Source organism: Bartonella sp. AP40SXNS (genome assembly GCF_042195825.1).
Classification (GTDB): Bacteria; Pseudomonadota; Alphaproteobacteria; order Rhizobiales; family Rhizobiaceae; genus Bartonella.
Genome location: NZ_JBHIPB010000002.1, coordinates 57672 through 173014, shown reverse-complemented (window position 1 = coordinate 173014; position 115343 = coordinate 57672). Strand labels below are relative to the sequence as shown.

General features: G+C 37.6%; 91 protein-coding genes and 2 pseudogenes (1 of these 93 only partly in view). 43 read left to right on the top strand and 50 right to left on the bottom strand.

The annotated features are described in order from the left end of the window. Window positions 1–23 precede the first annotated feature (23 nt). The 3 genes from pgeF to lgt form a co-directional block, all read right to left on the bottom strand. The gene (gene pgeF, locus ACFILZ_RS01985) at window positions 24–815 is read right to left on the bottom strand and encodes a peptidoglycan editing factor PgeF (RefSeq protein WP_375606344.1); all 792 of its coding nucleotides are present in this window, start codon (window positions 813–815) and stop codon (window positions 24–26) included. A gap of 102 nt (window positions 816–917) precedes the next feature. Continuing rightward, the gene (locus tag ACFILZ_RS01980; protein ID WP_375610125.1) at window positions 918–1997 is read right to left on the bottom strand and encodes a class I SAM-dependent methyltransferase; all 1080 of its coding nucleotides are present in this window, start codon (window positions 1995–1997) and stop codon (window positions 918–920) included. After that, the gene (lgt, locus tag ACFILZ_RS01975) at window positions 1972–2850 is read right to left on the bottom strand and encodes a prolipoprotein diacylglyceryl transferase (protein WP_375606342.1); all 879 of its coding nucleotides are present in this window, start codon (window positions 2848–2850) and stop codon (window positions 1972–1974) included. The genes ACFILZ_RS01980 and lgt overlap by 26 nt, the downstream gene beginning before the upstream one ends. 306 nt (window positions 2851–3156) lie before the next feature. Here lgt and ACFILZ_RS01970 point away from each other — a divergent pair, with 306 nt between their 5' ends. Together ACFILZ_RS01970 and ACFILZ_RS01965 are read left to right on the top strand one after the other, a co-directional pair. Continuing rightward, window positions 3157–3402: an accessory factor UbiK family protein gene (locus ACFILZ_RS01970; RefSeq protein WP_375606341.1), complete on the top strand. Its 246-nt coding sequence runs from the start codon at window positions 3157–3159 to the stop codon at window positions 3400–3402. Window positions 3403–3805: 403 nt separating this feature from the next. Beyond that, entirely contained in the window at window positions 3806–4306 is a 501-nt protein-coding gene (locus ACFILZ_RS01965) for a YbjN domain-containing protein (protein ID WP_375610126.1), read from the top strand. Between the two features lie 45 nt (window positions 4307–4351). Here ACFILZ_RS01965 and ACFILZ_RS01960 read toward each other — a convergent pair whose 3' ends face one another. Together ACFILZ_RS01960 and ACFILZ_RS01955 are read right to left on the bottom strand one after the other, a co-directional pair. Beyond that, complete coding sequence (locus tag ACFILZ_RS01960; protein WP_375607754.1) at window positions 4352–5692, bottom strand: ATP-binding protein; 1341 nt, start codon at window positions 5690–5692, stop codon at window positions 4352–4354. A gap of 8 nt (window positions 5693–5700) precedes the next feature. Next, window positions 5701–6405 carry a response regulator gene (locus ACFILZ_RS01955; RefSeq protein WP_375606339.1) on the bottom strand — a complete coding sequence of 235 codons (705 nt, stop codon included), beginning with the start codon at window positions 6403–6405 and terminating at the stop codon, window positions 5701–5703. Between the two features lie 144 nt (window positions 6406–6549). Here ACFILZ_RS01955 and ACFILZ_RS01950 point away from each other — a divergent pair, with 144 nt between their 5' ends. Then, a complete protein-coding gene (locus tag ACFILZ_RS01950) occupies window positions 6550–7200 on the top strand; it encodes an MBL fold metallo-hydrolase (RefSeq protein ID WP_375606477.1) in 651 nt (216 codons plus the stop codon). A gap of 69 nt (window positions 7201–7269) precedes the next feature. Here the strand turns inward: ACFILZ_RS01950 and ACFILZ_RS01945 are convergent, their stop codons facing one another. Both ACFILZ_RS01945 and ACFILZ_RS01940 read right to left on the bottom strand, forming a co-directional pair. Then, complete coding sequence (locus ACFILZ_RS01945) at window positions 7270–7893, bottom strand: BA14K family protein (protein ID WP_375607753.1); 624 nt, start codon at window positions 7891–7893, stop codon at window positions 7270–7272. 482 nt (window positions 7894–8375) lie between these two features. Further along, window positions 8376–8774, bottom strand: a pseudogene (locus ACFILZ_RS01940) (sensor histidine kinase); the annotation flags it as partial. A gap of 4 nt (window positions 8775–8778) precedes the next feature. Here ACFILZ_RS01940 and ACFILZ_RS01935 point away from each other — a divergent pair. Beyond that, a pseudogene (locus ACFILZ_RS01935) lies at window positions 8779–9090 on the top strand (MBL fold metallo-hydrolase); the annotation flags it as partial. A 68-nt stretch (window positions 9091–9158) separates the two neighbouring features. On the opposite strand, the gene ACFILZ_RS01930 reads toward ACFILZ_RS01935, so the two are convergent. The 3 genes from ACFILZ_RS01930 to ACFILZ_RS01920 all read right to left on the bottom strand — a co-directional run bounded on the left by ACFILZ_RS01930 (window position 9159) and on the right by ACFILZ_RS01920 (window position 13502). Then, complete coding sequence (locus ACFILZ_RS01930; RefSeq protein WP_375610127.1) at window positions 9159–9950, bottom strand: BA14K family protein; 792 nt, start codon at window positions 9948–9950, stop codon at window positions 9159–9161. A 667-nt stretch (window positions 9951–10617) separates the two neighbouring features. Continuing rightward, window positions 10618–12927: an excinuclease ABC subunit UvrB gene (uvrB, locus tag ACFILZ_RS01925; RefSeq protein ID WP_375610128.1), complete on the bottom strand. Its 2310-nt coding sequence runs from the start codon at window positions 12925–12927 to the stop codon at window positions 10618–10620. 260 nt (window positions 12928–13187) lie between these two features. Beyond that, window positions 13188–13502 (bottom strand): SH3 domain-containing protein, encoded by a 315-nt coding sequence (locus ACFILZ_RS01920; protein ID WP_375606335.1) that lies wholly within the window; start codon window positions 13500–13502, stop codon window positions 13188–13190. Between the two features lie 336 nt (window positions 13503–13838). On the opposite strand from ACFILZ_RS01920, the gene greA reads away from it, so the two are divergent. Next, window positions 13839–14312 carry a transcription elongation factor GreA gene (gene greA / locus ACFILZ_RS01915; protein ID WP_375606334.1) on the top strand — a complete coding sequence of 158 codons (474 nt, stop codon included), beginning with the start codon at window positions 13839–13841 and terminating at the stop codon, window positions 14310–14312. Between the two features lie 17 nt (window positions 14313–14329). Continuing rightward, entirely contained in the window at window positions 14330–15388 is a 1059-nt protein-coding gene (locus ACFILZ_RS01910) for a glycosyltransferase family 4 protein (protein ID WP_375610129.1), read from the top strand. A 1233-nt stretch (window positions 15389–16621) separates the two neighbouring features. Here the strand turns inward: ACFILZ_RS01910 and ACFILZ_RS01905 are convergent. Beyond that, complete coding sequence (locus tag ACFILZ_RS01905; protein WP_375606332.1) at window positions 16622–18016, bottom strand: TrkH family potassium uptake protein; 1395 nt, start codon at window positions 18014–18016, stop codon at window positions 16622–16624. Window positions 18017–18326: 310 nt separating this feature from the next. On the opposite strand from ACFILZ_RS01905, the gene trxB reads away from it, so the two are divergent. Further along, on the top strand, window positions 18327–19283 hold the full coding sequence (gene trxB, locus ACFILZ_RS01900) for a thioredoxin-disulfide reductase (RefSeq protein WP_375606331.1): 957 nt from the start codon (window positions 18327–18329) through the stop codon (window positions 19281–19283). A gap of 42 nt (window positions 19284–19325) precedes the next feature. Further along, on the top strand, window positions 19326–20231 hold the full coding sequence (locus tag ACFILZ_RS01895; RefSeq protein WP_273791217.1) for a LysR family transcriptional regulator: 906 nt from the start codon (window positions 19326–19328) through the stop codon (window positions 20229–20231). 1166 nt (window positions 20232–21397) lie between these two features. Here the strand turns inward: ACFILZ_RS01895 and ACFILZ_RS01890 are convergent. The 4 genes from ACFILZ_RS01890 to ACFILZ_RS01875 all read right to left on the bottom strand — a co-directional run bounded on the left by ACFILZ_RS01890 (window position 21398) and on the right by ACFILZ_RS01875 (window position 27228). Next, window positions 21398–22600 (bottom strand): pyridoxal phosphate-dependent aminotransferase, encoded by a 1203-nt coding sequence (locus tag ACFILZ_RS01890; RefSeq protein ID WP_375610130.1) that lies wholly within the window; start codon window positions 22598–22600, stop codon window positions 21398–21400. Between the two features lie 318 nt (window positions 22601–22918). Continuing rightward, on the bottom strand, window positions 22919–23128 hold the full coding sequence (locus ACFILZ_RS01885; protein ID WP_012754908.1) for a cold-shock protein: 210 nt from the start codon (window positions 23126–23128) through the stop codon (window positions 22919–22921). Window positions 23129–23375: 247 nt separating this feature from the next. Then, window positions 23376–26861: a carbamoyl-phosphate synthase large subunit gene (gene carB, locus ACFILZ_RS01880; protein ID WP_375610131.1), complete on the bottom strand. Its 3486-nt coding sequence runs from the start codon at window positions 26859–26861 to the stop codon at window positions 23376–23378. Window positions 26862–27036: 175 nt separating this feature from the next. After that, complete coding sequence (locus ACFILZ_RS01875) at window positions 27037–27228, bottom strand: hypothetical protein (RefSeq protein ID WP_375610132.1); 192 nt, start codon at window positions 27226–27228, stop codon at window positions 27037–27039. A 443-nt stretch (window positions 27229–27671) separates the two neighbouring features. Here ACFILZ_RS01875 and ACFILZ_RS01870 point away from each other — a divergent pair, with 443 nt between their 5' ends. Next, a complete protein-coding gene (locus ACFILZ_RS01870) occupies window positions 27672–28193 on the top strand; it encodes a methylated-DNA--[protein]-cysteine S-methyltransferase (RefSeq protein WP_375606327.1) in 522 nt (173 codons plus the stop codon). Here ACFILZ_RS01870 and ACFILZ_RS01865 read toward each other — a convergent pair. From ACFILZ_RS01865 to thiC, 9 genes are all read right to left on the bottom strand, one after another. Next, window positions 28190–30511 carry an ATP-binding protein gene (locus ACFILZ_RS01865; protein WP_375606326.1) on the bottom strand — a complete coding sequence of 774 codons (2322 nt, stop codon included), beginning with the start codon at window positions 30509–30511 and terminating at the stop codon, window positions 28190–28192. The two genes, ACFILZ_RS01870 and ACFILZ_RS01865, sit on opposite strands and share 4 nt — an antisense overlap. A gap of 287 nt (window positions 30512–30798) precedes the next feature. Further along, entirely contained in the window at window positions 30799–33429 is a 2631-nt protein-coding gene (gene pepN, locus ACFILZ_RS01860; RefSeq protein ID WP_375610133.1) for an aminopeptidase N, read from the bottom strand. Between the two features lie 73 nt (window positions 33430–33502). Then, window positions 33503–34330, bottom strand: coding sequence for a uracil-DNA glycosylase family protein (locus tag ACFILZ_RS01855; protein ID WP_375610134.1), 828 nt, complete (start codon window positions 34328–34330; stop codon window positions 33503–33505). A 446-nt stretch (window positions 34331–34776) separates the two neighbouring features. Then, window positions 34777–35535 carry a hydroxymethylpyrimidine/phosphomethylpyrimidine kinase gene (locus ACFILZ_RS01850; protein WP_375606476.1) on the bottom strand — a complete coding sequence of 253 codons (759 nt, stop codon included), beginning with the start codon at window positions 35533–35535 and terminating at the stop codon, window positions 34777–34779. After that, entirely contained in the window at window positions 35526–36131 is a 606-nt protein-coding gene (locus ACFILZ_RS01845) for a thiamine phosphate synthase (protein WP_375610135.1), read from the bottom strand. The genes ACFILZ_RS01850 and ACFILZ_RS01845 overlap by 10 nt, the downstream gene beginning before the upstream one ends. Next, window positions 36128–36901, bottom strand: coding sequence for a thiazole synthase (locus ACFILZ_RS01840; protein WP_375606322.1), 774 nt, complete (start codon window positions 36899–36901; stop codon window positions 36128–36130). Before ACFILZ_RS01840 ends, ACFILZ_RS01845 begins: the two co-directional genes overlap by 4 nt. A 2-nt stretch (window positions 36902–36903) precedes the next feature. Next, window positions 36904–37101 (bottom strand): sulfur carrier protein ThiS, encoded by a 198-nt coding sequence (gene thiS / locus ACFILZ_RS01835; protein ID WP_375610136.1) that lies wholly within the window; start codon window positions 37099–37101, stop codon window positions 36904–36906. A 3-nt stretch (window positions 37102–37104) separates the two neighbouring features. Then, window positions 37105–38055 carry an FAD-dependent oxidoreductase gene (locus tag ACFILZ_RS01830; RefSeq protein WP_375606320.1) on the bottom strand — a complete coding sequence of 317 codons (951 nt, stop codon included), beginning with the start codon at window positions 38053–38055 and terminating at the stop codon, window positions 37105–37107. Beyond that, window positions 38052–39887: a phosphomethylpyrimidine synthase ThiC gene (gene thiC, locus ACFILZ_RS01825; RefSeq protein WP_375610137.1), complete on the bottom strand. Its 1836-nt coding sequence runs from the start codon at window positions 39885–39887 to the stop codon at window positions 38052–38054. Before thiC ends, ACFILZ_RS01830 begins: the two co-directional genes overlap by 4 nt. Window positions 39888–41752: 1865 nt before the next feature. On the opposite strand from thiC, the gene ACFILZ_RS01820 reads away from it, so the two are divergent. Next, window positions 41753–42727: a phage tail protein gene (locus tag ACFILZ_RS01820; protein WP_375610138.1), complete on the top strand. Its 975-nt coding sequence runs from the start codon at window positions 41753–41755 to the stop codon at window positions 42725–42727. 1144 nt (window positions 42728–43871) lie between these two features. Here the strand turns inward: ACFILZ_RS01820 and ACFILZ_RS01815 are convergent. From ACFILZ_RS01815 to ACFILZ_RS01795, 5 genes are all read right to left on the bottom strand, one after another. Then, window positions 43872–44672, bottom strand: a complete 801-nt coding sequence (locus ACFILZ_RS01815; protein WP_375610139.1) for a heme ABC transporter ATP-binding protein — start codon at window positions 44670–44672, stop codon at window positions 43872–43874. Then, on the bottom strand, window positions 44669–45766 hold the full coding sequence (locus ACFILZ_RS01810; protein WP_375610140.1) for a FecCD family ABC transporter permease: 1098 nt from the start codon (window positions 45764–45766) through the stop codon (window positions 44669–44671). Before ACFILZ_RS01810 ends, ACFILZ_RS01815 begins: the two co-directional genes overlap by 4 nt. A gap of 5 nt (window positions 45767–45771) precedes the next feature. Further along, the gene (locus ACFILZ_RS01805) at window positions 45772–46674 is read right to left on the bottom strand and encodes a hemin ABC transporter substrate-binding protein (protein WP_375606315.1); all 903 of its coding nucleotides are present in this window, start codon (window positions 46672–46674) and stop codon (window positions 45772–45774) included. A 13-nt stretch (window positions 46675–46687) separates the two neighbouring features. Beyond that, window positions 46688–47731: a hemin-degrading factor gene (locus ACFILZ_RS01800; protein WP_375610141.1), complete on the bottom strand. Its 1044-nt coding sequence runs from the start codon at window positions 47729–47731 to the stop codon at window positions 46688–46690. A gap of 263 nt (window positions 47732–47994) precedes the next feature. Then, the gene (locus tag ACFILZ_RS01795; protein ID WP_375610142.1) at window positions 47995–50172 is read right to left on the bottom strand and encodes a TonB-dependent hemoglobin/transferrin/lactoferrin family receptor; all 2178 of its coding nucleotides are present in this window, start codon (window positions 50170–50172) and stop codon (window positions 47995–47997) included. Between the two features lie 243 nt (window positions 50173–50415). Between ACFILZ_RS01795 and ACFILZ_RS01790 the strand changes: the two genes are divergently transcribed. Next, complete coding sequence (locus ACFILZ_RS01790) at window positions 50416–51186, top strand: energy transducer TonB (RefSeq protein WP_375610143.1); 771 nt, start codon at window positions 50416–50418, stop codon at window positions 51184–51186. A gap of 1015 nt (window positions 51187–52201) precedes the next feature. Here ACFILZ_RS01790 and ACFILZ_RS01785 read toward each other — a convergent pair. Next, window positions 52202–54295: a lytic transglycosylase domain-containing protein gene (locus tag ACFILZ_RS01785; protein WP_375610144.1), complete on the bottom strand. Its 2094-nt coding sequence runs from the start codon at window positions 54293–54295 to the stop codon at window positions 52202–52204. Window positions 54296–54548: 253 nt separating this feature from the next. On the opposite strand from ACFILZ_RS01785, the gene dapA reads away from it, so the two are divergent. Together dapA and smpB are read left to right on the top strand one after the other, a co-directional pair. After that, a complete protein-coding gene (gene dapA / locus ACFILZ_RS01780; RefSeq protein ID WP_375606311.1) occupies window positions 54549–55433 on the top strand; it encodes a 4-hydroxy-tetrahydrodipicolinate synthase in 885 nt (294 codons plus the stop codon). Window positions 55434–55451: 18 nt separating this feature from the next. Continuing rightward, a complete protein-coding gene (gene smpB, locus ACFILZ_RS01775; protein WP_375610145.1) occupies window positions 55452–55928 on the top strand; it encodes an SsrA-binding protein SmpB in 477 nt (158 codons plus the stop codon). 48 nt (window positions 55929–55976) lie between these two features. Here the strand turns inward: smpB and ACFILZ_RS01770 are convergent, their stop codons facing one another. Continuing rightward, entirely contained in the window at window positions 55977–56645 is a 669-nt protein-coding gene (locus ACFILZ_RS01770) for a uracil-DNA glycosylase (protein ID WP_375610200.1), read from the bottom strand. 569 nt (window positions 56646–57214) lie between these two features. On the opposite strand from ACFILZ_RS01770, the gene rpoZ reads away from it, so the two are divergent. The 11 genes from rpoZ to panB all read left to right on the top strand — a co-directional run bounded on the left by rpoZ (window position 57215) and on the right by panB (window position 66631). Further along, window positions 57215–57613 (top strand): DNA-directed RNA polymerase subunit omega, encoded by a 399-nt coding sequence (rpoZ, locus tag ACFILZ_RS01765; RefSeq protein WP_273791104.1) that lies wholly within the window; start codon window positions 57215–57217, stop codon window positions 57611–57613. Window positions 57614–57740: 127 nt separating this feature from the next. Continuing rightward, window positions 57741–59963: a RelA/SpoT family protein gene (locus tag ACFILZ_RS01760; protein ID WP_375606310.1), complete on the top strand. Its 2223-nt coding sequence runs from the start codon at window positions 57741–57743 to the stop codon at window positions 59961–59963. 16 nt (window positions 59964–59979) lie between these two features. After that, on the top strand, window positions 59980–60558 hold the full coding sequence (gene pyrE / locus ACFILZ_RS01755) for an orotate phosphoribosyltransferase (RefSeq protein WP_375606473.1): 579 nt from the start codon (window positions 59980–59982) through the stop codon (window positions 60556–60558). Between the two features lie 91 nt (window positions 60559–60649). Beyond that, a complete protein-coding gene (locus tag ACFILZ_RS01750) occupies window positions 60650–61258 on the top strand; it encodes a DUF2062 domain-containing protein (RefSeq protein WP_375610146.1) in 609 nt (202 codons plus the stop codon). A gap of 26 nt (window positions 61259–61284) precedes the next feature. Beyond that, the gene (gene acpS, locus ACFILZ_RS01745) at window positions 61285–61686 is read left to right on the top strand and encodes a holo-ACP synthase (RefSeq protein ID WP_375606308.1); all 402 of its coding nucleotides are present in this window, start codon (window positions 61285–61287) and stop codon (window positions 61684–61686) included. A gap of 78 nt (window positions 61687–61764) precedes the next feature. Continuing rightward, window positions 61765–62577: a signal peptidase I gene (gene lepB / locus ACFILZ_RS01740; protein ID WP_375610147.1), complete on the top strand. Its 813-nt coding sequence runs from the start codon at window positions 61765–61767 to the stop codon at window positions 62575–62577. After that, complete coding sequence (gene rnc, locus ACFILZ_RS01735) at window positions 62558–63265, top strand: ribonuclease III (RefSeq protein ID WP_375606306.1); 708 nt, start codon at window positions 62558–62560, stop codon at window positions 63263–63265. Before lepB ends, rnc begins: the two co-directional genes overlap by 20 nt. Then, window positions 63258–64163, top strand: a complete 906-nt coding sequence (gene era / locus ACFILZ_RS01730) for a GTPase Era (protein WP_375610148.1) — start codon at window positions 63258–63260, stop codon at window positions 64161–64163. The genes rnc and era overlap by 8 nt, the downstream gene beginning before the upstream one ends. Window positions 64164–64188: 25 nt before the next feature. Then, window positions 64189–64935 carry a DNA repair protein RecO gene (recO, locus tag ACFILZ_RS01725; RefSeq protein ID WP_375610149.1) on the top strand — a complete coding sequence of 249 codons (747 nt, stop codon included), beginning with the start codon at window positions 64189–64191 and terminating at the stop codon, window positions 64933–64935. A 23-nt stretch (window positions 64936–64958) separates the two neighbouring features. Continuing rightward, entirely contained in the window at window positions 64959–65819 is an 861-nt protein-coding gene (gene panC, locus ACFILZ_RS01720; RefSeq protein WP_375610150.1) for a pantoate--beta-alanine ligase, read from the top strand. Then, window positions 65816–66631: a 3-methyl-2-oxobutanoate hydroxymethyltransferase gene (gene panB, locus ACFILZ_RS01715; protein WP_375610151.1), complete on the top strand. Its 816-nt coding sequence runs from the start codon at window positions 65816–65818 to the stop codon at window positions 66629–66631. The genes panC and panB overlap by 4 nt, the downstream gene beginning before the upstream one ends. 591 nt (window positions 66632–67222) lie before the next feature. On the opposite strand, the gene ACFILZ_RS01710 is transcribed toward panB, so the two are convergent. Together ACFILZ_RS01710 and ACFILZ_RS01705 are read right to left on the bottom strand one after the other, a co-directional pair. Then, window positions 67223–67840, bottom strand: a complete 618-nt coding sequence (locus ACFILZ_RS01710) for a YfbR-like 5'-deoxynucleotidase (protein ID WP_375610152.1) — start codon at window positions 67838–67840, stop codon at window positions 67223–67225. Continuing rightward, the gene (locus tag ACFILZ_RS01705; protein ID WP_375610153.1) at window positions 67833–68705 is read right to left on the bottom strand and encodes a YgfZ/GcvT domain-containing protein; all 873 of its coding nucleotides are present in this window, start codon (window positions 68703–68705) and stop codon (window positions 67833–67835) included. The genes ACFILZ_RS01710 and ACFILZ_RS01705 overlap by 8 nt, the downstream gene beginning before the upstream one ends. A 64-nt stretch (window positions 68706–68769) precedes the next feature. Between ACFILZ_RS01705 and ACFILZ_RS01700 the strand changes: the two genes are divergently transcribed. Beyond that, window positions 68770–70098, top strand: a complete 1329-nt coding sequence (locus tag ACFILZ_RS01700; RefSeq protein WP_375606300.1) for a dihydroorotase — start codon at window positions 68770–68772, stop codon at window positions 70096–70098. 407 nt (window positions 70099–70505) lie between these two features. On the opposite strand, the gene ACFILZ_RS01695 is transcribed toward ACFILZ_RS01700, so the two are convergent. Beyond that, window positions 70506–70874 (bottom strand): TIGR02301 family protein, encoded by a 369-nt coding sequence (locus ACFILZ_RS01695; protein WP_375610154.1) that lies wholly within the window; start codon window positions 70872–70874, stop codon window positions 70506–70508. Between the two features lie 499 nt (window positions 70875–71373). Between ACFILZ_RS01695 and cysS the strand changes: the two genes are divergently transcribed. The 5 genes from cysS to pssA all read left to right on the top strand — a co-directional run bounded on the left by cysS (window position 71374) and on the right by pssA (window position 77258). Beyond that, entirely contained in the window at window positions 71374–72882 is a 1509-nt protein-coding gene (gene cysS / locus ACFILZ_RS01690; RefSeq protein WP_375610155.1) for a cysteine--tRNA ligase, read from the top strand. 40 nt (window positions 72883–72922) lie between these two features. Further along, the gene (locus ACFILZ_RS01685; protein ID WP_375610201.1) at window positions 72923–73594 is read left to right on the top strand and encodes a DUF421 domain-containing protein; all 672 of its coding nucleotides are present in this window, start codon (window positions 72923–72925) and stop codon (window positions 73592–73594) included. Window positions 73595–73710: 116 nt separating this feature from the next. Beyond that, window positions 73711–75594 (top strand): ABCB family ABC transporter ATP-binding protein/permease, encoded by a 1884-nt coding sequence (locus ACFILZ_RS01680; protein ID WP_375610156.1) that lies wholly within the window; start codon window positions 73711–73713, stop codon window positions 75592–75594. 117 nt (window positions 75595–75711) lie between these two features. Then, the gene (locus tag ACFILZ_RS01675) at window positions 75712–76410 is read left to right on the top strand and encodes a phosphatidylserine decarboxylase (protein WP_375610157.1); all 699 of its coding nucleotides are present in this window, start codon (window positions 75712–75714) and stop codon (window positions 76408–76410) included. 8 nt (window positions 76411–76418) lie between these two features. After that, window positions 76419–77258: a CDP-diacylglycerol--serine O-phosphatidyltransferase gene (gene pssA, locus ACFILZ_RS01670; RefSeq protein ID WP_375610158.1), complete on the top strand. Its 840-nt coding sequence runs from the start codon at window positions 76419–76421 to the stop codon at window positions 77256–77258. 70 nt (window positions 77259–77328) lie between these two features. On the opposite strand, the gene ACFILZ_RS01665 is transcribed toward pssA, so the two are convergent. The 9 genes from ACFILZ_RS01665 to rpsF form a co-directional block, all read right to left on the bottom strand. Beyond that, window positions 77329–78078: an SDR family NAD(P)-dependent oxidoreductase gene (locus ACFILZ_RS01665; protein WP_375610202.1), complete on the bottom strand. Its 750-nt coding sequence runs from the start codon at window positions 78076–78078 to the stop codon at window positions 77329–77331. A gap of 2 nt (window positions 78079–78080) precedes the next feature. Beyond that, window positions 78081–79574: an amidophosphoribosyltransferase gene (gene purF / locus ACFILZ_RS01660; RefSeq protein ID WP_375610159.1), complete on the bottom strand. Its 1494-nt coding sequence runs from the start codon at window positions 79572–79574 to the stop codon at window positions 78081–78083. A gap of 82 nt (window positions 79575–79656) precedes the next feature. Continuing rightward, window positions 79657–80232 carry a CvpA family protein gene (locus ACFILZ_RS01655; RefSeq protein ID WP_375606294.1) on the bottom strand — a complete coding sequence of 192 codons (576 nt, stop codon included), beginning with the start codon at window positions 80230–80232 and terminating at the stop codon, window positions 79657–79659. A gap of 142 nt (window positions 80233–80374) precedes the next feature. Continuing rightward, window positions 80375–81751, bottom strand: a complete 1377-nt coding sequence (gene radA, locus ACFILZ_RS01650; RefSeq protein ID WP_375610160.1) for a DNA repair protein RadA — start codon at window positions 81749–81751, stop codon at window positions 80375–80377. Between the two features lie 6 nt (window positions 81752–81757). Beyond that, the gene (locus ACFILZ_RS01645; RefSeq protein WP_375610161.1) at window positions 81758–83248 is read right to left on the bottom strand and encodes a replicative DNA helicase; all 1491 of its coding nucleotides are present in this window, start codon (window positions 83246–83248) and stop codon (window positions 81758–81760) included. 593 nt (window positions 83249–83841) lie between these two features. Continuing rightward, complete coding sequence (gene rplI / locus ACFILZ_RS01640; RefSeq protein WP_273791080.1) at window positions 83842–84438, bottom strand: 50S ribosomal protein L9; 597 nt, start codon at window positions 84436–84438, stop codon at window positions 83842–83844. 25 nt (window positions 84439–84463) lie between these two features. Next, window positions 84464–85444: a hypothetical protein gene (locus tag ACFILZ_RS01635; RefSeq protein ID WP_375606291.1), complete on the bottom strand. Its 981-nt coding sequence runs from the start codon at window positions 85442–85444 to the stop codon at window positions 84464–84466. Window positions 85445–85593: 149 nt separating this feature from the next. Further along, the gene (gene rpsR / locus ACFILZ_RS01630) at window positions 85594–85842 is read right to left on the bottom strand and encodes a 30S ribosomal protein S18 (protein WP_375606469.1); all 249 of its coding nucleotides are present in this window, start codon (window positions 85840–85842) and stop codon (window positions 85594–85596) included. Then, on the bottom strand, window positions 85842–86249 hold the full coding sequence (gene rpsF, locus ACFILZ_RS01625) for a 30S ribosomal protein S6 (protein WP_375606290.1): 408 nt from the start codon (window positions 86247–86249) through the stop codon (window positions 85842–85844). Before rpsF ends, rpsR begins: the two co-directional genes overlap by 1 nt. A gap of 346 nt (window positions 86250–86595) precedes the next feature. Between rpsF and ACFILZ_RS01620 the strand changes: the two genes are divergently transcribed. The 7 genes from ACFILZ_RS01620 (at window position 86596) to gmk (ending at window position 92998) form a co-directional block, all read left to right on the top strand. Further along, a complete protein-coding gene (locus ACFILZ_RS01620; protein WP_375606289.1) occupies window positions 86596–87183 on the top strand; it encodes an undecaprenyl-diphosphatase in 588 nt (195 codons plus the stop codon). Window positions 87184–87260: 77 nt separating this feature from the next. Then, a complete protein-coding gene (gene fabD / locus ACFILZ_RS01615) occupies window positions 87261–88205 on the top strand; it encodes an ACP S-malonyltransferase (RefSeq protein WP_375610162.1) in 945 nt (314 codons plus the stop codon). An 18-nt stretch (window positions 88206–88223) separates the two neighbouring features. Beyond that, on the top strand, window positions 88224–88961 hold the full coding sequence (fabG, locus tag ACFILZ_RS01610; RefSeq protein ID WP_375610163.1) for a 3-oxoacyl-[acyl-carrier-protein] reductase: 738 nt from the start codon (window positions 88224–88226) through the stop codon (window positions 88959–88961). A gap of 260 nt (window positions 88962–89221) precedes the next feature. Then, window positions 89222–89458, top strand: a complete 237-nt coding sequence (locus ACFILZ_RS01605; RefSeq protein WP_004860281.1) for an acyl carrier protein — start codon at window positions 89222–89224, stop codon at window positions 89456–89458. Between the two features lie 101 nt (window positions 89459–89559). After that, the gene (gene fabF / locus ACFILZ_RS01600; RefSeq protein ID WP_375610164.1) at window positions 89560–90822 is read left to right on the top strand and encodes a beta-ketoacyl-ACP synthase II; all 1263 of its coding nucleotides are present in this window, start codon (window positions 89560–89562) and stop codon (window positions 90820–90822) included. Window positions 90823–90917: 95 nt separating this feature from the next. Beyond that, window positions 90918–92027 (top strand): endolytic transglycosylase MltG, encoded by a 1110-nt coding sequence (gene mltG / locus ACFILZ_RS01595; protein WP_375606286.1) that lies wholly within the window; start codon window positions 90918–90920, stop codon window positions 92025–92027. A 293-nt stretch (window positions 92028–92320) separates the two neighbouring features. Continuing rightward, entirely contained in the window at window positions 92321–92998 is a 678-nt protein-coding gene (gene gmk, locus ACFILZ_RS01590; RefSeq protein WP_375610165.1) for a guanylate kinase, read from the top strand. A gap of 29 nt (window positions 92999–93027) precedes the next feature. On the opposite strand, the gene rsmA is transcribed toward gmk, so the two are convergent. The 6 genes from rsmA to lptF form a co-directional block, all read right to left on the bottom strand. Then, a complete protein-coding gene (rsmA, locus tag ACFILZ_RS01585; protein ID WP_375606284.1) occupies window positions 93028–93858 on the bottom strand; it encodes a 16S rRNA (adenine(1518)-N(6)/adenine(1519)-N(6))-dimethyltransferase RsmA in 831 nt (276 codons plus the stop codon). Beyond that, window positions 93849–94862, bottom strand: a complete 1014-nt coding sequence (pdxA, locus tag ACFILZ_RS01580) for a 4-hydroxythreonine-4-phosphate dehydrogenase PdxA (protein WP_375610166.1) — start codon at window positions 94860–94862, stop codon at window positions 93849–93851. The genes rsmA and pdxA overlap by 10 nt, the downstream gene beginning before the upstream one ends. Then, on the bottom strand, window positions 94862–95818 hold the full coding sequence (locus ACFILZ_RS01575; protein ID WP_375606282.1) for a SurA N-terminal domain-containing protein: 957 nt from the start codon (window positions 95816–95818) through the stop codon (window positions 94862–94864). The genes pdxA and ACFILZ_RS01575 overlap by 1 nt, the downstream gene beginning before the upstream one ends. Window positions 95819–95927: 109 nt before the next feature. Then, window positions 95928–98288, bottom strand: coding sequence for an LPS-assembly protein LptD (locus ACFILZ_RS01570; protein WP_375610167.1), 2361 nt, complete (start codon window positions 98286–98288; stop codon window positions 95928–95930). Beyond that, window positions 98289–99380, bottom strand: a complete 1092-nt coding sequence (gene lptG / locus ACFILZ_RS01565; protein ID WP_375610168.1) for an LPS export ABC transporter permease LptG — start codon at window positions 99378–99380, stop codon at window positions 98289–98291. Further along, entirely contained in the window at window positions 99377–100567 is a 1191-nt protein-coding gene (lptF, locus tag ACFILZ_RS01560) for an LPS export ABC transporter permease LptF (RefSeq protein ID WP_375610169.1), read from the bottom strand. The genes lptG and lptF overlap by 4 nt, the downstream gene beginning before the upstream one ends. 397 nt (window positions 100568–100964) lie before the next feature. Here lptF and ACFILZ_RS01555 point away from each other — a divergent pair, with 397 nt between their 5' ends. The 3 genes from ACFILZ_RS01555 to ACFILZ_RS01545 are packed head-to-tail and all read left to right on the top strand — an operon-like array spanning window position 100965 to window position 101843. Beyond that, window positions 100965–101411 carry a DNA polymerase III subunit chi gene (locus ACFILZ_RS01555; RefSeq protein WP_375606278.1) on the top strand — a complete coding sequence of 149 codons (447 nt, stop codon included), beginning with the start codon at window positions 100965–100967 and terminating at the stop codon, window positions 101409–101411. After that, window positions 101411–101590, top strand: a complete 180-nt coding sequence (locus ACFILZ_RS01550) for a hypothetical protein (protein WP_375610170.1) — start codon at window positions 101411–101413, stop codon at window positions 101588–101590. Before ACFILZ_RS01555 ends, ACFILZ_RS01550 begins: the two co-directional genes overlap by 1 nt. Next, on the top strand, window positions 101580–101843 hold the full coding sequence (locus tag ACFILZ_RS01545; protein ID WP_375606467.1) for a hypothetical protein: 264 nt from the start codon (window positions 101580–101582) through the stop codon (window positions 101841–101843). Before ACFILZ_RS01550 ends, ACFILZ_RS01545 begins: the two co-directional genes overlap by 11 nt. On the opposite strand, the gene ACFILZ_RS01540 is transcribed toward ACFILZ_RS01545, so the two are convergent. Then, the gene (locus tag ACFILZ_RS01540) at window positions 101840–103129 is read right to left on the bottom strand and encodes an MFS transporter (RefSeq protein WP_375610171.1); all 1290 of its coding nucleotides are present in this window, start codon (window positions 103127–103129) and stop codon (window positions 101840–101842) included. The genes ACFILZ_RS01545 and ACFILZ_RS01540 overlap by 4 nt on opposite strands. A 558-nt stretch (window positions 103130–103687) precedes the next feature. Between ACFILZ_RS01540 and bafA (ACFILZ_RS01535) the strand changes: the two genes are divergently transcribed. The 3 genes from bafA (ACFILZ_RS01535) to bafA (ACFILZ_RS01525) form a co-directional block, all read left to right on the top strand. Further along, a complete protein-coding gene (bafA, locus tag ACFILZ_RS01535) occupies window positions 103688–109252 on the top strand; it encodes a BafA family autotransporter (RefSeq protein WP_375682329.1) in 5565 nt (1854 codons plus the stop codon). A 359-nt stretch (window positions 109253–109611) separates the two neighbouring features. Then, on the top strand, window positions 109612–112176 hold the full coding sequence (bafA, locus tag ACFILZ_RS01530) for a BafA family autotransporter (RefSeq protein ID WP_375610173.1): 2565 nt from the start codon (window positions 109612–109614) through the stop codon (window positions 112174–112176). 829 nt (window positions 112177–113005) lie between these two features. Continuing rightward, window positions 113006–115343 carry the 5' portion of a BafA family autotransporter gene (bafA, locus tag ACFILZ_RS01525; RefSeq protein WP_375682328.1) on the top strand. The gene runs 239 nt beyond the window's last position, so only the first 2338 of its 2577 coding nucleotides appear in the window; its start codon is at window positions 113006–113008; its stop codon lies off the right edge, out of view.

Below are 115343 nucleotides of genomic sequence, written 5' to 3'. Positions count from 1 at the left end.
TTGTTCTCAAGCATAAAAGGGGCTCATCTTTTATTTTTCAGCATAATAGCAGAAATTTGCCGTCCGTAATCGGGTTCGTTGCGGTGTATTGCACGGCGATAGGAGAAAAAACGCTGTTCATCTTGATAGGTACAAAGCTCTACACAAGAAGCATTAACACCTGCTTCTTTGAGTTGATTTATAATAAATGCCCATAGATTAAAATAAAAGCGATTTATTTTGTCTGTTTTTAAAAAATATTTTTGGTATTTGCTGTGGTAATCAATAAACTGGTCGTAAAATTCGTTTGTTACTTCATAGTGATAAGGGCCAATACAAGGTCCAAGGACTGCTGTTATTGATTGTCTTTTGGCTCCTTGTTTTTCCATAACAGCAATTGTTTTCTCGATAATTCCATTTAAGCTTCCACGCCAGCCAGCATGAGTTGCAGCGATGACTCCAGCTTGTGGATCAGCAAACAGAATGGGTCCGCAATCTGCTGTAAGAACTCCAATAACGAGTTCTGGGGTAGTCGTAACCAGAGCATCAGCTTGAGGAGGTGCACCGATAGTTGCTTGATGAGCTACGACAACGTTACAGGAGTGTATTTGATTAACTGTGACTAAATTTTGCGCTTCAATAGAAAAATAATTGGCGATCAAAAGACGATTCTGTACGATATGTTCAGGTTGATCATTTGAACCTTTCCCAACATTAAGACTATGATAAAGATTTTTTGAAAAACCACCTTGACGTGTAAAAAATCCATGTTTTATTCCATGGGTGTGTAAAGTAGAAAGATTTTTTGCAAGAATGGGATGAGGGATAGATTTCATAAAAGTTCCTTATGGAGATTATTTAAAGTGAGGATGGAGATGTTCATATTTGTCAATGAATATTTCAGATAATGATGTGTTTATTGACAAAAGCGCCGATCATTAAAATTGGGGAGGTATGGAGATATTTTTATCACTGAAATGTAAAACTTTAAATAATTTTCCCATCTGATCTGGACCAGCGAGCCGTTCAATGTCTTGGCGGATTTTGTCTTGCAAAGGAGCACTTTTGCCAACTCCAAGCTGTTTTGCGCGCTCCAGTAGCCCCATTTTAAAAAGAAACTCTCCTTGCTCTAAGATTTCAGCAAAACAGCCCTGTTCAAGAGCTATGTTTTTTAAAAAAGAAAAATCAACATGGGATGTTAAATCATGTTCACCAGGGGCATCAAAAACATCACGAAATCTATGTTTCGAGAGTGCTTGCAAGGTATCGCCAAAGGCAAGCTCACAAGCACCATAGTCGATAAGTAAAGCAGAACCTGTCACTTGCACTAAATGGTGGCTGATTTGTTGCATGAATTGATGCCGTAAGGGGGCATGTTCAAAAATTGTTCCGTCAGGCACTTTAGAACAATAGGTTTGTAGACAAGAAGAGGGAAGTTTATGCGGGGCAGCAATAAAGATAAAATCTCCATTTTGATTGACTGTAATGCGGCGCTCTTTCCATTTTCCATTGACTTTAATATATTGGTTGATAGGGAGTGTATCGAGAAATTCATTAGCAATGAGGAAGAGAGGTTTTGAAGGAATTTGATTAAAATTTTCAATGCTATGGATTTGTTTTTGATAAGAGCAAAGGCGCTTTTTTTGTTCTTTTGCGAGTTTTTGGCTTATTTCGATCAGAAAAATTTCAGCAGCATTAAATGCCGTTTGAGAGAGCTTTTGGATGGTTCGCAAAATGTCATCCATCAAAGTTCCTCGTCCTGGACCTATTTCAGCGAGAATAAAAGGGTGAGGACACCCTTGAGCTTTCCAGCTCGCAAGAGTCCAAATGCCAATCATTTCTCCAAATAATTGGCTTATTTCAGGTGCTGTAATGAAATCACCAGCACGTCCGAAAGGTGTTTGTGTTTGATAATAACCAAATTGAGGATCTGTAAGTGCCAACGTTATATATTGGCTAACAGTGATTGGTCCATTAAGGACAATAATTTCTTTAATTTTTTCTTTGAGATTGGCCATTTTCTGTCGGTTTATATTTAAAGGCGTGGAGAAGAAGATAAAACCCTACAAGAAGCATGGGAAGAGATAAAGCCATGCCATAGGTAAAACCAGTAGAATGGAAAAGAGTCGAAAACCATTCTGGATCTTCTTGAGGCGCACGGTAAACTTCAGAAATGCTGCGTGTTACTGCGTAGCCTATAATAAATGTTCCTGATACAGTACCGGGACGTTTTAATGCTTTGAACCCAAAAATAAGAAGACACAGGATGATGAAGAGAAGAAATCCTTCCATAAATGCTTCGTAAAGCTGGCTTGGATGGCGCGGTAAATAGTAAGGATCGAGAGGAAAACAAACAGCCCAAGGACGTGTAGTAATATTGCCCCATAATTCTTGGTTGATGAAGTTGCAGATTCGTACAACGCCGATACCAATAGGAGCACCTGCAGCAATGATATCAAACATGGCTCGTATGTTAATATGATTTTTACGGGCAAACCAGATCATAGCAATGATAATACCAATAAGTCCGCCATGAAAGGACATTCCCCCATCCCATACGGCAATAATAGCACTTGGATGGTTAAAATAGTAAATGGGATCCCATACAAGAACTTGTCCTAAACGCCCTCCGACAACAACACTTATGGCAGACCAGACAACAAAATCTCCGATCTTTTCTTTATCCATAGGAGGATAGTTTCTATACCATAGAGATGTTTTTTTTAATAATTTTTGCGCATACCACCAAGCAAAAAGAATACCCAGTACGTAACCAAGTCCATACCAATGAAGTGCTATGGGACCTAGATGGATAATGACAGGATCAAGAAAAGACGGAAAAGCAATGGCTGGACAAGACAAATTGTTCATGAGTTAAGCATCTTACATTATACGAGATGAATATGAAGTGACTCTGATGGTCAGAAATGACAGATGAATACACAATGGTCAAGTCAGTAGGGAGGCTAGTCAGAAAGGGGGGGAGATTTCCACTGATTTATCACGGTAAAAAAATATGGTGATAAAAGGAATATTAAAAAATCTGAAACAAAATCATTATGAAAAATCTGCACAATATGTAAAATATAGAGTAAAAGGAACAAATTACAGTATCTAAATGTTATGAGAATACGCTATAATGCGTGTGTCAATAATTAAAATTTAAGGAAAAAGGTTATGCGTAATGGATCAAATCGTATTCTTGATGAATTAGCAAAATTAGCAACAGATGCTGCTGACGTTGCGCAAGGCATACGACGTGAAGCTGGAACAGCTTTTCGTGTGCAGGCTGAAAAGATAGCAAACAAACTTGATCTTGTTTCTCGCGAAGAGTTTGAGACTTTTAAGGAGATGGTGCTGAAAATCCATACTGATAACGCTGATTTGAAAAGACGCCTTGATGATTTAAAAAAAGATGATTAAAAAAAACGCAGACACAAAAAAGTAAAATAGTTTAAAAAAAAGAATCTTCAAAAAAATATCCCCAATTTTTCAATATGATGCGTGAAACTAAAAAATGCTTAATCTTGAGTCTGTTAGAGCGGAGCATTTGTTTATTTTTGATTTTTTTTGGGTAAAAATACATTTTTTTGAATCAGGGGGGCTGGCGCTATCAAATTGTATCAATACACTGAAAAAACTTGATGATTCGTTTCATGATTATCAGGTTTCCCTAAAGAGCGCGATTGTGTTCTAGGTGTTTGTGTTTTGTTGATGTTTTTAATGTGTATTTGTTTGGTGTAAGAGGTTTGATTGTAGCAAATATTGTTACAATTTAAGCGGTTTATATTCTGTTGACAATGTTTTAAGATGATTGAGGATTGTGATGAGGCTTGCATTTTGCGCCACAGAAAGAAAAGAGCACCCTGTTGACTTTATCGAACAGATTGCCTGTGAATATGATTGGTCGTTTGAGCGAGATGCACAAGATGAAATTAGCGTTTGTGTGGAAGGAAAACGCGCAAACTATCGTCTTGCTTTTTCATGGATGGAAGAGCATGAAGCACTTCATTTAGCTTGTTCGTTTGATCTTTCTATTAAAAATGCTCGAACAGCCGAAATACAGCGCTTATTGCTAGCAATTAATGAAAAATTGTTGTTGGGACATTTTGATTATTGGCAAAGAAATAACTCGGTTATTTATCGGCAAGGTCTTCTTTTGGCTGGTGGGGCGCATCCATCCCATATACAAGTTGAAACATTATTGATAAATGCACTTAAAGCCTGTGAAAGCCATTATGTTGCATTTCAGATGGTGGCTTTATCGGGAGAAAGCGCTTACAAGGCATTACAATACACTTTGTTTGAAACTGTAGGGAATGCCTAAAATATCAAGTTTGTTATTTTTACAGACTGTTTACTGAAATATGATTCATCGGGGGATATCAAGAATAGCGCGCAATCCCCCGAGTGGGCTCTCGTCTAATTGTATATTGCCACCATGGCTGCGTGCTATGTCTTGGGCAATAGAAAGACCAAGTCCTGTTCCACTTGCATCTTGATTTCGTGCTTTATCAATTCTGAAAAATGGCTTAAAAACTTCTGCACGCATATTTTTATGAATTCCAGGTCCATCATCGTCGATTATCAATATAAAAGATTCTTGTTGAGAATTGGCTGTTAGTTTAACGGTCGTGCTGTGACAAAATGCATTTGATACAAGATTGCTAACCAAGCGTGTGAAAGCACGGGGACGTACTTGTATCTCTGTAGGTCCTTCAATGGTGTAAGAAAATTGACGTTTGTGTAGATGAGCATCGGTGGAGAATTTTTGCATAAGAGCATTTAAATCAAAAGTCTTGACACTTTCACTTCCTTCTCCACGGGCAAAGGCAAGATAATCTTCTAACATATTTTGCATATCACTTACATCTTGCTCAAGCGGTTTAATATCAAAGCCAGTATTTGCTAATGCTAACTGAAGTTTAAAACGTGTAAGAATGGTTCTTAAATCATGACTTACTCCTGAGAGCATCATGGTGCGTTGTTCTATTTGGCGTTCAATACGTTCTCGCATACGTAAAAAAGCGATGCCTGCACGACGGACTTCATCAGCTCCTTGTGGTTGAAATCCTTTTGGTAAGGGACGACCTCGCCCAAAGCTTTCAGCCGCTTCAGCGAGTTGTTGAATTGGTTTTATTTGGTTGCGTAAGAAATAAATTGCTATCAACAACAAAACAAGAGCTGTTCCTACCATCCAGCTTAAAAAAATAGAGGTATTGGAAGCATAGGCTTGGCTGCGCGGAGCGAAGACACGCAAGATGTTGTGACCAAGGTGGATACGGATTTCAACAAGATCAGAATCTCCTACGGTATCGATCCAGAAGGGACGGTTAATTTGTCGGGTGATTTCTTCGCTTAAAAAATAATCAAGAATTGCAAAAAATGGCTTAGGTCCCGGTGGGGGTAAGGGGGCAGGAGAGAGAATAGAAATGTTTAATCCCATACGTTGTTGTGCAATACGCTTGATATCTTCATAGTTATCTTGTTGTGGATATGTTTCAATAATATCAATAATGGCTGAAATATCATGCACGACAGCAGTTGAAAGACGCTCGGTTACCATTTGCCAATGACGTTCCATAAAGACGTAAGCAATAACCGTTTGCAGAAGCACCATGGGAGCAATAATAATGATCAAAGAACGAGCATAAAGCCGTTTAGGCATTTTTTTCGTTAGCCATCGAAAAAAAAATCTTAAAGGTTTGAACATTCTTGTGCCTATTCAATTGAGAGTTTATACCCTATTCCTCGCACAGTTTGGAGCCATATAGGAAGTGCTGGATTTTTTTCGATCTTACGGCGAAGGCGGTTGATTTGTACATCAATGGCACGTTCACTTATATTGCTGTCATCGGTCGCGAATTTATGGCGCGGAATTGTATCGCCTGCATTTTCGGCAAAAATGATCATCATTTCTTGTTCTTTATCGGTTAATTTAATAATTTCTCCTCTTTTTTTGAGTTCGCGCCGTGAAATTGAAAATATATAAGGACCAAAAATGATTTGCTCAATTTTAGGTTGGCTAAGGGGAAAACCACGTCGTAAAATGGCGTTGATGCGAAGGAGAAGTTCACGAGGGTCAAACGGCTTAGCCAGATAATCATCTGCCCCTGCTTCTAATCCACGGATACGATTGTCTATTTCTGATAAAGCTGTTAACATGAAGATAGGGACATCTTTTGTTTGACGGAGTGAATGAGTGAGATCAATACCGTTTTCGCCAGGCATCATGACATCAACAATAAGAAGATCAAAATCTAAACTTGCTAACAGTCGTCTTGCTTCATTCGCATTGGCTGAAACTGAAACACGAAATCCATTTTTAATGAGAAACTGAAATAAAAGATTGCGAATACGCGTATCGTCATCAATCACAAGAAGGTGAGGGGCATCGTCACACAAAACTTGAACGTGATTGCTCATTCTTAAAAAAACCTTGATAAAAATTTAGTTTACACAAAGTGCAAGTTTACATAAGTTGTATAAAGCTGTCGAGCAGCACCTTTACCTTAAAGGAGAGAAAGTTTTATTTATAAATTGAAAAAAGTTATTTTTGAAAAGGATATGATGGGTAGTCTTAATATACATATTATTCCAGTTACGACATTCCAACAAAATTGCACTTTGCTTTTTGATAGTGAATGTAAAACGGGGGTTCTCGTTGATCCTGGTGGTGATTGGCCGCGGATTCAAGACGTAATCGAAAAGAATGGTGTTATCGTTGAGGCTATTTGGATAACACATGGTCATTTTGATCATGTAGGAGCAGCAATGCAAGTGAAAGAAGCGCTTAATGTAAAAATTATCGGTTCACATCGCGATGATAAGCCTGTGATGGATGCCGTGAGCGAAAGCGCAAAAAATTATGGCATCACTGATGCTTGCATTTGTATTCCTGATCGATGGTTAGAAGATGGTGAGTGCGTTCATTTTGCTGGACATGTGTTTAAGGTTTTTCATACACCAGGGCATTCTCCTGGTCATGTTATTTATTTCAATGAAAAAGAGCGCTTAGCCCTCTTGGGTGATGTTCTTTTTCGTGGCTCTATTGGACGTACGGACTTCCCCTTCTGTTCCCATGAAAAATTGATGCAATCTCTTAGAGAAAAAGTTTTACCTTTAGGCAACGATGTTCGTTTCATCTGTGGGCATGGTCCCAAAAGTAGCATAGGCTATGAGCGCCAAAATAATCCTTTTCTTCAAGATTTTAATATATGAGCAAACAAAAAAAACGCTTTGAAGCGTTTTTTTTGCCATTTAAAACTTTTTAGTAGGGCAGAACAGAAGTTAATTTATTGGGGCATAACAAAGGTGTTCGACGCCTTTACGGTCTCGGAAAGTTCCTGTTTTAGGGTTGAAGGAACGGTATTTTTTCTTGCAATAGTTAAGCCAATCAGATTCTAATGATTGTTGTACTGGCTCATATTCCACCGTTTGCGGAGCTTCATAAATTATCTGTTCTTGTGGAACCTGTTGATATACAATTTGATGCTGTGGTGCGGTTTGATAAACAACTTGTGGCTGTTCTGGTTTTTTAAAAATTTTGCCGAGAAGTGCACCTGCTGCAAGAGCAAGAATGCCCATTGCTAAAGCTTCTCCTGAGTTATTTATATTAATACTACTGTGTTTTGTCTTTTTGCGCTCGACATAATGATATGTCTTGTGTTCAACATGATGGTGTTGTTGTGCTCCCCATTTATGGCTAACATAATGACGCTTGTGGGGATTATCAAAAGAGTGATGTTCACTATGAGAAAAATGGGAGCTAAAATTGTGAGACGGTAAACCAGCCTCCCTTCTCATATCATAGTTATGATACCATGCCATATCCGCAAGCGTTGGATCTAATGGCATCAAAACGGTTACAGTAGACATTGCTGATAATACCGCTAACCTGATCACTTTTTTCATAATGATGCTCCTTGTGTCAATTCGTATTTTTCACATCCTACACGTTTCAAACTGAATAGAGACTGAACAATTTTGGACTTTATTGTGACAAAAAAATAAAAATTCATTTAGTTAAAACTATTATCAATACAATAAAATAAAATCATGACAGAATTTTGATTTCAATTAATGTACTCTTCTTAAGCTTAATTAAGCAGCTTGTATTTAGAGCACCAGATTTTTTACTATTGGTTATAAATTATTTATTGATGAGTACTTTTTTATTGCTTGATACAATATGAATTGAACAATAGGTGTATGAATAAAAGTTATCGTTTTTTATTATAGGCTTATGGTGCTAAGATAGAACCTTATTTCACCTTATTTGTGTGATTGAATACAGTCCTGTTTCACTACTCTCTTGTGAGGCTAAATATTGAGTTCGATATCATATTATAACTGTATAAATATAATATATTGCGGGAACTTTTTTTGATATATGGGAAACATTCTTGTTGGGATATGGCTGTTAGTTTGACAGTATTGGCATGACAAAATGCATTTGACACAAGATTGCTGATGAGACGCGTGAAGGCACGTGGGCGTGCCTGTATTTGTGTAGGGCTTTCAATGGTGTAGGAAAATTGACGTTTGTGAAGATGTGCATCGGTAGAGAATTTTTGCATAAGAGCATTTAAATCAAAAGTTTTAACACACTCACTTTCTTCACTACGGGCAAAAGAAAGGTAATCTTCTAACATGTTTTGCATGTCGCTCACATTTTGCTCAAGCGGCTTGATATCAAAGTCAGTATTTGCTAATGTTAGCTGAAGTTTAAAACGGGTGAGAATGGTTCTTAAATCATGGCTTACATCCGCAAGCATCATGGGGCGTTGTTCGATATAGTTAGAAGATGGTGAGTGTGTGTATTTTGCTGGACATGAGTTTAGGGTTTTGCATACACTGGGGCATTCCCTTGGTCATGTTATTTATTTCAATGAGAAAGAGCGCTTAGCCTTCTTGGGTGTTGTTCTCTTTCGTGGTTCTATTGGACGTACGGACTTCCCCTTCTGTTCTTATGAAAAATTGATGAAATCCCTTCGAGAAAAAGTTTTACCCTTAGGCGATGATGTTTGTTTTATCTGTGGGCATGATCCCAAAAGTAGTATAGACTATGAGCGCCAAAATAATCCTTTTCTTCAAGATTTTAATATATGAGAAAACAAAAAAACGCTTTGAAGCGTTTTTTTGCCATTTAAAACTTTTTTAGTAGGACGCAACAGAAGTTAATTTATTGGGGCATAACAAATGTGTTCCAAACCATTACGGTCTCGAAAGGTCCCTGTTTTAGGGTTAAAGGAACGGTATTTTTTCTTGCAATAGTTAAGCCAATCAGATTCTAATGATTGCTGGAATGGCTCATATGCCACCGTTTGCTGCACTTGATAAACCCTTTGATTTTGCGGAACTTTTTGATAAATTACCTGACTTTGTGGTACTATTTGATAAACCACTTGTGGCTGTTCTGGTTTTTTTAAAATTGTACCAAGAATTGTACCTGTTGCAAGACCAAGAATGCCCACCGCTAAAGCATCTCCTGAGTTGTCTATATGAATATTACTGTGTTTTGTCTTTTTGCGCTCGACGTAATGATATGTTTTGTTTTCAACATGATGATAATGGTGGTGGTGGTGGTGATGGTGTTGTTGTTGTTGTTGTTCCGTCTTACTATGTTTGGCTACAGACCTTTCATGTTTGGCTTTAAATCTTCTCTTGTTGTCATCAGAACTCTTGTGGAAATCATCAACAAACTTTTGGAAATCATCAGAAAAAAAACCACGTTTTTTATCAGAACAATGGGAGTGAGAAAAACCGCAAGGCAGAATATCAGCTCTCTTCCTTATTTCCCTTATCGCATCATCTCTTTCTTTACGCATCTTCCTCATCATATCATCTATTTCTCTCGAGATAGAGTCACTACGATTCCATGCCATATCCGCAAGCGTTGCATTTAGCGGCATCAAAATGGTCACAGTTGACATTGCTGATAATACCGCTAACCTGATCACTTTTTTCATAATGATGCTCCTTGTGTTAATTCGTATTTTTCACATCCTACACGTTTCAAACTGAATAGAGCCTGAACAATTTGGGACTTTATTGTGACAAAACAAATAAATAAGCCATTTAGTAAAAGCTATCATAGATACTGACAAAATTTTGATTTCAATTTAATGTATTTAATTGATAAGATTGTATTGGTAGTAGATGATTTTTACTATGTTGTATAAAGTATTTATTTGGGAATAATTTGTTCCTATCAATTAATTTAATGTAATTTAATAACTATTTTATAAATAAAGCCTATAGTTTTATCACTATATAATTATGATTAATATTAAATTATATATTGTAGTATAATTGTATAAATATAATATATTTGTAGTAATATTTTGTTTCATGGAAGATATTTTTTAAAATTTGTCTGCATTTATTTATATTTTAGAAGTTTTTACAGTTTTAAAGATTTTTATAATAAGGTTGAACAAGAAAGATTTTTTGAAAAGTCAATAATTTTAGGCATTTTTTGTAAAATATCCTCTCTTATGTTGTCTTAGAAAAATTGGAATATTTTTAATATTTGCTGTTATCTATTTTTAGGGCAATACTGTTTGCTCTTCATCGATAGTCAGTTTTTTAGAAGAGCTAAAGATTAGTTTTGGCGGTGTGAAATTTCTTGCTCCTTCATTGATTGCGTTTTTTTCGCTTTATTGTTGCTTGATTAGGGGTGTTTTTACGAGATTTTCCTTTTTGATTTTCCAAAATACCAATGTCCATGGTTGGTCCCATGTGTGCAAGGTCTGGTTTGGAGAAAAGACTTGCTTGTAACACGGGCTCTTGGGGGGATTGTTCTCTATGATGTGTTAAGGGATTCTCCGCGAGTTCTAGTTCTATCTTTTGTAATTGTTTGATTTCATCGCGAAGGCGTGCTGCTTCTTCAAAATTAAGATCAGCAGCTGCTTCATGCATTAATTTTTCGAGGTGTTTAATATGAGATGCTAAATTGTTGCCAACCATATTTTTTTTCTCGATGACATCAGGGATATTTGTACGAATATGGTTGTTTTCATAGCCTGAATTGAGAATATCTCCGATATTTTTTTTGATACTTTTCGGTGTGATATGGTGTTCTTCATTATAGGCTATTTGTTTTTGTCGACGTCTTTGTGTCTCTTGTAAGGCTCGTTTTATGGAACCAGTGATCGTATCTGCATAGAGGATAACACGGCCATCTACGTTACGTGCAGCACGTCCGATTGTTTGTATGAGGGAAGTTTCAGAGCGCAAAAAGCCCTCTTTATCGGCATCTAGAATGGCAACAAAACCACATTCTGGAATATCTAAGCCTTCTCGGAGCAAGTTGATACCGATGAGGACATCAAAGGTGCCAAGCCGAAGATCGCGTAGAATTTCAATGCGTTCTAATGTATCAATGTCGGAATGCATATAGCGTACACGAATACCTTGTTCGTGGAGATATTCAGTTAAGTTTTCGGCCATACGCTTTGTGAGAACTGTCACCAATGTACGGTAGCCCTTTTGAATTGTTTTCCGAACTTCATTCACAACATCATCGACTTGAGTGCGTGCTGGACGAATTTCTGTTTCTGGATCGACAAGCCCTGTTGGGCGAATGATTTGTTCAGCAAAAATACCATGGGATTGTTCTATTTCCCAGCGTCCAGGTGTTGCGGAGACAGCAATTGTTTGTGGGCGCATGGCATCCCATTCTTCAAAGCGCAAAGGACGGTTGTCCATACAGGAAGGGAGGCGAAAACCATATTCTGCTAAAGTTGCTTTTCTGCGAAAATCACCTCGGTACATACCACCAATTTGGGGAATGGTTACATGGCTTTCATCGATAAAAACAAGAGAATTGAGTGGAATATATTCGAATAAAGTTGGGGGTGGTTCACCGGGATTTCGTCCTGTTAAATAACGTGAATAATTTTCAATTCCCGGACATGAACCGGTGGTTTCCAACATTTCCAAATCAAAAACTGTACGTTGTTCTAAACGTTGTGCTTCTAAAAGACGCCCAGCTTCGTTCAACTCATCGAGGCGTTGAACGAGTTCCATTTTGATAGATTTCATCGCTTGGTTAAGTGTTGGGCGTGGTATTACGTAGTGTGAGTTGGCATAAATTTTAATTGATTGAAGATCGCCTGTTTTTTGTCCGGTGAGAGGATCAAATTCCGTAATTGTTTCCACTTCATCGCCAAAGAGCGAAATACGCCAAGCACGATCTTCGAGGTGGGCAGGGAAAATTTCGATTGTATCCCCTCGTACACGAAAGGAACCACGAACGAAGTTGATATCTTGTCGATAATACTGTTGAGAGACTAAATCAGCCAAGAGTTTTCGTTGATTGAGTTTGTCCCCTTTTTCTATTTCGAAGGTCATGGCCGTATAGGTTTCTACGGAACCAATTCCGTAGATGCAGGAGACAGATGCGACGATAATAACATCATCACGCTCTAAGACGGCACGTGTTGCAGCATGACGCATCCGGTCGATTTGTTCATTAATAGAAGACTCTTTTTCAATATAAGTGTCAGAGCGTGCAACATAGGCTTCTGGTTGATAATAGTCATAATAAGAAACAAAATATTCGACAGCATTGTGAGGAAAAAAGCTTTTAAATTCTCCATAAAGCTGTGCCGCTAAAGTTTTATTTGGAGCTAAAATCAGAGCTGGACGCTGTGTTTTTTCAATGATATTGGCCATTGTATAGGTTTTTCCTGAGCCGGTAACACCCAAAAGCACTTGTGTACGTTCATCTTTTTGAATTCCCTCAACCAGAGTTTTAATGGCTTGAGGTTGATCTCCCGCTGGTTTAAAAGATGTTTCGAGTTGAAATGGAATACCACCTTCAGATTTTTCAGGACGAATAGGGCGGTGAGGTGTCCATAATGCACCATTCTTAAAAAGAGGATTACCTGAAGCAATGAGAGCAGAAAGAGCTTCTACTGTTGCAGTAACACCATTTTTCATTGTTGTATCCTTTGATAGAAGCGTGCTGGTGATTTTAAAGAAAATACTAATTTTTACAATTTCATTACAACAACAGCAAAACATTATTGAACAGATTTGTTTTGGTTTATTGGAGCTTTCATTAGGATCTTGATCAAGTTTTTTCTATGAGACAAATTCTTCGAAGTATTTCTTTGGAGGGAGCATATTTGTGGTTGTTCATAGACACTATTGCATTTTTTCCATGATGATATTCAAGAGGGCATAAGTTATTATGGCTGTTATGGAGAATAATCGGTACGTTTGGGCACTAAAGGCATTGTGTATGTGTGATAAAGATCATTTCCATCTTTAAATGAAAGATAACGAGATGACACCCAACCCATTTGAGCGTTATATCGGATATGGCACCAGTTTCCTTCACAGTTTTTGACAAAGACCAATTCCCCCGCAGAGATTAAGCCACAAAGCGCATACTGAGTGCTGGGGCCTGCTCTAAAATTAAGATTTCTCGTAACAAAGGCCTCTGCTGCCTCGGATATCGTTGTAGTTAAAAAGAAAGGAACAAACATAAAAAAAATTATGATTTTTTTCATTTTACTGCAAAGAACTTCTTTAGTAATTTTCTATCCTTCTCTCTTCGTATCACATATGATTTCTTTTGCCAGACTATGATAAAACAGAAAAAAATACAATTCTTTCTTCTTTAGGAGACTCAGCAGTAGAGTGAATTTTAATATTTTAAACACCAAAATGAGATGTTTTAAACACTATTGGTGCATGTTTTGTTCCCTTTATTTATTTTTATATGGAAAACAGAGAGACTGTACTATATAATGAAAAAGATCGTAGTTTTCGGATTCCAAAAGTAATTTTGGAAGCCGTTTTTTGTATTTTTATTAAACTTTCCGTGTAATAGAAAGGGACGGATTATGGAAAAAGTTCCGATGACTACAGCTGGTTTTGAAAGTCTTAAAGAAGAGTTGCGTTGGCGTCAACAACAGGAGCGTCCGCGGATTATTGAAGCAATTTCTGAGGCGCGAGCACATGGTGATTTGTCAGAAAATGCCGAGTATCATGCAGCTAAAGAAGCGCAAAGTCTTAATGAGGGGCGTATAAATGAGCTTGAAGATTATATCGCACGAGCAGAAGTGATAGATGTCTCGCGTCTTTCAGGTGACAAAATAAAATTTGGCGCAACCATTAAACTCTTGGATGAGGATACTGAAGAAAAAAAAGTGTATCAGATTGTAGGGGATCAAGAAGCTGATGTAAAAATTGGTAAAATCTCTATTTCTTCGCCTATCGCACGTGCACTTATTGGCAAGCAAGAAGGTGATGTGATTGAGGTGAATGCACCAGGTGGTGCGCATAATTATGAGATCATTAAGGTTCAGTACATCTAAATAACATATGGATTATTATGCGTATCTCTTTGGAAGAAACTGAGGTTATTGCGCCTCATTTAAAAAAGCGTTTGTCGGGAGTGACATCTACGATTATTCAGCTTATTCCACTACAGCGCGAACAGGGGGTGCGTATATCTACTTTGGGATTTGGATTACCACAAAACTTGCCTGCTCTTACCTTTAGGGACCTTTTCGGACTTTGGAAAAGTCCGAAAGGGAAATCATTTCGTATTTGGCATGCACGACGCAATATTGAGATGCTTTGTGGGATCTTTTTACGCGATATCTTGCGAATGAAGCTGAGGCTTATATTCACATCGGCTTCACAACGCCATCATAAGCCTTTTACCAAATGGTTGATTCGCCGTATGGATAGAGTTATTGCTACCAGTACGCATACGGGTGCTTATCTAGAAGTGCCTCACAAGGTTATTATGCATGGGGTGGATGTAAGGCGTTTTACGCCACCACAGACTCTTAATGATTACTTTTCTTCAACAGGATTTCCAGGAAAATATGCGGTAGGATGTTTTGGACGTGTGCGTAGCTCAAAGGGAACAGATTTATTTGTTGATGCTATGATAGCATTATTGCCCCACTATCCTGAGTGGACAGCACTTATTGCTGGTCGTACGACAGAACAACATTATCATTTTGAAAAAGAATTACGCCAAAAGATTGCTAAGGCTGATCTGAATGATCGCATTATTTTTCTTGGTGAGATTCTGGATACACCTTTATGGTATCGTCGTTTATCACTTTATGTGGCACCTTCTCGTACAGAAGGTTTCGGTTTAACACCATTAGAGGCAATGGCATCACAGGTTGCGGTTGTAACGAGTGATGCGGGAGCTTATAAAGAGTTGGTAGTAGCAGAAACAGGAACGGTTGTAAAAGCAGGAGATGGTTCGGCTTTAACGGCAGCGATTGAACTTTATTTTTCTAATGTAGAAAAAACATTAGCGGCCGGAAAGAAAGCTTTAACCCATGTTCGTACTCACTTTCCTTTGGAAAAGGAGGCAATTGAGATTGGAAGTATTTACAAAGAACTGTTTGCGGAAAAAATACTTTAAAATATATTATATCAGAAATCTTCTTGAGGAATGATAAAAAGTGTTTCCTTTAAAGGTTTTTTATGATCATCAAGAAAACATCTCAATTATATAAGTGTTATTTCAAAAAATTTATCATGTCTTTCATATAACGCTATAAGAAGTTCTCAAAGTTTGGGATCAAAGATTAAAAAATCTATAGGTTTGAGAGCGATATATGGCTTATGACAAAGCATACGAGGAGAGAGAAGAATTATTTTAATTCCAGCAATATTTTAGAATGAGAAAATAATACTTTAACTTTTAAAGTCTAGAGATTTATGCACTATCTTAACGCTGTCATGCTAATATTATTACGTTTTGTAAGACTTAAATATAGAGCAAAAAAATTCTTATCTTAAATGAGAGAAAATTTTTGAGGTTTTCTGTAGTATTTTCATGGATAAAATAGTTGTACATATTTTCGGGTAGTAGAAATTCATAAACAAAATGTGCTTTGATTCATATATTGATATCATATAAATAATTTATCTTTGCAATTTGAATAAGAACTTTCAATATCGTATGATTCTTCCATGTCAAATCTGTTTATAGTAAATCAATAAAAACTATACATTTGCACATCACAATTGGAAGAGAGCATGTGGCGGATAAAAACTATTTAAGAAAGGTGTAAAGAGATTTCTTATAAATTGTCTGAAATGCAGTCTGTTGCACATTAACAGCAGAAAAATAATATGATGGTGCTAATTGTATCTTATGTTGTGGTTTCGGTATGCACTTTATTATTTAAGTAAAAATGATGGGACCAATTATATCTTATACCTTTCATAAGAATTGTTGTGAAATGAATAAGATGAGTATTGTGAGATGTTTTTTAACAAGCTTGTAAATTTGTAATAGAATGCATTCTATTTTCCATAAAGATGTTGTTCTATTAAAGAGAAAAAACACTTTTATCAGCAAATATTCATATTTTTGCATGAGGGATTATTCGTAAAAAAGAATGTTCTATGCGTCCACTTTATTTGATAAAGAAGATCAATAAAGTGAAGTTTTATATGTTATGGCTTTGAGAGTATTGGTATTTGATTGTTTTTGTTGAATTATTTTTATATCATTGATATGATGTTTTGTATGAAATTTTAGGAAATCTTCAGTAGATTGGGTGAGGGGTGAATATTATGACGCATACTGTTCTCGCCTTTTTATCTTGTAAATTTTTTATCATGGTAGCATAAAATACTCTATGCATTAGAATTGTTCACGCCAGAAAGCGGGAATAAAAAGGACGAATATTGTTATGATTTCAAGGCGTCCAGCTAACATTAGAAAACTTAAAATCCATAAAGCATTATCATTGATTGTAGAGAAATTACCTGCAGGGCCAATGATATCTCCAAAGCCTGGACCAACATTTGAAAGTGCGGTTAAGACACCTGTAAAGGAAGAGGTAAAGTCAAGACCGGTTGTAAGCAAAAGTGCAGTGCCGATAACAAGGCAGAACATATAAAGACATACAAAAAATAAAACGGCTTGAGCAACATCGTTTGATATATTTGAGTGATCATAGCGAGCTTTTACGACAACATTAGGAGAAAGAAGTTTTTGTATATTTGTTTGTGTAATACGCCAAAGAATAATAAGGCGATTGATTTTCATACCACCAGAAGTAGAACCAGCACACCCACCTGTAAAAGAAACAATAAAGAAAATTCCAAGCGCAAAGGGGCCCCAAAGTTGATAATCTTCAGCACTGTAACCTGTGGTACTAATAATGGATGAAAGGTGAAAAATGGCATCAAGAAAAACCAAATGGAAAGCGCGATGATCATGAAACCGTAGCCACACTGCTAAAGCAAAGCTGAAAAGGAGAACGATATGGAGAAAAACAATTACTTGTGGATCAAGGAAGCGTTTGGAGTGTCCAGGAAGAACTAATTTAACATAAAGGACGAAGGGTAAAGCAGAAAGCAACATGAAGATTGTTGAGATAATTAAGATAGCTGGTGTATTAGAAAAATAGCCAAAAGAAGCATCGTGAGTCGAAAAACCAGCAGTTGCTACTGTACTCATTGCATGGTTAATGGCATCAAATAAATTCATGCCTGCAGCAAAATAAGAAAGCATACAAGCCAATGTGAGACCAACATAAGCTATGATAATTCCATTAGCAATTTGGTTGATGCGAGGCAATATTTTTTCAGATTTATCAGATGATTCCATATGAAAAAGTCGTACTCCCCCCACACGCAGTGAAGGCAAAATCAAGAGGGCTAAACCGATAAAACCGATGCCTCCAATCCAGCATATGATAGAACGCCATAACAAAATACTTCGCGACAAATTATCAAGACCCGAAAGGACTGTAGAGCCTGTTGTTGTAATTCCAGAGACAGATTCAAAGATGGCACCTGCTAGAGAAATGGGTAGAGGGGAAAGATAAAGAGGTAAGGCACCCACGATGCTTCCTGTGAGCCAAAGACAAACAGTGAGCATAAAACCAAGGCGTGCTGAAAAACGACAAGTAGCCCCCTTAGTTGCTAAAAGAATCAGCGTTGCTAACATGGTGGTTATGGCACAAGAATAGAGAAAGCTTATCCAATTACGATTGTTGTCGTGCAAATCCACAAAAATTGGCAAAAGCATTGCTCCTCCCATGATTAAGGCAAAACGTGCACAGACATTGATAATAAATTGAAAAATGATCGTTCCCTATCTTTGTATCTCTTTTTATTATGGTTTTGTGCTCATAAGAAGTTACATTTTTCTCTTTATAGGATAAGGATTAATTCTTAACATTAGCGCGCCTTGATGAATTGGTAATCAGACCTTTTCATAAAACTTGAAAAGAAGTATACATAACATAATTAGGGCTCTTGAAAAATATTTTTTTAAAAGGCTGCATTCCGTTATCATTTATAGAATAATTAATTTATAATAAAGTGAAGGGGATTTAATGGTACAATCTCATATTCGTCTGCTGATTATTGGCTCAGGTCCGGCTGGTTATACAGCGGCGATCTATGCAGCAAGAGCAATGCTTAAGCCGGTTTTGGTGACGGGCTTGCAGCAGGGTGGGCAATTAACAATTACAACTGATGTTGAGAATTATCCAGGTTTTGCAGATCCCATTCAAGGACCATGGTTGATGGAGCAAATGGCAAAACAAGCTGAGAATATGGGGACAAAAATTGTCTATGATACAATTATAAAGGCTGATTTGTTGAAGTATCCTTTTGTTTTATATGGGGATTCAGGAACACAATATTCTTGTGATGCACTGATTATTGCAACAGGAGCTCAAGCGCGCTGGCTTGGTTTAGAAAGTGAACAGACCTTTATGGGCGGAGGTGTTTCCGCTTGTGCGACATGTGATGGCTTTTTTTATCGTGATAAGGACGTTATTGTCGTGGGAGGAGGAAATACGGCTGTTGAAGAAGCACTTTATTTATCGCATTTGGCTAAAAGTGTAAGCGTGGTTCACAGGCGGGGGCAGTTTCGGGCAGAAAAAATTTTGCAAGATAGGTTGCTAGCTTGTAATAATGTACGTGTTCTTTGGGATCATGTGGTCGAAGAAATTTTGGGGCTACCCGCTCAAGATTCAATGGGCGCTGTTGTAACAGGGGCACGTCTGAAAAATGTTAAGACAGGTCACGAGATGAAAGTGAATGCAGAGGGCATATTTATTGCCATTGGGCATGATCCTGCTGTTTCTCTGTTTGAAGGACAGCTGAAACAAAAACAAAGTGGCTATTTATGGACAGCACCGGACTCAACAGCAACAAGCATTGCTGGTGTTTTTGCTGCTGGGGATGTGACAGATGAAACATTCCGCCAAGCTGTAACAGCTGCGGGAAGAGGATGTATGGCAGCGTTGGAAGCAGAACGGTTTTTGGATATACTCAAGCGTTAGTCACCCATTGAGAACATAGAGAATATAGAGGTAAAATTAATTGTGGCGCCACCGTTGGATTGGGATAAGTTAAGGGTTTTTCACGCTGCAGCAGAAGCGGGATCTTTTACGCATGCTGCTCAAAAACTTCATTTATCTCAATCAGCCGTTTCACGACAGGTTTCGGCTTTAGAACAAGAGGTTGGGGTATCCTTATTTCAACGTCATGCGCGTGGTTTGATTCTTACAGAACAAGGAGAAACTCTTTATCGTACAGCTCATGATGTTTTGATGAAGCTTGAAAGTGTGCGTTTGCAATTAAGTGAAAGCTATGCAAAACCAACGGGGCACTTGCGTGTGACCTCGACCTTTGGAATGGGGGCTGGGTGGATTGCAGAGCGTATGCCAGAATTTCTTAGTCTTTATCCTGATATGCAGGTTCAGCTTTTGCTTTCCGATGAAGAGCTTGATTTGACAATGTGTCATGCGGATTGTGCTGTTCGCTTACATCAACCCAAACAACCTGATCTTATACAAAGAAAACTCTTTACAATTCATATGCATGTTTATGCTTCGGAAAAGTATATTGCAAATTATGGAAAGCCGGAAAAATTGTCTGATCTCGATGAGCATCGTATTATTTCGTTCGGTGAACCGGTTCCACCTTATTTGTCTGGTTTAAATTGGTTGGAAAAGGCTGGTAGAAGTGATGGATCATTGCGCGTTTCAGTTCTACAAATCAACAATATCATCTCAATAAAGAATGCGCTTATGCGTGATCTTGGGATTGCTGTGCTTCCTGATTATATCGTCAATAATGATGAGCATTTAGTGCGTCTTTTTCCTGATATGGTTGATATTCCTTCTTTTGATACTTTTTTTTGTTATCCTTATAATTTAAAGAATTTGGCAAGGTTAAATGCTTTTCGAGATTATATTTTTTTAAAAGCCCGTCAGTGGTCTTTTTAATATTAATATCTTAATTTATAAGGGACAATTAGCTATTTTGCAACTTGAGACTCCCGTAATATTCTTTCGTTTCAAATTTGCCTATATTGAATCAATTAAAATTATTTGTTGCACATTAAAAGTGGAGGGAGTCTGTGCGGGTAAATATTTTTGAAAAGAGGGATAAATGTTTTTTATGAATGCTAGCAACGGTGAGGGTTATTATATATTGAAAAATGGAAAATCGTGTGATGGTGTAGTTAACATTTTTACTATTTAATTAAAGAGAGTGGTACATGATGGAGACAAATTTAAAGCTATGTGTTTATCGCATAGCAGATACGCTTAAGTCTTTATTGTGCTTTTCCTTATAAAATGACATAGAATATTATCTCTTGATTATGTTGCCTCCCAGTTTCGTTTTCTTGAGTGTTCCCTTACGAAGATCTATCAGATTGATTTTATCTCTGAGGATTTTCCAAATTTGCCGGACATATGTCCGGCTTTTTTTTAATTTTTGAAAGAGTCCCTAGAAATTGCAATATATGGGAAGATGATAAAGAAAAAATTTCGAAACTGGCGGATATCCAACAATTTTTTTAAGAATACTAAAATTCAATGAGGAGTTTGAGAGGGGGTATTCTACTGTACTGTAAAAGTCTGTCTTTTAGGAGCGTGATATAAAATATTTAAAACCTTATACATGAAGTGCTTTTTATTAGAATGTGAGATGAATATTTAAGGCAGGTCTTGTTCATAAAGCCTATGAAGTAAATCAAGTAGTTATTAGATAGAACTTAAAGGAAACTGGATTGTTTACACAACGATGGGAGGTGGCTTCTTCTTCATTTTAGGACGAAGAAGAAGCTGAGAAAGAAATAGAAGAGATTTTATTGTAAGGGCCTTTGATTATAAGGGCAATTGTGTTTAAAAGTGCTCGGTCTTTTTTAGAGTTATAAATTGAATGGAGAAAGCAGAATAGGCTTGTCATCTCTTATGATAAGAGACCGATTCATTTATTTGATAGCTAGATTTTTTTGATCTTTATCTACAGCATCTATTTTTGTGTTTATTCATAGATATTTTTGCTGAATCGATAGATTTAGACCATGACGCAGTTTCTGGTATTTTCTCGGATATACTAACATTCGGCAAAAAAACAATCACAAGAGATGATGTTAAAAATTTTAAGTTAAACTGTTGCAAAAGCGCTGGATACGTAAGCAAGCTTCTTCAAGCAGTTTTTCTGATGTTGCATAAGAAATACGAAAAGTTAATCCAAGTCCAAAAGCAGACCCTTGGACGACAGCAACAGCCTCTGTTTCTAGAAGCGCTATGACAAAGTCTTCATCATTCATAATACATTGACCGTTAGGTGTTTTCTTACCAATAAGTCCTTTGCAAGAAGGATAAACATAAAAAGCACCTTCGGGCGTTGGACAGTGAATGCCAGGAGCTTGGTTTAACATGGAAACAACGAGATCACGGCGTGCTTGAAAAATACTTTTATTTTTAGTGATAAAGTCTTGTGGTCCATTGAGAGCTTCAACTGCAGCCCATTGTGAAATAACACTCGTGCCAGATGTTTGCTGGCCTTGAATGGTATCCATAGCTTTAATGAGTTCTTGTGGTCCGCCTGCATAACCGATTCTCCAGCCCGTCATCGCATAAGCTTTAGAAACACCATTCATTGTGAGTGTGCGATCATAAAGCGCTGGTTCTACTTGAGCTGGAGTAACAAAGGTAAAACCCTCATACGTGAGATGTTCATATATATCGTCAGTGAGAATATATACATGAGGATATTTTACTAAAACATCGGTGAGTTTTTTCAGTTCATTATATGTATAAGCGGCACCTGATGGATTTGAAGGAGAGTTAAAGATAAACCATTTGGTTTTTGGGGTAATGGCAGCTTCTAGCTCTTGTGGTTGGAGTTTATAAGAAAATTCCGCTTTTGTTTCTAAAAAGACAGGCGTACCATCGTTAAGTGTGACCATTTCTGGATAACTAACCCAATAAGGAGATGGAATGATGACTTCATCTCCTCTATTCAAAGTTGCCATAAATGCATTAAAGAGAATTTGTTTTCCACCGGTACCAACAATAATTTGTTCTGGTTGGTAAAGAAGGTTATTTTCTCTTTTAAATTTTGCAGAAATTGCTTGGCGCAATTCTGGAATTCCAGATATGGGAGGGTATTTTGTTTCTCCCCTTCGAATAGCTTCAATAGCCGCGTTTTTGATGTTGTCTGGGGTATCAAAGTCTGGCTCTCCAGCACTTAAAGCAATAACATTTCGCCCTAATGCTTTTAAATGACGGGCTTTTTGAGAAGCAGCAATTGTTGCAGAAGGTTTGATACGAGACAGTTTGTCGGCAATAAAAGCCATAATTTAAAATCCTTATATTATATCAAATGATTATTGCTTTAAGAATATTTTATAAGAGATTATATTGTATGCAATAAAAAACTTCCACAATACTCTTACATAGGCTTTATATTCTTCTTTTTTGAGATTTTTGCAAGGTCATTTCTTCTTAGGTTTTATGAAAGATTTATAAGGAAAGATAGAGGAGGTTTGATAAATTGTACAAAGGAGATAAGCAGTCTTTTATTTTAACAAGGTAAAATAATGTTTTATACAAAATAAAAAATCTTCGTCGTTACAGACGAAGATTTCTAAATAAAATATTGCAGAATTTAAACTTTAAAGTGCTGCAAGGTTACCAGCGGCAAATTTTCCTGAACGACGATCTTGAAGAACATCATAAGAGATTTTTTGCCCTTCATTAAGACTGTTTAGACCTGAACGCTCGACGGCAGAAATGTGTACAAATACATCTGCACTACCATCACTAGGCTGAATGAATCCGAAACCTTTTGTTGTATTAAACCACTTAACTGTTCCTGTAGACATAGGAAACTCCTTAGAATATATAATTATATTGAGCATTGAAGCTTTTATCCCTTCAATACGGCTGTAGATCGAAATTAGGTGGGAGAAGTTTCGTCGAAAGTGCAGATTGCACAGGAAAGAAAGTCACGTAACCGAAAATTCGATGAAACCTCTATAAAAGTTTTTAGAACAAAAAGCAAGTCTTAATCAATTTTTATATAAAGAAAAAATAAGAAAATAGTGTACATTTTACTAAGTAGAAAAAAATTCAACTAAAATAACTTTGTAGTGAACGTACCTCAAGGTGCCTTTTTTTGAGTGCTTTGATCGCTTCTACGACGGCTTCGGCTCCAGCTATTGTTGTATAATAGGGAACATTTTGCATGAGTGCTGCATAACGTAATGATTTTGAGTCTGAGATGGCACTGGCAGTGCTAGTTGTATTAAAAATCAATTGAATTTGGCGATTACGAATAGCATCTTCAATATGGGGGTGTCCCTCTAGAACTTTGTTGATTTTTTTTGCTTCAACGTGGTGTTCGGTGAGAAATTTTTGTGTTCCACTTGTGGCGACAACAGAAAAGCCAAGCTCAGTTAAACGTTTTACAGGATTTAAGATGCGTTTTTTATCTTCATCCCTTACAGAAACGAACAAAGTTCCCTCTTTAGGGAGTTTTACACCAGCTCCAAGTTGGGCTTTAGCAAAAGCAAGCGAAAACTCATAGTCAAGACCCATAACTTCACCGGTTGAGCGCATTTCTGGACCAAGAAGTGTATCAACACCTGAAAAACGAGCAAAAGGAAACACTGCTTCCTTGACAGCAATATGTTGTTTTTCCTGCAAAGAAGGTAATCCACCATAAGCTTGAAGAGCATCATGAAGCGTTTCTCCTGCCATAATACGTGCAGCCATTTTAGCAATAGGGCGACCAATCGTTTTTGCAACAAATGGAACAGTACGTGAAGCACGGGGATTGACTTCTAAGACATAAATGGTGTCATCTTTTATAGCATATTGTACATTCATTAAACCGCGAACATGAAGTGCTTGTGCTAATGCTTTGGTTTGGCGCTCTAATTCAGTAACTATTTTATTTGAGAGCGTATGGACTGGTAAAGAACATGCTGAATCACCAGAGTGGATACCAGCTTCTTCAATGTGTTCCATAATACCAACGATTAGTGTTTCTTTGCCATCACAGAGACAATCAACATCTACTTCAATTGCTTCTGTTAAATAGGTATCAAAAAGAAGCGGATTTTTACCAAGCAATATATTGATTTGTCCTGTTGTGTCGTTAGGATAACGGACTTTGATATCTTCTGAAATTAATTCAGGGACACTCTCAAGTAAATAATTTTGTAAGCTACGCTCATCACGAATAATTTGCATAGCACGTCCTCCTAAAACATAAGATGGACGTACAACCAAGGGGAAGCCTAGTTCGTGGGCAATGAGGCGTGCTTGTTCGATGGAGTGGGCAATACCATTTTGAGGTTGTGTTAAATTAAGTTTAAATAACAGTTTTTGAAAGCGATCTCTATCTTCAGCTAAGTCGATAGCGTCAGGTGAAGTACCTAGGATGGGGATGTTGTGTTTTTCTAGAGCGCTTGCCAATTTCAAGGGTGTTTGTCCGCCAAATTGGACGATGACTCCAACCAAATCTCCTTTTTCCTGTTCTGCTTCTAAAATAGCGATAACGTCTTCTGTTGTTAAAGATTCAAAGTAAAGGCGATCAGAGGTATCATAGTCGGTTGAAACTGTTTCAGGATTACAGTTAATCATAATCGCTTCAAATCCTGCATCACGCAGTGCAAAAGCAGCGTGGCAGCAACAGTAATCAAATTCAATACCTTGCCCAATGCGGTTTGGTCCACCGCCTAAAATAGCAATTTTTTTGCGTTCAGAAACGTGTGCTTCCGAGTGCTCTACACCTGCAAAGGGAACTTCATATGTTGAATACATATAGGCTGTAGGAGAAGAAAATTCAGCGGCACAAGTATCAATCCGTTTGAAGATGTGTTTAACATTCAGTGATTTACGCAAAGCTGCGATATAATCGGTTTCTTGTCCGATAAGGGAGGCTAATCGCGCATCTGAAAAGCCCATAGCTTTTAACATACGTAAATTATCTGCATCTTGGGGTAATCCATGAATGCGGATACGCTGCTCCATTTCAATGATGGAGGCTATTTGTTCTAAAAACCACGGATCAATTTTGCTAATTTGGTGAATCTCATTTAAAGGTAAGCCTGTGCGCATAGCTTGAGCAATATAGCGTAGACGATCAGGGCTTGGTATGGCAATGGCTGAGCGTATAGAACTTTTTTCATCACCTTCAGCATGCTCTGGAATCACAATTTCATCAAGACCCGTAAGCCCTGTTTCAAGTCCACGGAGTGCTTTTTGTAACGATTCTTGAAAAGTGCGTCCAATTGCCATGACTTCTCCTACAGATTTCATCGCAGTTGTGAGGACAGGTGATGAACCGGGAAATTTTTCGAACGCAAAACGAGGAATTTTTGTCACAATATAGTCAATAGAAGGTTCAAATGATGCTGGTGTTGCACCGCCCGTGATATCATTTTTTAATTCATCAAGTGTATAACCAACAGCCAGTTTAGCCGCTACTTTGGCAATGGGAAACCCCGTTGCTTTTGAAGCAAGCGCTGAAGAGCGAGAAACACGCGGATTCATTTCAATAACAATGAGGCGCCCATTTTCAGGATTGACAGCAAACTGTACATTGGATCCCCCCGTTTCAACGCCAATTTCACGCAAAACAGCAATCGAAGCATTACGCATACATTGATATTCTTTATCGGTTAAGGTGAGAGCAGGTGCTACAGTGATCGAATCACCGGTATGAACCCCCATTGGATCAATGTTTTCGATAGAACAAACGATGATACAATTGTCGTTCTTATCACGAACAACTTCCATCTCATATTCTTTCCACCCTAAAACACTTTCTTCAATTAATACTTCTGTTGTTGGTGAAGCTTCAAGCCCACGTTCAATAATTTCATAGAATTCAGAGCGGTTATAAGCGATTCCACCACCAGTTCCACCAAGGGTAAATGAAGGACGAATAATAGCTGGAAGCCCAACAACATCAAGAGCTTGAACTGCTTTTGCTGTTGCATGAGCGATATAATGTTGTTTGCGATCAGCTTCGGTATGTCGCCAGTTGCGCTCAAGTTCTTCGAGTGCTTTGTCAAGCGCGGTACCAGAAAGCTTTGCTTTAAGTTCAGCACACGTTTTTGCGTGTTGTTGGCGATTTTCTTCTTTCAGTTCTGTTGCATTGGCTAACATAGAGCGTGGCGTTTCCAAACCGATTTTTGCCATCGCTTGGCGGAATAAAGCACGATCTTCAGCTTTATCAATAGCATCAGCATTGGCTCCTATCATTTCAACATGATAGCGGTCTAAAATACCCATACGCTTTAATGATAAAGCAGTATTGAGGGCTGTTTGTCCTCCCATAGTGGGTAAAAGGGCATCGGGACGTTCATGGGCAATAATTTTGGCAACGATTTCAGGCGTAATGGGCTCTATATAAGTTGCATCAGCTAGATCTGGATCTGTCATAATCGTGGCAGGATTAGAATTGACCAAAATAATTCGGTAACCTTCTTCTTTTAATGCTTTACAGGCTTGAGTACCAGAATAATCAAATTCACATGCCTGACCAATGATAATAGGTCCTGCTCCGATGATAAGAATAGATTTTATATCTGTGCGTTTGGGCATGACTTTTTCCTATGACAAATATCTATGTGCGATTGTTGCAGGCAAAATATTTCAGTTTTGAAGCTACAGTCATTTTATAAGTTAAGTGACAAAGAAAGTAAGCATTAAAATATCTTTTCCATGCTTTTTTTCATAAAATTTAAGATAAATTTCTTTTTTGAGTTGAGTCATCTCGTCAGTCTATCAAAAGTATGACCTTTAATAAAAAATAATAACAGTGCTCCAACAAATTAGAATATTCAATCATACGTCGAGCATAAAAAGTCGGAACATCTTCCCAATACATTGCTTGCATATTTTGTGTTTTATGACGTTGTTTGCCTAAGAGACCCCGCGCTTTTTCTATTGCTTGTAAAACATAAGCCATTATTTATGGTTTGATGGGATTTCGTACAATGAAATGGGAAACTTATCGTGTTGTTCCGTAAAATACTGCTGTTTAGAGCTGTGATATAAGGTATGAAAATTTACCACATTAAGGTGCTTTTTGTTAGAGCGTATGATAAAATTCAGGACCAAATTTGTCTGTAGAGAGCTTATGAAATAAACCATATAAAATGGTTTCAGTTGGAATCTGTTAAATAAACAATAAGATTGTTGATAAATCGGCTCTGGTCGAAGTTTCCGTTTTAGGGTAGGGAACGTCAATCTATAGATGTGTCCGTTTCATAAAAGGGTGAGAGTGTATTTTAATACAATGGCTAAGGAGATAATTTCAGAATGATTTTGTTTGTTTTTAAAAGAGAGTGAATACTCTCCCTTTACTTTATGGTGATGTTCAAAACTTTTTAAAATATAAAGAAGGATAAAATGCCGAGCATTTCCCAAACGAGATTTTGTCTGAAAGATGTATCAATAGGAAAGCTTTTGGTGGCTAGGTCTCAAAAAGGGATTTGTCATAGTGCGTTAGGAGACACTATAGAGCAATTACTACAGGAGTTTACGCTACGATTTGGTGATGCACAACAAGTTGTAGGTGACAATACATTTAAGAGAGAAGTTGCCCATATTATAGCCATGATAGAAACACCTAAGCTGGTAAAAAAATATAATTTTCCCTTAGATATAAATGGTACAGTTTTTCAACGACAAGTATGGGCAGTATTATGTGATATACCATGTGGTGAAACAATTTCATATGAGGTTTTAGCATGCCGTATTGGTATGCCGAATGCTTTTCGTGCCGTTGCTAATGCCTGTGCACGTAACGAATTGGCTGTTATCATTCCGTGTCATCGTGTTGTGCGTAAAAATGGTTTTATTTCAGGGTATCGTTGGGGGGACAAACGGAAACAGATTTTACTACAACGAGAACAAAATGGAGAAATTTAACTTTGTGTGATGGGCATTATAATCGTTACAGTTGTTCCTTTCATTTCTTTTGAAGTAATTTCAAGTTTTCCCTTGTGGAGTTCTAGCAAGGAGCGTGAAATGGCTAAGCCAAGACCTGAGCCCGTATGAGATTTAGTAAGTTGATTTTCAACTTGTTCAAAGGGTTGTCCAAGTTTTTTAATTGCTGATTGTGGAATACCAACACCTGTATCTGTAATTTTAAAAATAAGATTATTTTTTTTCTTGAAAGCGCAGACATCAATATTTCCGCCAGAAGGAGTGAATTTAACGGCATTAGAGATGAGATTAAGGAAAATCTGTTTCATTGCACGACCATCAACTTCAGCATGAAGTTCAGGGGTAATGTTTGTTGTAACAGCAATATTTTTTTCTTGAGCCTGAGGCGTTAGTGTTCGTACTGCTTCACTAATGATAGGTTCAAGATCGGTATTTTTACAATCAAGCGTAAATCTTCCAGCTTCGATTTTTGACATATCAAGGATGTCATTGATAAGGGTTAGAAGATGGGTTCCTGAATTATAAATATCATGCATATATTCTTTATAGCGTTGTGAACCAAGAGGGCCAAAGGTTGATTGTAACATAATATCTGAAAAGCCGAGAATAGCATTTAGTGGAGTGCGCAATTCATGAGACATATTGGCTAAAAATTCTGATTTAGCCTTATTAGCACTTTCGGCGCGTTCTTTTTCTGCTTTCAGACTTTTATTAAGTTTTTCAACTTCTGTTGCGCGTTGTTGAGCACTCCCTCTCGCACGTTTGAGTTCTTGAATGAAAGAAAAAAGACGCCTTTCGCTGTCTTCAAATTTTTCCTGTTGTTGTTTAAGCTCAGAAATGTCAGTACCAATACAAACCAATCCTCCATCTTGGGTTCGTCGTTCGTTAATTTTGAGCCAACAACCATCTGCCGTTTGGCGAATACTGGTTAAGTTACCAGTACCATCATCTTTAAGGGGATATTCACTAAGAGCAGGGCGTGCCATGGCTTCGACGGTTGCACGTTGGATACCTGATTGGAGAATTTGTTTAGGAATAGCGGCATATTCGCAAAATTTGCTGTTGGACATGACTAAACGTCCTTCAGCATCCCACAAGACGAAAGATTCTGAAATGTTTTCAATCGCGTCACGAATACGAAGGTCGGCTTGTGCCGTTTGTTCAGCCAATTGTTGCTGTTCACTAATATCGAAGGAAATACCAACCAAATGGGGTTCTTCTTCTTCAGTCACTTCGGCACGAATGCGCATCCATACATAATGACCATCAGCATGACGCATAGGAACGTTAATATCGATATGCTTTTTTTTGCCGCTCATTAATTCCTGAGCAAGGTCAAAAAAATTCGCATCATTTGGATTGATAATGGCGCTAATTTGGGAAATTGAGAGCAATGCATCTTGAGGGACATAGCCGAGCATTTCGTACATTGCTCGTGACCAGTAGACGCGCCCACTGGCCATATTCCAATCCCATAGTCCACAGCGTCCACGCATCATTGCCATATCAATACGGTTTTGAATTTTTTCTGAAACAAGATCTGTTTTGCGTGCTCGTACAATTTGGTTATAATAAGCATAAAGAAGAGCGAGGATAACGCCACTAGTTCCAATGAACATGGTTATATTTAACGAGAGAGCTTTCCGCCATTCCATATAAATATGTTGCATTTTTTCACTGATGAATACCCCATATTGTCCATTTTCTGTTTGCTCAAAGGAAGCAAGAGCAGGAATATCTTTTTCTATTGTAATTTTCATGATTCCAGCATGTTTTCCTAGAGCTTGTAAAGTAATGCTTTCAGAGGTAAAATCCTGTAAGGGTTTTCCTAAGACAATCTCAGAACTTGATGAAGCTAGGACATTGCCTTTTTGATCGACAATAGCAATAACAGCGCTGGTTTTTATAAAACCTTTGTTACGAAAATTGGTTAGGATATTTTGTAAATGATTATGAGAAAGAGCAGCAGCTTTTCCTTGTCGAGTGGCGGCAAGTAAGTCACGGTCGATTGTATTGGTAATATGAGAAGCTAAGAGAGTGATGGTAGAATGCGTGTTTTTATCAATTGTGTTGCGCCAATCATAGATTGATACGAAACGGATTGCTGCAAGCGCAATAAGAAATGCCACAATGACAAATGGAAGTGAGCGTCGCAACCAAGGTTCAATAAAGAGAAGCTTTTGATAGGTAGAGCCAGAAAACAGATGAATACGCTTTGTCTGCGCTTTATGGCTTTGAGCGCTCGATTTTGAATCAGCATATATCTCCGTTGGCGCATTATATGCGTCCAATTTAGCCATCTCTTGTTCCTTTAATTCCGGAATAATGTGATTTAAAAACTGCTTCGATATTCATTAATAACCCCATGAGAGTGCAATGAATCAAAACAGGAGTCTTCTGTCCAGTCTTTTTTTAAAAAAAGTATTTTACTTTTATGAATTTGGAATATGAAAAGGAAAAGGCATTTTAAACATGGCCTATAAACAGGCTTAGATTGCCTGTTTATAGGTTTAATGATGATCAAAGTAGCTTGTAGAGTTTATTTTTAAAAATATTATAGTATATTGATTTAAAATGTTTTTTTGTTTCAAGTGAGTAGACGATTGATGATATCAGAAACATCGCTTGATAATTTTGGTGCGGCAGCAATCGTTTTTAATGCCGTTTCAAGTTTTTGTTGCCGAATGGGTTCTAATTGTCGCCAAGAGCGCAAAGTTGTTAATAATCGTGAAGCAAGCTGTGGATTTTTTTTGTCAATTTCTAAAATGATTTGGCAAAGAAAATCATAGGAGGCACCATCAACTCTGTTAAAGCCTGTTAGGTTGTTAGAGGCAAAGATACCGATCAGAGATCGTACACGATTAGGATTATCCTTTGAAAATAGCGGGTGTTGCATGAGCTTTTGAACATTTTCGAGTGTTGATGTGCCAGCAACCATTGCTTGAATAGAAAACCATTTATCCATAACCAAAGGGTCATGTCGATAGCGGTTTTCAAAATCATTTAAGGCATTTTGTGCCTGCTCACTTTCATTAAAACGCTTCACGAGAACAGCAATACTCGCCATTCGGTCAGTCATATTATCAGCTGTTGCATACTGTGTTGCCGCACGATTTGGATTGTTCTCAGAAATGGAAAGATAATCCAATAGTATGTTCTTGAATGCTCGCTTTCCGGCTTGTACAGTGTCTGGTGAATAGGGTTCTTGGGTTTGCATTTGTTCATAAAATTTTGTTAAGAGTTTTTGATGTGTTTGTGCAAGTGAAGCGAGAAACTGATTGCGCACGTAATGAATACGATCTGGATCAATATTTTTACCGATTGTATGAGCAAGCTCAACTTCACTAGGTAAATTTAAACAGAAGGCACGAAATTCAGGCTCTAAGGTTTCATCTGTTATGATTGTTTCAATCAGGTTTAGCAAAGCAGAGGAGATTGTTTCTTTTGCTGCTTGTGTTTTATCTTGAATGCTTTGAAGCAAAGCTTGCGTCATTAAATGATTAAGAGATTGCCAGCGATTAAGGTGATTGTCATCATGTTGTGCAAGAAAAATAAGTTCACTTTCATTAAATGGCGTGTGTAGAATGATTGGTGCAGAAAAGTCTCGCAGCAGTGATAAAACGGGTTTTTCACGCAGTCCCTTTAATGTAAACGTTTGGCTTTCCTTGGATAAAAGCATAACGTCTGATTGAATATCTGTATCTGCTTCATAGGTGAGGTTTTCTCCGTTAAGTCCTAACAAGCCAAATACGATGGGGATAAGCATGGGCTTTTTTGTATTTTGTTGTGGGGTTGCTGGAATATGTTGCTTTGCATGAATCGTTAAAACACCATCGCTATAATGACTATCGATTTCTACATTGGGTGTTCCTGCCTGTTCATACCATAGCATGAATTGAGAGAAGTCTTGACCAGACACTTCAGCAAAACAGGCAATAAAATCTTCAATTGTACAAGCTTGTCCATCATGACGTTGAAAATAAAGATCAGTGCCTTTACGAAACAGAATAGGACCTAAAATAGTTTGTATCATGCGAACAACTTCAGCACCTTTTTCATAAACAGTTGTGGTGTAAAAATTGTTAATTTGGCTATATTGACGAGGACGTACAGGATGCGCAAGAGGTCCTGCATCTTCTGCAAATTGCGTCGCTTTTAATGCTTTTACATTTTCAATTCGCTGTAGGCTGCGTACATTTTGATCTGATGAAAATTCCTGATCACGATAAACAGTGAATCCTTCTTTTAAACAGAGTTGAAACCAATCGCGACAGGTAACACGATTACCGCTCCAATTATGGAAATATTCATGGGCAATGACACGTTCAACATTTCTATAATCCTGATCGGTTGCTGTTTCAGGGTCGACAAGAACATATTTGTCATTAAAAACGTTAAGGCCTTTGTTTTCCATTGCTCCCATGTTAAAGTCGGATACAGCAACAATATTGAAAACATCAAGATCATATTCGCGGCCGAAACATTGTTCATCCCAACGCATGGAACGTTTAAGAGAATCCATTGCATAGGTTGCACGTTCGGTTTTTCCTTTTTCTACATAGATACCAAGCTCGATACGTCGTCCAGATACAGTTGTAAAATGATCTTCTAACTTATCAAGATCTCCACCTACTAAAGCAAAGAGATAAGATGGTTTGGGATAAGGATCTTCCCAAATAGCAAAATGACGATTATTCTCTAAAGTTCCTGTTTCCACTAGATTACCATTTGAAAGCAAGATTGGGAGTGTTTGGGAATCTGCTTCAATTTTCACTCTATAGGTAGAAAGAACATCTGGGCGGTCGTAAAAATAAGTAATACGACGAAAACCTTCCGATTCGCATTGTGTGCAATAAACACCATTTGAAAGATAAAGCCCCATAAGTTGGCGATTGCTTTCTGGATTCAGTTCCGTGACCATTTTCAAAGTAAAAGGAGCCGTTGGTGGCGTTGTAATTTCTAAACGTGAAGGCGTCACTCTATAAGTGTTTGGGGCTAATATCTCATCATTAATAGAAACGGAAATTAAAGTAAGATCATCACCAGAAAGAACGAGAGGTGTTAATTCTTTTGTATCGTGACGGGGCTCAATAAACAATATGGCTGTAACATAGGTTTTTGTTGGTGCCAATTGGAAAGAAAGGTGTGTTTTAGGGATAGCGTAAGGAGTTGGTTGGTAATCTTCCAAACGATAAATAGATGTTATTGGCTGTTTCATAGTTTTTTCCCATTAGTATTTTAAGAGTTAAAGAAGGGTGTTTTAATTTTAGAAGCAAGATAGGATTAAAGAATTACAAAAGGCTGTCGAGGCGATTTTTTACTTCTAAGAAGTCTATCCATGTAAGCTTCTTTTGACTAGGGGTTCTAAGAAGGTAAGCTGGGTGGAAAGTTGGCATAACAGGTATTTTTATATTATCTTCGCTTTCATAGATATGCCATTTCCCTCTTGTTCGGATAATTCCATTTTGAGATCCGGTAAGAAACTGTGCAGCAACGCCTCCCAGTGCTATAAGAACACGAGGACGTGCTAAATAAATGTGTCGTTCAATAAAAGGGCGGCACAATGCCACTTCTCTTGGTGTTGGTGTACGATTTCCTGGTGGACGCCAAGGAATAGTGTTGGCAATGTAAACATTATTTCTTGCTAAGCCAATTGATGCGAGAATTTTATTAAGTAACATCCCTGCTTTTCCCACAAAAGGAATTCCTTGTATATCCTCTTCTCGTCCTGGTGCTTCACCTATGAGCATTAGGGGACTTCCTGCTGTTCCATCTGAAAAACAGGTATTTTTTGCTGTCAATTTTAGTGAACAGCCATTAAATGCAAGGAGGGCAGATTTTAATTCATCAAGTGTCTTTGCACTTTTTGCACTCTCTATAGCAGCGGATTCGTTTTGTATAGGACTAGAATTATACAGTGGATGATTATCTAATTTTACGCTTGGAGATGTTTGTTGATTACCAGAAATGTTAACAACAGGCGTTAATTTTCTCTCTGAACAAGCAGACTGCTTAAAACGATCAATAGGGAAGTCTGTCAGAACGGCATCCGCACCACTTTCTTTATAAAAGTTTAAGAGTTCTTCATAGGAAATCGAGTACGGCGTTTGATTTAACATTTTACTTTTTCTAATGATCTAGGCACTATAGATCAAACAAAATTATCCTTCAAGTTTTATAAACGTATTCGCTAGCCATTAATGTATAAGAATGCTGATAGGATTCTCTCTTTTCACAAAAAAGGCAAATCGTAAAATGCGAGTTTTCGCGATTATATGTATCTTTAAATGTATAATTTGTTTAAATTGCGCTATTTTAACTTTTTAAACAAAATAAACTCACTCATAATAAAAGAATTTTTTACTGAAAGCAAGTGGCGTGATAATATTTTTTATCATTATATTCTATATTTAATACTTAGTGAAAGTGAATTTTGTAGTATTTTATTTAAAAAATTAAGTATAATTTTTTATTATTATATTTATTTAATAGCTTTTATTAAATAAATTAAATATATTAATTGAAATATATAATTATTACTTTTATATGAGAAAACACTAAGACGTTACAAACAGTTTTCACAATGGGTTAAAAGCAATGTGTGGATATATTCTTTTGCTTTTTTTACAGCTGAAATGAGAGGTTCATTGAGTGCCAAATGCGCTGCAATAGCGCTTGATAGAATGCAACCTGTTCCACGCATTGTTCCTTTTAAACGTGGAGTAGAAATATTGATGACTTCAATTTTGTCAATGAAGCTATCAATTGCAAGAGGACCCTCCGCATGTCCGCCTTTTACTAAGATAGAGCGAGCTCCCAATGACAAAAGTTTTTTTGCTTGTTGTATTGCTTGCTTATCATTAGATGCCAATGGACTTTGGCTAAGAAGAGCGAGTTCTTCTCTATTCGGTGTTAAAAGATCAACATGAGGAAGCAGTTTATCGATCATAGTGTCGATGATTGTTTCTGTTATTAGTTTTCCTCCTGATGAAGCGACAAGTACAGGGTCCAAAACAACTGGAACATGGGGATAGTCTTTGAGTACGTTACAGATTGCTGCTATAATTGCTTTTGTCCCCGTCATACCAATTTTTATTGCGCTTATTGGATTTGCTTCTAGAGCAGCACGCATTTGCGCAGCGACGAGGTCTCCACACATTGGAATGATTTCGACAACGCGATTATCATCTTGTACGTTAACACAAGTAATTGCTAAATTTGCTTTTATTTGAAAATGTGCAGAGGTTTCTATATCACGAACAATACCGGCACCTCCTGTTGGATCAGTGCCTGCAACAATAAGAATGGAAGGTATCAACGCCATGTTTGTGTCACTTTTATCCACTGCTGTACACGCTCTTCAGGTTTTTTATGGAGGATAATATCAGTCACAACAGCAGCACTATTTGCTCCTGCATTTAAAACACTAACTGCACGTTCTGGTGTTAACCCACCAATACCCACTAAAGGTAAAGCACCAATCCGTTTTCTCCATTGTTTGATTTTCTCTAGTCCTTGTGGCATCCATTTCATTTTTTTTAAGATTGTCGGATAAATAGGACCAAGTGCAATATACTCAGGATTAGCAGAGAGTGCGATATCCAATTCATGTTCATCATGTGTACTAAGACCAACTTTTATACCACTTTTACGAATTGCGTGAAGATCAGCATTGCTCAGGTCTTCTTGTCCCAGATGAATAAAATTACACTTTTCATCAATTGCTATTTCCCAATGATCATTAATAATTAATTGTGTTCCCAATTTATTGCATATGTTTTTTGCACGCTTAATATGTTGACGGATTATTTGTTGATTTTCATGTTTCATACGCAATTGTACGAGCTTGATACCAAGAGGAAGCAAACGTTCAATCCAATCAGCGTTATCAACGATGAGGTAAAAAGGATCCAGTTTCATGAAAATACCGCTTTTCCAATGATTGGTGTTGAAGGGACTGCTACATTGCGTGCTTCGATCATGCCAGCTTTATACCCCATACGCCCTGCCTGAATAGCTTTGGAAAAGGCCTCAGCCATCAAAACAGGATCAGCTGCTTTAGCAACTGCGGTATTAAGCAGTACTGCATCATAACCTAGTTCCATCGCAATGGCGGCATGGGATGGGCGTCCAATGCCGGCATCAATAACAAGAGTAGCATCAGGAAGGTAAGCACGGATAGAACGCAATCCATCAGTATTATGAGGTCCTTTGGCAGAACCAATAGGAGCACACCAAGGCATAATAACACGGCAACCAATGTCGAAAAGTTTTTCAGCAACAATGAGATCATCCGTTGTATAGGCAAAAATTTTGAAACCTTCATTGTTTAAAATTTGAGCAGCTTCGATTAAGGAAAAAATATTTGGCTGTAAGGTGTCTGAATTACCGATAATTTCGAGTTTAATCCAAGCTGTTTTAAAAAGATCTCTTGCTAATTGCGCTGTGGTTACGGCCTCTTTAACAGTATAACAACCAGCAGTATTAGGAAGCACTGTTACCCCAAGATCTTGAAGAAATTGCCAAAACTGCCCTCCTTGTTTTCCACCTGCGCTTTCTCGACGTAATGAAACGGTTACAATTTCTGTATTGGATTTATGAATAGCATCACGAAGGATGACAGGAGAAGGATATTGCGCTGTACCTAACATAAGACGAGAGGTGAATTGTCGTCCATAAAGATTCAACATAATTAACCACCTTGCATTGGGCTTAAAATTTCCACTTTATCTCCTTCATGCAAAATAAATTGGTCACGCGCATCTACAGGAACAACTTCGGAATTCACAGCAATTGCTAGCCAATTTCCTTCATACCCCAATTCCACAAGCAAGAGACTAAGAAAAGGAGCTTCTGTTTGAAGTGTTTCACCATTAACAAATATTTGCATGTTTTATTCCAATGCCAATTTCACCGCTCGTTTTGCCATTTCTGGAGACAAAAGAAAACCATGTCTATAAAATCCATTAATAGAGATATGGTTACCATATTTGCATACAGAAGGGAAGTTATCAGGATAAGCTGGACGAATACCAATGCCGGATTCAACAATTTCTGCTTCGGCAAAAGCAGGGTGCAATGTATAGGCCGCGTTGAGCAATTCCATCATTGATCTTACAGAGATTGCACCATCAAAGTCACTTTCAATCATCGTTGCGCCAATCATGAAAATATCATTCTGTCGTGGAACAACATAAAGTGGAAATCGTGGATGAAGAAGACGAATTGGGCGGGAAATTTTAATTTCTGTACTCCGCAAGAGTAGCATTTCACCACGTACACCCCGTATATTTTTATCTTTTCCTAAACGTCCTATTCCTGTCGCATCAATAACAATATCAAAATTTTTTTCAGCCTTCTCTACATCAACAAAACAGGCTCCATTGTTGAGAAGCTTTTCTTTTAAAGCCATAAGTGCTTTGCGAGGATCAATATGGGCTTCATTTTCATAAAAGAGTGCACAGTTAAAACGTTCCGCAAGATCTGGTTCAAGATGAGCTATTTCTGTATTATCTATGGTTTTGTGATTATGCGTACGCATAAAAAATCGTTCAAGCTCTCCTCTATCTCGTGTAGGTGCAACTACTAAAGTGCCTTTTTGTATGACAAGGTTGGGGAGCGTTTTACGCCACCATTGTATAGCTTGTACACCAAGATCTTCAACAATCTGTTCCGCATTTTCTCTTTCACAGTAAGGTGCGAGCATTCCTCCTGCATACCAACTAGCACTTCCTATAGGTGAATGAGGGGGGGCTGATACAGTAACAGAAGCACCTTTTTGCTGTAACATAAAGGCAACTGTTAAGCCGCCTACACCTGCACCTTTGATAAGAATGTTCTTCAACTGTTTACTTTCTTTTTTTGAGGAGGAACAATTTCCATATAAAGATCACCACTTTTTTGATATTTTTCAGCCATAGCAATCATACCTTCACCTTTTGTTTTTTTGAGTGCTGCAGCATCACGAATATCATGGGAAATACGCATAGAACAGAATTTTGGTCCACACATGGAACAAAAATGCACCAATTTATGGGCATCTTTAGGCATTGTCTCATCATGAAAGGCACAGGCTGTTTCTGGATCAAGAGAAAGGTTAAATTGATCATGCCATCTAAAATCAAATCGTGCACGCGAAAGAGCATTATCGCGCAATTGTGCTCTCGGCAAACCTTTGGCAAGGTCTGCGGCATGAGCAGCAATTTTATAAGTAATCACACCAGTTTTTACGTCATTCCTATCGGGGAGTCCTAGGTGTTCTTTAGGTGTTACATAACACAACATAGCAGTTCCAAACCATCCAATCATAGCGGCACCAATTGCTGATGTAATATGATCATAACCCGGAGCAATGTCCGTTGTAAGAGGTCCTAAAGTATAAAAAGGCGCCTCATGACAAAGATCTAATTGTTGCTCCATATTTTCTTTAATTTTGTGCATTGGGACATGCCCAGGGCCTTCAATCATAACTTGTACATCTTTTTTCCAAGCAACTTTTGTCAATTCTCCCAAGGTTTTAAGCTCTGCAAATTGGGCCTCGTCATTGGCATCGGCAATAGAGCCAGGACGCAATCCATCCCCCAATGAAAGAGAGATGTCATACGTGCGTGCAATATCACAAATTTCATCAAAATGTTCATAGAGAAAACTTTCTTTATGATGATGCAAACACCATTTTGCCATAATAGAACCACCTCGTGAAACAATACCTGTTACCCGATCAACGGTCAAAGGGATAAAAGGTAGTCTTAATCCTGCATGAATGGTAAAATAATCAACACCTTGTTCTGCTTGCTCAATAAGGGTATCACGAAAAATATCCCATGTTAAGTTTTCGGCAATACCCTGTACTTTTTCGAGTGCTTGATAAAGAGGAACTGTTCCGATGGGCACAGGAGAATTTCGGATAATCCATTCACGAATATTGTGAATATTTCGTCCTGTAGAAAGATCCATAACTGTATCTGCTCCCCAGCGAATGGCCCAAACCATTTTATCAACTTCTTCTTCCATAGATGAAGTTACTGCTGAATTTCCAATATTGGCATTAATTTTAACACGAAAATTACGTCCAATAATCATAGGTTCGCACTCTGGATGATTAATGTTTTGTGGAATAATGGCGCGTCCACAAGCAATTTCATTGCGAACAAATTCCGCAGTATAAGTTTCAGGTATTGATCCAGAAAATGTTTCATTTGATGGTACATTTTGCCGCTCTTCTACTGCTAATCCTTCATTTTCTCGTATAGCCACATATTCCATTTCTTCGGTAATAATGCCTGCGCGTGCGTAAGCCATTTGTGTAATTGCTTTGCCATTTTTTGCTCGTAAAATAGAACGTTTTTGCTTAAAGGCTGGTGTAAGGTTTTTATCAGAAGTCAATCCATTATCTTCAGGTTTAACTAATCGTGCAGGATAAGTTTCAGTATCATCCCGCTTAGAGAGCCAAGGCAAGCTAATTGCTGGAAGGCCTTTTGTAATATCAATGATCATATCTTTATCTGTGTAGGGGCCAGAAGTATCGTAGACGTTTAAAGGTTTTTCACCACTGCCATCAGCCAGTGAAATTTCACGCAATGGTACGCGCACATCAGAAAAGAGAAGGCTCTGTTGATAAATTTTGCGTGAAGCGGGAAAGGGGTTACAACTAATTGATGGAGTATTTTTCTGCACAAACTTTTTCCTTATAGACACGGAGTTCAAAAATAGGTTGCGATGTTAATGGAGTTACGATGTTAATGGAGATGTATTCAAATTATCAATCACGAGCATTCGGATGAATAGGGGTAAGTATTGCTTTGTAGCAAAGAAAACCCAATACAGCTCAAGAAAAGTTATTTTGAAAAACTGATACAATATCTATTCTAATATTTGCATGCCTCCTCCCACTTGAAGTATTTTTGTTAATACGAATATGGTTGGCTTAAATATCTATATTGTCAATCATAAAAATATATTTTAAACGATTTTGGTGTGTTTTTAAGAGTGAAAATAAATATTATGAAGTGATAAACTATGATATTGAAGCTTTTATAAACCAGAATAAAGTTAAAAGCGGATTATCAGAGAAAAAGTAGATAGTTTATGGCTCTGATTGAGATTTTTTTCATATTAAAATAATAACTCAGAATACCATAAGATTCTCTCATCATATATCTTTTCATATAAAAACACTTCCTTGCATGTCATAAGTGGGAGCGTATGGGGCAAAACACTTGAAGAAAGGAAGCCAAATGTCATTTAATGAACATTCTAAGATGTGAGGCTGTCAAAAAGTGGAGGTCAACAAAATGTATGATGGATTCCACTTGTATCTTCAAAAGCTTAAAGCTGATGATCTATAATGGCTTGCTATTGTATCATTGACGTGCGCTGTCGTAAAATGAAAGGAGTATATTTTGAGCAATATTTCTTAAAAAGTGCGTAATATGCAATATCATTATATTTTGTTTGGGGTATTCTATTCTTCATGAGGGGGATGTTTCCATTAAGAATGCGATAAACAAAAGCGGGAAACAATACCTAATCTTTATTATTAAAAATAATATTGTCTTGAATTAAGAAGAACACCAATAATTGCAAGATGTTGTTTAGAATGATTTATTGCTCTTGCAAAAAACATATACATATAATAATATATAGAGGGAGATGTGCTAAGTGTGGGAGGGGAAAAATTGGTTATGGGGCGTTTAAAAAACAAGGATATTGTTCATAAAGATTGGGGGAGGGGCTAGGTTATGCTTTTTAATTTTTTCCGGATCGGATACAACCTTCAAATTTTGTGAAGGTGTGTGATATTTGATATTTCAAAGTATTTTATTTCCAGTTTAATGAAAGTGTGGAGCAAGTGTCCATATTGAATATATTTTCTATGATACATTTAGATTGAATAAAAGCTTATTCAAAAAAACATTGGTGCTAATCTTGTGACACAATTTCAGAAATAAATTGAATAAAATAGAACAAAGTATCTGCGTGTGAATAAAAAGATAATGAAGCATGTAAAAAATTTGAAGCTAATTTTTAAAGTTTTAATACAAATGATAGCCAAAAGATAGAATTTCTTTGTTTAAAATATATGGTATAAAATATCGACGAGATAGATTTAAACTATTGAAAAAAATAAAAAAAGATAATGTTTAAGTCAGAAACTTTCTATGTGGATGATAAGTTATTACATTCAGTAATGGTTATATGAAATCCATAATAAGGAAAAATTTGAATAATATTTATAAATTTTGCAACAAGATGCAAGATTTAAAAAATAATTATATAACAACAGCAAAACAACAAAACAAGATATTAAGTAACATCAGATGAGGTGGTTACATTATACATTAGAAGAGAAAGCATTCATACTAATGTTATGAAAAGCGTCTGGTGAATTTAGGTTATAAAATTGGAAGGAGTGAAGAGAGATAAAATGCGTAAATAAGGATGGTGCAGTGGTTATGATGTATCAATCAACAGCGGCAGCACATTTTAGTGCACAGAACGAGAAGTTGTTAGAAAAACTATGAAAATAATGGGGGTTTAAAATGTCTAATATTTACGATTGGTCTCTAAAGGCTGATGAAAATGCTTATTCAGATAGTATCATTAATTGGGCAGAAGGACAGCCGCCTAGTTCTGTTAATGATAGTGCACGGGCGATGATGCAGCGCGTACGAGAATATCTTGCAGATAATGGTGGATCTATTGACTCAAGCTTTATGGTAAATGCGGAAGATAAAACAACATTAATTACCTTAAAGACAGTTTCACCAATAAAGAAATACAACAATGATATCATCATACGTTTTAAAGCTCGTGGCACAAATATTGGCACGACGACAATAACTGTTAATAATATAGGAGAAAAGCTTATCTATAAAGCCACTGATGTGGGGGTTATCCCCTTAGAAGGGGGAGAGCTGCAAAGAGGTGGCATTTATGAAATGGTATATAATAATGGTGTTTTAATAAAAGAGCATGAAGGGTGGTATTTATTAAATCCTACACCACCAAAAATAGAAAATTTTCCTGCTGGATTCATTGCAACATTTGCTATGCAAAGTGTGCCAAATGGTTGGCTTTTATGTGATGGTAAGTCCTATAAGTGTGAGGATTATCCGCAGTTATTCAAGGCAATAGGTGATAAATGGGGGAAAAACAGCTATGGAACTTTTAAAGTTCCTGATTTTAGAGGTATGTTTTTACGCGGCTTTGATGATGGCCGTGGTTTAGATGGTGGTAGAAAATTTGCAGATAAACAACAAGATAGCATAAGATCGCATACGCATATTGGGACCATTGAAGAAGCAGGCGAGCATGCACACAGTTTTGAGTATAAAACAGTAGGATGGCCCGTTGGTGATATTGGAAGACTACCAAATCATTATACCTATAATGCGACCCTGAAAGGGACAACAGCTTCTGCTGGTGCACATACACACAAGATCACTCTTTCCCATACGGGTGAAACAGAAACGCGCCCTGTTAATGCAACTGTTGTCTATGCTATAAAATCATGAGTATGATCTGCTCATAAATAATCTATACACTTTGATAATTTTGTTAACGCGGAGCAATTCCGCGTTATTTTTTATGTATGTGAAGAGGAAATCTATACTCTTTATACAATACTTGAGAGAGTTAAAAAATAATTTTAAATGATTGGAGGGAAGAGTTAAGGATATAATTTATTATAATTGTATGATTATGAAGAGAAAATATGTAAAAATTATTTTAAATTTGCCATTAAATGATCTGGAGATATATCTTTTCATCAGGTGTTTTGATAGGGGCTAAAGTGATACAATTACTCAATCTGAGGCATGAAAAAGTGCAACATTTGTAGCGTTTTATTACAAAAACAGTATATCTTTGTATCAGCGAATTGATCTCATAAAGAGATTTCTCATCTTTTTATCAATTTTATTTCTTTGCAATGCTATGATGTAGGTTATATTTGTAAATTGTATACTCCTTGAGTGAAATTATCGTTATACTTTCTTTTCATCTCTATATTACGCATTTTTTTTGCGTTAAGGGGACGACAAGAAGCGTTATTGAATTTATTTTAAATATTTTATTCAATAGTTTAATTCTTTTGATGTACCAATAAACAATTTTTCTAATAGAGGAAGAAAAATAAAAATATGATTATATTTAATGTTTTTATTGACTACAGAGATAGATAAAGAATCAATATAAAAAAAGATAAAGAAAAAGCATATATGTTATGAGAAAAAATAACGCCGTTAAAGCAACAAATAAATCTTTTACAGATTGTTAAGAGGTACTTAATTTTTATCTAGTCCCTAGAAAATATAAATAATCCATGTAATTATTATGACAAAGGTATTTGTATGTATTTCTGGATCATTTTTATTAAAGACAAGAGTGATAGAAATAGCGAGGAAAATACATATTTATGTCGTATAAACTTGCATTATATAAAAGTATGATAGCAAAACAAAATCTCAAATATTTTTAGTACGTAAAATCTTGAAAGATTTTAAACAGATAGTCTTTTCCAAAAATATCTTTGATGCGAGCGGAAGACGTTAGATGATAGAAAGGAGTTCATTAAAAATAAAATAGAATCTTGAATATTTGCGTACTTTATTGTGCTAGGTACATTAATTTTTAGATTGAAGCTGACTGCTTTAGGATCTAAATCTCATAAGAGGATGCTGTTTGAGGGAGTATAAATGGGATATCTTCTTTAGGTAATTCAGAAACGTTTAAGGAACAATGATAAACATCGCGGAGATTTTGTGTTGTCAAAACATTAGTCGCATTTCCTTCGCAATAAATCTCTCCTTCTTTTAGCAAGATCATGCTATCTGCATAATGTGCTGCAAGATTGAGATCATGAAGAACAGCGAGAACGCCGCCACCAGAATGAGCAAATTGTTTAGCAATATCCATAACGATGATTTGATGTTGAATATCGAGGCTAGCAATAGGTTCATCTAATATCATCCAGCGAGGAACCCCATTATGAACAGGTTTCCAGATTTGGCAAAGAACACGAGCAAGTTGTACGCGCGCTTGTTCTCCACCTGATAATTGGTGATAATATAGGTTACCATAATCAGAAAGGTCAACGCGATCTAAAGCTTTCTGGATAAGATTTTGCAATTCGGCTTTGGCAGTGCTAAATTGGTTTACAGAAAGGCCAAGCCCTACAACTTCATGGACTAAGAACGGAAATACGAGCGTTGTTGATTGTGGTAGTACAGCGCGCATTTTTGCCATTACATGAGTTTTTGTTTGGCATACATTATAACCATTTAAAGTTATTTTTCCACTGTAAGGAATTTCACCACTCAGAGCTTTGATAAAAGTACTTTTTCCTGATCCATTAGGGCCAATAATAATGGTAAAAGCACCACTTTTAGCTTGAAGATTAATGTGTTTAAGAATCTGTTTTTTTCCGCGCTGAACACAAATATTTGTCGCTTCAATCATGAAAAGTCTGTTCCTCGTTTGCATATAAGGATCCATAGAAAGAAAGGTGCACCAAAAAGTGCTGTTACAATCCCAATCGGCAATTCTGCGGGGGCAACAATTAAGCGTGCAAACATATCAGCAAAAATAAGTAATGCTGCTCCCAAGAGAGCAGAGCAAGGAATGAGATAGCGATGATCAGGACCTATGAGCTGACGTAAAATATGAGGAACAATAATACCAATAAAACCAATACCACCACTGACAGCAACAGCACTACCACACATAAGAGCAACAAGGGGAATAGAAATATTTTTGACGCGTTGAATATGGAAACCAATATGGCCAGCAACAGCTTCTCCAAGAGCAAGGGCATTAAGTGCTCGTGATAAAAAGGGAGAGAAAAGAAGACCAATAACGATAAAAGGGAGAACGAGCCATACTTTCAACCATGTAGCGCCCGCAAGAGAGCCCAGACTCCAAAAAGTGATATCACGCAGTTGTTGGTCATTTGCGACAAAAATCAATGTTCCGACAACAGCACTACTTAATGCACCAAGAGCAATACCAGCAAGCAGCATGGTTGCAATAGAGGTAAAGCTGTTATGTGTTGCTATTATGTAGAGAATAATCGTTGATAAAAGTCCACCAAAAAAAGCACCTATGATAACTTTATAAGGCTCTAGAAAAGGTGCAAATGAAACAGGAAAAGCAATGCCGACAACAATTGCTAAGACTGCTCCAAGTCCAGCACCTGCTGATACACCTACAATTCCGGGATCTGCAAGAGGATTACGAAAAAGCCCTTGCATAAGAACACCGGAGACAGCTAAAGCTGCTCCAATCAATAATCCCAAGATAACACGGGGAAGCCTTATGTCGATGAGCACGAGGTAATCACGCGTTTTACTACTTACCGAAAAATCTTGTGTAAGCATCACATGGAGGAGATCAACGAAAGAAACCTTTGCTGCACCATTCAAGAGCCCACCAAAAATACTGAAAATAAGGAATATTATTAAGCTTAATAATAAAATCTTCCCCTGCTTTGAACGGTTTATTTTTTTACCTTCTTTTTCTTTAGGTAAATGCATCCTGGATGTACCGTCTACCATTTTTATCAGCTCTTACCGTTTTGATGTGCACCATAAAGTATCTCAATAAGCTCTCTTGATGCGTCTGCAGTACGTGGACCAAATCCCAAAAAATACATAGCATCCATCTGTTTTATGGCATGATTTTTCGCTGCAGTTGTTGCTTGAATTGCCGGTATGGCTAAAATCTTATCAATGCTGGTTGATCTTGCACCATGTTTTACAAGCAAAATAACATCAGGATCTGATTTCAATAATGCTTCGCCGTTGAGAAGTTTATATCCTTTATAATCGGTGATAGCATTGATAGCGCCTGAAAGTTTGATCATACTATCAGCTGCAGTACCTGTTCCAGATGCCATGACGCGTCCATTTTGCACAGAGAAAACAAAAAGAACACGCTTTGGTGTTGTTACTTTCGCCAAAAGCGCATCGTTGTCTAAAAAATTACGCTTCAATTTCTCAATTAACGCTGCGGCTTGCACTTCCCGATGAATGGCTTGACCAACGAGGCGAATCTTTTCTATCACATTTTCACGGGAGTAGTCTTCTGGTATGATCACCAGAGGTATCGATGTTTTTTTGAGAATATCAATTGTTGAAGCGGGACCACTTCCTTCAACAAGCAATATACCCTCTGGAGCAAGTGATAAAACCCCCTCAGGTGAAAGAGCACGCATATATCCTAGCACAGGAAGCTTGAGCGCTTCTTGTGGGTAGACGCTTGTACTATCACGGGCGACAAGTTGATCTTGGGCTCCCAATGCATAGACAATTTCTGTAAGTGCTCCGCCGATAGAAACAATTCGAGCATTTTCAGGAAAACGCGTTGCAGGTTCAGCAATCACTTGTTTAGAAAAACAAGTAAGAGAGAGCAGTAAACACATAAGAAAAAGGTTTGATAACCTATGTAAAAGAGATATGAACATGTCTAACCTTATCTTAGTTACTGCTGTTTTCTTGGCATGATGGCAAACTATTCAATAAAGAACGCCAATCTTCACGTTCTTTTTGACCCTCTTTGCGTACGCCAAAAAATTGAATAACCATCTCATCATCTTTATCGAAAACTTCAAGTGAACTGACATAACCATCACGGGTAGGTTTGCGAACATGCCATACACTAGAAATCCCAGACGTGAGTAAATGAAGGTCAAATCTTGGATCAAGAACATTAAGCCAAGGTCCCATTTGCTTAATATTTTTTACAGTCCCACTAAAAATTTGAATACACCCTTTATTCCCAACAAAACACATGATTGGCAGTTCTTGTTGTGCGACTTGGTTAAGCATTATTTCAACAGCATTTACCTGTAATTCATCGGCAAATTCATTACCAACATATTTTACAGCATGATGTCGATTAATTTTAAATTCGGAAATAATTTTGTGAAGTTGGTGTACATCTGTCATTTTCCGCCAACGATCCCGAAAACTCTCAATATCCAATTCTGTTATGTCATACTGGGTTGGGAGAGAAACGGGAAGAATGTTAAGAACAGGAGACTGATCTTCAAGAAGGAGCTTTTCAACAAGTTTATTCCACTCTTCCATATTTGTCATATCTTTAGAATAGACCTTTAAGATAGCAACGCCATGTTGATCAAAGAATTGCAGACTTTTTGTAGGTTTTCCAAGAATAACGACATCATATTCAAAACCGAACTTCCATTGTTTTGTAAAAATACGCAAATCAATTTCACCAAGTGTGATAGGAATATGTTCGTTTTGAACAATTTTTTCAAAGCGTCCCGTTATTTCGTGAACAGCATATTTATTGCGAGTTAAGACCATGACGGTTCCAAGTCGAGGTGCATTTTCCAAGAGAGTAGCAACATCAGTTTGTAGCCTTTTTGCTTTTCCAATGGTACAATAAGCCGCAATAAGCTCCGCTTCAGATATACCAATCGAAACCGCAAAATCGCGGTTTCGCATTTCTTTTTTTTCTTCACGTAAACGAAGAATCATTTCAGCTGTATGTGCCATGAATTTACCTTATGCTACTTAACTCAAAAACTAACTTTCAAATTTTACAATTCCAAGGCAATAAATTAAATTCTTTTAAGAGTTCAATCTATCACAAAATAACACTCTATCGCCAACAGCTGAGCAATCAAAAAACGATAAAACAGAAAGAATTAAAACTTTTCTACCAAATCTTTGTAATTTTAAAGATGTTGAAAATAGAAACACAATAATTAATCCTTTTATCAATATGATTTTATTGACCGAATAATTAACAGAAGTGACTAAAACTTTTGTACAAACGACACCTTAAAGTTACGACCAGGCTGGCTATAATAGTCTTTTGGTGTTGAACTTTTACCTGAAGGAAGTTCAGATACATTCCAATATTTTGTATTGAAAAGATTATAAACACCGGCTCTTAGAATAGGTCCTGTTTCACCGAATGGTTTCCACCACCCTGTCATATCAACGACATGATATCCTGGAATTTTTTGGTAATCAGATTCTCCGGCTACTTTATCACGTTTAGCTGCCAAAGTAAGGATAATATCGCTTCCCCAAACCTCTTTTGCATATCCTAATCCGATAATTGCTTTCAAAGGAGGAATTGAGTTAAGATACTCCTTTTTATCAAGATCTTTTCCTTGTGAATAAGCAAGAGCAACATTGCTATGAAAACCGTTTTTAAGAACTAAATGGGCTTTTGTCTCAACACCAAAAATTTGCACGTGAAAACGATTCATATAATGCCGACGCGCAAATCTAAATTCCTCTGATGGCCCTCTATCCTCAGTATCTATGAAATTCTTATATTGATTAAAAAAGGCATTGAAGGAACCACCGAAATTTACATTTCCATACCGTAAACCAACATCATACCCATTGCTTGTTTCTGGTTGAAGATCAGGATTCCCTTTCACGTAATAAGCAGAAGGTTTGATATAAGAGACGTAAAGTTCTGAAATACGTGGTGCACGAAAAGCCTGTGCCCACTGAGCATAGAGCGTTACTTGATTACGAACATCCCACTCCACGCGTAATTTAGGAGAAAAGCGTGAACCACTTCTTTCTGGAGGGAATTTATCAGAAATCAGAGCTTTCTCATAAGAAGGTGTTTTCTGAGGAACATATTTGTACCAATCATACCGGATTCCCGGTGTTACACGAAAACGATCATCAACCAACCCAATTTCATCTTCAAAAACAAAACCTAAATTGTAACCATTTGTGTCTGGCGAATCTGATCGATTAGCAGGAACAAAAAGACATCCTCGAGCGTATTCTTTTATATGACAATTGTCTTTACCTAACAAATAGTGATGAAATTTAGATGACGAAACATTCATTACAAACTTTAACGTATGGTTTATAGTGCCAAAATCCACTTTTTTAAGGGCATCAGCATTGAAACCATAATTGATATTACGCAAGAAATTATCTCTCAAATAATCCCCTTTGGGGGCTGAAACACGAACGCCTGTCATAACGTAACGACTTGATTGCCTTTGCCAATAAAGCTGCCCATTAAACGCATCAAGAACTGCATCACCATTACCATTATAATTATAAGAAAGAGAAAAGCGCTCACGAAGTTTATTATCCTGCTCATAAACGGAACCTGGAGCGTATCTTTTAGACGAATTTAATTCATGTGTGTTACTCTTATGACCAAAACGCTCTGCGGTAAAACCAAGGCGGTGATTATCACTCAAATATTGATGAATTTTAAAAAGTAAGTTATTTTTATCAAAGTGAGAAGGGTTTTTGCGCGTGCGTTCCTCATACCCTTCTACTGTTCCCATATTTTTGCGCTCATGACCTTCTACATAAGATCCTTGAAAAAGTAAAAATGTCCGGTAATTACGCACAGCAAAAGCTTGATCGATGCGCCAGCTGTTATCAACAGAATTATAACCACCTTTTATAAGGCTTCCCCAATTCTTTTCTTCCACGATCAGGTCTTCAGGATCAAGGGTACGCAACGCAATGATTCCCCCTAAGGCGCCAGAACCATAAAGACTAGAATCTGATCCTTGAATAGTATCAAACGTAGAAAGAGCATTGAAATCAAAAGTTGTGTTTCCACCTCCACCACGGAATATATCATTAAACCATGGAAGAGAAATACCATCCATTGTCGTAAGAACACGGTTTGCATCTAAACCCCGAATAACGAAACTGTTATTTTCTGAGTTATAGGATACGGAAGGATTAAGACGACTCACATCATAAACATCAGTTATTTGTCTTTCATCAATATTCTTGTTGGTCTTACGATCAGTCAGAATGGTTATTGAATTTGAAGCATCTTCTATTTTTTTTCCTTTAATAAGGATTGGTTTGAGTTCAGTGACAGCACTTCCATCTTTATTTTGTGCAAAAACAAATGAAGGTATACAAACCGATAATGCACTTAAAATTACACAGCTTTTATAGATATTTTTTCGTCTTATTTGCATAACACATCATAACCCTTTTAAACATCCCCTCTCTGTTTTGAAATTTTTTTAATACAAAAAGGCTGGACTCACCAATTAAAACTTGCCAGCCAAGTAGGAATGATTTTGACAACAGCACAAAATCATTAGAAGACCATATTAAACATGACAAAATCAGTCAAGAAAAAAGTTGCAATTTCAAAATAGCCTGTTTTAATGAGATTGAACACCAATGTTAAGCTTAAAATAGTGGCAGAAAAAACGATGAATTTTGCAAATACGAAACAATTATTAATTCTTTGGATTGGTGCATTTATTGGGGCTTTCTTTTTGCATGTATTATTGGCAGCACAGTTTTATTTTCAAAGTACTGGTATAAGTAATGGCTTGCTCTCGTCGGAGATTATGCTGACTTTTGTGCAAGAAACTGTATATCCGGATGTTGATACAGACTTGCCAGATATTCATAGAGAGTTGGATATTAATACAGAGCAAGAAGTATTACAGTCTGATCTCCTAGAGCAGGAGTCAGAAAGATTGGAATCCGTGGATGAAGTTCAATCGGAAGAACCTCAGCATATAGTAGAACAAGATGATTTAAAGCCTTTGGAAGAACCCCTACCTCAAAAAGTGGAGCATAAAGCGTTTATCAAAAAAACAATACCGATGCCAAAGGCCGTAGTAAAGCGCTCCAATGCAAAGGCGGTACGTTCTTCTTCCATCAACAAGGGCGGCGGTACAGCAGGGCTTGAAGATATGTTGTTAATGGAGTGGTTAGCAAAGGTACAGTCACAATTAGAAAGGCAAAAAAATTATATTGTGGGACAGCGCACCAATCGTACAAAAGGAACGGTGAAGTTAGAATTTATGGTGCATGAGCAGGGGAGTATTTTTTCTAGTCGTGTCATTGTTTCTGCTGGAGATCCAGAACTTGATCGATTAGCGATGGCAGCCCTTCGACGCGTTGGTTCTTTTCCACCACCACCACCATCAAAAGTGAATAAAACAATTAGAGTATCCCTAATATTTAGCTGATTTTTTATACGGGGCGATTTTCTTATAATATATTGATTTATAATGATTGTTTATAATTTTGATGAAAGTTCAAATATAATTTATTCGAATTTTTTTGATGTTGAATCAATCAAAACCATCCGCTTACTTATGATACAAGTTGAGGAGGAGCATGGACAAAAAACTTCTAAAAAGCAGTGAACATACTTCTTATGAGTGCTCTAAATGAAAGGGCTTTTGCAACATTGGGAGTTAAGGGATGATAGAGCTATAGCTTTTATTAATTAAAGGTCTAATCGATTTTTATACCATTCGTGAGAAGATTTTCGTAAGTACTTTTCAGATACACCGTTGTGAAATGGACTTAGAAACATTAAAATAAAACAATAATATAAATAAGAAAGACATACTATTTGGGGATGCTCTGTTTTGTGTAAAGGATGTGAGCTTATATGTAAAAATGAGAAAAAAGCAAAGATTCATCTTCATTATTAAAAGATATTGACATATTTAAAAGTCGTAAAACCGAATGAAAAGGGAAGGGGCAGAAGAGAATTGTTTGTCTTTAAGGCTTTCTAACTCAATGCATCTCTCTTTCTGTTATCAGAGATAATCCAAACGATATACACAATAATGCGCCCCTATTGGGTATAGAAATATTGTAAGCAGAAAAAATAGTCTTAAAATAAGCTGTTTCACAAGATTTGAATATTGACTAATAAGCAACAGTAAAAGGATGAGCTATTTGTTTCACTCTTCTCTTATATTTGTAATCTCTATGATATTGTCATCTATGTTGAGAAGAAATGAATTATTTGTACTACCTGTTGATTTATAATGATAATTCATCATTTTGTATTTGAAATAAAAGACCCAAATAGTGTAGGGTTTTCTCATTTCGAATTTATGAATACTGAATCAATTAAAATTACTTTCTTATACGTCCTAAGAAGGTTGGTATGTGGGTACTATTTAAAAAGGAATAAAAACACTTCTTATGAACACTTTCAAATGCTACTTGGGAAGTTCAGGCATATTATTTCCGTCGACCAGAAAGCAAGTCGGTTTTTATATCTATTTTCCCAGTGAGTCTCGCTTTGTAAACACCGTAATTTTCCATGACACACATCACGTAATTCCGTGTTTCTGTATAAGGGATACGTTCAATCCAATCGATGACGTTATCGAGAGGTTGTCCTCGAGGATCGCCATAGCGCTTGATCCATTCATTGACACGGCGGGGGCCTGCATTATAGCCAATAAGAGTTAGTATATAGGATCCATTAAAACGTTCCAATTGTTCATTGAGAAAATGGGTGCCTAATGTCACATTATAACGCGCATCACTGCTAAATCTTTTAGGAGACCATGCGATTGAGTATTTTTTTGCTAGTGCTTCTGCAGTTGTAGGAAGCAATTGGAGTATCCCTTGTGCACCTGCTTGTGATATGGCTGTTGGATTAAATTCGCTTTCTTTGTGTGCAATGGCATAGATAAGCGATTTTTCTTCTACAGAAATATGAGCAGAGTCTGGTATAGCTCCCAGAGGATGAGAGAGTGCTCCGACATTTTTTCCTAGGAAAGCAGCCATTTTTCCGATTCTGAGGCTGGTATAATAGTCACCATTTTTTTCTGCCATAACAGCCAGAAGAGCTAATTCACCGGGGCTTTCTATTTTTTTTCCGAGTTCTCTATAAAAAACTTTAGCAAACTCAGCATATCCAGCTTCTTCAAGACGTTGAATTGCTTTGATCGCTTTTCGTGCACTAAAATGTTGTCGCTCAGCGATTGTTGGTTTAGGAAAAGAGATATTAAATTTTTTTTGGTTGAGTCGCGCAGCGGCTAATTGACCATAATACGTTGCGCCAAAATGAGCGGCGCGATGAAAGTACAGCTGGGCATTTTTATGTTCTCCTAGCGTTTCTGCTGTTCGTCCCATCCAGTAATATCCACGTGATGCAGCAAAAGGTAAAGAGGAGAGTTGAGGAATGCGTGAAAAATGTTGCATTGCCAACTTAGGGTTATGAAGAAACCGTAGTGCATACCATCCTGCGTGAAATTCAGCATCGACGGCTAATGCAGATGTCATACCAGTGTGCCTTGCAACGAGTTGATAAGCTATTTGGGGTTTGTTTAAATCAAGCATTTCACGAGAAAGGGCGCGTTGCTCTTTCCACAATGATTGAGGGTTCATAAGATGGAATGCATCTTGTGATGTTTTCATCATGAGTGTTGCGGCTGCATCATATTGTTCTGTTCGCCGCAGATGGCGCATTCGAGCAAACTGGAAGAGAGGATCTTTTTTCCATACTCTTTCTAAAGCTTTTAATTTTTGTGTTGCGCTAGGATCATTTTTTTCAACCGCCACAAAAGCATCAAAAAGAGATTGAGCATGGGCTAATTTTGCAACGCGTGCCGCTGAATCAAAACGATGTGCATACAACATAAACTGCATGCGTTTTAAATGATCAATAGGTTTTAAGGCAGTACTTGCATTTTTAAGAACAAATACTTCTTCTTGTGCATTAAGCCGTGTTTTATGCCACCATGGTGCAATAATGTGTTGAGCACGGGTGATTTGTCCCGTTGCAATGAGTGCTTTAGCAAAGAGAGCCATGCCTTGTGCTGTAAGGGGGGGATGATGAGAAAATTTTTGGATAATGGCGTGTGTGATATTGGTTTCGTTAAGAAAAGCACGTTCAGCATTGCGTTGCATCGTTTCTATACCAGGCCATCCTTTTAGCATGTTAATTGCATTAGATATTTCAGAGCTTGGTATATTATTTTGCTTTGATAGTCCTAGCGCCCATGTCAAAATATAACGATCAAGGCTATGTTTTTCCATTGAATTACGAAGATTTATTGTTTTTGCAATATTGTTGTTTGCTAGTGCATCTAATCCAGCTTTTAGTTGTTTGAGTGTCGCAGTATTGTGCGATGTCGTGTGTCTCTGTTGAAGAGGTTCTTGAGCTTCTTGTTTTATGGCAATGGGGGTAGGACGTGTCGAAGGGATTGGTACTTTCCCATGTAAAAGCGGTGTTTGTGCAAGTGCACTTGAAAATAAAATTCTTATTGCCAGTATAAGTGCAGTAAAGGTTGATACGAAAAGAGAGGTGGAAAATACACGCATAGAGAAAAGACCTTGAGACCTTGCTTTTTGTAAAAAAAACTTAAGGTTTTTTAGAACACAAGCGTGAAAAACGCGTTAATATAGACGGTTTGTTTTAAAGAAATGTTCAACATTTAAGGAGGTCCATTTTCATCTTATGAGGGCTTTTTTTGAAATTCATCTTGCTTCAATGATAGAGCAAGATTATGCTCTATTTAAAATTTATAAAAGGCGATTATAAAAAAATAAAAGCAAACATTATAGGGAGTTTATCATGCTCAAGGGAGCTATAACTGCGCTTATCACCCCGTTTGATAACAAGGGCGCAATTGATGAGAAGGCATTTTGTGATTTTGTTGAATGGCAGATTACACAAGGGATTAATGGTGTAAGCCCTGTTGGGACAACAGGTGAATCAGCAACTTTAAGTCATGAAGAACATAGGCGAATTATAGAATTGTGTGTCAAGCAGGTCGCAAAGCGTGTTCCTGTTATTGCGGGAGCGGGATCAAATAGCACAAGTGAGGCTATAGAGCTTGCACAATATGCAGAAAAGGCTGGTGCAGATGCAGTTTTGGTTGTCACTCCTTATTACAACAAACCAAATCAATCTGGTTTATACAAGCATTTTTCTTCTATTGCCAAAGCTGTTTCTATTCCGATTATAATTTATAATATCCCTGGTCGTTCTATTATCGATATGGCCGTGGAAACGATGAGAGATCTTTATCAAGATTTTAAAAATATCGTTGGTGTTAAGGATGCGACGAGCAGAATTGAGCGCGTTAGTGAGCAACGTGAAAAGTGTGGCAAGGATTTTATGCAGCTTTCCGGTGATGATTGTACAGCGTTAGGATTTAATGCACATGGAGGTATGGGGTGTATTTCGGTTTCCTCGAATGTTGCTCCAAAGCTTTGTGCAGAGCTTCAAGCTGCGTGTTTTCGTGGTGATTATAAAACAGCACGAGAATTAAATGATCGCCTCATGCCTCTCAATCGTGCTGTGTTTATTGAACCTAGCCCAGCAGGGATTAAATATGCTGCTACAAAATTGGGGCTTTGTGGTGAGACTGTACGTTCTCCGATTGTTCCATTAACAGAGAGCACAAAGAAGGTTATTGATGTAGCCCTCAGCCATGCTGGTCTTTTAAAAGCATAAAATGATATTGAAAAAGTCATGAATAAAAAAAAGTACGCGCCCGTACGGAAAATAATTGCTGACAATCGTAAAGCACGTTTTAATTTTGAAATCCTTAATAATCTCGAGGCTGGTCTTGTCCTTCAGGGAGCGGAAGTGAAGTCCTTACGTTCCAATCATGCTAATATTGCTGAAAGCTATGCGAGTTTTGAGAATGGGGAATTATGGTTAGTAAACAGCTATATTCCTGAATATACGCAGGCTAATCGTTTTAATCATGAACCACGACGTTTGCGCAAATTATTACTTTCAAAACGTGAGATGGCACGTTTTTTTAATGCAACGTCTCGTGAAGGAATGACACTTGTTCCTCTCAAACTTTATTTTAATGAACGAGGGCGCGTTAAGTTGGAGATCGCTCTAGCGCGAGGGAAAAAGCTTCATGATAAGCGCGAAACGGAAAAAAAACGCGATTGGGGACGTGAAAAAGCAAGACTTTTAAAAAGATATGGATGACGGATGCGATTTAGATATCCTTTATTTATAGCGCTATTTAAAACAGTTTTAGCATTGATCTAAGTATGTTTTTACTGCTTGAAAAATTTGGTGAAACATAGCGTCTGTTAAGCGGCCAGTATTCGTATTATAACGAGAACAGTGATAGCTTGAAAAGATGCGTAATCTACCGATATTATTGATTTCGCCATGTCCAAAAGGGTGAGCTAAAACTTTTGCATTAAGGGCACGTATTGTTGAATGGTGCGCAATGGTGCCTAAGGTAATAACGGCTTTAAGTTTGGGAAGATTTGTTAAAAGAGGAGAGAAGAAATAGCGGCACGTGTTAATTTCTGCACCGGTGGGTTTATTTTCTGGTGGAACACAACGAACAGAGTTAACAATTGCTGCATCAATAAGTTCAAGAGTATCGTCTGCTCTTTCTTCAAAGGTTCCTTGGGCAAAACCAAACTTTTTTAAAGTTGAATAAAGTAAGTGCCCAGCATAATCACCAGTAAATGGACGTCCAGTTCGATTTGCGCCGCGTAATCCAGGGGCAAGCCCAACAATAAGAAGGCGTGTTGTGTCTGGCCCTTTATAAGGAAAGAATGGGCGCACCGGTGCATTATACCAACTTGGTTCTTTTACACGCCAGCCAGCGATAAATTGATGAAGCCTAGGACATAAATTGCAATTTTGGGGTGGTTCTGGGCAAAGCGATGTTAATTGGCTATTCATGGCGTTAGGCATTAATCGTTTTTCTATTTTTTTGAGTCTTTTATAGCGTATATGACGGGTTATGGTTTGATAAACAATCTATAATGAATATAAATAAACTTTTTTAGAAGAAAGTTTAATATAAACTTATTGCTCATTATTGTGTAAGGATAGGTCATCTTTCAGTAATTTATTCGATGAATAAGAGTGCAATACACATGATGTTCAAAGAAAAAAGTTCTCTCTTTAGATAAAGATATTATCATAAAAAGTATGTATAAGGTTGCTGTTATTGCAAAGGGTTTAAACAGCAGGTATTCCTTTTAAAATGATAAGGACTCCAGACAAGTATTCTGTCAAGAAAGATCTCCCTTTGTTTGAAGTCAATCTATTGGAATGCTTTTAAAAGAAATTTTGATAACGAGCATGAATAGGTTATACATTTTTATAAATTTTCCAAGATTTTTTTTAAATAAGTTCTTTAATTAAAAAATATAAAAGTTTGTGTTGTTTTTCTTGTGTTTTATTTTGATTATTGTATATACTACTTTATCCGCTATTAAATTTTTTTATTTGAGAAAGAGGCATAAATGGCCCGCGTAACGGTAGAAGATTGTATTGATAAAGTTGACAACCGCTTTGAGTTGGTACTTTTAGCAGGTCATCGGGCGCGTCAGATTTCACAAGGAGCGCAGATTACGGTTGATCGCGATAATGATAAAAATCCAGTTGTTGCTTTACGTGAAATAGCAGAAGAAACATTGTCGCCTGCTGATTTAAAGGAAGACCTTATTCATTCGCTGCAAAAACATGTGGAAGTAGATGAGCCAGAAATGGCAAGTGAATTTATTACCCATTCAGGTGAAGCTGAAAGTGTTTTTAATACGTCGTCGCAAGAAGAAGGTACTTCATTTGATCATATGTCAGAAGAAGAGCTTTTAGCGGGTATTGAAGGTTTGGTTGTTCCAGAAAAAAGTGACGATTATTAATTGCAGCAATTTATGTTACAGGAGTAAAGATACCTTGTCATGTAAGGAGCAATTATTTTTCTTGTCTTTTTTGATAGGACATGTTCAATAAAGATTAGAGGTGTGAAAAGATAAAGGATATGCTCGTATGATGCGTCAGTGTGAGCTTGTTGGACGTGTTCAACGTTACAAGTCTGACGTAGATGAGGCTCTTTTAAACAGGGCCTATGATTATGCAATGAAAAAGCATGCACATCAAAAGCGTGCATCAGGTGATCTTTATTTTTCTCATCCTTTAGAAGTTGCTGCTATTTTGACAGATATGCGGTTGGACGAGGCAACGATTGCTGTTGCTCTTTTGCATGATACAATTGAAGATACAAGCGCTACACGAGCAGAAATTGATCAGATTTTTGGTTCTGAAATTGGAAAGTTGGTTGAAGGGCTTACAAAGCTTAATAAGCTTGATCTTGTATCAAAGAAAGCCGTACAAGCAGAAAATCTTCGTAAACTTCTTATTGCTATTTCTGATGATGTTCGTGTTCTTTTAGTCAAACTTGCTGATCGTCTTCATAATATGCGTACCCTTGGTGTTATGCGTGATGATAAACGTCGGCGAATTGCTGAGGAGACGATGGATATCTATGCGCCACTTGCAGGCCGTATGGGTATGCAGGATATGCGTGAGGAGTTAGAGGATCTCTCTTTCTTTTATTTAAATCCAGAAGGTTATCGTACGATTACCAATCGACTTTCTGAATTATTGAAACACAACCGTGATTTGCTTTCCACAATTGAAAATGAATTGACAAAACTTTTTTTCGAGCATGGCATTAAAGCAGATGTTAAAAGCCGTCAGAAAAAATCTTATTCAGTCTTTCGTAAAATGGAAAGTAAAGCATTATCTTTTGAACAATTATCGGATATTTTTGGATTTCGTGTGATTGTTGAGTCCGTGAATGATTGTTATCGTGCTCTTGGTGTCATTCATACGACATGGCCAATGGTTCCTGGTCGTTTTAAAGATTATATCTCTATACCAAAGCAAAATGATTATCGTTCTATTCATACAACAATTGTTGGTCCTTCAAGACAACGTGTTGAGTTGCAAATTAGAACGGCTGCTATGGATGAAGTTGCTGAATATGGGGTTGCTGCTCATTCCATATATAAAGAGCACGGTTCCAATTATTCGACTGTGAAGTTATCAAGTGAAACGAATGCCTATGCATGGTTGCGTCAAACGATACAATCTTTGTCTGATGGAGATAATCCAGAAGAGTTTTTAGAACATACAAAACTTGAGCTTTTTCAAGACCAAGTTTTTTGTTTTACGCCGAAAGGTCGATTAATTGCTTTTCCTAAAGGAGCTACGCCTATTGATTTTGCTTATGCCGTCCATACAGATATCGGTGATTCTTGTGTAGGTGTAAAAATCAATGGTCGTATTATGCCTTTAATGACCAAATTAAAAAATGGTGATGAGGTTGATATTATTCGCTCACACGCTCAAATTCCGCCAGCAGCATGGGAATTTCTTGTTGTCACAGGTAAAGCACGTTCAGCTATTCGACGAGCAAGTCGTGCAGCAGTACGTAAACAATATTCGGGTTTAGGATATCGTATTCTCGAGCGTTCATTTGAATATATGGGAAAGCAATTTTCAAAAGACCTTTTGAAGAAAGTTTTGCCACGTTTAGCACGTAAAGATGTAGAGGATGTATTGGCTGCTGTTGGGCGTGGAGAGCTATTTTCCGCTGATGTGATTAAAGCAGTTTATCCTGATTATCAAGAGCGTGTCGTACAAAAGCCCTCTTTTAAGCCTGGGGAAGAAGGGTGGTTTAATATTGAAAATGCTCAAGGGATGATTTTTAAAGTTCCAGAAAATGAAAAGGATACAATGGTTGAAAATCATCAATCTAAAGCATTACCTATTCGAGGAACTCGTGGAGATATTCCTGTACGCTTTTCACCAGAAGGAGCTGTGCCTGGAGATCGGATTGTTGGTATTATGCAGCCAGGGGCTGGAATTGTTATTTATCCAATACAATCTTCAGCTTTGATGGCGTATGATGATCAGCCAGAACGATGGATTGATGTCCGCTGGGATATTGATGCCCAAATGAATGAACGTTTTCCTGCACGGATGAATATTTTAGTTGTAAATAGTCCTGGTTCTTTGGCTGAAATTACACAAATAATTTCTGCTAACGATGCCAATATCCAAAATTTATCTTTTATCCGTACAGCACCAGATTTTACAGAAATTATGATTGATTTGGAAGTGTGGGATTTAAAACATTTGAATCGTATTTTTTCTCAGTTAAAAAAGGCAGGTTCAGTAAGTACAGTACGGCGGGTTCATGGATAAAAAGAAAGATTTTGCAATGAATACACAAGATGTCATTGATATTTTTAAACAAGCAGATGCTATTCTAGAAGGGCATTTTATTTTAACATCGGGGCGCCATAGTGCGACTTATATGCAAAAGGCGAAAGTATTCATGCATGCTAATTTGACGGAAAAGCTCTGTCGTGGATTGGCTGAAAAAATAAAAGAATCTATCAAGGAATCAATTGATTATGTCGTTGGTCCCGCAATTGGCGGTCTTATCCCTTCCTATGAGACTTCACGTCACCTTGGTGTTCCTTCTCTTTGGGTAGAGCGTGTAAATGGCATCTTTGAATTGCGTCGTTTTGAAATCAAGAAGGGTGCACGGGTTGTTATTGTTGAAGATATTGTAACAACGGGTCTTTCCATTCGAGAGACTGTTGAAGCACTTGTTGCAGCAGGAGCAGAGGTATTGGCCAGTGCATGTATCCTTGATCGTTCTGGTGGTAAGGTCAATGTTGGAGTTCCATTGATTGCGCTTGCTGAATACGAGATAACCTCTTATGCTAGTGATGCACTTCCTGCAGATCTTTCTGTTCTTCCCGCGATTAAACCAGGCAGTCGAAATATTTAATTGTCGTTCTATTTTTTGTGCAAAAGCTTAAAAAGATTAATTTGGATGATATAGATTATTTCATCATCAAAAGATGTATATTGAGAGTCATATGCTTTTTCGTCGTCGAGAACCAATAGATTTTGTAACGCGTATTCGACTTTGGTTATGGCCACGTCGTTCATTTTCTCGCTCATTTTGCTACATACATAAACGTATTTTGCGTATATCAGCAACACCGCATGAAGTAGCATTAGGGGTTGCTGTTGGCGTTTTTTTAGCGTGTTCACCTTTCTTTGGGCTGCATATTATTTTGGCAATATTTTTTTCTTGGCTTTTGCGTGCAAACTTTGCTGCCGCAATCATTGGGACAATTTTTTCTAATCCACTCACATTTTTATTGATTGTCATGGCTGATTATAAAGTAGGGTATTTTTGTTTATCACTTTTTAGCGATGTCAAAGAGATTTCTCTTTCGCAAATTCGTGCTCTATTTAATGGTTTGACATTGTCAAATCTCTCTCTCCTCTTTAAAGGCGCATGGGACACAATTATGAGTCCTATGATTTTAGGGGGAACTCTTTTAGGTATTGTTTTTGGTGGTTTATCTTATATAGGTGTTTACAGAGCAACGGTTCGTTTTAAACAAAAGCGATATCAAAAGATTATAAAAAAAAGGCGTTTAAAGAAGCGCTCATCGCCTGTATTAAAACAGAAATAAATTTAAGAAAGATCGGGTAATATCTTATGATTATTGGTCTTGGAAATGATCTGGTTGATATACGACGTATTGAGAAAATGTTGGTTCGTTATGGTGAGCGTTTTATCCAACGGATTTTTACGGATATTGAAAGAAATAGATCTGAAAATCTCAAAAAAAGCTCCTCTTCCTATGCAAAAAGATTTGCTGCGAAAGAAGCATGTGCTAAAGCCTTAGGAACGGGAATCGCTTGTGGTATCAATTGGAAAGACATGGGGGTAGTTAATTTGCCATCTGGTAAACCAATAATGCAATTAACAAATCGTGCGCAAATGCAACTTCAAAAGTTATTACCTCCTCATCATGATGCAGTTATTCATCTTAGCATAACAGATGATTTTCCTTGGGCACAGGCATTTATTATTATCGAAGCACTTCCACGTGGATAGATGGCGTGAGAGATTGTGCTTTTGTTATTTGAATATTATGATGAAAAAATTATATCTGTGATGAGAAGGCAGTTGGTGATGATCCCAAAAGATAAAGTGCATAAAAAAGAAAAAAAAGGTGGGCTTCTTGAATTTATTTCTGTTTTAATACAGGCTTTGCTTTTAGCAGCGTTTATTCGGACACTTTTTTTCCAGCCGTTTAGTATTCCTTCCGGTTCAATGCGTCCTACTTTGTTGGTGGGAGATTATCTGTTTGTTTCTAAGTATGCATATGGGTATTCTCGTTTTTCCATCCCCTTTTCTCCTCCTCTTTTTTCTGGACGGATTTGGGCATCTCAACCTCAACGTGGAGATGTGGTCGTTTTTCGCTTACCAAGTAATCCGAAGATTGATTATATAAAACGCGTCGTTGGGCTACCAGGTGATCGTATACAAGTCCGTCAAAGTGTCCTTTATATTAATGATGAGGCTGTTTCACGTTACTTTATGGGGGAGATTGATAATTCTGATATAACAGAAGTGAACTATCCTGTTGAGGTTTATCGCGAGACAATGCCTAACGGTGTTAACTATGATACACTTGATTTAGCTTTCATCCCCAAAGTTGACGATACAGAAGTCTTTGAAGTTCCTCAAGGACATTATTTTATGATGGGAGATAACCGCGACAATTCAGATGATAGTCGTTTGGATGTAGGCTATGTTCCAGAAGAAAATCTTATTGGTCGCGCGAGCGTGATTTTCTTTTCTATCAGTAATGGTTCAAGTGCTTGGCAGATTTGGCGTTGGCCATTTGATGTGCGTTGGAAGCGTTTGTTTTCTTTCATAAATACGGTTCATGATTTGCCGCTTATCAAGCAAGGAAACAACGATGAAACGTCTAATGATTGATCAGCTTGTCAAGCTGACGGGACATCGTTTTAAAGATGAAGAGAGATTAAAGAAGGCATTAACACACTCGAGTGTACAAGATTCGGAACAAGGAAATTATGAACGGCTAGAATTTCTAGGGGATCGGGTTTTAGGGCTTTTGATTGCAGAAATGCTGTATCAACTTTTTCCTCAGGCAAGTGAAGGTGAATTATCAGTCCGTTTGAATCATTTGGTCAATGCACAGACATGTGCTGATATTGCGCGCGAAATGAAGCTTCCTGACATGATCCACGTTGGTTTTGAGATGAAAAATTTCGAAGAGCGTCGACTCATCAATATGCATGCAGATGTCGTGGAAGCTTTAATTGCTGTGATATATCTCGATGGAGGATTGGAAAGCGTTCGCCCTTTTATTCAAAAATATTGGCAAAGTCGGGCAAAGAAAATGGATGCTGGTCGACGTGATGCCAAGACAGAATTACAGGAATGGGCGCATATCCAAGGCAATGCACAACCACATTATCAGGTTATAAAACGTTCAGGTCCAGATCACGATCCTGTTTTTATGGTAGAGGTAAATATTGCTGGTTTTGCTTCAGAGATTGGGCAGGGAAGCTCCAAAAGATATGCTGAAAGAATGGCAGCTGAAAAAATTTTGCGACGAGAGGGTGTATGGAAAACAGTGGGAAAAAATGATCATGAGTGACGTTATGAAAACGCGTTCTGGATTTGTTGTGCTTATTGGGATGTCTAATGCCGGTAAATCGACACTGGTTAATCAATTGGTTGGAACAAAGGTTTCAATTGTAACACATAAAGTACAAACAACACGAACTTTAATCCGCGGTATTGTCATTCATGATGATGTGCAAATTGTGTTGGTCGATACACCGGGTGTTTTTCGTCCCCATAAGCGCTTAGAACGAGCCATGGTCTCTGCTGCTTGGGGAGGGGCTAAGAGCGCTGATGTTCTGCTTGTTTTAATTGACGCTCAAAGTGGTCTTTCGGATGAAGTTGATATGATGTTAGATATTGTGAACAATATGAAACAAGAAAAAGTTCTTGTTCTTAATAAGGTTGATACAGTTGTTAAATCATCTCTTCTAGCGTTAACCACTAAAATAAATGAACGTGTAAAGTTTGCGCAAACATTTATGATTTCTGCTCTAAACGGTTCTGGTTGCAAGGATTTACTTCATGCGCTGAGTAACATGATGCAGGAAGGGCCATGGTATTATCCAGAAGATCAAATTTCTGATATGCCCATGCGTCATCTTGCTGCTGAAATTACGCGTGAAAAACTTTTTCTTCGTCTTCATGATGAACTTCCTTATTCCTCAACGGTTGAAACAGAAAACTGGGAAGAGCGTTCAGATGGTTCCGTTAAAATTAATCAAGTTATTTATGTCGAGCGTGAGAGTCAGAAAAAAATTGTCTTAGGAGCAAAAGGCGATACAATTAAAGCGATTGGTCAAGCAGCACGTAAAGAACTCATGGAAATTATGGATCAAAAGGTTCATCTTTTTCTCTTTGTGAAAGTGCGCGATAATTGGGATACCGATCCAGAACGTTATCGTGAAATGGGATTGGATTTTTTAAAATAAGATTTTTAAAAATAATTAAAGTAAAATGAAGTGGAAAGAACAAGCCGTTATACTTGGTACACGCCAATATGGTGAAACAAGTGTTATTCTTGAGATTATGACACGTGAACATGGTCGTTATATGGGAGTGGTAAAAGGGGGGCGCTCGCGTCGCATGGCAGCTCTTCTTCAACCTGGAAATTTTGTGGAGGCTGAATGGTGGGCTCGTTTAGACGAACATTTGGGACTTTTTCGGCTTGAAGCTCTTGATTTACATGCGGCACGATTAATCTGTCTACCAGAAGCACTTTATGCTTTGCAATTGATAGCTTTTCATTTGCGGCTTCTTCCCGAACGTGATCCGCACCCCATTTTATATGATATTTTACACCTTTTTATGCAGAATTTTGATGAACCATTTATCAATGCAGAATTGCTTGTACGTTTTGAAATGCGGCTTCTTGAAGAACTTGGTTTTGGTCTTGATTTATCTTGTTGTGCTGCAACAGGTCGTCAGGAAAGGCTTCATTACGTATCACCAAAATCTGGTCGGGCTGTCTGTGAAGAAGCAGGAGAACCTTGGAAAAAAAAGCTCCTCATTCTACCACAGTTTCTTGTACAAAGAATGACTCGTCCTGCTGATTTTAGTGACATAATCAATGGTTTTATACTGACGGGTTTTTTTCTTATGCGTCATGTCTGGGAGCCACGAGATATAAAGCAGCCGTCAGTGCGCATGAATTTGATACAATTGTTTGAGCGCCAATTTGGTGTACAGGCATTAATTTGTTGATCTGATGATAATTGAATGGGAAAATGAGAATTTTAAAGACAATTGCTGAAGTTCGCCAATATACTTCAGAGGAACGACGTTTAGGTTTTTCGATTGGTTTTGTTCCAACAATGGGGGCATTGCATGATGGTCATCTTGCATTAGTACAGTATGCAAGAGCAATGTGTGATCGCGTAGTGGTTTCTATTTTTGTCAATCCAAAGCAATTTGGACCTCATGAAGATTTTTCTCAATATCCAAGAGATTTGAAGGGCGATTGTGCTTTGTTAAAAGAAGCAGGTGTTGAATGTGTTTTTGCTCCTTCTGTCGATGAAATGTGGCCACTGGGAAATGAGACAATTGTGAAGGTGGAAAAATTATCACGTATTTTGATAGGAAAATTACGTCCAGGGCATTTTTGTGGTGTAACGAGTGTTGTTGCTAAGCTTTTTAACATTGTCCAACCAGATAAGGCTTTTTTTGGGGAAAAGGATTTTCAACAAATTTTAATTATTCGGCGTATGGTTGAAGATTTGGCTTTTCCTATTGAGATTGTTGGAGTTCCTATTTTACGTGAAGCAGATGGAGTTGCGCACTCTTCACGCAATCAGTTTTTAACATTAGAAGATCGTAAAGCTGCCAAAATTATTCCTAAAAGTGGAAAAGCTGCTGAAAAGCTTTACCATGAAGGTGAACGGTCGGTTGATAAATTATGCAAAACTGTTCGTGATATTTTACAACAAGAAACGCGTGCAATCATTGAAGCAATAGATTTACGGGATATGGAAACTTTATGCGTGATCAAAGGAACATTGAATAAACCGGCGGTTTTACTCCTTACTGTCTGCTTTGGTGAGGTAAGACTTATTGATCAATATATATTGCAAGAGAAGGATGGAAAATGAGTGTACATAAAACCGTAAAGCGTATGACATCTTCCGAAATACGTGCAAGAAAGGGACAACAGCCAATTGTTTCTTTAACAGCTTATCAAGCTTATACTGCACGGATTGCTGATCCATATTGCGATATCCTTTTGGTTGGTGATAGTGTTGGCATGGTTGTATATGGGTTTGAGACAACGCTTCCTGTTAATTTAGATATGATGATTGCACACGGGAAAGCCGTGGTGCGTGGATCTCAAAAAGCTCTTGTTGTTATTGATATGCCTTTTGGTTCTTATGAGGAAAGTCCAGAGCAAGCTTTTTTAAATGCATCGCGCATTCTTGCACAAACGGGGTGTGGTGCAGTTAAGCTTGAAGGGGGCCTTTATATAGCCGAAACAGTAGATTTTTTGTGTAAACGTGGCATTCCAGTGATGGGGCATATCGGTCTTACACCCCAAGCAATGAATCGTTTTGGTGGTTTTAAAACACAAGGACGCAAGGAGAATGATTGGCAAAGAATTGAAGCAGATGGAGCAGCGATTGAAGAGGCAGGTGCTTTTGCTGTTGTTTTAGAAGCAATGGTTGAACCTTTAGCGGTGAAACTGACAGATAAGCTTTCTATCCCTACGATCGGTATAGGGGCGTCCAATCAATGTGATGGGCAAGTATTGGTTATGGAAGATATGTTGGGCTATGGTTCTCATGTGCCAAAATTTGTACGCCGTTATGGAGACCTTGAACAAGCCATGGAAACTGCAATAAAGAATTATGCAGAGGATGTCACATCTCGTGCTTTCCCAGCGGATAATGAAGTTTATAAACTAAAATAAACTTCAGTTTAAGATGAAAGGTTTGACAAGAGAACATTTGTTATTTTGATAATGAATGTGCATTTTTAATATATTTTGTATGCAATTTGAACTGTGATTTTTTCCATTTCTTTAATGAAGTCACGCCTCTCATGCAAAACAGAACGCCATTGGGTCGCTAATTCACATGCTTTTTTAAAGAAAGCTTTCTTAAGGTACCCAACCTATTTCGCGACGGCGTTCGTGAATAGTATAGTGGTAAGTCCCTTATGAAGTGTATAAAATTTATAGAGTACTCCCGTCTTTACGCTTCATAAGAGAGCAAGCCGGCATCATCACACACTTTGCCAATTTTCAATGCTGCGACAGCGCTTAGCACTTGAGATGGTTCATAAGAAGCATTTTAACTCTTTCTTTAAAAAATTTTACCCACACGCCAGACCTGCTTGTGGTGTGCAAGAGAATGATTTTGATTGATTCAATATAAACAGATTTGAAATGAGTGAAGCTTACGATATTAGGAGCTCTCATTCAAAATGAAAAAACAATGAATTATTATTATAAGTCAGTGTGATGATTCTGTAATGACAAGGAATCAACAATGCGAAGGGGCTATAATCTTTGGACATCCAAGTCATTAAAGCGCGTTAAAAATGCGTTTTCAATGTGTTGGGTAGAATAGGGGGATAAATTCAGATCATCGGGTAAAATATTATTGGGAGAGCCAAAATAGTGAAGGGCTTCTTCTGTATTAAATCCAGCAAGCGTAATCGCTTCATAATAGGCAGCGATACGGTCGGCTTGTTTAATTTTTTTTAAAAGTTTTTGAGAAAGATCAACGGGAAGAGAAAAGCGCATGTGGATAGCATCTTGGATGCGCTTTTCAACGCGTTCATATTGTTTTCCTATAACAGCTTTAAAAGGGGAAATCATATCGCCGATGACATATTCTGGAGCATCATGAAGAAGGGCATAAAGACATTCGTTGCTTCCCGATTGTGGAAAAAGTTTTTGAAATATTTGTTCAACCAAAAGTGAGTGTTGTGCAACAGAATAGGCGTGTTCTCCTCGTGTTTGACCGTTCCAACGTGCTACACGAGCAAGTCCATGGGCAATATCTTCAATTTCAACATCAAAAGGAGAAGGGTTGAGAAGATCAAGTCGCCTTCCAGAAAGCATTCTTTGCCAAGCACGTGCTTCTCCATTTTTTAATAATTCAGCTTTAGCCATGCGTATTTTCTACAGTATTTTCAGGAAAGGTAAAATTCATATTTTCAGCAATGCTTATAGTGACAGGAATGTTTTTTACAGTAAAGGGGATGTTATGATCCATAGCATCTTTTACGTGGTCAATACGCAGTAAAGCAAGAGCTTCATTGTCTACACATGTTCCCAAGGATCCAAATACTTTTGTTCCTGCTTCAATGCTAGATTGAGGGGACAATTCATGCTGGCCTTTTACAATTAAAATACGGCGACGTGCTGCTTGGCGGTGGTGCATTCGTGAAACAACTTCTTGTCCAATATAACACCCTTTGTTGAATGCAAGTCCATTTATTTGATCGTAATTAATATCATGAGGAAAGACTTTACCAACTTCATAATCTTGACCACTTTCTGCAATTGCATAACGGATACGCAATTGATTCCACATGTTATGATATTCTGAAGCCAAAAAAGATGTTTTGCCATAGATTCGTATTATTTTTTCTTTTTCTGGGAATCGTTTATCAACAAAACCTGAATCAAAATTTAAAGTATCTGATTCATTTTTCCAAGAAACTGTAACAAGTTCTTGGAATGGTTGTGTAATTTCTATTTTTTTACGCAGTTTATAAAGCAACAGACGCTTGTGGAGTATATCAGCTAAAGGCATGATAATATCAATCAAATAACCATCTTCTTTTTTGCCAATAAGAAAATCAGCAAGAACCTTTCCTTGAGGGGATAAGAGGGCTCCAGGGAAAATTTCTTGCGGGTTGATTTTTTTTACATCTGTTGTGATTAGGGATTGCAGAAAATCTGTTGCTTCTTCGCCTGTAATTTGAATAATTGCGCGATTTTTTAAGCAAATGGCATTTTGTTTTTCAATCATGGTTCTTGCCTTTCTGCTCAAAGTTACATAATCGATAAGAGAGGAATATGTAAGGAGCGTGGCTATGTTTAAAACATTTGATACAATTTTTAAAGGTGCAACACTTGTGAATCATGATGGAAGAAGCAAGCGTGATATTGGTGTTACAAATGGCCGTATTGCTGAAATTGGCGACCTTACATGTGCATCGGCAGGTGAGGTGATTGATTGTACGGGGCTTCATATTTTACCGGGAATTATTGATAGCCAAGTACATTTTCGCGAGCCAGGTAATGAATATAAGGAGGATTTGGAAAGTGGCTCGTATTCTGCTGTGTTAGGGGGGGTGACAGCAGTTTTTGAAATGCCTAATACCAATCCATTGACAACATCAGAAGCTACATTAAGCGATAAGGTTAAACGCGCATTTCATCGAATGCATTGTGATTTTGCATTTTGGGTTGGAGGAACGCGTGAAAATGCTCATGAATTGTCTGAATTAGAAAGACTTCCTGGTGCAGCTGGAATTAAAGTCTTTATGGGGTCTTCTACGGGTGATCTTTTGGTCGATGATGATGAAAGTGTACGCCTTATTTTGAAGAATATACGCCGTCGTGCGGCTTTTCATTCTGAAGATGAGGCGAGGCTCAAAGAGCGTAAAATACTGCGTATTGAAGGGGATGCATCATCACATCCGATTTGGCGTGATGAAGTTGCGGCATTAAAATGTACGCAGCGTTTGGTAAAAATTGCTCATGAGACGAAGGCTCGGATTCATGTGTTACATCTTTCGACAGAAGAAGAAATTGATTTTCTAAAAAAACATAAGGATGTTGCAACAATTGAAGTGACACAACACCATTTGACGCTCACGGCTGATGATTATAAGCAATTTGGTACATTAATTCAGATGAATCCGCCTATTCGTGAGCCGCGCCACCGTGAAGCTCTTTGGTACGGTGTTCAACAGGGGATTATTGATGTTTTAGGCTCAGATCATGCGCCTCATACTTTGGAAGAAAAGCTTCAATCTTATCCTTCTTCACCTTCAGGAATGACAGGGGTGCAAACAACAGCAGCAATTATGTTGACACATGTGAATGCAGGAAAGATATCTCTTGAGCGTTTTGTTGATCTCACGTCACATGGCCCTAGTCGTATTTTTGGTATAAGCTGTAAAGGACGCCTTGCTGTTGGATACGATGCTGATTTAACAATTGTTGATCTTAAGCGAGAAGAAATTATTACGAATGGCTTAATTGGTTCGCGTGCCGGTTGGACACCTTATGATGGTAAAAAGGTTAAAGGTTGGCCTGTTGGGACCATTATCCGTGGTATGCGTGTGATGTGGGAAGGTGAAATTGTTACTTCTTCACAAGGAGAGCCTGTTAAATTTATAGAAACTTTGGTGTAAATAGATTAAAATTATAAGCATGCCGTAAAATACCATCTTTTAGAGCGGTGATATAAGGCGTGCTAGCTCCCTTGGCACATAAGTATTTTTTTAAGTGTATGGTGAATATTTTTAGACTTGTTTGTCAAGCCTTTAGTATTTTTAGTTTAAGTAATAACATGGGTGAGAAGCCAAGAAGAATCTGTTCAACAAGAACCCAGCCTATTGATAAACAAGCTCTGAGGGTGGGCAGGAAGCCAAAGAACGATTTTGTTCAGGGGAAAGATGCTCACAAGAATAAAAACGTGTCGAGGAATTATTTTTCAAAAACTTCTCTATTTTCAGAGTAGATTTACAGCTCCCCTCATTTGTGAGAGAACATGGTTGATATTGCTGAAATTGAAGAAGATACTTTTTGTATAGATTAATTATTTATAATGCATGAGGAGGTTTTCGGATAAAGTTCTTCCTTCCTCAACGTATCTTTGATTGGCTTCAATTGCTGCTTGTGTACAATGATGATAATTTTCTGAGAAAGCACGATACGCTTCATTAAACGCTTCATAAAAATAAGCACGTCTTTGTGGGATAGGCTTTTCTGCTTCAATCAATGCGTTCATGTAGTCATACCATTGGTTTGTTGGAGTCTCGCAAAGATTTTGAAGAGAATGCAATGATCCCAAAATTTCTGCTAGTCGGAGTAATTTTTTTTCATAAGGTGGAGATTGTTGTGCAAAGGTTGGCATTGAAATGACAAGAAATATTAAAATAATGATGTTCATCAATCTATACCGCATTATTTTTATTGCTTTCTTTGAATAAAACTCTGTAAAGATAAAATAATTTTGTCATGAGAACGGTGTAAAAAAATAAAGTTAATTGCTACATTATTCTCAATTATTGATTATAAAATATAGGGCGTAAGAGGCAGTAAGGAACCCATTGTGGAATATTGAAAATACTGACGAAGCTTTGTGTGGTTAAAAATTTAAGATTTTCTGCCTGCAAGCTATCTATTTTTCACATAGATTTATATTGTATTGCCTATAGATTTTTTTCTAAGCTCATTTTTTTTAAGGAGAGAAAGCATCTCTAATGATAGAACGCTTTTGTCCAATCAAATAAAATAGATTGTTTTTATGATAAACGATGAATACAGCCGTAAATACAATGGGAAAATGATAAGAAGAATTTACTATAAGATACAAGTTTTTAGCTTAAATCGCGTAATACAATGATTTGAGATAAGATACATCTAAAAGGATCGGTGCATAATATCGTCCATGGAGTCAATAAATGAAAGAGTTGCGATTTTATAATACGCTAACACGTAAAAAAGAAAAATTTACACCAATAGATGCGACAAGAGTACGCCTTTATGTTTGTGGACCGACAATTTATGATTATGCGCATATAGGAAATGCACGTCCTGTTATTGTTTTTGATATTTTATTTCGCTTATTGCGTCATGTTTATGGCAATGAGCATGTTCTATATGCACGTAATATTACAGATGTCGATGATAAAATTAATGCACGAGCAGCTAGCGAATATCCAAACGTATCATTGAATGAGGCTATTCGTCACTTAACAGAACGTACATATTCTCAGTTTCAACAAGATACAATAGCACTTGGTTGTCTATTGCCAACCAGTCAGCCGCGCGCAACCGAGCATTTAGAGGAGATGCGCTCTTTAATTGAAAGGTTGCTTGAAAAGGGGCACGCTTATGAAGCGGAAAATCATATATTATTTTCTGTAAGTAGTATAAAAAATCCTCCCCATTATGGGGCATTTGCAAATCGTTCTTTAGATGAAATGAGGGCGGGGGCACGTATTGATGTTGCTGCTTATAAAAGGGAAGAGATGGATTTTGTTTTATGGAAGCCTTCTGAGGAAGGAGAACCAGGTTGGAAATCACCGGGCGGAATTCCTGTTTTAGGTCGTCCAGGTTGGCATATTGAATGTTCTGCAATGTCAATGGCAAAGTTATTAGCGCCCTATGGTGGTGGTTTAACTTGTGATGATCCGACCGCCAATATTTTTGATATCCATGGTGGTGGACTTGATTTAATTTTTCCTCATCATGAAAATGAGATTGCACAAAGTTGTTCAGCTTTTGGGACGGAGCGAATGGCTAATTTTTGGATGCATAACGGCTTTTTACAAGTTGAAGGTAAAAAGATGTCGAAAAGCTTTGGCAATTTCATAACTATTCGTTCTGTTTTAGAGAATAATTTTTTGGAGTTTAATGGTATTTTATCCGATGAAATGAAGCAAAATTGGGCTGGTTTGTCTGCGCGTTTTTCGATGTTGCAAACACATTATCGTGAACCATTAAATTGGACAGCACAGCGTTTAATACAATCGAGCAGCGAACTGTATCGTTGGTATGAATTGCTTCGCAGCAAAAAGAGTGAGATGAAAAACAATGAAGTAGTTGATGATACTTTGATAGATGCACTTAGTGATGATCTTAATACTCCAAAAGCACTGACTCTTTTGCGAAAATTTTATAAAGAAGGAGATGCTTTGGCTCTTGTTAATGGGATGAATTTATTAGGACTATTACGAAAAGAATGGATTAAAGAAATAGACTGCCCATTATTTACAAGAAAAACTTTTCTTGATTCAAAATTTATTGATCAGCGCATTGCCGAAAGACTACAGCTTATCCATAATAAAGAGTGGGAAGCTGCGGATATAATTCGTGATGAGCTTGCAGCTGAGGGGGTTCTTTTAAAAGATAGTAAGGATCCGCAGAGTGGTAAGCGCATAACCGTGTGGGAAATAAAGCGACACTAATGTCTCTATTCCAGCAGCTCTCATGAAAAAGGAGAATATGATGGAATTTTTATATCATTATGGGTATGTCGCACTAAAATTAGTTGTAGGCCTTATCGCTTTCCTCTTGATTTTAAGAACTACAGGTCGTGGTAGTCTTAGTCAAATGACGCCAGTTGATTTGGTAAGTAATTTTGTGATGGGAAGTATCATTGGAGGCGTTATTTATAGTCCGGATGTTAGCAGTATTCAATTATTGATCGTCTTATTTATTTGGCAGACTTTGGTCACCACTCTTAATTTTCTGATGCGCTATTCAGTTTTTTTTCGTCGTCTCATTGCAGGACGTCATATTGCATTGGTTTTAGACGGAGTATTTCAAGTGGATAAGATTAAAAACTTAGGTATCAGTGTGAATGATCTGATTACAATGTTGCGTATTAAAGGCTGTAGTTTACACGAAGCTGCTTTCGTTCGTTTAGAAACCAATGGCGATTGTTCTGTTATTAAAAAGGAAGAAGGAAAGAAGTCTATCATTTTAATACAAAATGGCGAAATTCTTGATAAGGGGCTGAAAGAGATTGGTAAAACAAAAAAGTGGCTTCATGCAGAACTGAAAAAAAAGCATGTAAAAGTTGAAAGTTTATTTGCAGCAGAGTGGTATGAGAATACAGACCCAAATAATAAATTATATAGTGGATTATTTCTTGTTCCTTTTTCAAAAACAGTCTAACTTCAAACAACGAGTAAGTATAGCTTATTGGAAGCATAATGAAGAGATGAACCTATAAACAACCACAGGGGGGTGTTTTGCCTTTTTCGTGTGGATGATAGAGAAGTAAGGGCTTTATGAAACGTGATGAAATAACAAAAACTGTATCATCAGATACGGGGAAAACTCTGCGCACACTTTACAATTTATGGCCTTATATGTGGCCAGTAGATCGGCGTGATCTAAAAATGCGTGTGCTATGGGCAATATTTTATCTTGTTTTGGCCAAGTTCGTTCTCATATCTGTACCGTATTTCTTTAAATATTCTACGAATGTGCTTGATGCCAGCTTTCAGTTACCTGAATGGTTTCCATCCAATTGGATTATTCCCATCATGCTCGTTTTGGCGTACAATGTTGCACGTATTATGCAGGCTGGATTAAATCAATTACGCGATTCTCTTTTTGCCACTGTTGGTCAATATGCTGTTCGTCAATTAGCTTATAAAACCTTTGTACATATTCATGAATTATCTTTGCGATTTCATTTGGAACGCCGAACTGGTGGGCTTTCTCGCGTGATTGAGCGTGGTACAAAAGGAATTGAAGCTATCGTAAGATTTTCAATTCTCAATACAATACCGACAGTTTTAGAATTTATATTAACAGCACTTGTATTTTACATAAGTTATGGGTGGTATTATCTTCTCATCGTTGTTGTAACGGTTGGGTTATATACCTTGTTTACCATTAAGGCGAGTGATTGGCGCATTCGTATTCGGCAACAAATGAATACAGCGGATACTGAGGCGAATACGCGCGCTGTTGATTCTCTCTTGAATTTTGAAACGGTCAAGTATTTTAGCAATGAAACTCTAGAAGCTGATCGTTTCAATGCTTCTATGGTATGTTATGAAAAAGCCGCAACAAAGATTTGGACATCGTTAAGCTGGCTTAATTTTGGTCAGGCTCTTATCTTTGGTATTGGAATGACGATCATAATGCTGATGTCAGCTTATGAAGTTTATTATAAGACACAAACTTTAGGAGACTTTGTTTTTATTAATGCACTTTTAATGCAACTTTCTATTCCACTGAATTTTATTGGTTCAATTTATCGTGATGTTCGGCAAGGTTTAACGGATATTGAAGCGATGTTTGATCTTTTAGATGTTCAACAGGAGATTGTTGATAAATCGGACGCCAAACCGTTAGAGATAAGCGATGGAACCATTCGTTTTCATCAGGTAAAGTTTTCCTATGATTCGACGCGTCAGATTCTTCGAGATATTGATTTTGAAGTCTCTGGAGGAAAAACAGTCGCTATTGTTGGTCCATCGGGTGCAGGGAAATCAACTATTTCTCGGTTGCTTTTTCGGTTTTATGATGTTGATTCGGGCTCTATTACAATTGACGGGCAGGATATTCGTGATGTAACACAAAAAAGTTTGCGCGAAGCGATAGGCATGGTACCACAAGATACGGTGTTATTTAATGATACAATTGCCTATAATATTTGCTATGGGCGTCCAAGTGCTACAGATGAAGAGATGCGCAAAGCTGCTGAAATGGCACAGATCTCAAAATTTATTGAGATATTACCAGAAGGTTTTCAATCTATGGTAGGAGAGCGTGGTCTCAAATTATCAGGTGGTGAAAAACAACGTGTGGCTATTGCACGGACACTCTTAAAAGCCCCCCCACTTCTTATTCTAGATGAAGCAACAGCGGCTCTTGATACGGCGACAGAACAGGAAATTCAACAAGCATTGGATATTGTAAGCCGTGGACGTACAACATTGATTATTGCTCACCGTCTTTCTACGGTTATCAATGCTGATGAAATTTTGGTTCTTAAAAGTGGTCGTATTATTGAAAATGGGACACATACAGAGCTTTTACGCAAGAAAGGTCTCTATGCTTCAATGTGGAATAAGCAGCTTGAAGCATCGCAAGCTGAAGAAAAATTACGTAAAATGCGTGAAGAAGATGAGACGAGTGTTGTTAATCGTAAAAAATAAATAGAGCAAAATGTAATCTATATCTTTATATGGAGTGATTGATTAAATACATAAAAAGACACAAGAGGAACAAAAAGCTTTGTTGCTTGTTTAAGTTTACGATGAATAGGAAATTATATGAGTATTCTGCAATCTTTCCATAATAGCTTTGTACCGGTTCATAAAGAAGGTTATCCTTTTATTGTAGCGTTTTTTGTTATTTCGCTCATTCTTGGTTGGATATGGAGTCCGTTTTTTTGGTTTGGTCTCGTTCTCACGGTGTGGTGTATATACTTTTTCCGTGATCCAGATCGTGTGATCCCTTTGAATTCAAATTGGGTGATGTCGCCTGCTGATGGGCGTATTTCATGTGTGGAATCATGTGTTCCACCTGAAGAATTAGGTTTAGGGAAAGATGAAATGATCCGTATTTCTATTTTTATGGATGTTTTTTCATGCCATATTAATCGTATTCCTATCAGTGGTACAGTAGAGTCTATCGTTTATCATCCAGGTCGATTTACCAATGCTGACTTTGATAAAGCTAGTCAGTTTAATGAGCGTAATGGGGTGGTAATTGATAGCAAACATGGTAAAATTGGTGTCGTACAAATAGCGGGAATGGTTGCGCGCCGGATTGTTTGCTGGTCAAAAGAAAACGATGCCGTTATGACTGGTGAGCGATTTGGATTGATTCGTTTTGGTTCTCGCCTTGATACTTATATACCGACTGAAATGAAATTGCGTGTTGCAGTTGGACAGACAGCAATTGCTGGAGAAACGGTTTTGGGTTCTTTTGATGATAAGAGTGCCACAACGGACTTCAGATACGATTAGGACTCACAATGAAAAATTTTTCGCCATTTTCTTCATTCAATCCTGAGGGGCAGCATGATGATGTTGCAAATCGGCGGCGTTCACCTACATCAATGCGGTATGTCATTCCTAATATCATTACTATTTTAGCCATTTGTGCAGGGATGAGCAGCATTCGTTTGGCTTTTGAACATCGCTATGAAGCTGCTATTTTAATGGTGCTTCTGGCCGCAGTTTTAGATGGTGCTGATGGTCGCATTGCCCGTTTAATAGATGGTAGTTCATCTTTTGGGGCACAGATGGATTCTCTTGCTGATGTTATAAATTTTGGTGTTACCCCTGCACTCATTGTTTATTCTTTTATCTTGAATCAAGCGAATCATATTGGGTGGGTTGCTGCCCTTGTTTATTGTGTTGCTTGTTGTTTGCGATTAGCACGTTTTAATGTGATGTTAGATAATCCCAATATACCTAAGTGGCAGAAAAGTTATTTTGTTGGTGTTCCAGCACCAGCAGGAGCATTATTGCTTTTATTGCCTACTTATTTAGGCACTCTTGGTTTGGTTCCCAATTGGGGGTGGGCATTATTTTTTAGTCTTTATACTGTAATTATTGCTTTTCTTTTGATTAGTCGTTTACCAGTATGGAATGCAAAAACAATTGATCAAAATTTAAGGCGCGATATCGTTATACCGTGCATGTTGGTCATTGTTATTTATGTCGGTTTTCTTGCGACTTACACATGGAAAACTTTATTGATTACAGCGGTTAGCTATATGATTTTTCTCCCCTGTAGTTTTATCGCTTATAATAAACGTGCTACTTTAGAAGAGAAAAAGACTGATGCTAAAGCTATCCAAGAATCATAAAGTGTCTCATTCTTCTGTTGAGAAGCACAGGAAAAAGAGAGAGTCAAAAGATTTACTTCTCATATGATGATCAATCAGGTATATGATAATCTACAAACCGATTTTTACGGACATTAAAGAGTTTTCCAGTTTCTTTTAAATCAGGTGATAACAAATGGATTATCTTTTTTGCAATCTCTTGTGGTGAAGGGAGAGTTTGTGGATCTTCACCGGGCATAGCTTCAGCGCGCATGGCAGTGCGTGTGGCACCAGGGTTGACACAATTAATCTTAATAGGGGTTTGTTTGAGTTCTTCTGCCCAACAGCGGGCAATCACCTCTAAAGCCGCTTTAGAGGCTGCATAAGCTCCCCAGAAAGGGCGCGCAGCATGCGCAACGCTTGAGGATAACAGGATGGCTCGTCCAGCATCAGATTCACGTAATAAAGGCTCAACGGCTTTCATTAAGCGCCATTGGCTGAAAAGATTTATTTGAAAAACATCTTCAAATACCGTGTTTTCTATATGCGCTATTGGTGAGAGTGTTCCAAGAATTCCTGCGTTTGCAACGATAATATCAAGTTTTTTCCAGCGTTTGGCAATTGAGATAGCAAGGGTATCGATGTTTTCCATATGATGCAAGTCAAGGGGAACAAGGGTTGCATGAGCTCCTTTTTCTCGGATTTGATTATCTAATTCAGTAAGTCCACTGACTGTTCGTGCAAGAGCAATAATATGAGCGCCGCGTGCAGCAAGCTCGAGTGCCAAATAATAGCCAATCCCTCTTGATGCGCCAGTAACAAGTGCAACACGCCTATGGAGACTAAAGTCACGTTTTGTCATCATTAATCTCTTGTTTTTAGAACAGATGATTGATGAATTTTGGAGAGATTTTCTTGATCAACCAGATGCGTAGGATAATATCCAGTAAAATAATGGTCAGTAAATTGTGGATCGGCGTTATTCCGTTTTTCCCCTGCTACAGCAAGATATAATCCATCCGTTGAAAGAAATTCTAATGAATCCGCTCCAATAAAATCACACATAGATTTTAAATCTGGATATTGATTTGCTAAAAGGTTTTCAGCTTTAGGTGTATCAATACCATAAAAGTCAGGATAAAAAATCATAGGGCTAGAAATGCGCATATGAACTTCTTTTGCTCCTGCATCGCGAAGCATTCGTACAATTTTAAGGGATGTTGTTCCACGGACAATAGAGTCATCAACCAGAATAACACGTTTTCCTTCAATCACAGGACGGTTTGCCGAATGTTTTAACTTGACGCCAAAAGCGCGAATTTGTTGTGTTGGTTCGATAAAAGTGCGGCCAACATAGTGATTACGAATAATACCAAGCTCGAAGGGAATTCCAATTTCTTGTGCATAGCCAATTGCGGCAGGCGTTCCTCCATCAGGAACAGGAACCACAACATCACCCTCACAAGGGGCTTCCTGTGCTAAACGGATTCCCATATTTTTGCGTGTTGTATAAACACTACGTCCTCCAACGATTGAGTCTGGACGGGCAAAATAAACATATTCAAACAAGCAAAGTTTTTCTGGTTTTGTATTTTCTGGTTTTATAATTTTTTTCGTAATTTCCCCATTTTTTTGTATTTCACATATGATGATTTCTCCATTTTTAACATCACGGACATATTTTGCTCCAATAATATCAAGAGCACAAGTTTCAGAACAAAAGATAGGCTTACCATCAAGTTCCCCCATCACGAGAGGTCTAATTCCTGTTGGATCGCGTGCCGCAATAAGCTTTGTACGTGTGAGCGCTAACATAGCATACCCACCTTCTACTTGCCGAATCGCATCAACAAAACGATCAGAGGACGATTCATAACGTGAGCGGGCGATAAGATGGAGAAAAACTTCTGAATCTGACGTTGATTGACAGATAGCACCAGAAGCGATGAGTTCACGGCGTAATGTGAGACCATTGGTAAGATTACCATTATGCGCAATAGCAATACCTCCAACTTTCAATTCAGCAAAAAGGGGTTGAACATTGCGTAATGCCACTTCTCCAGTTGTTGAATAACGGGTATGTCCAATAGCACGATTTCCTGGTAAGCGCGCAAGTGTTGCAGGGTTTGTATAGTGATCGCCAACAAGACCTAAATGCTTTTCTTGATGAAATATTTTATTATGGTAAGAAACAATCCCAGCTGCTTCTTGCCCACGATGCTGAAGTGCGTGGAGTCCAAGAGCTGTTAATGTTGCGGCATCTTCATGCCCAAGAATACCAAAAACTCCACATTCTTCATGAAGGGTATCATCATCTAATGAAAATTCTTGACAGAAAACATCGCTTTTTATCATCATATTCTTTCAGTTGTGATATGGAGGAATCATTAATATCACATTTTACATCATTTAGTTTTCTTTCCTCATGAAAAACTATTCTCTATTTTTTGAAAATTATCTTTTCATGAGAGTGTTGCTCATACGTATGTTTATTGCTGTCTTTAAACAAATTTTCCGTCTTTTCGAGAACAGATCCAATATCTTTGGGGAGTATTTCCCAAACTTTTTGTCCCAATGAATCTAAAATAGGTCTTGTTTTTGCATTTTTTAACCAATTCGCTTGAAGATCGGGTTTAATCAGTGCATTAATCAGCAACATACCGATGACCATGATAAGTAAACCACGAAGTGCTCCAAAAATAAAACCAATAGCACGGTCAAGAATACCAATTCGACTATCAATAATAAAATCAGAGATCTTCATTGTAATAATTGAAGTAATAATGAGAACAATAATAAAAATTGTGACCAATGTTGTGATCAATGCAATCATTTTATTAGAGAGATATTGTTCAAAGAAAGGTAAGACAGGTTTGAATAAAAACAGTGTCGTAACAGCTGCAACTGCCCAAGAAATCAACGATAACACTTCACGTGAAAATCCTCGAAGCATAGCAAGAAAAGCGGACAACAGGATGATTACTACGACAATTCCATCAAGGATTGTTATGATCATTTGTTTGTTCCTTATACATAAAGTTGTGTTCTTTTAAGTCTGTGTGCAAATATATTTTTTGTTATGCCATTTTTTGTTCTTATAGCAAGGATCTTTTGTATTTTATAGAGTTTTTTCTATATTATCATATCTGTGGTACAGATCATTTTTTACTTACAGTAAGAGTAGCAACGAGTTCGGGAAGGTCGGAGAAAGTTTTTTGTTGAAAGTTGAGCGAATTCATCATTTCGGTTGTTGTTGTGGGGTGAAAGGCTCCCTGAAAGCCGAGTTTTTTTGCTTCATTGATGCGCTGTGCTGAATGTGCAACAGCGCGGGTAGCTCCTGAAAGACTGACTTCACCAAAATATACATAATTTGTTGGCAAAGGAATATTGGCAAGAGAGGATACCAAAGCAGCGGCTACAGCTAAATCAGCAGCGGGTTCTGATATGCGATATCCACCTGCCACGTTCAGATAGACATCATGCTGTCCAAAACGAATGCCACAATGGGCTTCTAAAACGGCAAGAATCATAGAAAGACGATTTCCATCCCATCCGACAACTGCACGTCTTGGTGTTCCAAGGGAAGAAGGAGCAACAAGCGCTTGAATTTCTACGAGTATCGGGCGTGTTCCTTCCATGCCGGCGAAAACAGCAGCGCCTGGTGCTTTTTCATTACGTTCTCCTAAGAACAATTCGGATGGATTTATCACTTCGCGTAATCCTTTATCAGACATTTCAAAGACACCAATTTCATCTGTTGGCCCGAAGCGATTTTTTACAGTTCTAAGAATGCGATAATGATGTCCACCTTCACCCTCAAAATAGAGAACGCCATCAACCATATGTTCAACGACTCGAGGACCAGCAATTTGTCCATCTTTTGTAACATGCCCAACAAGAACAACGGCGGCTCCTGTTTTCTTGGCAAAGCGGATCATTGCCTGAGCACCGATACGTACTTGTGTGACAGTGCCAGGTGCTGAATCTGCTGTATCTGACCATAGGGTTTGAATCGAATCGATAATCACCATATCAAGGTTTTTATGTTCGCTTAAGGTTGCCAGAATATCTTCAACATTGGTTTCAGCAGCAAGTTTCACTTCTGTATTGTTAGCTTCAAGCCTTTGTGCGCGCAGACAAATTTGCGCAATAGCCTCTTCACCTGAAACATAGATGACATTATATCCTTTACGTGATAAAGCAGCAGCTGTTTGTGTTAGCAATGTTGATTTACCAATACCCGGATCACCTCCAACAAGGAGTGCTGATCCACGGACAAAGCCCCCACCGGTAACACGATCAAGTTCAGCAATACCAGAATGAATACGTGGAGCATCTTCGATATTTCCAGAAAGAGATGTGAGTGTGACAATGCGTCCTTTACGAGCATTCTGCTTAGGACCACTTCCTATGCCGCCATTTATATTTTCTTCAACAAGAGAATTCCATTCCCCACAGGCGCTACATTTCCCTGCCCAACGAGAATGGATGGTTCCGCAATTTTGACAGATAAATTGAATACGATTACGCGCCATGTCGATTTAACCAATTTGCTCTGGAAGGTAATTGCTATCGGCCAGATCACTAAAGCGTGTGAAATCAGATTGAAAGGCAAGGGGCACGATTCCTGTCGGCCCATGGCGCTGTTTTGCAATAATAACATCAGCTTTTCCAAAAGCTTTGTCCATTATTTCTTGCCATTTCGTATGTTCCAAGCTACCTAGTTTTGGTTCTTCATTTTTGAGATAATATTCTTCGCGATAGACAAACAGAACGATGTCGGCATCTTGCTCAATTGAACCAGATTCACGTAAATCTGAGAGCTGTGGACGTTTATCTGTTCTATTTTCTACTTGACGAGAAAGTTGAGAGAGAGCGATAATAGGAATATTCAATTCTTTTGCTAATGCTTTTAATCCTGTGGTAATTTCTGTGATCTCTTGAACACGATTTTCTGATGAACGCTTTGAACTGCTTGTCATGAGTTGGATATAGTCAATAAACAAGATATCTAAACCATGTTGCCGCTTGAGACGCCGCGCACGAGCAGCTAATTGCGTAATTGATATTCCCCCAGTTTGATCAATATAAAGTGGTGCCTTTTGTAGTTGGTTCACCGCACGAATAATTTTTGAAAATTGTTCATCTGAAATATTGCCACGCCGAATATCAGAAGAAGAGACTTCTGTTTGTTCAGAAATAATACGGGTTGCAAGCTGTTCGGATGACATCTCAAGTGAGAAGAATCCCACAATGCCGCCTTCATTTTCTTGGATATTGGCATTACGATTATAAGCATTAGCAATATTAAAGGCAATATTGGTAGCCAGTGAGGTTTTACCCATACCAGGGCGGCCCGCAAGGATAATTAAGTCAGATGCTTGTAATCCTCCCATTTTTTCATCAAGTGTTTTAATATGGGTGGCTATCCCTGATAATTGTGAAGAGCGCTTTTTCGCAGCACTTGCCATATCGATAGCTTTTTTAATAGCCTCATTAAAATTTTCAAATCCACCTCCATATTTCCCTTTTTCTGCTAGCTCAAATAACTGATTTTCAACAGTTTCAATTTGTTGGGTAGGCGTGAGTTCTACAGGAGCATCAAAGGCTGTATTGACAACTTGAGTTCCAAGGTTAATCAAAGATCGTCGGATAAAGAGATCGTAAATGACGCGTCCATAATCTTCAGCGTTAATAATAGTGACTGCCTCTGTGGCTAAGCGAACAACATACTGGTATACAGTAATATCTCCAATTTTCTCTTCCATTTGGATATAGGGTTTGATTGTAACTGGATCTACACGTTTTCCTATTTTAATAAGGTGAGATAAAACATGATAAATTTTTTGATGCAATGGTTCAAAAAAATGTTCTGGTTTTAGAAAATCTGAAACGCGGTCAAGAGAATCATTGTTGATAAAGATGGCACCAAGCAATGCCTGTTCAGCTTCAATATTATGCGGAAGTTGCCGAAAAGAAGGAGAATCCTCTTTCTTTGAAGAGCTGACATTAACAACGTTAGTTTCTTCCATAATATTTTTCCACTAAAATTCTAAGTCTAGCTACTTTAGGTGATAAATTGAAAATCGTATAATTAAAAGGATAGAGCTACAAATCTTCATTTTAAGTTAAAATTATATAATTTTTTAAAACTCTCTTTCGTTCCTCATTTATCATTTGTGTATTATTTATATAACGTCTATCTATTTTATTTTATAATATGTGATTTTAAAGTGGAAGTTTTTCTACTCTAAATTTAAGTATTTTTAAGTTACTTAACCTTAAAATTCCAATATCTGTTTAAGTAGAATTATTTTTTTATAACTGAAATTATTTCAGATCATGTGAGGATATAATCAGCCTAACGCTCATATAAACTTTATCCTTAAGGGTAAAACTTTAAATTATTTTTGCTTTATATGCTGGAAAACAAAAGACATTTCCTCTTAGTGATATTATCATTCTCGGCATGTAATGCTTTTAAATAGTATATTTCTAATTCTTTCATAAAAATTAGGTTCTTTACGTACGATAGTCATAAAATACTCACTTTTAAAGTGTGAGTATTTTATGAGCGATATTTAAAATGGAATAAAAAATATAAAACAGAAAGAAAAAATAGCAATTAAGCTTCTTGATGAGAACTGTTTATATCGTTGTCATTAATTTCTTCTGCCAATAATTCTTCCTGACTTTCTTCTAATAATTCTTCTTGAATATTATATATTTCTTTAGCCGAAGTGAGAGTTTCACCTTCTGCTTGGCGTTGTGCTTCACTGGTAGAACGCGCAACGTTAATAATCACAGAAATTTGAACTTCTGGATGTAAACTAAGAGTGATAGTGTGAAGACCGATCATTTTTATTGGATGATTAAGTTCGATTTGATTTCTTCCAATAGAAAAGCCTTCATCTGTTATGATTTCAGCAATATCACGTGTTGACACAGAACCATAAAGTTGTCCTGTTTCACCAGCAGAACGAACAACAATGAATGATTGTCCATCAAGTTTTTCAGCAATTTTTTGCGCTTCGCTTTTGCGTTCAAGATTACGTGCTTCAAGTTGTGCACGTTGTACCTCAAAATGTTTTTTATTAGCTTCATTTGCGCGTAAAGCTTTACCTTGAGGCAAGAGAAAATTACGCGCATAACCATCTTTAACTGAGACAATATCACCCATCTGACCAAGACGAGGAATGCGCTCAAGTAAAATAATATCCATAGTTTTTCCTTTCGAACAAATAAATTTAGTGGAGTTTTTTGCGTGATTGAAAATTGTATTGAATAGCAGCCCAAATTCCCATCAAAAGCATCATGAAAACAATAGGTGGAGTAAAAACGACTGTTAAAATAGCAATATAAACAAGAGAAAGTATAATAATCCGACCGTTTACCCCTTTTGTAATATTATGAAGATATGCTAGACCGCTAATTAATATGATGACAGTGTATGCAGTACTAAAGACAAGTGTACTCAAGTTAAGAGAAGCGCTCAACTCAACCATCGATGCTATGCAAACAATAATAAAAATAATAATTCCAGAAATTGGAAGGCGGAGAGTTTGGCTCCAATCATCACGGGGTCTTTTCAGCCATTTCATATGTTGTGCTGCTATCATGGAAAAGTAAAGGTTACCAATGAGAAAAACCAAACTATAAATAGTCAAAGAAAAAGCAGTAAAAGTTGCTGTATGCGTCATTAAAAGCTCATTAAAAGCGCGTATATCGGCTTCTTTTATTGACTGTGTTTGTTGCAGAGTTTGTGCTATGTTTTCGGTGATTTTTTTTGCAACGATGGGTGTGGAAGGACGTGTTTGAACATAGAGCCCAATGAAAGTTGCTATAAGAGCGATAAAATTAGTTAAATGAAAAATAACCGATGATAATGGATACCACATCAGTTCGTTTTCTTTTTGCGCTGGTCGTGCAAGCCCAAGAAGCCAAGAAGCATAGACAGCAGGAAGGAAAAATAAGAACATAAAGCCAAGAGCAATATAGGTATTAGTGGTTATGATAAGAACAACAGTGGCACTTATGAGGGCGATGAGACTGGCTAATGTTCCTTGACCGAACGCGACAATAAAAATTGGCAATGAAAGAAAGCAGCCAAGAAGAAGAGAAAAAAAGGGCGCGATATTTGCAACACTGATGATTGCCATTCCTATCACAACAGCAAATAATCCTGCCAAAATACCGGTTAATATCTCATAAGTACGATTTTTTTTCATTTATTGCTGTCCTGCTTTCTGCAGTTAGAGGCGTGTCAATACCCCAACTTTGACATTTAATAGCTTAACATAGGATACAACAAGCTATTTTTTAACCATATAAGAAAAGCAACTGGATAAACTCTCCAGTTGCATAGCGTATTGATCACTTACTTTATAACGTACGGAAGTAAGCCTAAAAAGCGAGCACGTTTGATAGCGTTAGCTAATTCACGCTGTCTTTTTTGACTAACAGCTGTAATCCGTGAAGGAACAATTTTTCCACGTTCAGAGATATAACGTTGTAACAATTTGATATCTTTATAATCAATTTTCGGTGCATTAACTCCTGAAAAAGGACATGTTTTGCGACGGCGATGAAAGGGGCGACGTGCAGAGTTTTGATTAGTATCAGTCATCATTCTACCCCTTCTATAGCATTTTCACGTTGACGACGCGGGGAACGAGAACGCTCCTCATCATGACCAATGTGGCTATTGCGATCAAGATGTGAGAGCATAGCAGATTTTTCTTTTTCATGTTTTTCTACACGAATGGTCATGTAACGCAAAACATCCTCATTGATGCGCATCTGACGCTCCATTTCAGCAATTGCTGTAGCTGGTGCATCAATATTGACCAATACATAATAAGCCTTACGGTTTTTTCGAATACGGTAAGCAAGAGGACGAAGTCCCCAATTTTCTACACGCCCAACTTTTCCACCCTGCGCTTCAATGACACCTTTGTAGAGACTCAAAAGTTCATCAACTTGTTGCGGTGCAATGTCTTGTCGAGCAAGGAACATATGTTCATAAAGAGCCATTGTTTTGCCTTTCTTCAATTAAATTCCACCGGTTTTAGCGCAAAGCCTCTGCGACTTGTCTTTTTTGGAAATCCAAAGAAGAAAGGACGCGTTTACAATTCGAGACATCTCAGAGCGGAGACACGGGAGGTCGGAAACATTGTATTTCCTACTGATTTCAAAGCCCTCCGTTCAACCTCCAGCTAAAGTACCGGCAACGAACACTCCATATCTACAGGTTATCTTTAAAAATAGCAAGTTTACGCACATAAAAAAATTGATTTATTAAATCTTGATATATTTTCAATATATTTCCCTCTTCTACAAAGAGATAGTTCTGTAACACTATAAAAATAAGGAGAGAAAAATGGACTTTTTAAACCAGATTGATGTTTCACTCTTTGAAATGTTTGTCGGCAATCATCAATCTTGGTCGATTTTAGTTTTGTTTAGCATTTTTTGTGCAAAGTTTTTAATTTACATCATTCCTATTCATCTTTTTGCGTTGTGGTTTTGTGGTAGAGAAAGGGAACGATGTGTCGTGCTAAGCACTTGCATGAGCATTTGTACTTCTCTTTTCATAGGCTATCTCATTTCTCTTTTTTACTTTCATCCACGCCCATTCGTTGTAGGGCTGACAACACCCCTGATTCAACATCGTGCAACAGCTTCTTTTCCTAGTAATCATGCCTTGACCATTGCATCTTATACAGCTAACTTTTATTTTTACCGATACAAAGTGGCTTTTAGATTTGCTGTGGTGTTTTTATTCTTAATCTGTTGGGCGCGCATCTTTGTGGGTGTACATTACCCTTTTGATATTTTAGCAGGTATAGTTTTAGGAAGTCTTATAAGTTTGAGTGTTATTCAGTTTATAGCACCATATTTTCCTAAGTTTTTATATCAAATTCCACCCTTAAAATATAATTTTAAGTGTGGTATTCGTTTTAAATAAAGGGCTTTATCTTGATTTGTGCGGATGAATAAGGTCAAAAGAAAATAATTTAATTGTACAGTTTTAGGAGTTGATAAATGGGTGCAGCTTTTGTTTTTCCAGGGCAGGGGAGTCAACTTGTTGGTATGGGGAAAGCGCTTGCAGAGCAATTTGTTGCAGCGCGGATGGTTTTCGAGGAAGTTGATGATGCTTTGGGTGAGAAATTATCAAAGATCATTTTTGAAGGACCAGCAAATGTTTTAACGTTAACAGCAAATGCACAACCGGCATTAATGGCTGTATCTATGGCTGTCATTCGTGTGATGAAACAATTAGGGCTTCGTATAGAAGAAAAGGTAAGATTTGTTGCTGGCCATTCTTTAGGCGAATATTCGGCTCTTTGTGCTGCTGGTACATTTACTCTCACAGATACGGCAAGACTTTTGCGTATTCGTGGCAATGCTATGCAGGCTGCTGTTGCGGTTGGTGAAGGTTCTATGGCTGCATTGATTGGTTTGGAAGAGCACATTGTGGAAGAAATTTGCGAAACTGTTTCTGGAGAAGGACTATGTCAGATTGCTAATGATAATGGTGGTGGGCAAATTGTTATTTCCGGTAAAGCAAAAGCAGTTGAGGCAGCGGTAGAGATTGCATCAACAAAAGGTGCAAAACGTGCACTTCTTCTTCCTGTTTCTGCACCTTTTCATTCATCTTTAATGCAACCTGCTGCTGATGCCATGAAGAAAGCACTTTTGACTGTTAACAAAATGTCCCCTATTGTTCCTTTGATTGCCAATGTTTCTGTTGCACCTGAGAGCAATCCAGAGCGTATTACTACTCTTCTTGTCCAACAAGTGACTGGGAGGGTGCGATGGCGTGAAACAATAGAATGGATCGCTGCGAATGGGGTTGATACGCTTTTTGAAGTTGGTTCTGGAAAAGTATTAACAGGTTTAACGCGTCGTATTAACAAAGATATAAAGGGGGTAACAATTGGAACAGTTGATGAAATAGAATCAGCGCTAGGCATGCTTGGCGTTTAATCTATAAGGAGTTAAAAAATGTTTAGATTAACAGGGCGTAAAGCTCTTGTAACGGGGGCTTCGGGAGAAATTGGTGAGGCAATTGCACGCTGCTTTCATGCACAAGGAGCCATTGTTGGACTTCATGGAACACGTGAAGAAAAGCTCAGAGAAGTGGCGGCAGAATTAGGGCAGAATGTTTTTGTATTTCCCGCTAATCTTTCTGAACGCCAATCGATTAAACAATTGGCTGAAGTTGCAGAGAGAAAAATGGATGGCGTCGATATTTTGGTTAACAATGCGGGAATCACTAGGGATGGTCTTTTTGTGCGTATGCAAGATAAAGGCTGGGATGATGTTTTAGAAGTTAACCTAACAGCTGCTTCTCTTTTGACGCGTGAATTAATACATTCTATGATGCGCCGCCGTTATGGAAGAATTATTAACATTACATCTGTTGTTGGTGTTGTGGGAAATCCTGGACAAACGAATTACTGTGCTGCAAAAGCAGGCTTGATAGGTTTTTCTAAAGCATTGGCACAAGAAATTGCTTCGCGAAATATCACTGTCAATTGTATTGCTCCAGGATTTATTAAATCTGCAATGACAGACAAGCTTAATGAAAAGCAAAAAGAAGCCATTATGGCTGCGATTCCAATGAAGCGTATGGGAAGTGGGCAAGAAATAGCTACTGCTGCTGTTTATTTAGCAAGCGATGAAGCAGCCTATACGACAGGTCAAACACTCCATATCAATGGTGGAATGGCAATGATATGAGTATTTATTTTATTCCACATTGATTTATGAATTGTATTATTTTAGATAGTAACGATTGAAATGGATAGATGCATCTATTTCTTTAATATGGTCGTTAATCAATTGATGTCGGAATGTCAGATTGGTTCATTTTGTAGGGGATATCCACAGGATGTTTTAAATCATTACTAAAATCTTTTAAAGTAATGCATCTATTGCTTGATTAGATGAACCGATATAGTTAACCAAATTATAGGAAATATAAATTCGAGGATTTCAACATGAGTGATACAGTAGAGCGCGTTAAGAAAATTATCGTGGAACATCTTGGGGTTAATGCTGATAAAGTTGTAGAAAATGCAAGCTTTATCGATGATCTAGGGGCTGATAGCCTTGATACGGTTGAACTCGTTATGGCTTTTGAAGAAGAGTTTGGGGTAGAAATTCCAGATGAAGCTGCTGAAACGATTTTCACCGTTGGTGATGCAGTCAAGTTCATTGATAAAGCTTCTGCGTGATTACTAAAGGGCAAAGGCATAAATTGCTTTTGCCTATATTCTTCGGAGTTCTTTTGAAAAGAGAGCTTTGAGAGGTGAAGTTTAGTTCAAGGTTAGAAGTTATGAGACGTGTTGTTGTTACTGGTTTAGGATTGGTATCTCCATTAGCTGGTAATATTGAATATAGTTGGAAACGACTTCTTGAAGGAAGAAGTGGTGTCCGACGTATCACTGAATTTGATGTATCAGATTTGCCATGCCAGATTGCTGCGCGTATCCCCTTAGGGGATGGAACAGAGGGGACCTATAATGCTGATTTGTATATGGAACCTAAGGAGCAACGTAAAGTTGATGCATTTATTGTTTATGCAATGGCTGCTGCTAACCAAGCGCTTGCAGATGCCGAATGGTTTCCTAAGAGTGATGAAGATCAGATTTGTACAGGTGTGTTAATTGGTTCGGGAATTGGGGGAGTTGAGGGCATTGTTGAAGCTGGTTATACGCTTCGTGATAAGGGCCCACGTCGTGTTTCTCCCTTTTTTATTCCAGGTCGTTTGATTAATCTTGCTTCTGGTTATGTGTCTATTCAATATGGTTTACGGGGGCCTAATCATTCTGTTGTAACGGCTTGTTCGACAGGGGCGCATGCGATTGGTGATGCGGCACGTTTGATTATGTTTGGTGATGCAGATGTCATGGTGGCAGGGGGGACTGAATCTCCGATAAATCGGATATCTCTTGCAGGTTTTGCAGCTTGTAGAGCTCTTTCTACTTGTCGCAATGATGATCCTGAACGGGCGTCACGTCCTTATGATACTGATCGTGATGGTTTTGTGATGGGGGAAGGAGCAGCTGTTGTTGTTTTAGAAGAGCTGGAACATGCCAAAAAACGAGGGGCGCGTATTTATGCTGAGATTATTGGCTATGGTTTATCTGGTGACGCTTACCACATTACAGCACCTTCAGAAAGTGGTGAAGGGGCTCAGCGTAGTATGATAGCTGCTCTTAAGCGTGCACAAGTGAATGTGAGTGAACTTGATTATATTAATGCTCATGGTACATCTACGATGGCTGATTCCATAGAGCTAGCGGCTGTTGAGCGTGTTTTAGGGAGTTATGCACCACAAGTTTCTATGTCATCAACGAAATCATCTATCGGGCATTTACTTGGTGCAGCCGGTGCTGCTGAGGCTATTTTTTCTATTTTAGCTATACGGGATAATATAGCCCCAGCGACACTGAATCTTGACAATCCATCGATTGAAACAAAAATCGACCTTGTACCACACAAACCGCGTGAACGAAAGATTGATACGATTCTTTCTAATTCTTTTGGATTTGGTGGGACAAATGCATCGTTGGTGATACAACGTTTTAGAGGATAATAAGTATTTTTATTTAATTTCTTCTTTTGAGTTTTCTACTTTATTATAAGGTGAATGAGAAATTATAATATTATCCTTAATCGCTATGAGGGGTTATGTCCGATGTGAAAAATGGAAAACCATTAAAGGACGTAAGTGATTCCTCTTCGAATCATTTAGCAGATAGTTATGACATGTTAATACATAAAAAACGAAAGAAATCATCTATCGTCCGTAATCCATTGGTTGTTCTCGGTAATTTTTTTCTTATGCTGATTGTGATTATTCTTTTTGGCATAAGTATTCCTCTTTATATTGGAAAAAGTATTTTTGAAGAAAAGGGAAAAATTGAGGAAGAACAAATTGTTCTTATCCATCCTGGTACCGGAATTCGTGAAATTGCTTCATTGCTAGAAAAACGTGGTTTCATTCGATCATCAGATATCTTTGTTTATGGGGTTGGTTATCACCAAAAAACAACGCATCTGAAGGCTGGTGAATATTTAATTCCAGCTCATGCTTCGATGCAGGATATTATGGATATTCTTGTGAAAGGAAAATCTATAGAGTATACATTTACAGTACCTGAAGGTTTAACGGTTCAGCAAGTTTTCGATCGATTAGCTGCGAATGAAATTTTGATTGGAGACCTTCCAAAAATTTTGCCTCCAGAAGGCTGTTTAATGACGGATACTGTTCGTTTTATTCGGGGGACAACGCGTAAAGAGATTGTAAACAGATTGCGTGAAGGACAGACAAAATTAATTCATGCTATATGGGCTACGCGTTCACCTGATTTACCTATTAAATCAATTGATGAATTTGTTATATTAGCCTCAATTGTTGAGAAAGAAACGGGAATTGCAGCAGAAAGACCAATGGTTGCTGCGGTATTTTATAACCGCCTTACAAAGCATATGCGTCTTCAATCGGATCCAACAGTAATTTATGGTCTCTTCGGAGGAAAAGGAAAACCATCCGGTCGTGCGATTTATCGTTCAGATCTTGAGAAGGAAACACCCTATAATACTTATAAAATTAATGGTTTGCCTCCAACGGCTATTGCAAATCCAGGTCGAGATTCTTTGAAAGCGGTAGCACATCCACCAAGCAGTGATGCACTTTATTTTGTTGCTGATGGTTCAGGAGGGCATGTCTTTTCTCGAACTTTAGAAGAACATAATATGAATGTTCGCAAGTGGCGAGAATTAAAGGCAAGACATTAAATTTATAATAATAACGTATCTGTTTGCATCGTAAAATGAAAATCCAAAGTATAGTAAAATTTTTTTATAAGAATTATAAAAATCATTTTCTTGTATGCTACAAGAGAGCTTAGCGTATGGATAAAAATATTTAAGAAAGAAATAAATATACTGCTAATAAATTATTTTAATGGAAGAACAGGATAACATTGAGATCTAGCTGCTAAAGCAAATACCATTGGTTGGGAGAAATATTGAGGTAATGTATTATTTAAATTTTGAAGAAAAATTTATAAACAAAGTAGAGTGGTGTGATGACAGCCTTTGAAAGTAAATTCAATGCCATAAAAACAAATCAACGCCGCGGTTTTTTATTTATTCTCTCTTCACCTTCAGGCGCTGGTAAATCAACAATTTCTCGATTACTTCTAAAAGAGGGACAATTAGAGCTTTCCGTAAGTATGACCACAAGGAAAAGGCGTCCTAGTGAAGTAGATGGGCTGCATTATTACTTTATTTCAAAGGAAGAGTTTAAATATAAGCGTGATAGGGATGAATTTATTGAGTGGGCAGAAGTTCACGGGAATTATTATGGCACTTTACGTGAAACTGTTGAAAAAGCATTGAATACCGGCCGTGATATGCTATTTGATATTGATTATCAGGGTACTAAGCAGCTGCAAAAAAAAATGCTAGGAGACACTGTATCTGTTTTTATTCTTCCACCATCAATGAAAGAGCTTGTTTCGCGTTTACATCGTCGAGCCGAAGATAGTCAAGATATCATCAATTTACGATTGGAAAATGCACGAACGGAATTGAAGCATTGGCATTCTTATGATTATGTCGTGATTAACGAAGATTTAGATCAGTCTTTATCTTTGATTAAGTCAATTTATTTAGCTGAAACCACAAAACGCGAGCGCTGTTCTTATCTTGCCTCTTTTGTTGATGGGCTTATTGCTGAAAAGATCGATAAATGCCTTTATTAAAAAAGAATGCAAAACAAAAAGTGCATTTTTTAGAGCACTAGATGCGCTAAAGTTACAAATTCAGAAACCGAGAGTGTTTCAGCACGGCGTCTTCCATCAATTCCAGCTTTTTCTAACAGCTCTTCACCTCCAAGTGTTTTGAGATTTTGACGAAGCATTTTTCGTCTTTGTCCAAAAGCAGTTTTTGTAATGAGGCTTAGTTTTTGTGCAGAGCAGGCAAGAGGGCGGGGGCGCGGAATAATATGAACAACGGAAGAGGTTACTTTAGGCGCTGGTATAAAGGCTTGAGGTGGAACATCAAAAGCAATTTTAGCAACGGTACGCCAGCCAGCTAAAACACTAAGGCGTCCATAGTGAGCAGAGTGAGGTTGAGCCGTAATCCGTTTGGCAACTTCACGTTGGAACATCAATGTCATTGACTCATAAAAAGGAGGCCATGGTTCAGACAAAAGCCAATTTAATAAGAGTTGTGTTCCAATATTATAGGGAAGGTTTGCAATAATGCGTGGTTTTTCTAGGCTTGTTTCAAAGAGTTTTGAGAAATCTTGCTTCAGAGCATCATTACAAATAAGTTTTAATTTTTGAGGATAGTGTTTTTCTATTTCTAAGAGAGCCGGTATACAACGCTCATCGCGTTCTATTGCTATTACAATGGCGCCCTTTGCCAGCAAGGCACGTGTGAGACCTCCAGGACCAGGCCCAACTTCAATAACAGGTTTTCCTTCTATATTTCCTGCTTGATGAGCAATTTTAGAGGTTAAATTAAGATCAAAAAGAAAATTTTGCCCCAAAGATTTATGTGCTTGTAATCCATATATATCAATAACCTCACGCAGAGGAGGAAGATTATCTATTGGCATGGGTTCAAACTATTTTTTGCAAGTTGATTTGCAAGTTTAAGAGCAGCAATAAAGCTTTCGGGAGAGGCTATCCCTTTATCAGCAATGTCAAAAGCAGTCCCGTGATCTGGAGACGTACGAATAAAAGGTAAACCTAATGTAACATTAACGGTGGTATCAAAGTCTAATGTTTTAACAGGGATAAGGGCTTGATCATGATACATACAAATGGCAACGTCATATGCCTTTCTTGCGCATTCATGGAACATTGTGTCGGCAGGCAGCGGGCCTGCAATATTGAGTCCTTTCTTTTTAAGATATTCAATAGCAGGAGTGATAACTTCAATATCTTCTTTTCCCATTGCACCTCCTTCTCCAGCATGAGGATTAAGACCAGCAACAGCTAGTCGGGGTGATGTTATTTTAAACCGTGTTTTTAAGTCACATTCAGTAATAAGTACCGTTTGAATAATTAAATCACGGGTAAGCTGTGAAGGAACATCTTTGAATGGAATATGAACAGTAATTGGTACCGTTTTTAATCGAGGTCCTGCTAACATCATAACGGGATGATAACATTTATGAAAAGCTTTATATGCCAAATCGGCTAAAAATTCTGTATGACCTGGAAATTGAAAACCAGCATCATAAAGATTTTTTTTTGCAATAGGACAAGTGATTAGTGCACATGCATGGCCATTTTGAATCAATTGAACACTGCGTTTAATCGCTTCAATGATTCCAGCAGCATTATTCGATGAAGGTATACCTAATTGATCACTTTGTTTGTTTTTTAACGGTATGATAGGAAGGGCGTTTTGAAAATTTTTTGTAGGATTATTGATTAAAACAGATTGCACCTCAACATCAATCTGTAAAAAACGAGCGCGCGAACGAATAACATCTGGATCAGCAAGAAGTACAAAAGGTGGAATTTTATGCGTAACACGCAAATTCCACGCTTTTAGTACTATTTCAGGACCAATTCCGGCAGGATCACCACCGCTAACAACAAGAATAGCCATTATGAATTTTGAATACGCGCCACTCGGCGCAGTTCTTCTAAATATTTGTCGCTTAATTCTTCAAGTTTTTGCGGGCTTCTTTTTTTACTATCTTGAAGAGAAAAGATCAGCCGAGCGACATAATCATCAGAAACTCTCTTTATTTTGCAGACAGCAATTGCTTCGATTCCATCAGATGTTTCTTGTAATTTTGTCATTTTTCCAGCAGGTGTTGCAAGAATAGCTTGTTCCCATGCACTGGGGAGTTGGGGCTCCAGAAACTTTCCTAAGTGACGGATAGTAACGTCTAAAATACCTTTTGCTTGATTGTGAGCATTTGCACATCCACGGAAATGTGCGCGAAAATTACTTGCTTCTCTTTGACGTCTTTCAAAGATTTCTGAACGACGATGTGCTGGAATGACAAAAACAATTCTCTGTAATGTATATTCGTTGGTTGAAGGTTTTACACCACCATTTTTTAATATTCTGCGTACAGCTTCTTGTTCACTAATCATACCTGTTTCAGATTGATAGCGTGCGCTAACAAGACGTCCCCATCCTATTTGTCCACGGATGTAATCTTTAAAGTGTTGCACAGTGATATCAGTTTGGATCAGAATCTGGTTGAGCTGATCAATCGTCATATTATTTTGTGTTGCAAAATTCTCAAAAGCTTTATCAACTTCATCATTGCTTACTTCAATATTAAGACGTTTTATTTCAATATTTTTTAGCTTTTCGTCAACAAGCTCTTTTTTAGCCTGTGCCACCAAATTGCCTTGCTTTTGTTGTAATCTGAGAAAAGCAAGGCGCCTTTGTATATCATAATTTGTGATGGGGTTGCCATTAACTGTAACAACAATAGAAGTCTGCGCAAAGACTGTCGGAATCAAAAATCCATTTATTAACAGGCTACTTACGCTCAAAGACGCAATATAAAATAAAGCAAGAAAACGCTTTTTCAATTTATTCATATAAATAGGCTTTCGCATTGTTTATTAATTCTCATCAACAACTTAAAATACACGCTTTCTTTCATAAAAACAATGATAAGTTAAATGACTGATACATTCCCTTTATAAATTAATCTATCTTTTTTCCGATATCTGCAATCGTACGCAATGAAAGAGAGAAATTAAAGTTTTGCAAGGGTGCTTTCCTGCCTGGATTCGTTACCTGTTGATAACCGAATGTTAACCCGAAACATTCATCCATATAACTCAAGCTAATTCCTCGCTTTATAAATGTACCAGATACTAAATCATAACCGGCGTTGCTATTAATGGACCAATAATCTGCCAATTTAAGTCCTGTTTGAAAAGAAATTTCTTGGCGCTCTTGAGAATATTCATAATCTGGTTGCTTTGCGATATAGGCATATTGTAGAGCCGCCCAAAAATTTTGCCATTTTTGTGATGCTTCGATTTCACTACGGCGGATTTTTCCTGTTTTTTTGTCAAAGCGTCCACGCGTTTCTAAGGAAAAACCACTTTTATGGGTTGTACCAAACATTGCAACATAGTCTGAACGTTTTGCCTCTAAGCTAGAATGAGTACCGACATTGATAAAGTCCTTTTCTGCAAAAGAATTCTTTCCTGCTAGATGAAAGGATTGTCCAATGAGACCATAAAGAGACCAATTATCATTAAGGCTTCCAGAGTATCTTAGACCTATATTGGCTCTTGTGCCACCTTCTACACGATCATAACCAGAAAATTTATCCCGTTGAAAGAGAGTAGTTGCATCAAATACAAAGCTTTGAGCATCTTCATTAGGAATTTGTCCGATATATTGTTCATTATTGCGTATGAAAATTTGTGCGGTTGGTTCTATGATATGTGTAGAATGATCAGCTGTAATGAGAAAGGGATAGCGTAGTTCTAACCCTGCTGTTGCCATGCCACGAATTGCTGAACCACGAACTTCGGATAACATAGTGTTTTTTATAGAAGAATCATGATTTTCACGTACATTGGTTGTAATGATATCGGCTCGTAGAGAGAGGAGGGGGGTTAAGATGAGTCCATTGTGCGTGTTGAAGCGCTTTTTCCACTGAAGCTCGTTTGTTAACCGCAAACTATTTCCAGCTATACCAGAAAGTCTTACTATGTTGAGAGAATTTGCGTTCTTGTCGGGTGAACTGAAATCAGCATGACGACGATAAATTGATTGCATATTACTATGGAAGGTGAGCTCTCCATTATAAATGGGTTCATCTGGTGTGAAAGTATAATCGATGCGTGGTAGAACCCACGCTTGCCGAGAGTGACGTTCATAATGAGGATCATTCAATATCAAATCTTGAACTTTAAAATGATAAAAACGCATATCAAAATAATTTTTTCCTGCAAGACCATTCAGATAGATCTGAGAAAGTTGTGTAGGATTGTTATAGTTTTCAAGTTTATAGGCACGACTAAAATGCCGATCTGACTGTGCAAGAATATCCCATCCATAAGTCCAGTGTGAATTAATACGAAAGTCCCCTTTTGTTGCCAGCATATAACGATTTTTATACTGTGCATCAATTGTATCATTATCAAATTTATGCGGTTTTATTTGATATATATAAGCAAAGCGAATGTTATAACGGCCCGTTTTAAAACGTTGACGCCATTCCCCTTCGGTCAAAAGCCCTTGTTGGGTATAAACCGTAGAAGAAAGTGTGAAATCGTAATGAGGAGCGAGATTCCAGAAATAAGAATTCTTTATCCCCATGCCGAGATCATTGGTATAAAAAAAATGAGGAGTAAGCAGACCGCTAGCACGCCTGACAGTTGGATCATAGATCTCAAAATTTGGAAATTTTATAATCGGTACACCAAAAACTTCAAAACTGCTATTTTCAAACCGAATTTTTTTGACGCTATTATTCCATATGATCTTTCTTGCTTTAATTTTCCATAAGACGTCTCGATCTGGTTTATAAGAGCAAGGTTCACAGGCTGTATAGGTTGCATTTTCAAAGACTGTTATGTGATTGTGTTTGCGTGTAGCATTTTGGGCTGAAAAGTGAACATTGTTGGCTGTATCAATACGTAAGGCGTTTACAAAACCCTCGCCAAGATCTTTGGTCATATCAATTTGGTTGGAATAAATTTTATTACCATCCTTTTGAGTAATTTCAACGTTCCCTTGTGCTATAAGCCGTCCTGTTTTTTGATTGTAAATAATTTTTTGAGCGACAACTTTATTGCCATCATATTCGATTTGGACATTACCGTGTGCAGAAACAGTGTTTTCATCACGATTGTAGATGAGTTCATCCGCAGAGAGCAAAAGAGGAGGTTCCGGATTTTGAATGCGACTTTGAGAAGGAGATTGAAGGCTTTGAGCGTGCGCACAATAAGACAAAGCACCTCCTAAAATAACCCCCACAATACTTTTAAAAGCGAGAGCACTTAATTTTGTTAAAATAGTTTTTTTAAGTGTTAATGCCTTCACTTAGCCATCCTCTTTATGAAGCAAAAAAGAGATTCCTAAGAATAACGCAATAACAACGGGTGTCCAAGCTGCAATAATTGGTGGAATATATCCAGCATTACCAAAAGCTTGGACAAGTACGGAAATAACATAAAGCATAAACCCAGCTATCACGCCACCAAGAATCAACATTCTAGATTGCCCAAAACGTGTAAAATTTAAAGATACAGTTGCTGCAATGAGGGTCATTGCCACAAGCAATGCCGGTAATGCAATCAAAGATTGGAAATACATATCAAAATTATGAGCAGAATAGCCAAATGAACGTGCAATCATAATTTTTTGGGGCAATTGGTAAAATGGAATAGTTGCGGGATTCACTAAACGTTCCGTTAAAAATTCAGGTTTTAGATTGGTTTTTATTTGCAACATGGTAAATTTTTCAGGAGGATGCCCTATTTTATAGATTGTTCCATTTGTTAATAGCCAAAATCCATTAGTCAAAGTTGCTTTTGGGGCATTAATCCAATTTTTAACGGTTGCATTATCATTGTATTGTACAAAGGTTGCATCGAGAAGAGAAAGTCCTTGATCGGAGATAGATTTAGCACCAATGGTTGTTCTGCCTAAATTTGTACGTTGTGTTAACCAGTGGATACTTGTATTGTGAAGAGGTGTTAGTACATTGTGATTGCGCCATTCAGTCATCTTTTTTTCTGCTTGAGAAAATCCCCATGCAGCAAGTGGATTAATAAGAAGAATTGAAAATAATCCTAAAAGAAAAGCTCCAAAACAAGCTGGCATAAGAAATTGCCATGCAGAAACACCGATTGAACGAGTCACCACAAGTTCAAGTTTTTTGTTGAGCGAGATAAGCGTTGCCATTGCAGAAAAGAGTGCAATGAAAGGGATAAGTTGTTGCATGATAAAAGGGATGCGTAAAACAGAGAGGAAAAATGCATCTTTTGCTGTATAATGCGCAAGGGAAGATAGCCTACCGGAATTCTCTGTGAAATCGATTAAAAGAGCAAGAACAAAAATGCTTCCCCAGAAATAACAAGTTATTTTAAGATAACGTATAAAAAAATATCGTCCAAGTGTCCACCCAATCATGATATTTTATCCGAGGAATCTTGAGATTTTCGATGTTCAAATTTGTTCATTATTTTTTGAAAAGCGATTTGAAGTATCTCATTAACTTTTGTGGGAAGCCCAATTTTATGATTCGTTAAAAGCATAAAAAAGACAAATGCACTTGTTCCTATAGGTATAATATAAAGGAAAGGAACGTATGCAAGATCGCTTTTTGCTTTTTCTGCGAAAAAATATCCTATCCAATATACCAGAAAAGAGAGGGCAATTGCCGAGAGATTTGCGGAATGACGAGCTTGTCGATGGGAGCGTACATCCCCTGCCGCTGCTAATGCAATAAGTGAAAAAACAATAGGGTAGAGCCATTGTGTTAATCTGCGGTGAAATTCAGCTTTATATTGGAGTGGTTTTCGTTGATAGTAGGGGTCTTTTGGGTCAGGGTTTTGTAAATAAGAAAGAGACCGATCTTTTGGATAAAGAGTAGGTGTTTTATCACTGGGGATAAACTCTCCTAGGCTAAAAGTATATGAGCTAAATTGCACGATTGAAACACTGTTATTTTGATGATTGACTCTTTCTATTTCACCGTTATTGAGAACCAGAAAACTGCCGTTTTTATTGCTCACAATGGATGCGTCTGTTGCATAATAAAAAAGATCAGTCTTAGGATCACGCTGGTCGGCAATGAAAAGGCGTTCAAGTGTTCCATTTGGATTTCGTTCGCCAATTTCTATGTAAAGGTTATTGGCGAGTTTTTGAAAGCTCCCTTCACTAATGAATAGATTGATAAGATCAAAACGAGCGCTTGCTAGCATTTGTCGCATATGAAGACGCGCTTGAGGAACAACAAAATTAGCTATAGAAAAGGAGATACAGGATGCAACAATAGCAAGAAGAAGGATAGGTTTCCAGACAGTACTTTTAGGAAAACCAGAGGCATTGATGACAGCAAATTCTGAGTCTTGATGCATTGCTGAGAGGATGGTTGTAATTGCGATCACTAATGCAAACGGAATGACCAGAAAAACAACAGAAGGAACCAATGAGAGTGAAAATTGTAAGACTGTGAGGAGTGTTTGTTTACTTGTTGTGAGAAAGTTTATCCGTGCAAGAATTTGTATAGTCCAACTAACGCCCACTGCTGCAATCATGACAGAACTAAACAAAACAAGGACACGTTTCAGGATGTAGAACTCAATAATACGCATAAATTGGGGAAAATCCTCAGTTTTTAATTCGATAGCAAATATTCTTACTGCTTTCGGTTAAAATGTAATAAAGTTTGAAAAAATATCCTTTCATGAATTGGATATTTTTACCAAATAAATAATATAAAATTGCCTATGAGGTCCTCTTTAAATTTTCCGTACATTATATTTTATTTTCAACTATAGTCTACAAAGAATCTGGAAAATAACTTAAAAAACTTTTTTATTAACGTTGAAAATAAAAATTATTGTCTTTTAAAGATACGTGCAAAGAGATAATGCATCTCAATCAAAAAAGAGGGTTTATATCTTGAACCGTTTCCTTTGTATTAGGGGTATAGAAGTTTTTTTAAAAAGATATTAGCTTTTTTATAAAGAATGATGAAGGCTTAAGAGATTGGATATTTTATTCTATCATTTGACGCAGTCAACGCTGAAGGATATTTTGCCGACGCTTGTGGAGCGTGCATTGGCTCGTTTTGGTAAAGTAACAATACAGTGTGTGAGTAAAGAACAACGCGATTCTATAGATATACATTTATGGGTTTATACTGATGAATCATTTATTGGACATGGAACGGAGTGTGATCAATATCCAAACTTTCAGCCTGTATTTCTTACAACAGGACAAGAAAATCCGAATGATTCAAAGATTCGTTTTCTCATAGAGGGAGCTGTTTGTTCGGATATTGATGCTTATCAACGACTTGTCGTGATATTTGATGGTAAAAGTGAAGAGCAGTTGAATCTCGTTCGTGCACAGTGGAAAAAATATAAAATGGAAAATCATAATTTAACGTATTGGCAACAGACTGAAGATCATCGTTGGGAAAAACAAATTTAATGCGTTTCGTATCTGTTGTTCTGATTTTTATAGGAGTGGTAGGAATAGTAAATCCAGCACTTTTTATTACGGAAGGATCAGGGGGAGGGCGTTGGGTTTTTATTGTGATTTTTCTTTTAGGCATGTTAAATATATGGACTATAATTAAAAAAACGAAACACCATAATGATGATTATTGATCGAATTTTGCTTGTTTTATGGGCTGTGATGTTGGCCTTCTTTTGCGTTTCATGGTTGGGGACGACGCATATCTTATCAGAAATGTTTGCTGTTTCTTATATAAGCAATATTGCAGATTTTTTATTTTTCTTTTTGAGTGCATTGTTTGCGGGAATATTGTGGTGGAAGATACCTCAACCCATGTCTTTAAAAATGAAACTGGCAGCATTTTCGCTGCCAGTCCTTATTTTATTCTTCGTTATTATATTTTAGTTGGATATTTCATCCTCTGTAAATCCGACGAAGCAAATCAGTGAAATAAAAGAAGCAAAAAGCAAATAGTAGCCGAGATAAGACGTATCGAAATGTTGTACCAGATATTCTGCAATATAAGGTGCAAGAGATGCTCCTACGATAGCAGATAAATTGAAAGTGATAGAAGAACCAGTATAACGAATTGCTGTTGGGTACGGTGAAGCCAAAACAGCACCAAGAGGACTGTATATCATTCCCATGAGAGACAAGCCAATGACAGACATTGCAAGGACTCCCATAACTCCAGAATTTAAGAAATAAGGAATTGCGAAAGAATACATACCGGTGATGATTGTAATCCAAATCATCAAAGTTCTACGTCTAATACGATCAGCGAGTTTCCCAGTGATGACAGTAAAAATTCCACAGAAAACAGCACCGACAATTTCGACTTGAAGAGCTTGATGAAATGGCAATTGCAAATGGTTTGTTGAATAGCTTAACAAATATGTCGTGACCAAGTAAAATAAAACAAAAGTTGCCATACCAGAAAATATTCCAAGAAATAGGATTCGTGGACATTTTAAAAAGACATCTATGATAGGCACTTTGACATGTTCTTTACTTTCAAGAGTTTTTTTGAATTGCACAGTTTCATTGATTGAAAGACGAACCCATAATCCTATAATCATAAAAACAACTGAAGCAATAAAAGGAATGCGCCATCCCCAAGCTAAAAGTTCAGCGCGATCAAGGAAATGCAGCAGACCCAAATAAACAGCAATAGATAAAAACAAACCGATTGAAACGCCCAATTGGGGGAACATCGCATACCAGCCGCGCTTTTCTGGAGGGGCATTTTCTGTTGCGAGCAAAACAGCGCCTCCCCATTCTCCTCCTAATCCCATTCCCTGTCCAATACGGCATAAGGTTAACAGGAAAGGGGCAAACCACCCAGCCATTTCATAAGTAGGAAGAAAACCAATAGTGACTGTTGAAAGTCCCATGGTGAGAAGAGAAGCGATAAGTGTTGCTTTTCTTCCAATTTTATCTCCAAAATGTCCAAAAACAACTGATCCAAAAGGGCGAGCAAAAAAGGCTGCTCCAAAGATCAGGAAAGATTGTAAAATGGCAACCTGATCATTTTGTGTTGGAAAAAACACATGAGGAAATATGAGAGCTGCGGCAGTGCCAAAGACATAGAAATCAAAGAATTCAACTGTTGGGCCAATAAGGCTTGCAAACAAAATGCGACGAGGGGAATTTCTGTTGTTTTTATCTTGCATTTCTAAGTTTGTAGACATGAATAGAATGTCCCTTTCAGTGTATGACAAATCAAATGACGAATTAACTAACTATAGTTATAAAAATTTCAAATCAGTGTCGAGTCAATATTATGACGTTTCCTCTATATTAGGACAATGAGTATAGACTGATGAGCATGAATTAAGTGTTCTATAGATTATACAAATTGAATAGAATAAAGGCACTGCTTTAAATGCTGTAGAAGATGGAAATACGTAGCCATAAACGCTGTTCTCATTCACATTGCTTTTCCTTTAAAGTTCAATGCTGTTTTTATCTCTTGAGGGATCAGCCTTATTTGTAGATCAGTGTTTATTGCCTCAAAAATATTTTCATGAATGTAATTATAACACTTTTTAGGTGTATATAAAAAATAATTAAATCTTTTAGTTGTGCATATATTTTAAAACACATGGTGTATATTTGATCTGTCAGAGCTTAATTTATCGAATGCTTCGTTATCTTAAAAGACATGAGGGTGAGCAACATTGTGTTGTTTTGGTCTGTGCATTTTTTTCTAAATGGGGGATTTAATTTGGAATGATGGAGTGTGAATAATGCAACGCAAATTGAAATTAAGTTTTTGTGCATTAATGACCAGTGGTTTTTTTGTCAAGATTGTGAGTGCAGATGGAGTAGCGACACCAAAAGAAAAGTTATTAACACCAGTAAGTATCAGTAAACATCTAGAAGAGATAAGAACATCGTTATCAAAAGTGAGGGGATTAAAAGAAAAAAAGGGGGGATCAAAAAGGATAGAGAATAAACAGACAGTAGAAGGAAGTAAGTCTTCAGAAGAGGAAAGGAATAGATTAAAAAATCTATTCTTTGAAGTACTCACAAATTCAATAATAAGCGATGGGGCTACTGTCTATATTACTAACCGTGACTCTGAAGGTTCTGAAATAAATAGCTTTAACTATAAAGATGCAGCCTATTCCATTAATAATACGGTTAGAGAGGGGGGAAAACTCTACATTGATGCAGCAAGTGTTAGCAGGGATACAACAATTGAGAGTGGTGGTATTGAATTCGTCCAAAATCTGAGCAGTTCGGAATATGCCACTGTTAAAAAAGGGGGTAAACAAATTGTTGAGAGTGGTGCAAATGCTGAGGGAGCTAAAATCTATGGTGGTGAGCAGATTATTTTTGGTAAGGGGATCCTTAGGGATGGTTTGTCGCGTAAAGATAAGGAAAGTAGTGCTTATGGAACTGAAATTTATGCGGCAGATGGAATGCTAGGAATACAAAGTGTCTATAGTGGAGGGATGGTTGTTGACACAAAGATTATGAAAGGCGGCATCCAGAATCTTGATGGTAAAGAGAGTTTTCATAACGGCATCTCAGAAGATACTGATACAGCTGATACAGAAGATGAAGATTTTACAATCAATGAGGGGGCATTTGCACTGAGTACTGAACTTTTTAAAAATGGTGCGCAGAATATCTTAGCAGGGGGGAATGCGAGCGAAGTTACTTTATACGATAGAGCTACTCAGAAGATATATGATTCTGGATACGTGGATAATCTAACCATTAATCATCAAGCAAGGTCATGGGCTTTTGTGGGGGCAATATTAGATAAGGATACAAATGTTTATGACTTTGGCAGCCTCTATCTTTATGCTGGGAATGGTGAAGCTGTTACGGAAGTAGAAAATCTTAATTTAAATGGAGAAAATACCAAACTATACATTCTTGCGTCTGAAGATAACAGCAAAAAAACTTACGTTAATATCCAGAATTTAACTGGAAGTGGCAGAGTTATCTTTACGTTTTTAGGGACTAATAAGCATTATTCTCAGCTTAATATTGATGATCTATCAGGTTCTTTACATTTCGATTTTAATGTCAACTTTTCCAAGCATCTTAGTGATTATCTTGTTATTAAAGAAAGTGGTTCAGGTTCTCATACAGTAAGTATTATTGATTCTGGGGGGGAGGTCACCCCCCCTTCCCACAAAAGGCTTAATTTAATTTCTGATCATAGTGGAAGCGCTCATTTTACTCTGGCAAACACTTTTGGTGAAAAAATCAAAGCTATTGATGCCGGAACTTACATGTACAGTTTGAAACATAGAAAAAATGAGAGCAATGGTAAAATTTGGTATTTAGATGCGAATTATGCTCTTGATGAGACAAATACCTCTTTATTTCCTGATTTTATCTTGCAACCATCTGCTATAGCTTCATTATCGAAGGATCTCACAGAACGCACAATTGAAAAGGGGATGATTGTTACGATTGCTGATCCTAGCTTTGATAGTAACAGTGAGAAAGTTGAAAGCACTGGAGAAACTTCGATTAGTAATACAGTTAAAGATGGTGGAAAGCTTTCCGTTTATAGCGGTGGTTTTAGCTTGTATACGACAATTCAAAGAGGCGGTACTGAGCTTGTTAGAACACAGGGTCTTTCACAGGATAGTACAGTTAAGAAAGGGGGAAAACAAAAGGTTGAAGATGGGGGGAAAGTTGAAGGGGCTAAAATTTACGGTGGTGAGCAGTTTGTTTCAGGAAAGTCTGATATCAAAGGGGAGATGGTAAGGAGTAGCGCCCATGACACTATCGTTTCTGGTGAGAATGGAGTGCGAGGATATCAGAATGTGTATGATGATGGAGAGGTTTTTAGCTCAAAGATCATGGAAGGAGGGGTACAAAATCTTTATGTGGAAGAAGATCTAGACGAGTATAGCAGTTTTGCATTTGATACGAAGGTCTTTTCTGGTGGAGAGCAACATGTTTTAGCGGGGGGAATCGCGATTGGCGTTCTTTTAGAAGGGACTGCTTTTCAGGCAATAGATTTAGGAGGTTATGTAAAAGATTTAACCGTTAAGGATCAAGCACAATCGTGGTTACATGGTGGCGCAACATTGGAAGGAAAGACAACGGTTAATGATTCTGGACGGATTTATCTTTATGCTGGTGCAGAGCAATCTCGTACTGAAGTAGAAAAAATTGTCTTAAATGGCAGAGATACAAAATTATACGCGATTGCCTCTAGTATAGATGGTGAAAGCTCTTTGATTGAGGATCTAAGTGGGAATGGACGCGTTGTTTTTACTTCTACCGTGTTTAATCCACATTACTCTAAACTTGAGGTTGGTAACCTTTCAGGGAATTTACATTTTAGGTTGCATACTAATTTTGCAGAGCAGCGCGGTGATTATCTTCTGATCAAAAAAGGATCAGGTAATCACACCATAAGCGTTATCGATTCTGGTGTTGAAATGACCAATTCTCTTCTACAAAATCAGAACTTAATTTTGGAGCTTGATTTAATTCATGATCAAAGCGGAAATGCGCATTTTACTCTGATAGATTTTTGGGGTGAAGAGATAGCTACTGTTGATAATGGAGTCTACATGTACGCTCTCAAGAAAAGAGATCATAACGGTGGAAAGATTTGGTCTTTATCGACACCATCTATGCCAGAAAAAAATTCTTCTCCTATCTTTCCTCCATCTCATACGGAGTTGCCTATAGCTGAATCTTTTGAGCAAGAAAAGTATGGTTCTCCTTTGGAAGATTCTATAGCCAATTCTTATAAAGGTGATTTCAGTTTTTATGCAGAGGATTTCATTACTGGTACACGTGAAAAAATTTTGCAAAGCTCCGTGCTCGGTGCCAATAGCATAGTTTATATTGCTGGTGATGGAGAAATGGATGATTTTAAATTATCCATTAATAATACAGTTCCGGAAACTGCAACACTCTATGTTGAGACTGGTGGTTTTAGTAAGAATACAACCATTGAAAATGGTGGTGTTGAGATTGTAGGGGAACAAGGGATTTCAGAATTTACGATTATTTACGAGGGTGGAAAACAAAGAGTGGAGGGAGGAGGAACCGCATTGAGAGCTGAAATTTATGGTGGGGAGCAGCTTGTTTTCGGAGATGGTTATGTAAATGGTGGAATTGTGGGGAGCAGCGCTTATAACACGACACTTTATGGTCAAGGTGATACGCCAGGACAGCAGAATGTATATGATGATGGGATGGCTGTGGGAACAAAAGTGATGAGTGGAGGAATACAAACTCTTGCTAAGTGGTTCGCAGATGATGATGATTTTATACAAAAGAGTGGTGGTTTAGCTGTGAATACTGAGGTTTTCGCGGGTGGTGTACAGCGGGTATTAGCAGGGGGAGAGGTGAACATTGTGACTTTACACCGCCATGCTGCTCAAGAAGTTCATGCTGGTAGCATTGTAAAAAATCTAACAATTAAAGAAGGAGCCAATTCATGGATTTTTGCTGGTGCGGTGTTGGAAGGAAAAATAAAGATTCATGATTTGGGACAAGTCCATCTTTATGCTGGAAATAATAGCTTTTATACTGAATACAAAAATTATCACACAACAGTAGACGATATTAATTTAGAGGGAGAAAACGCTAAATTATACTCTATTTCTAATGGATATGGAAACACAGAAACTTATATTAAGAAGCTGAGCGGTGTGGGAAATATTATTTTTACTTCTACAGAATCCGATTTACATTACTCTAAGCTTTATATTGATAATCTTTTGGGGAGTCTACATTTCGATTTTAATGTCAGCCTTGCAGAAGGAGAAGGTGATTATCTCTTTATCAAAAATGGCCGTGGTTCTCACACAATAAATATTTTAGATTCCGGTATTGAAATTGTTGATCCTTCTTCAACAGAACTTGATTTAATTGTTGATCAAAGTGGAGGCGCACATTTTACCCTGAGAAGCTTTTCTGGTGCAAATGTTAAAACTATTGATGGCGGAACCTATACGTATGGTTTAAAACAGAGAATTGATGAGGATGGGGGCGAAAAAGTTTGGTATTTATCTGCAGTATTTATTGATAATGTTTCATTTCTTAACAGTTTACCACGTAGTAGAAGCAGATCTGTGCGGCATTTAAATCAAAATCTATCGGTTTCTTCTCTTTCAACGATTGCAGCACCACAAGCGCATGTTATTAAATTGCCACGTCGAAGAGAGAACTGCCAAAACTTAAGGCAAAAATCTCAGGCTTCTGTATCTCCAACTGTTTTCTCTCTTGGAAATCACGTTATTGAAGTTTTAGGTTCAGGAAGTTCTCATCCTCTTTCTGATGAAAAACAACAAACTGCTGTTTCAGAATCTTCTCACTCTTTAGCCGATCAAATGATTGTGCGTCCAGTTCATAAAGAACAACCTTCTTCACAATTAAGCGAGACGTTTTCAGTTTCTCACTTTTTGACCACTCCCTCTACAGATGCGGTATTGTCTATGTCTGTGGCTCCAGTGATGGTTTTTCACAATGAAATGCAAACCGTACGTGCGGGAAGAGGAGTTCTAGATAAAAGTAAAAAGAATGCAGCTTTATGGACCTATGCGATTAAATCTAAAGAGAGCATTGCGACAGAGCATATAGATTTTAAACTGGATCAGACCGGTATCGTTTTGGGGATCAATGGTTTAGGCGAGTGGGAAAATGGAGAGTTTTATATAGGTGGTTTTGGCAGTTATGATCGTGCCCGTGTTGCGCATGCACGGGGGGGTAACAGTGGAATCAATACTTATGGTATTGGCGCTTATGTCACTTATTTTGATCATAGTGGATGGTATCTCGATGGTATTTTAAAATACAATCATTATCAAAATACTCTAAAAGCCGTTTCAACGAATGGTTTAGAGATTGAAGGAACATATACTCAAAGGGCATTGGGAACTTCCTTTGAAGCTGGTTATCGACTTAAGACGTCAAAGAACAGTTGGTTGCAGCCTTATGGACAATTTACATGGTTGCGTGTTGAGGGTAAAGAAATCAAGTTATCGAATGACATGACAGGTGACATGCGTCCATTCACTTCATTACGCAGTGAGGTTGGCTTATCTTTAGGATATGAATTTGGTTCTCACATGGATTCCTCATCGCTTGCGTATATTACAACAGCATGGTTGCGTGAGAATAAAGATGACAATCAAACGTTAATTAATCAACGTCATCCATTTACCACGGACTTATCGGGCAATGCAGGTAAGTTAGGATTAGGTTTAAGCAGTTTTGTGAGTGAGAAGTTAAAGTTATATGGTGAGGCCCATTATGTTAAAGGACATAAAACAAAACAGTCCTTTCAGGGTATTTTAGGTGTACGCTATAGTTTCTAACGATATGGTTATTTTTTAGTTATCTTTAAATGTATGATTAGTTTTTTTAAGTTTTTAATGCAGCATCAGAGAACAATTTTTCAGAGCACGCAGCTTCGTTGTTCATGATAAACTGTATACCCTTATATACTTGATTATGCATTACTTTTTTTGATAAGAAAATTCTGAGGAAATGCTAAAGAAGCACTATAAAAACGCCCTTATATTCTTGATCAAAAAAGTATTAAAAAAACTGTAAAGAACGGTTTTTTATGAAATAAGGAGGATTTTTAAGAAGGATTGTTGCAATCTAAGGTTGAAAATATGTTTTGTAGAGCTAATTACGTTCAGTGTCTATGCAGGCGTGAAGGGGGGAGGATATGGCTCTACAATATAAATGGAAACGACATTGTTGGATACTCATGTTGAGCAGCTGTTTTGTGCAAGCTGCTGCTGTAAATGAGGGAAGAGCAGCACTTTTTTGTCAATCTTCAAGTTATGAAAATGATAAGGTATTTCACGATCAATACAATGAGGATATGAAAACAGGCAGATGCATACTTGGAGCCTCTCATGATGTCATGATAAGAACGCGCAATGAATTAGACTTTTTGAAAAAGTCTAGCGATTTTATCATGGATAAGGGTGCTAGAGTGTTTGCGAGTCAACAGGAGCTTGACAGCAGTCATCGTGACAATGCTGGATATAATGCACAAGAACAAAATACTGCGTTTCTTAAAAAGCCTGAACTTATTTCCATTAAAGATGGGGCAATATTAGAAAATTATATCCTTGATAATGAAGGTAAAGCATACATTTCAAATGATGGTGAGATTGATAGTCCAGGGCGATCCATTAATAACACTGTAAGGAATGGTGCAGAGCTTTATGTGTATGCAGGAGGACTCAGTGAGAATAGTAAAATTGAACATGGTGGAATTGAAAATGTTCAGGCTTTAAAAGGAAAACAAGGTTTTTCGAAAAATGCTGTTGTTAAAGAAGGCGGGCACCAAAGTGTTGGAAATGGAGGGAAAGTAGAGGGGACTAAAATTTATGGCGGTGAGCAGCTTATTTTCGGCGAGGGGGATATTGGAGGAGAGATTAAAGGCAGTAGTGCTTCTCACACTATCATTTATGGTCAAGATGAAACACTAGGCCAACAAAAAGTATATGATGGCGGAAAAGTTTGGAATACAAAAGTTATGCGAGGGGGTGTCCAAGAGGTTGGACAAAAGTCTCAAAGTGCAAAAAATGGTGGTTTTGCATTTGACACAGAAGTTTTTGGTGGTGGTAAACAACGTATTTTAAAAGGTGGTCAGTCCATTGGAGTCACTTTAAATGAGAATGCTATTCAGGAAATAGATACTGACGGATCTGTAAAAAATCTAACAATGAATGATCAAACAAAATCATGGGTGCATGCTGGAGCAACATTAGAAGGCAAGACACAGGTAAACCATTCTGGGCAGATCCATCTTTATGCTGGGAATGATCAACAACGCACCACAGTAGAAGATATTATTTTAAATGGAAAAGATACAAAACTATACTCTATTACTGATGAGTTTGATGGAAAAAGTTCTTTGATACAAAAATTAAGTGGTGAAGGGAGTATTATTTTTTCGTTTACAGGTTCTGATCCATATTATTCTCAGCTTCATGTGAATAATCTTTCAGGAAATTTACATTTCGCGTTCAATACTACGATTGCCCATAACCGTGGTGATTATCTCTTGGTTGAGAAAGGCGCTGGGAAACATACAATAAGTGTTGCTGATTCTGGCGTTGAAATCACGGATCCTTTTTCAAATAAGCGTGATTTAATTACGGATCAAAGTGGTGGAGCGCATTTTACGCTGACAGATCTTAAGGGTGAAAAAATTAACGCCATTGATGGTGGAACTTATATGTATGATTTGAAAGAAAGAAAGGATGAAAATGGAAAAGTTTGGTTTTTATCGGCAGACCGCCTCAGTGGACCAGAACCTTCTATGCCAGATCCGACAAATCCTTTTTTTCCTGGAGAAACATCAACAACCCCCTCTACAGATGCAGTGTTAACGTTGTCCGTAGTTCCTGGGCTTATTTTTAATAATGAGTTGCAAATTATACGGAATGGTAGAAAAATTTGGGACAGAAATAAGAAAGATATCGAACTATGGACTTATGGGATTAAGAGCAGAGAACGTGTTGCGACAGGCCATACACACTTTAAACTTGGGCAGACAGGTTTAGTCTTTGGTGCTGATCAGTTGAGTGAATTAGGGCATGGAGAGTTGTATGTTGGTGGTTTTGGGAGTTATGATCAAGCACGTATTTCTCATGCACGAGGTGGTGACAGCAATTTGAGCTCTTATAGTATTGGAACTTACGCAACTTATTTTGATCATCGTGGATGGTATATGGATGGTGTTTTGAAATATAATTATTACCGAGATAATTTGAAAGCCATATCAACGAATGGTTTAGCCATTCAAAGTCATTACAATCAGTGGGCAATAGGTGGATCATTTGAGATCGGTTGTTATTTTGAACCGGCACAGAATACTTGGATGCAGCCTTATATCAAGCTAACAGGTTTGCAGGTTGAAGGTAAAAGAATAAAACTTTCAAATGGAATGATGGGTGATCTAAGCCCATTAACTTCATTCCGCAGTGAAGTTGGATTGACTGCAGGACATGAATTTTTTGTGAATTCAGAAACGTCATTAACAGCTTACATTATGGCTGCTTGGTTGCGTGAGAATATAAATAATAATTATACGACAATTAATAACCAGTATAAATTTATTACAGATTTATCAGGCAGTGCGGGTAAATTGGGAATTGGTTTAAACGGTTCGGTCAATGATAAACTAACACTTTATGCGGAAGCACATTATCTAAAAGGACATAAGATTAAGAATGCTCTTCAAGGTATTTTAGGATTACGCTATAGTTTCTAAATATGTGTGCATGGCTGATTAACTTTACAAATGTAATTGTTTTGCAAACTTAAACAGATAACGTTCGGCTATGTCTTCTCGAGAGTGTAGGGACTTTCTCAAATAGTAGGAATGTCTTTATACTCTCTCTTTTAAAGGCAACATACTGAATTTATAATAATAATTCATTTCTATGCATGTTGAATAAGAGTCGCGAAAATCATAGGATTCTCTCATTCCAAATCTGTTTATGTTGAATCAATCAAAATTATTCGCTTGGCACATCGCAAGCGGGATGAAGGTGTGTATAAAAACTATACAAAAAAGAAGTAAAAATGTCTCTGATGAATCGTCTCTAGTGTCAAGGGCTGTCACAACATTGGGATGGCAAAGTGTATGATGATATCGGCCCGCTTCTTCATAAGCGTAAAAATAGGGGGGCAATGGCTTTACCGGTATATCATTCATGGATGACGTTACGAAATGGGCTTGAGTGCATTGAGAGATGTCTCTTTAAAACAAGTGCGTGAATGTACAACTGAATGGCGTTTTGTTTTACGTGAAGGGGGGTGCCATTAAAGGGCACGAGCATTTTTTTCATCTATAATTCCAGATATGCAAATTATTCCTTGAATTTAAGTAAATATTTTGAATTTTATTCAATTTTTCTGCCTTAAGTTAGAGTTTTTTAGTGGTTTATAGATAAACAACTTAAAGTTGTTTAAATTAAAAAATACACTAAAAAATTGTATTTAGACATAAATAAAACACATTATGATACAATCTAAAACGAGCTACCTATGTAGCCGTGGGGTATTTTTCTAAATAATTGAAGAGTGGAGTGTGGATAATGCGGTATAAATATAAGTTAAGTTTTTCAGTATTGATGATCAGTAGTTGTTTTGCGCAATCTGCAAGTGCAGTAGAGAGTGGGAATAGAGGGCAAATAAGAGTAGCCCATGTGAGAAATGAAGAAGAGGAACGAAAAAATTTAGAAATAATTGCTCGTCTTTTCAAAAATAATATGACGATTGGATATGGGGATGTAGAGCTTATTGATAATGGAAAAACTTCCGTGGGGTCCACTATCAAAAAAGGAGGGATGCAAATAGTTACACGTGCAGGAATTACAATAAACGCTGAAATTTTGGGAGGTCAGCAGTTTATTCATGAAGAGCCAAATATTGATTTTACACGCGTGGTTAGACGAAGTAGTGCATATAATTCCACAGTTACGGGTGGAGGTGGAGCAGTGGGACAGCAGAATGTGTATGATGGGGGAGGTGCTTGGTATGCGAAAGTAGGAAATGATGGAGAACAAAATATTTATGCGGGGCAAAGAAAGGAAGGGGGGCGAGCAATGTTTACAGAAGTTTCTGGCAATGGCAGGCAACACGTCTTAGCACTAGGCGAATCTGTGAAAACTACTTTGAAAAATCAAGCTATTCAAGTTGTATATCCTGAAGGTTTTGTGAATGGTTTAACAATTACGGATTTTGCCAAATCCTGGCTACATGTTGGTGTAAAAGAAGTTGTTGGGGAAGTAAGGGTTAATGATCACGGAGAACTTTATCTGTTTGCTGGCGGTAGGACAAATCATATTACCAAGAAAAACATTCCTCTAGAAGGAGAACCTGCTGAACCAATATTTGAAGTTGGTGAACGGAAGATAGGAGAAAAACCACAGATTAAAATTAAAGATTTAGGGGGGCAGGGTGGGATTGTTATTTTTTCTTCTATACAGTATGATCCACGTCATATTTCACTTTATGTTGAGAGACTTTCAGGGGATTTACATTTTCGATTCAATATTAGCGCGACGTGGGATGCGAGTGATTATTTGTTGATTGGTGAGGGCTCAGGGAATCACAAAATAAATATTGCAGATTCTGGACGTGAAATTACAGGTCCTCTCTCACAAAGGAATAGTTTGGTTACTGAGCTTCCGTTAATTACCGATAGAAGCCACAATGGCGGAGCTAATTTTACTCTGGCAGATCTTTTGGGCAAGGACATTACAGCTGTTGATGGTGGAACCTATCAGTATCGCTTAGTGAAGAGAGGAAGATGTGCTGATTCTAGTGGTAGTGCTACAATTTGGTATTTAAGTAGAGCTTCTGGAGATACGGAAGGTTCTAGTTCTGAAGTAGAGTGTGTGAATAAGAAAGCGAAGATTCCTGCTGATACGGGTACACAGTCTGATCAATCTCCCTCTTCTGAAGGAAAAAATACCGGTCCTCGTCCACTTACTAAAAAACAGCCATCTAAACCACGACCTCCACGTCATTTAAGAGAAAACCAGAATGTCTCTAGTGTTTCTGTATCTCCCTCTCAAGAAAATCAGACTCTTGTAGCGTTATCTCCATCAGGTCTTCATCCTTTTTCTGATGAAAAACAACAAACTGCTGTTTCAACCTCTTCTCAATCTTTAGCCGATCAAATGACTTTGCGTCCAGTTCATAAAGAACACCCTTTTCCACAATTGAGTGAGAAACTTTCAGTTTCTCACTTTTTGACTACTCCCTCTACAGATGCGGTATTGTCTATGTCTGCGGCTCCAGCGATGGTTTTTCACAATGAAATGCAAACCGTACGTGCGGGAAGAGGAATTCTAGATAAAAGTAAAAAGAATGCAGCTTTATGGACCTATGCGATTAAATCTAAAGAGAGCATTGCGACAGAGCATATAGATTTTAAACTGGATCAGACCGGTATCGTTTTGGGGATCAATGGTTTAGGCGAGTGGGAAAATGGAGAGTTTTATATAGGTGGTTTTGGCAGTTATGATCGTGCCCGTGTTGCGCATGCACGGGGGGGTAACAGTGGAATCAATACTTATGGTATTGGCGCTTATGTCACTTATTTTGATCATAGTGGATGGTATCTCGATGGTATTTTAAAATACAATCATTATCAAAATACTCTAAAAGCCGTTTCAACGAATGGTTTAGAGATTGAAGGAACATATACTCAAAGGGCATTGGGAACTTCCTTTGAAGCTGGTTATCGACTTAAGACGTCAAAGAACAGTTGGTTGCAGCCTTATGGACAATTTACATGGTTGCGTGTTGAGGGTAAAGAAATCAAGTTATCGAATGACATGACAGGTGACATGCGTCCATTCACTTCATTACGCAGTGAGGTTGGCTTATCTTTAGGATATGAATTTGGTTCTCACATGGATTCCT

What these genes read in the sequence shown, in the direction of transcription:
- ACFILZ_RS01635 (WP_375606291.1), bottom strand. Translation starts at nt 85,444, where the DNA reads ATGAAAAAAAATCGTACTTATGAGATATTAACCGGTATTTTGGCAGGA.
- ACFILZ_RS01545 (WP_375606467.1), top strand. Translation starts at nt 101,580, where the DNA reads ATGATTATTGATCGAATTTTGCTTGTTTTATGGGCTGTGATGTTGGCC.
- rplI (WP_273791080.1), bottom strand. Translation starts at nt 84,438, where the DNA reads ATGGATATTATTTTACTTGAGCGCATTCCTCGTCTTGGTCAGATGGGT.
- thiS (WP_375610136.1), bottom strand. Translation starts at nt 37,101, where the DNA reads ATGCAAATATTTGTTAATGGTGAAACACTTCAAACAGAAGCTCCTTTT.
- rsmA (WP_375606284.1), bottom strand. Translation starts at nt 93,858, where the DNA reads ATGCCAATAGATAATCTTCCTCCTCTGCGTGAGGTTATTGATATATAT.
- lptG (WP_375610168.1), bottom strand. Translation starts at nt 99,380, where the DNA reads ATGATTGGGTGGACACTTGGACGATATTTTTTTATACGTTATCTTAAA.
- purF (WP_375610159.1), bottom strand. Translation starts at nt 79,574, where the DNA reads ATGATGATAAAAAGCGATGTTTTCTGTCAAGAATTTTCATTAGATGAT.
- ACFILZ_RS01955 (WP_375606339.1), bottom strand. Translation starts at nt 6,405, where the DNA reads ATGAGCAATCACGTTCAAGTTTTGTGTGACGATGCCCCTCACCTTCTT.
- ACFILZ_RS01665 (WP_375610202.1), bottom strand. Translation starts at nt 78,078, where the DNA reads ATGACAAAACGTGACTTTAGTCTCCATAGGCGTGTTGCACTTGTTACT.
- ACFILZ_RS01620 (WP_375606289.1), top strand. Translation starts at nt 86,596, where the DNA reads ATGGACTTTTTAAACCAGATTGATGTTTCACTCTTTGAAATGTTTGTC.
- mltG (WP_375606286.1), top strand. Translation starts at nt 90,918, where the DNA reads ATGTCCGATGTGAAAAATGGAAAACCATTAAAGGACGTAAGTGATTCC.
- ACFILZ_RS01575 (WP_375606282.1), bottom strand. Translation starts at nt 95,818, where the DNA reads ATGAATAAATTGAAAAAGCGTTTTCTTGCTTTATTTTATATTGCGTCT.
- uvrB (WP_375610128.1), bottom strand. Translation starts at nt 12,927, where the DNA reads ATGAAAAATGGTGTTACTGCAACAGTAGAAGCTCTTTCTGCTCTCATT.
- cysS (WP_375610155.1), top strand. Translation starts at nt 71,374, where the DNA reads ATGAAAGAGTTGCGATTTTATAATACGCTAACACGTAAAAAAGAAAAA.
- carB (WP_375610131.1), bottom strand. Translation starts at nt 26,861, where the DNA reads ATGCCCAAACGCACAGATATAAAATCTATTCTTATCATCGGAGCAGGA.
- ACFILZ_RS01950 (WP_375606477.1), top strand. Translation starts at nt 6,550, where the DNA reads ATGGGTAGTCTTAATATACATATTATTCCAGTTACGACATTCCAACAA.
- ACFILZ_RS01910 (WP_375610129.1), top strand. Translation starts at nt 14,330, where the DNA reads ATGCGTATCTCTTTGGAAGAAACTGAGGTTATTGCGCCTCATTTAAAA.
- rpsF (WP_375606290.1), bottom strand. Translation starts at nt 86,249, where the DNA reads ATGGCTCTTTATGAACATATGTTCCTTGCTCGACAAGACATTGCACCG.
- ACFILZ_RS01815 (WP_375610139.1), bottom strand. Translation starts at nt 44,672, where the DNA reads ATGATTGAAGCGACAAATATTTGTGTTCAGCGCGGAAAAAAACAGATT.
- ACFILZ_RS01675 (WP_375610157.1), top strand. Translation starts at nt 75,712, where the DNA reads ATGAGTATTCTGCAATCTTTCCATAATAGCTTTGTACCGGTTCATAAA.
- fabF (WP_375610164.1), top strand. Translation starts at nt 89,560, where the DNA reads ATGAGACGTGTTGTTGTTACTGGTTTAGGATTGGTATCTCCATTAGCT.
- ACFILZ_RS01870 (WP_375606327.1), top strand. Translation starts at nt 27,672, where the DNA reads ATGCCGAGCATTTCCCAAACGAGATTTTGTCTGAAAGATGTATCAATA.
- ACFILZ_RS01805 (WP_375606315.1), bottom strand. Translation starts at nt 46,674, where the DNA reads ATGTTCATATCTCTTTTACATAGGTTATCAAACCTTTTTCTTATGTGT.
- greA (WP_375606334.1), top strand. Translation starts at nt 13,839, where the DNA reads ATGGAAAAAGTTCCGATGACTACAGCTGGTTTTGAAAGTCTTAAAGAA.
- smpB (WP_375610145.1), top strand. Translation starts at nt 55,452, where the DNA reads ATGAATAAAAAAAAGTACGCGCCCGTACGGAAAATAATTGCTGACAAT.
- bafA (WP_375610173.1), top strand. Translation starts at nt 109,612, where the DNA reads ATGGCTCTACAATATAAATGGAAACGACATTGTTGGATACTCATGTTG.
- recO (WP_375610149.1), top strand. Translation starts at nt 64,189, where the DNA reads ATGAAGTGGAAAGAACAAGCCGTTATACTTGGTACACGCCAATATGGT.
- era (WP_375610148.1), top strand. Translation starts at nt 63,258, where the DNA reads ATGAGTGACGTTATGAAAACGCGTTCTGGATTTGTTGTGCTTATTGGG.
- fabG (WP_375610163.1), top strand. Translation starts at nt 88,224, where the DNA reads ATGTTTAGATTAACAGGGCGTAAAGCTCTTGTAACGGGGGCTTCGGGA.
- gmk (WP_375610165.1), top strand. Translation starts at nt 92,321, where the DNA reads ATGACAGCCTTTGAAAGTAAATTCAATGCCATAAAAACAAATCAACGC.
- ACFILZ_RS01605 (WP_004860281.1), top strand. Translation starts at nt 89,222, where the DNA reads ATGAGTGATACAGTAGAGCGCGTTAAGAAAATTATCGTGGAACATCTT.
- ACFILZ_RS01685 (WP_375610201.1), top strand. Translation starts at nt 72,923, where the DNA reads ATGGAATTTTTATATCATTATGGGTATGTCGCACTAAAATTAGTTGTA.
- trxB (WP_375606331.1), top strand. Translation starts at nt 18,327, where the DNA reads ATGGTACAATCTCATATTCGTCTGCTGATTATTGGCTCAGGTCCGGCT.
- ACFILZ_RS01695 (WP_375610154.1), bottom strand. Translation starts at nt 70,874, where the DNA reads ATGCGGTATAGATTGATGAACATCATTATTTTAATATTTCTTGTCATT.
- ACFILZ_RS01970 (WP_375606341.1), top strand. Translation starts at nt 3,157, where the DNA reads ATGCGTAATGGATCAAATCGTATTCTTGATGAATTAGCAAAATTAGCA.
- radA (WP_375610160.1), bottom strand. Translation starts at nt 81,751, where the DNA reads ATGGCGCGTAATCGTATTCAATTTATCTGTCAAAATTGCGGAACCATC.
- ACFILZ_RS01800 (WP_375610141.1), bottom strand. Translation starts at nt 47,731, where the DNA reads ATGGCACATACAGCTGAAATGATTCTTCGTTTACGTGAAGAAAAAAAA.
- ACFILZ_RS01700 (WP_375606300.1), top strand. Translation starts at nt 68,770, where the DNA reads ATGTTTAAAACATTTGATACAATTTTTAAAGGTGCAACACTTGTGAAT.
- ACFILZ_RS01945 (WP_375607753.1), bottom strand. Translation starts at nt 7,893, where the DNA reads ATGAAAAAAGTGATCAGGTTAGCGGTATTATCAGCAATGTCTACTGTA.
- pssA (WP_375610158.1), top strand. Translation starts at nt 76,419, where the DNA reads ATGAAAAATTTTTCGCCATTTTCTTCATTCAATCCTGAGGGGCAGCAT.
- ACFILZ_RS01965 (WP_375610126.1), top strand. Translation starts at nt 3,806, where the DNA reads ATGAGGCTTGCATTTTGCGCCACAGAAAGAAAAGAGCACCCTGTTGAC.
- ACFILZ_RS01890 (WP_375610130.1), bottom strand. Translation starts at nt 22,600, where the DNA reads ATGGCTTTTATTGCCGACAAACTGTCTCGTATCAAACCTTCTGCAACA.
- ACFILZ_RS01705 (WP_375610153.1), bottom strand. Translation starts at nt 68,705, where the DNA reads ATGATTGAAAAACAAAATGCCATTTGCTTAAAAAATCGCGCAATTATT.
- ACFILZ_RS01840 (WP_375606322.1), bottom strand. Translation starts at nt 36,901, where the DNA reads ATGTTGAATCTTTATGGACGACAATTCACCTCTCGTCTTATGTTAGGT.
- ACFILZ_RS01550 (WP_375610170.1), top strand. Translation starts at nt 101,411, where the DNA reads ATGCGTTTCGTATCTGTTGTTCTGATTTTTATAGGAGTGGTAGGAATA.
- ACFILZ_RS01930 (WP_375610127.1), bottom strand. Translation starts at nt 9,950, where the DNA reads ATGAAAAAAGTGATCAGGTTAGCGGTATTATCAGCAATGTCAACTGTG.
- ACFILZ_RS01865 (WP_375606326.1), bottom strand. Translation starts at nt 30,511, where the DNA reads ATGGCTAAATTGGACGCATATAATGCGCCAACGGAGATATATGCTGAT.
- ACFILZ_RS01980 (WP_375610125.1), bottom strand. Translation starts at nt 1,997, where the DNA reads ATGGCCAATCTCAAAGAAAAAATTAAAGAAATTATTGTCCTTAATGGA.
- rpsR (WP_375606469.1), bottom strand. Translation starts at nt 85,842, where the DNA reads ATGACTGATACTAATCAAAACTCTGCACGTCGCCCCTTTCATCGCCGT.
- ACFILZ_RS01680 (WP_375610156.1), top strand. Translation starts at nt 73,711, where the DNA reads ATGAAACGTGATGAAATAACAAAAACTGTATCATCAGATACGGGGAAA.
- rpoZ (WP_273791104.1), top strand. Translation starts at nt 57,215, where the DNA reads ATGGCCCGCGTAACGGTAGAAGATTGTATTGATAAAGTTGACAACCGC.
- ACFILZ_RS01885 (WP_012754908.1), bottom strand. Translation starts at nt 23,128, where the DNA reads ATGTCTACAGGAACAGTTAAGTGGTTTAATACAACAAAAGGTTTCGGA.
- ACFILZ_RS01905 (WP_375606332.1), bottom strand. Translation starts at nt 18,016, where the DNA reads ATGCTTTTGCCAATTTTTGTGGATTTGCACGACAACAATCGTAATTGG.
- pdxA (WP_375610166.1), bottom strand. Translation starts at nt 94,862, where the DNA reads ATGGCTATTCTTGTTGTTAGCGGTGGTGATCCTGCCGGAATTGGTCCT.
- ACFILZ_RS01920 (WP_375606335.1), bottom strand. Translation starts at nt 13,502, where the DNA reads ATGAAAAAAATCATAATTTTTTTTATGTTTGTTCCTTTCTTTTTAACT.
- ACFILZ_RS01875 (WP_375610132.1), bottom strand. Translation starts at nt 27,228, where the DNA reads ATGGCTTATGTTTTACAAGCAATAGAAAAAGCGCGGGGTCTCTTAGGC.
- ACFILZ_RS01795 (WP_375610142.1), bottom strand. Translation starts at nt 50,172, where the DNA reads ATGCAAATAAGACGAAAAAATATCTATAAAAGCTGTGTAATTTTAAGT.
- ACFILZ_RS01960 (WP_375607754.1), bottom strand. Translation starts at nt 5,692, where the DNA reads ATGTTCAAACCTTTAAGATTTTTTTTTCGATGGCTAACGAAAAAAATG.
- dapA (WP_375606311.1), top strand. Translation starts at nt 54,549, where the DNA reads ATGCTCAAGGGAGCTATAACTGCGCTTATCACCCCGTTTGATAACAAG.
- ACFILZ_RS01855 (WP_375610134.1), bottom strand. Translation starts at nt 34,330, where the DNA reads ATGTTAAATCAAACGCCGTACTCGATTTCCTATGAAGAACTCTTAAAC.
- ACFILZ_RS01655 (WP_375606294.1), bottom strand. Translation starts at nt 80,232, where the DNA reads ATGATCATAACAATCCTTGATGGAATTGTCGTAGTAATCATCCTGTTG.
- pyrE (WP_375606473.1), top strand. Translation starts at nt 59,980, where the DNA reads ATGAATACACAAGATGTCATTGATATTTTTAAACAAGCAGATGCTATT.
- lgt (WP_375606342.1), bottom strand. Translation starts at nt 2,850, where the DNA reads ATGAACAATTTGTCTTGTCCAGCCATTGCTTTTCCGTCTTTTCTTGAT.
- lepB (WP_375610147.1), top strand. Translation starts at nt 61,765, where the DNA reads ATGATCCCAAAAGATAAAGTGCATAAAAAAGAAAAAAAAGGTGGGCTT.
- panB (WP_375610151.1), top strand. Translation starts at nt 65,816, where the DNA reads ATGAGTGTACATAAAACCGTAAAGCGTATGACATCTTCCGAAATACGT.
- ACFILZ_RS01790 (WP_375610143.1), top strand. Translation starts at nt 50,416, where the DNA reads ATGAATTTTGCAAATACGAAACAATTATTAATTCTTTGGATTGGTGCA.
- pgeF (WP_375606344.1), bottom strand. Translation starts at nt 815, where the DNA reads ATGAAATCTATCCCTCATCCCATTCTTGCAAAAAATCTTTCTACTTTA.
- ACFILZ_RS01785 (WP_375610144.1), bottom strand. Translation starts at nt 54,295, where the DNA reads ATGCGTGTATTTTCCACCTCTCTTTTCGTATCAACCTTTACTGCACTT.
- ACFILZ_RS01750 (WP_375610146.1), top strand. Translation starts at nt 60,650, where the DNA reads ATGCTTTTTCGTCGTCGAGAACCAATAGATTTTGTAACGCGTATTCGA.
- ACFILZ_RS01845 (WP_375610135.1), bottom strand. Translation starts at nt 36,131, where the DNA reads ATGAAACTGGATCCTTTTTACCTCATCGTTGATAACGCTGATTGGATT.
- ACFILZ_RS01645 (WP_375610161.1), bottom strand. Translation starts at nt 83,248, where the DNA reads ATGGAAGAAACTAACGTTGTTAATGTCAGCTCTTCAAAGAAAGAGGAT.
- ACFILZ_RS01710 (WP_375610152.1), bottom strand. Translation starts at nt 67,840, where the DNA reads ATGGCTAAAGCTGAATTATTAAAAAATGGAGAAGCACGTGCTTGGCAA.
- ACFILZ_RS01540 (WP_375610171.1), bottom strand. Translation starts at nt 103,129, where the DNA reads ATGTCTACAAACTTAGAAATGCAAGATAAAAACAACAGAAATTCCCCT.
- pepN (WP_375610133.1), bottom strand. Translation starts at nt 33,429, where the DNA reads ATGAAACAGCCAATAACATCTATTTATCGTTTGGAAGATTACCAACCA.
- bafA (WP_375682329.1), top strand. Translation starts at nt 103,688, where the DNA reads ATGCAACGCAAATTGAAATTAAGTTTTTGTGCATTAATGACCAGTGGT.
- lptF (WP_375610169.1), bottom strand. Translation starts at nt 100,567, where the DNA reads ATGCGTATTATTGAGTTCTACATCCTGAAACGTGTCCTTGTTTTGTTT.
- fabD (WP_375610162.1), top strand. Translation starts at nt 87,261, where the DNA reads ATGGGTGCAGCTTTTGTTTTTCCAGGGCAGGGGAGTCAACTTGTTGGT.
- ACFILZ_RS01760 (WP_375606310.1), top strand. Translation starts at nt 57,741, where the DNA reads ATGATGCGTCAGTGTGAGCTTGTTGGACGTGTTCAACGTTACAAGTCT.
- panC (WP_375610150.1), top strand. Translation starts at nt 64,959, where the DNA reads ATGAGAATTTTAAAGACAATTGCTGAAGTTCGCCAATATACTTCAGAG.
- acpS (WP_375606308.1), top strand. Translation starts at nt 61,285, where the DNA reads ATGATTATTGGTCTTGGAAATGATCTGGTTGATATACGACGTATTGAG.
- ACFILZ_RS01820 (WP_375610138.1), top strand. Translation starts at nt 41,753, where the DNA reads ATGTCTAATATTTACGATTGGTCTCTAAAGGCTGATGAAAATGCTTAT.
- ACFILZ_RS01770 (WP_375610200.1), bottom strand. Translation starts at nt 56,645, where the DNA reads ATGAATAGCCAATTAACATCGCTTTGCCCAGAACCACCCCAAAATTGC.
- ACFILZ_RS01850 (WP_375606476.1), bottom strand. Translation starts at nt 35,535, where the DNA reads ATGGCGTTGATACCTTCCATTCTTATTGTTGCAGGCACTGATCCAACA.
- ACFILZ_RS01810 (WP_375610140.1), bottom strand. Translation starts at nt 45,766, where the DNA reads ATGGTAGACGGTACATCCAGGATGCATTTACCTAAAGAAAAAGAAGGT.
- rnc (WP_375606306.1), top strand. Translation starts at nt 62,558, where the DNA reads ATGAAACGTCTAATGATTGATCAGCTTGTCAAGCTGACGGGACATCGT.